Source organism: Candidatus Defluviilinea proxima, assembly GCA_016721115.1.
GTDB classification, from domain to species: Bacteria; Chloroflexota; Anaerolineae; order Anaerolineales; family Villigracilaceae; genus Defluviilinea; species Defluviilinea proxima.
In genome coordinates, this window is record JADKIW010000001.1 from 77,501 (window position 1) to 192,843 (window position 115,343).

Here is a 115,343-nt window from a genome sequence, read left to right on the forward strand (position 1 = left end):
AAGATGCTGTCCACCAAGAGACCTTTTGCGAGATGACGTGCGTCATATAATTTAATGCACGCAACTTCAAATCAGGCATCGTGACGTTGGGATAATCCCCTGTTGGTGTGAACATGGGAAAAGTTTGAATGTGAATATCGGGAATATTTTTCTCGCGTGCCAATGTATGAGCACCAACCGCATGTGAAAAAGTATGGATAATGAGATTGGCATTTGCACAAGCATCTTCTGTTTGTCGTAAGACATCTCCGCCGATCTCAATAGCGTGATCCATTAACTCACGGATCAGTTTTATGGAGTTATAGCCAGCATCATTCAAACGTCGACTTAAGTCTTCTGGGTCACCAGCTAATGGGACAAAACGAATCCCGTAACCTTCAACAAGATCCTTGAAACGTGCTGGCGCCGCCAATTTGACAACATGCCCGCGTGCCATCAAACCAAGGGATAGTGGAAGAAAAGGTTGAACATCACCACGGGACCCATAAGTGAGTATGGTTATATTCATAAAAGTTTTTATCTTTGGGGATATAGCATGGTGTGATAAAAAACGCCTCAGGTCCGTCTATAAGCCGCATTCTGTCCAGTGGATTACTCCACTTGTGCGATCATCTCTCTGGGCGATGTGTTACCACATCGCTCGATGCGACCTACCCGGGACTCACCCTCTTACCGTGATAAGAGGATACATAGGAAGACGAGCCGCCTCCCACCACCCGCAGGTGGCTTCATCCCTGCTTGGTCTTGCTCCCAACGGGGGTTACCTGGCCATCTGTATTACTACGGATGCCGGTGGTCTCTTACACCACCTTTTCACCATCACCCCGCATGGCGGGGCTGTTTGTTTCTGTGGCCCTTATCCGGCAGGTTGACTCCTTGCGGAGGTACCCCGCCCCGGATGTTATCCGACGCTGTGCTATATGGAGTGCGGACTTTCCTCGAGGGCGCCAAGGCGCCACCGCGATCGCCCAACCGACCTGAGGCAACTTCATCATACACGTATGAGAGGAGTGCGTCAACCGGAATTGACAGTCTTGAAAACACGGCAAATATTGGAGAAATCCGAAAAAGACATTAGAATATAAGAGAAAAGCACTAAATCAATAGACCATGGAGTCATCGTGAGTAATTGGCCAGGGAAAACAGTCATCGGTCTGACAGGAAATATCGCAACCGGAAAAAGCGTAGTGCGGCGTATGCTGGAGCATCTTGGCGCATATACCATTGATGCAGACGCATTATCACATCGCGTCATTTCCAAGGGGGCACCGGGCTATCAACCCGTATTAGACAGATTCGGCACCTGGCTTCTCGATAAAGATGGTCAGATCGACCGCACAAAACTTGGGCGTCTCGTCTTTGCAGATGGACAAGCTCTTGCCCAACTTGAAGATATCGTTCACCCCTATGTAAGCCAGGCAATTGAATTGCTCGCCAAACGTTCGACACAGAACGTGATCGTGATCGAGGCCATCAAGCTCCTTGAATCAGAACTACGCTCAAAGTGCGATACGGTTTGGGTGACAGATGCAGACCAAAAGGTCCAGATTGAACGGCTGGTCAGCAAGCGTGGCATGACGCAAGATGATGCCATGCAACGCATCCATTCGCAGTCAGCACAAAAAGAAAAACTCGCTTCAGCCAAAGTGGTCATCCATAACAACGGCTCCTTTGAAGAGTTGTGGAAACAGGTCAACGAAGCATGGAAACAAATTGTCCCTTCAGCAGAAGCAGAACCAGCCACGCTTATTATTTCAAAGAAGCCTGCGACCGGCCCAGAGACTTTCTCCCTCCAACGCGGCAAGCCACGCGACTCACAGAAAATAGCAGACTTGATTACCAGATTAAGCAAAGGCAAGCGAACCATGAACAGGGATGAGGTCATGGAAGCCTTCGGTGAAAAAGCTTTCCTTTTACTTCAATTAGGTGATGAGCTTGTAGGGATTGCAGGTTGGCAAGTGGAGAACTTGGTTGCAAGGACTTTGGATCTCTATCTTGACTCTAAGGCCACGGCTGATAAGGCACTCCCCCTCCTCTTAGGTGAAGTGGAGCGCGCTTCCGGCGAACTGCAATGTGAAGCATCACTTGTCTTCCCGCCGATGGAATTGGTTGGCTTCGATTCTGTTTGGAAACAAGTCGGCTATGAACGCCGCACACCGGAGTCGCTGGATGTGCAGGCATGGACCGACGCCGCCATCGAATCGATGCCTAAAGGCTCAGCTCTATTCTTTAAACAATTGCGTACAGACCGCGTCCTTCGCCCAATCTAAGTGTGCTATATCTATAGCGATAAAATAGATCAGTAGTCGGGCAGGCTACCGGGTTCATCAGCAAAAGGACCGGGCTTCCATAGTCTAAGCCTGAATTTAGTAAACAATACTATACTGATCTACGCACACTAGAATGGCGAATTTTCTAGATAACCTCCTCTATATATTCCAAAGACTCAACTGGCTGAGCGTTCTCGACATATTGCTTGTCTCGCTCATCTTTTTTGCCGTGTTGTATTCACTTCGTGACACACAAGCGATGGTGTTATTACGCGGTGTGATCTTTTTGGTGGTCATGCTGGTGTTATTCACAACACTGGTTGAACTCCCCGCCTTCTCCTGGCTTGTACAAAATTCATTGCCCGCTTTACTACTTGCGATACCGGTCATCTTTGGACCAGAGATTCGCCGGGCACTCGAACGGTTGGGGCGCGCAGGAATATTCACACTAGCAACCACGGCCCCTCGCCCACACGATATAGACATCAACAAATTACTCAAAGCAATCGTCGAAGCCGCCACGAGACTCTCAGCGAGACAACATGGTGCATTGATCGTTCTTCAACGACAGGACAGCCTCGAACAATATATTGAAACCGGCGTACAAATGCGAGCAGATGTCACTCCAGAACTGCTTCTGCAAATCTTCTATCCTGATACACCATTACACGATGGCTCTGTCATCATCTCAAACGGACGCATTGTTGCCGCGGCTTGCGTTATGCCGTTATCAGCCAGTGGAGTATTGAACCGCACACCAGAGCGTCAGATGGGACTTCGACATCGCGCCGCTTTGGGCGTATCAGAGGTCAGTGACGCTGTATCCATCGTCGTATCGGAACAGAGCGGCTCCATATCCATCTCACACGCCGGGCGCATGATCCGCCGCATTGAACCAGAGCGTTTGGAAAAGATCCTTGCCGCGTTCTTCCGCCCCGATACAACCACACCGCAACGTGTATGGTTGAAACGTTTATTTCCAAATCTTCTCAAAAGGAAGGATGAATAGCATGCGCCGTTTTGCCGCAAACATTCGCACCTTCCTGCTCGCGCTTGTGCTTGGCATATCGGTCTGGGTTTCTGCCGTTACATCCGCAGACCCAGATGAAGTTCGTATCTATCCCAACCCGATTCCGCTTGAGATCATTGGCAAGGATTCTTCACTCATCATCACCAGCGAAATCCCATCCAATGTAGAGGTCACGTTACGCGCACCACATTCTGTATGGGAATTATTGACCGCACAAGAGAAATCAGTGCAAGCCACTTTGGATTTATCTGGCCTAAGCGCGGGTGAACATCTTGCGACTGTTCAACTTCACGTCCTTGTTCGCCCATATCAGATCGTTCTTGCCAACCCGGAAACTGTTCCTGTTATTCTGGAGCCGATCGCCACTCAAACCTTACCTATCGAACTCTCACTGGGAGGTATACCGGCAATCGGTTACCGAGCCGGGGATGTAGAACTTGACCCCAAGGAAGTGGTCGTATCAGGACCCAAATCCATTGTGGATCAAGTAGCAAAGGCACGCGTGTTCGTGAACCTGGATGGTGTTCGCGAAAGCGTGGATCAATCGAATGCAATCCAGATCCTGGATGAAAACAATTCTACAGTGAGAGGTTTGACCATAACACCTGAGAACGTGCATGTGGGTGTGCCGGTCAGCCAACAAGGCGGGTTCCGCGATGTAGCTGTGAAAGTGATCGTGCAAGGACAACAAGCCGCTGGCTATCGTGTGGAAAACGTTTCGGTCTTTCCACCGGTTGTCACTGTTTTTGCGTCAGACCCTGCATTGGTGAATGCATTGCCCGGTGTTGTTGAAACACAGCCCCTTGATTTGCAGGATGCAAAGGAAGATATCACCACACGGTTAGCGCTGAACCTGCCAGAAAATGTGACGCTGGTCGGCAATCAATCGGTGCAGGTGACAGTGGGCATCTCTCCCATTCAAACCAGCCTGACGCTTTTGAATCAAACCATCAATGTCGTTGGCTTATCTGAAGGGCTGGCCGTGCAGGTGCTTCCACAAACCGTGGACGTGATCATCTCCGGGCCGTTGCCGGTGCTCGATGCGCTCACCCCTCAAGACGTGATCGTGACCGTGGATGTGACCGGTTTGGAGCTCGGCACACATCAACTCACCCCGCTTGTAGATGTTCTGGTGGATAACGTGCTGGTAGAATCCATTTTGCCCGGGACGATAGAAGTGGTATTATCACCCCCCGTCACACCAACGATCACACCGTTCCCGACGAAGAAACCGTAAAAATTTAAACACAAAGGACACAACGGTCACGAAGAAAAATCTAAGGAGAGTCTTCTCGTTGAGAGACTTAGTAAACCTTAGTGCTCTTCGTGCCCTTGGTGGTAAAAAAGAGTATGACAAAACCAATCGTAGCACTCGTTGGCAGACCCAACGTAGGAAAAAGCACCTTGTTCAACCGCCTTGTCGGTGAACGCATGGCCATCGTGGACGATACACCCGGCACTACACGCGACCGTCTCTTCGGGGAATGTGAGTGGAGTGGACGCTCATTTCACGTTGTCGACACCGGCGGTATTGACCCCACCCATGGCGGTAATACGCCCCTCTCCATTGGCTCTGCGGATTTTATTAATGAGATCAAGGCCCAGGCGCAGATGGCGATCCGTGAGGCCGATGCAGTTTTATTTGTTAATGATGGCGAAGCGGGGGTTACATCCCCAGATCTGGAAGTAGCAAGCATCCTTCGCAAGTCACAGAAAAAACTGGCGGATGGCACGTTCTGGCCTCCCATCTTTGTGGTGGTCAACAAATGCGAAAACGAAGAGAGACGAAATGCCGCAACAGAATTCTATGAATTGGGTCTGGGTGACCCGATCGCGATCTCTGCTGTGCACGGAACCAACACAGGTGACCTGCTCGATATTTTGCTGGCGTCCTTCCATAATGATGAACCGCAAGAGGAAGATGAAAGTATCAAGATCGCGTTGGTGGGTAAACCAAATGCAGGTAAATCCAGTTTGTTGAACAAATTGGTCGGCGAAGAACGCGCGATCGTGAGCCCTATTGCCGGAACAACCCGCGATGCGACAGACACCAAGATCAATGTGAACGGACTCGAAGTGACGTTGATCGATACGGCTGGCATTCGCAGGCGCGGAAAGATCGAGCCCGGCGTGGAGCAGTTCAGCGTGTTGCGTTCATTCAAAGCTATCGAGCGCGCGGACGTTGCCCTGCTGATGATCGACGCGACAACAGGCATCACATCACAGGATGCGCACATTGCAGGCTTCATCCTCGAACAATGGAAATCCTGCGTGGTGATCGTCAACAAATGGGACGCCATCGAAAAAGATTCGTACTCGACAGAAGATTACACAAGGAAGATCCGCTCAGACCTAAACTTCATGGACTACGTCCCGCTGTTGTTCATCTCTGCCAAGACCGGCCAACGCGTGGACACGGTCATGCCGATGGCTTTGCGTGTGCAAGAGGAACGTCTCGCGCGCCTGACCACATCCAAAATCAACGATGTCATCCATAAGGCGCAAGATGCGCACCCGCACCCAGCACATGCAGGACGTCAATTGAAGATGTACTACGGCACCCAGGTCCGTTCTGACCCGCCGACATTCATGATCTACGTCAATGAACCGAAGCTGATGCACTTCACATACTTACGTTATCTCGAGAACCAGATCCGCGAGGAGTATGGCTTCTTGGGAACACCGATACGATTGGTGTTAAAGGGAAGACACGAGTAAGCTAGTCACCAGTAATAATAACGAAGAAAGAAAACGGGAACTTTGATTAACAAGTTCCCGTTTTAGTAATAACCCAACATACGGGAGGAAATCCATGAAACACCTATCAACCATACTGCTGATCGGAATTTTATTTCTCACCGCTTGCGGACCGGCTTCGCCCGCGCTTCAAATCCCACTGAGCCCTGCCGCCGAAATATCCACAACAACTCCGTCACCAATCCCAACATTGACCTTCACCGCTACATCCACAGCGACGTTATCCCCCACACTCACACCCACCATAACCCCAACGCTTGACCCGATCCGCAATACCCCGCCAACCATCATGTTGCACCGCCCCAACCTGAATTTCGATTCGATCGCGCTTCTAAAAGACCTGATCGTCCTCTTGAAACAGAATAACATGAAGGTCGTTACCTATCGGGATATATACAATAACCCCGCGATCACAGCCACCGAAAAGGGACATCTCTTCATCATCACCATTGACGATATTTATCTGCCGTATCCGATCCACAAAGATTTTCTGGAAATGATCCGTATACTGCGCGAGGCGGGGTATCCAGCCGTTCTTGGAGTCGTCACCGAGACGGAATACGCCGATCCGCAAAACGTGGCATTGCTAAAAGAGTTATCGAGCGAGGGTTGGGAGATCGCCACGCACACAAACAAACACTCCAATCTCGGTATTATGGAAAAGAAAGCACCGCGTTATGTATTTACCGAAGTCTCCACCAGCATGGACAAGATCGAAAAGGCAATCGGCATTCGCCCCATCACATTGATCCTACCCGAAGGGCAAATGGTTAACGATGCGCAATTTATCAAACGTGCAGAAATCATTTGGTGTGTGGGAATCAATGGCGGCCTTACGTATAATAGCGAGAAAGACTTCATTTACGTTGGCCGCGAAAGCCCAGCCAAGACGGCAGAACAAACCTACAAGAACATGCAAGCTCGCTTTGGATTCTAGACATGAAAAGAACACTTCTCCAATTCATCATTGTTCTAGCATTATTACTCACCGCCTGTGGACAAACCTCGCCTCTGACTCCACCTGAGCCTGCCTCTGTTTCTGAGACATTCACCCCATCTCCACTCCCTACATCCACACAGACATTTATCCCCTCCCCCACACGGACTGCATCCGTCACGCCTCTGCCCACCATCCCCACCTTCACACCGACATTTGACGTTTCAACGATTGTCATAGTCACCCCCGCGCCAAAAGCGGAATGCCCAAGTATAGATAATAATATTTCTTTCACATCAACAACACTAGTTACAAGAGATGGAGTTTTTGGGGTAGATATTCAGGCAGTTATTGACTTACTCAACAAAGGTGCTCAACCCAGCCAAATAATGAAATCAATCAATCAAGAGATCCATTGGTTTGATAAAAACTCTTGGCAACAAAGAGATATTACAGACGATGGTATAAGCGAATTAATACTTACAGACGATAGGGTTGTTTATATCTTAGGCTGTAAAGATGGGCTATTTCAAAACTTTTTAAGCGAGACCACCGAACCAGCCTGGCTTATGTTAGCAACATTCAAAGTTGAAGATGACATGAATTTAAATGGCATACCAGAAGTGCTCATTGATTTGCAAGGCGGACATTCTGCCCGAGAAGATATCATATTGATTTACGAATGGAATGGGATTAGTTATTCATCTTTACTAGAAGACGAATCTGCCGATGCTTACTTGAGTCCAGGGCCAATCGTTCAAGACATTGACAAAAACAAAACCATCGAATTGATACTAAAAAATACGTTACCATTTCCAATCCCATCACGTTATGCACATCTTATACCTTGGAGAAATGAAACCCATATCTATTCTTGGAATGGCAAGTATTTTTCCGAAAGTCAAATTGAATATGAAACCGCACAGTATCGTTTTCAAACTATACAAGACGCTGACGAAACAAGTGCCGGGGGGAAATACCAAACGGCATTAGGACTCTATCAAAATGCAATTTTCAAAGATCAGTTGTTTCCGTGGTCTAAAGATATTTACGACAATGAAATATCAAAAGCCTATGCCAGAGATGGACTTAGAGATATGCCAACTGTAACGCCTTCTGACCTAACCGAATACCCTCGTCTCGCCGCGTATGCCTACTACCGCATCATGCTCATCAACCTCGTCCAAAATCACGAATCCGATGCGGGCACGGTCTACAACACCCTGCAACAAAAGTTTAGTAACGACCCATATGGCAGTCCCTATGTGGAAATGGCATCGGCATTCTGGGACGCATACCAGTCCACACATAAAATGTACGATGGTTGCGCGGCAGCCATCCAATATGCAGTAGAACATCCCGAGATTTTGACTCCGCTCGGGAGCGATTATCACGGGTCGCAAAGTCACACCTATGTGCCTGAGGATGTTTGTCCTTTCAGATAGTGATTAACTCTTAGCTAAAAACTAATCGCTAAAGGCTGAAAGCTAAACGCTGACCGCTTATAATCAGGCCAACTCACTGCGGAGGGAGCACTGATGCATCAGATCTATGATTATGTAATTATAGGAAGCGGCTTTGGGGGAAGTGTCTCTGCCATGCGCCTCACGGAAAAAGGATATTCCGTCCTTGTGCTTGAAAAAGGTAAACGCTTTGAAGATAAGGATTTTGCCAAGACCAACTGGCAGTTCTGGAAATATCTTTGGCTCCCCGCTTTGCGTGCGCACGGTATTTTACAGATCAGCATTCTCAAAGGTGTGATGGTTCTGCACGGAGCAGGTGTGGGCGGCGGAAGTTTGGGGTACGCCAACGTACTTGAGGTCCCTACCGATGAAACCTTCGCCACCCCTGCATGGAATCAAAATCTCAAATGGGGCGAGGTGTTGCGTCCACACTATGAAACGGCAAAGCGAATGCTCGGCGCGGCACGCAACCCAAAGTTATGGCGAGGCGATGAAGTCCTTAAACAGATCGCCGAAGAGCGCGGCATGGGTCACACCTTCCGTGCAACGGATGTTGGCGCATTTTTCGGGGAGGCAAATGTCACTGTTGCTGATCCATTTTTCGGCGGAGAGGGACCCGAGCGCGCAGGCTGTCGTCACTGTGGCGGATGCATGGTCGGTTGTCGTCATAATGCCAAGAACACGCTTCCGAAAAATTATCTGTATTTTGCGGAAAAGAATGGGGCAAAAGTTCAGTCAGAGGTTGAAGTTATAGATGTTAGACCGTGGACAGATGACGGTAGACGGTCAACGGTCAATAGTCCATCGTCGGACACTCGTTACGCCATCACCTATCAAACATCGACAAAACTATTCAAGCAAACCAAAACGGTTTATGCACATAATGTCATCTTCTCTGCAGGCGTGATGGGGACAATGAAACTGTTGTTGAACTTGCGCGATGTGAAAAAGTCTTTGCCCGATCTTTCGCCACATCTCGGGGATATGGTGCGGACAAACTCCGAAGCCTTGCTCGGTTCGATCGCCCGCGAATCTGATATCAATTATTCTGAGGGCGTTTCCATCTCTTCGATCTTCAACGCAGACGAGGTGACTCGCGTTGAACCCGTCCGTTACCCTGATGGTTCCTCGCTCATGCGTTTTCTTGGCGCACCACTCATCTCAGATGTGACCAATATCCCTGCGCGTATTTTCAAATCGCTCACATGGATCTTTAGCCATCCCATTGATTATTTGCGGACAATGGTGCTCCCCGGTTGGGCGCACAACACAACCATTTTGCTTATCATGCAACACGTGGATAATCACATGAAATTCCGCATCGGGCGCAGTCCACTCACGCTCTTTCGCCGCGGCTTGGTCGCTGAACGCGAGACCGATCATGCAATCAACGCTCGTGTGGATGCAGGCCACGATGTGACACGCGCCTATGCTAAACGCATCAACGGTATTGCACTGGGTTCCGTTACCGAAAATGTTTTCAACCTCCCCACTACCGCACACATCCTCGGTGGCGCGCCCATTGGGAAGAATGCAAACGAAGGCGTTGTAAATGAGAACTTCGCTGTCCACAACTACGAAGGCATGTACATCATCGATGGCTCCATCATGCCTGCCAACCCCGGAGTGAATCCGTCATTGACGATCACCGCGCTTGCCGAGTATGCGATGAGTAAGGTGCCCGATTCAACAGAACATCCTTTTCTTTAGATTAATCGATTTTAGTTGCTGTTTCCGCAGGCATACTCCACGGGTGTCAGGGTGTAATTTTCTGATCCAAATCCACTCGCGTCAGCAGCCTTACCCGGCCCCTTTGCTTGAATATAGACGGTTGTCTCCAAGCTTCCTGAAATTGTAAACGTACCTTTGCCTGATGCAGGCACACCTGCCCCGCTCCCCACATACGAATACGTTCCACCGCCTGGCAGTTTACCCTCTTCCGCTGAATTGGGTGTGAATGTCAGTGTGATCGCCCCTCCATAGACCGATCCTTTTACAGAAAATTTACCGGGGAAATTACACGTCGATTCATTAACCTTCATTCCATCCGTGCCGCCACTCATAACGAAACCTGGCTTGCACGCATTCTTGATATTGAACTGGCCATTCACAAGCACATCCTGACCGTATACCTCCAGCATGCGGGTTTGTAATTCCTTATAAAATGGAGTGGCACCGGCCGCAATCTTTCTTATTAACTGAAGTGCGCATGGGCCATTGGTAAATTTCTGTCCATCGCTTTTCTTTTCCTTGCACTCCTCACCGGCATTATCGATCACATCCTTGGCCTTCTCGATCACTTCATCCATCGCCTGGTTCTCATGGTCAATCCTGATCGTCTGATCCTTACCACCATCTTTTAACTTACTCGCTTCCTTTAGAAAATTAATGGCATCCGTCAACTCGTGGCACTCGGTAACTTCCTGGATTCTTCGATGAAATGTGTTGTATCTTGTCAGCCATTCGATCCTTGGCAGAGGCGTGAGATCATCTTCATTTGCCAGCGAGGCGGCATTTTTTTGATCAAAAGCAGCCGATGAATCCGATGGTGGGTTTTGTTGCACGAGTTTAGCGGCCCGATCTGGGCTAACTTGACCTGCGCCGGCCGGACGTAATTCTGACAACCATTGCCGGACCGCATCCATGAATTGAGCTTTCGGACTCGCGAGGTGTGCAGATCCTGGAATGTAGCTGGTACCCAGCGCCGAATCATTTACAGGCCGTAGCGCAAACTCTCCCCCGTAACCTTCAAACGAAAACCCGACCGTTGCAAAGCCATCCGTAGTAACTGCAGAAGGCGGTGTAATGGTCAAGGTAGCAGGTTCATTCAGCACCAATCCTTCCGGTTCTATTCCAACCACACCAATCATCTCTCCATCCAACGGCCATGCCGAAAGATCACTGAGCGGGATCAAACTAATATCCGTCTCCTGCTCGAGCGCACCAGGTGGGATGGACAGTTCATATGATACGCCTGACGAATCCATGACCGAAATGATGCCGCCTGCGGGTCCGATCTTCTGGCTAACCGCTACAGATGTATCAAACTCAACTAACACCTGAAGCGGATTCGGCTGACGGGCTGGAGTGGTCACATTCGCCACAGATCGTCCAATGGAAACGGAATCGCTTACTGCCTCCACCACATAGATAAGTTGGCTGTCTGGGGCTACAAGAAAGTCTTCATATTCTGTCGTAGTAGATGGCAAGTCAATGACCGTCAATACCACGCCGCCATTTGTTGTCACCGCAACATGATAGGATGTTGCACCGTCAACTGCCTGCCAGACTAACTTCACACTGTCCGCGGATGTGGCTTCTGCCGAAAATCCTTCCGGGCCATTGCCGCTTGCCACGGGAGGAGGTACTTTTGTGGCTACCCTTTCCTGCGGACTTTCACCGGTCGGTGGAACTTGGCTGACCGATGGGCCGCTAAGGGCATTACATGCAATTGAAATTACAAAGTACAATACGAACAGATAATACGGCTTTTTTACCTTCATGATGTACGCTCCATTTCCATAAGCACTATACACCTCTCTATTCGTTTCCAGCAGGACATTAGGGTCAATTGCGTAATAATTAACTAACCAAACCCCATTCTGTTATTTCAACTAAATCATTCTATTGAACTCTCAAAAGGAACGATTAAGACTATGAAGGGCTTTGTATTATTGACCGCATCATCATGCCTGCCAACCCGGAGTGAATCCGTCATTAACGATCACCGCGCTTGCCGAGTATGCGATGAGTAAAATTCAGCAAAAATTTGTTGTTTGAGCAATGGAAGGTATGGCGACCAAGAACTTATTACCCCAACATCGGCTGTCAGAATTTTTTATAAAAGGAGAGTTCGTATGGAGTACAAACCCGACACTATAAAAGTATCTGCATCACACCGCGAGGAAATCTTTGCAGATCGTGCCGATCTGCTTGTGAATGTAAAAGGCTCGTCCCTTGTGAGCGGCGACCAGGCGATGAAAAAAGCGAAAGAGGTGAATGGGCTTGTCGAAGCATTGACCAGCTTTGGGTTAAGTCCCGAAGCGATCCATTTGCAAGGGGTTCACATCGAAACATCAAGCGGCATGGTGTTGAAGTCATCCAGCGCTACATATCGTCTCAAAATCCGTTGCGATAAACTGGATCAACTCGCAGAACTACTCGATATCATCTCCTCTCAAAAAAACGCTTCGCTTGAACAGATCGAGTGGAAATATAATGAAGCTGAAGCACGTGAGCATGGATTATCCATAACGATGGAAAAGGCAAAGAGCAAAGCAGAAAAAGTAGCATCTTCGCTCGGTGTGAAATTATTGGGTATATACGATTTTATTGAGAATGCGTATGATGAAGAGGTGCCAATACGATTTCAGGCACAGTCAGCGATGATGAAATCACGCGCACCCGCACCGGCTGAGCCCAATTTGGACATGGACATCCACCATAGTAAAACGATCAACGTAAATGTTGAGATTTGGTACAGAGTATCCGCCTTCTAGAAGAAAGAGCCAGGGACTAGTGTCTCTGGCTCTTTCTTTATTTCCGTTTCAACATGATGAATGCGCTGCCATCAGCAGAAGTAATGGTCAACTGATCATCATTCAAAATAAAAGTTGCATCTTTTTGCAAAACGGTCAACGTGCTTGATTCTTGATCTGCCACTGCTTCACAGAACATCATTGTAGACATGACAGAGCCAAACTTGATCTTGTTGCCATCTACAGTGTACTCTCCGCCAAATCCATTACAGCCCACATTTCCACTCATTTGGCCGTCCTTGAATTCAATGGAAGTTTCCACGTCGGGCACGGCCGCTGTTTGATCGTACGAAACCAATTTCCACTGTCCTTCAATGGATGCGGTCGATCCGCTGGAACAGGCACTCAACAGAATTACCAACAACAGTCCAATTACAAACTTATTCATGATTTTTCTCCGATTTTTATTATCAATTACCAGACGATGCTTTTCAGTAAAAGTTCCCACGCCAAACAGTCTAGCACTTTTGTTCTAGTAATGATAAAATCGTTCCTTCCACAGGAGAGATTGTATTATGTCCCCCACTATAACAGTTGAACAGCTTAGCAAGACCTACCAGGTTCCCGAACGCGAAGGCGGATTCGGCGCAGCGGTGAAGAGTTTCTTCAAACGTAAATTTAAAGATGTAAAGGCCGTACAGAACGTCAGCTTCAAGATCGAGCAGGGAGAAGTTGTCGGTTTTCTAGGCCCGAATGGAGCGGGTAAGACAACCACACTCAAAATGTTATCTGGCCTGCTCCACCCCACTGGCGGCAAAGCAACCGTGCTCGGGTTCACACCTTGGGAGCTCAAGACCGATTACCTTCGCTCGATGACCCTCGTGATGGGACAGCGCAACCGCCTCTCATGGGATATCCCTGCGGCGGATTCGTTTTTACTTGCCCAGGCAATCTATCGTCTTCCCGACGATGAATACAAAGCGACATACAAAGAACTTGACGAGATGCTTGAGCTTGAACCATTGATGAAGAAGCCCGTCCGCAATCTTTCGCTCGGCGAGCGCATGAAGTGCGAGATCGCAGCAGGTTTGCTCCACCGCCCCAAAGTGTTGTTCCTTGATGAACCCACCATCGGGCTTGATATCACAGGTCAGGTAAAGATCCGTGAGTTCTTGCGCGAGTACAACAAACGCACCGGCGCAACGATCATCCTCACCAGTCACTACATGGCAGATGTGACCGCACTGTGCGAGCGCATTATCATCATCCACCACGGACAGCTTAAGTATGATGGCGGCATCGCCAATCTCTCACGGCGCATTGCTCCGTTCAAGCTGATCGGGGTAAGGCTGGAAAAAGCAAACGGGCATAACCTGTCTCAGTACGGCGAACCAGTTCAAAATGAGGAAGACGCGGAGAAGCAGTACATCCAGGTCAAAGCCGAAGATGTCACAAAGGTCACATCACGGATGTTGTCCGAACTTCCCATCCACGATATCACGATCACTGACCCGCCGATTGAAGATGTGATCGAACGGGCATTCAACGAATAATTTCCGTCCTGAGCGGAGTGACGAGTGCAACGAGGAACGCAGTCGAAGGACACGTAACATGCAACCAGCCGCTTCGACTTCGCTACGCTCAGCGAGGAGAAAATAAAACATGCTAAACATTTTCAAACGACTCTGGCAAGTGAACTGGGCAGAACAATGGCAATATCGCGCCAACCTTTTCATGTATATTTTTTATTGGTTGGTCTCACCCATCATTTACCTCGCTGTGTGGACGAGCATCGCCAATGCCAGCGCTAACGGTAACGTCAGCGGCCTCACCGCCAACGACTTCATCACCTACTATATGATTCTGCTCGTCTGCGATCAACTCACGAGCAACATCATCATTCACATCCTCGCAAACAAAGTGCAGGACGGCACACTCTCAGGCGAACTTATCAAACCCATTCACCCAGTGTTGACGAATACACTCGTGAACGACATCGCATTCAAGGCATTGAACATCATGATCCTGACCCCGATCTGGATCGTGCTTGCGCTTCTTTTCAAGCCCAATTTTGCTTCTGTTACGATCAGCGGAATTCTACTCTCGATCCCTGTTCTCCTGCTCGGATACGCGATCAACTTTTTGTTATCTGGCACGATCACGTCTTTGGCTTTTTGGACAACACGCGTCTATTCCATCCATGAGTTTTATTACGCGATGATCCTTTTGTTCGCGGGGCAGTTCGTACCACTGAAACTGATGCCTACGTTAATCCAGAACATTGCAAAGTTTTTACCGTTCCAATTGTTCATGTACCTGCCCATTCAAATGATACAAGGGAAGCTTTCGTCAACCGAGATCTTGCAGGGATACATGGCGGGCATACTCTGGTTCCTTGTTGCGTGGTTTTTATTCCGCTGGGTTTGGCGCGAAGGTGTCAAACGCTATTCAGCGGTGGGAGCATAATATGCACTTCCTCAAACTCATTTCCACCTTGTTCAAAGTGAATGTCCAAATGGCAGTTGCCTATCGTGCGGATGCTCTTATCAACATTTTGCTCAACATGATGTGGCTCGGCTGGGAATTGTTGGGTTTGTCCATTATCTTCAGCAACACCAATACACTCGGCGGCTGGGGATTTGGTGAACTTCTCGCATTGCTTGGCATCTTCAAGATCGTCCACACCATGATGATGACACTCGTCTGGCCCAACACAGAGAAGTTCAATCAATCCATCCGTGACGGTTCAATGGACTACACCATCCTCCAACCTGTCAGCAGTATGTTCCTGGTCACGTTCTCCCGCATCAACATCTGGCGGCTCTGGGATATTCCCGTCGCTATTATTTTGATCTTCATCGGCATTAACCGGGCCGGTGATGTGACCACTCCCCTTAGCATCCTGTACTTCCTCCTGCTGATCGTTTGCGGAGCGATTGTCATCTACAGCCTGTGGATCGTGATGATCGCATTCACGTTCTACTTTACAAAGTTCGATAACAACGTCACCCTTTTGCAAGCCTTGCTGGATGCAGGCCGCTATCCTGTGTCCGTCTATCCGCCCTGGCTTCAGGTTATTGTGACGTTTATCATCCCTGTTGCTGTTGCCACAACCATACCAGTCCGCGCACTCAGGCAGGAATTAGGTACGCCGCAAACATTCATGTTTATCGGGATTGCCATCGCAAGTTTTCTCGTCGCTTCGCAGATATGGAAATTTGGCTTGAAAAAATATAGCGGAGCAAGCAGTTAGTCCAGTACCAATTTGCCGTAGCAGTCGGTGCAAACGAGTCGTATACTATTTGCAAGGTGGACATACACACCAAACTCATCCCAAAAGGAGAATGCAAAATGATGGACTCGTCTTTCCCTCAAACACCGCCTGCGATTGATGAATTGAACTACGAATCGAACCTGATCATGGGCTTGATCGGCGGTGGGATCGCGATGTTGGTCAGCGCCATTATATGGGGCGCGGTCACCTACTTCACCGAATACCAGATCGGGTGGATGGCAATTGGCGTTGGTTTTTTGGTTGGTATCGCAGTCAAATTCTTTGGAAAAGGAAAGACCGCAATCTACGGTATCTCCAGCGCCATACTCGCACTAATCGGGTGTGTGCTTGGAAATTTGATCTTCTACTCAGGCATCATCGCACGAGAAGAGGGAGCTTCTTTTCTACAAGTGTTCCTTTTCTTCCTTACGTCCCCAGCCGCCACTGTTGAACTATTCTCTACTGCCTTCGAGTTTATGGACATTTTGTTTTACGGTATTGCCGCATGGGTGGGATTCAGCACAGCGCTTGATATCAAACGCGCCAGAAGATAAAAAGAAGGAGCCGCAATTCCCGGCTCCTTCTTCATTTCAATAATATTTCTTACGCTTTCCGATTGAATTGAACTCGGTTGAACAACGTGATCCCTGCTGCTGCAGAGACGTTCAACGATTCGACCTTTTCATTAATGGGGATTCGAATTTGCATCGTGGCGGCTTCCTCGATCTCGGGGGTACAGCCTTCCTTTTCACTGCCAAAGACAATGAGCAAACGTTCAGGAATAGATGCAATCTCCTCCACGCTTTTTTCTGCTTCCATCGCAGTGACGAGTAATGTCTCGTTGTTAGCTTTGCAATAATCGAGAAAGTCTTTCGTTGAAGCGGTCATGATCGGAAGGGTGAACATGTATCCACGACTGGCACGAATGAGACGTCGGTCATACAGATCGAGCGGATCCATGTTCAAAAGGATCATCCCGCCCAAGTCCAATGCCAGTGACGTGCGGATGATATTCCCGATATTTCCTGAAATGCTCAAATCTTCCAAAACGACAATATCCTTTTTAATCGTCTTCAACAACTCCAAACCTTTTGGCTGGGGCGTTTCAGCGATCGCAAAAATACGGGACATCTTATCGTTCTCAAAGATCTTTTTCGTCGTCCGTTTTGCCACTTCATGGATCGTGGCACCGGGTGTCAACTTATTCCGCAAAGTATCAGAGATGACTTCTTCCCCAGCAAAGTACACCGATTCGATCTCCACGCCCGCTTCCAACGCCTGGATGATGTTCTCTTCATCGTCAATGAGGATCTGATTGAGTTCACGCCGCCCATCTCGATGCAACAACTGGCGGATAGGACCAGCCAATGGATGATTGAGAGAATCAATGTGGAAGGGGTTATATGGTTCGTTGGAAGTTTGTTCATTCATAAGTTGGATAATATGCGGTTATGGAAGGGGTGTCAAGAAGTTTACAGAGGTGACAGTCGCTTTATAAGTGGCTGTCACCTTACTAAAGTAAAATAGACCCATGCAAATCCTACATATAGATGAACATATCATCGTTATCAATAAACCTGCTGGCCTTCCTGTACTCCCCGATGGATGGGAGAAGAACGCACCTTACCTTGTCCAAATGCTTGAGGAAGAATACGAAAAAATATTCATCGTCCATCGCTTGGACAAAGTCACCAGCGGCGTGATGGTCTTCGCGCGGACTGCCGAAGCGCATCGTGCGCTCAACATGCAATTCGAGAGTCACGAAGCTGAAAAGGTTTATCACGCCATTATGGAAGGTGAGCCGAAATGGAACGAGAAGATCACCAAGTTCCCGTTGCGTGCCAATGTTGGAAAGAAACACCGTACCATGGTGGATACAAAAAACGGAAAACCGTCAGAGACAAGATATAAAGTATTGAAACGGTATCAGGATGGAGCGTTGGTGGAGGCGCGGCCGATGACGGGACGAACGCATCAGGTCAGAGTCCATGCTTACGCGTTGGGGCATCCGCTTTTGGGAGACGTCCTATATGATGCAATGATCACGGACATTATTGCACGGCCCGCACTACACGCGTATTCGTTGAAGATCACACATCCTGCAACAAACGAACAACTCACATTCAAAGCTGAACGTCCTGAAGACTTTGTGATCGCATTGGAACGTTTAAGTGTTGGAAACGACAGCCTTGGTATGGTATCCTTCATTCAATGATTCCCAACCTTCCAAACCTGAGAATCCTTCCCATTGAGTCTTTGATCCTGCACGAAGACCATGATGCGCAACGGACACTCCCTTTGGTGGAGAAGTTGCGTGCGCACGGCATCATGCGTAACCCGCCAGTGGTAATGCCACTCGGTGATGGCACAGACCGATACATGGTGCTTGATGGCGCGAACCGTGTTACATCTTTGCAGGCGTTGGAGTTCCCACACACAGTGGCGCAGGTTGTGGAAGTGAACAATCCGCAAGTCAATCTGCGGACATGGAACCATGTGGTCTGGGGCATGAGCGCCAAATCGTTGATGGCATCGCTTCGCAAAGTGAAGGGCACCGAACTTGTCAAAGTGAACACACGCAAATCATTGGACGCACCCAAGTATGTGCCCATGCAAGTGCGCTTCCCCGATGGCAATTTCTATATTTTGAAAGAAGACCCCAGCGACCTCCCCACTCACATCGAAACCATGCACCATGTGGTGAACACATACAAAACGCGCGCCTCGCTCGACCGCACCAGCCAAACCCTGATCGACTCGTTCAAAACGATCTATCCCGATCTCACTGCGTTATTCATCTTTCCGAACTTCAAGATCAAGACCGTACTCAAACTGGCAGGGCAAAACGTTGTTCTACCAACAGGCATCACACGCTTTACAGTCTCACCGCGTGCCCTACACTTGAACTATCCCTTGCATGAACTTTCGAGCGCCAAACCGTTGGATTACAAACAAACCTACCTCGAACATTGGATCGAAGAGCGCGTAAAGAAAAAGGGTGTACGGTTATATTCAGAGGCGACATTTTTGTTTGACGAGTAAATCATAAGTGCTTCGACTTCGCTCTCTTCCAACGAGAGTTCCGTCCTGAGCGGAGGGCGGAGCGCAATATGCGAAGCCCGCAGTCGAAGGACGCTCCGCTCAGCACGAGAGAAAATTATGACAATGGATTTCTTTTTTCCCGAAGACAATTTAAATCGCATGACTCCCGAAGAGACGCGCATCACATCGCTCAAGGCCGAGCCTTATCCCGATGGTCGCCGCCTGCACGTCAACATCGAGATGACGCCATTCCAAATCCGCCCGCATCTGGAAGTCATCCTCAACAATGGGAACGGCGATGAAATTCAAACCACCAGCATCGTCGAGCCGCTTACGTGGAAGATCGAATTCACCATGCACATTCGGGGCGAATTGATCAATCCTTATACCTTGTCGGCCACATTGTTTTACCCCGATGGACCTTCCACCGAATTACAATCATTTACATTTGATGTAACTCCGCCTCAAACTGACCCTGAAACTGATTCCGCTTAATTGACATACTCCATGCCTAAAACTTTTACCCGCCTCTCCATCTTCGTATTCCTGATCGTTGTCGTCACCCTTGCGGCTTGCTCACAGACGATTGTCACTGAAACATCAACTTCCGCTCCCGCCGGAGTGACACAAGTTGACACTGCTGAAGCCCCTGTGATCGATGTAGCCACAGCGACAGAAGAGTTCATCCCTGTTGTGCCCAAGAATGCAACAGAGACCATTCTCATCTCCATGGAAGAGGACGGTTACGCACATCTTTTCCTGTACAAGCCCAGTGACGGTTCGCTGACACGTCTCACCAACGGCGATTGGAGCGATATCACACCATCTCCCAGCCCGGATGGAAAGAAGATCGGCTTTGCTTCAAACCGCTTTGGATTTTGGGATCTCTTCCTCATGGATCTCTCCAACGGCGAAGTGACCCAACTCACAGATACACCCGAATATGAAGGGACTCCCACCTGGTCACCCGATGGATCGTTCGTTGCCTATGAAGCCTATCGCGATGACAACCTTGAGATCGTGGTCGGCCCTGCCGATGAACCGACAAAGAATGCCATCCGTCTTACATCGTCTCCCACTGCCGATTACTCCCCCACTTGGGCACCCGGTGGACGTCAAATTGCATTCATCTCCAATGGTGATGTCATGTTGGCAGACCTCGACCGCACAGAAGATGCTCGCTTCCAAAACTTGAGCAATACGCCGCTCGCTGTTGAATCACATCCTATTTGGTCACCAGATGGATTGAAACTCGCATGGGCAACTACCTCGCAAAACGTCGGCCGAAGCGGAATTTATATCTGGGACGCAACTCGTCAACTCCCCGCGCAATGGATCGGTGACGGCGACCTGCCCGCATGGAACGCTTTCGGCGATCAGATCATCACCACGGTCGTTGGCCCGAACTTGAATTACATCACTACCTACTCCATCGACGGAACCACTCTCCAACCATTAACTCCATTTCCCCATCAAGTGAATGCATTGGTATGGGCAAACCTTGTCATGGCCGAACCATCATCCGTAAAGATCTTCGAGCAAGCCGCACAATTTACACCGGCTCCGCTTTGGGCAATGAACGGCTTACCGGTCGGTGAGGGAATTGCCCGCAGATGGGCCGTTGTGGATTTAAACGATGTTCAAGCACCTTACCCACAACTGAGCGACCTTGCAGATGAGGCCTTCAATGCCTTACGGCAACGCATCCTTACTGCGGCAGGTTGGGACGCCCTTGCCAGCCTTGAGAATGCCTTCGTACCACTTACCTCAGACCTCGACCCCGGCTTCGGCGAAGATTGGCTCTACACAGGTCGCGCCTTTGCCATCAATTCACTTATGACCAACGCCGGTTGGATGGTTGCCGTACGCGAAGACTTTGGTGAACAAACCTATTGGCGTTTATACGTCCGTACACAAATACAGGATGGCTCAATCGGTATCCCTTTGCACAATGTGCCTTGGGATTTACGTTCACGTTACAACCTTGATCCACAAGTCTATGAACAAGGCGGCACATACAGTGAAGTGCCCTCTGGCTATTGGGTGGATGTGACATCGCTCGCTTCACAATATGGATGGCAACGTCTTCCCGCATTGTCAAACTGGCGCACCTTTTATCGTGGCGCTCGCTTCACTGAGTTTGCACTCACAGATAACATCGACTGGTACACAGCCATGCTTCAACTGTACCCACCGGAAGTACTCGTAACGCCCACGCGTTTATTGCCGCCTACCCTGACGCCCACCAGAACGCCCACAAACACACCTACACCAACCAACACGCGTACACCACGTCCAACGCCCACACGGTACACTGCCACGCCTAGCAAAACACCTACACCATCCAACACACCAACACCTTCTGCCACACCGCCTACGGTTATTCCATGATGAAGATGATTTTCCGCGCTGAGCGGAGCGAGACCATGTACTTTGGTCGAGCGAAGTCGAAGCGAAGCAGCCTAATTGCTCTCCTATTAATCTTCCTCGTCTCCTGCACATCAGCAGGTCAAACAGGACCAACTCCAACGGCGGTCATTGCCGGAGAAATAGCGACCCAGCTACCAGTTGAGTCTGAACCGACACCACGCCCGACGATAGCCCCGTTCCGGTTCTTCCTCCCCACTCCGGGCGCTGAACCCGTTTCGGGATGGCGTCCGCCTCTTTACCCGGTGCCGTGGGCTGTTTCTCCCTACGATCACTTTTACTTCACCCGCCCCATCGCCGCGGACAATGTCAACTGGCCTCTTGCAGAATATCGCTATGGCGGCGTTTTCTTTGCACCTAACATCGTACACACCGGTGTGGACATTGACGCAAGCGAAGGGACACCCATCCTTGCGGCTGGGCCAGGCACGGTGGTCTCTGCGGGTTGGGGATTGTATTCAGGCGCTGAAGACAACACGAACGATCCATATGGACAAGCCGTCGTGCTCAAACATGACTTTGGCTATAAGGGACAGGCGCTCTATACGATCTATGCTCATATGAGTGAGATCGTTGCATTGGCGGGACAACACGTGGAGCCCGGCGATGTGCTTGGGCTGGTCGGCGCTACAGGCGCAACAACAGGACCACATTTGCATTTTGAAGTGCGCATGGGCGCGAACACATTTTACAAAACCTACAACCCTGAGCTATGGACTTCTCCCCCGCAAGGCTGGGGCGTATTGGTCGGCCGCATCACAGATGAAGATAAAGAACTCTTGAACTACTATCCCATGGAAGTCCGCCCGGAACCTTCTGGTGTGCCGTTACGCAAAGCACTCACATATGCACAGGGCGCCGTCAATTCAGATCCATACTATCAAGAGAATCTGGTACTCAGCGATCTGCCAGCGGGTATCTACAAACTCACTATCGAGTACAAGGACGACAATTATCAAACCTGGGTGGAAATTTTCCCAGGCGAGGTGACGTACTTCAAGTTCACAGATGAAAATAAGTTTGAAGTTGTCCCACCGCCCACACCCAAGCCGGACTTTCTACCAACAGCGACGAAGACACCAAAGCCCAAATAGCAACGAGTCTATAAGGTGGATGAGGGATGAATCAATAAAAAATCGGCATTGGGGACCAGACACCCGAAGCCTTGACGAACAGAACATCTGTGCTATACTCTCGGCAACACACAAATCCGACCCTTACACTAGTATTTGGAGAAAACACATGGCCCCTCGAAAATCAAAAGCATCCGCCGCATCGGAAGAAAAAATTTCATCCAGCGATAATGGCGCAAAGCGCGCTGTTCTCGATAAAGCCGTCGGCGATATCCTCAAACGTTATGGTGATGGCTCCATCATGCGCCTTGGCGAAGCCAAACACATGGAAACCGAAGCCTACCCGACCGGTTCGTTATCGCTCGATATCGCGCTCGGCATCGGCGGCATCCCACGTGGACGTATCACCGAAATCTACGGACCTGAATCATCGGGTAAAACCACACTCTGTCAACACATTGTGGCAGAAGCACAGAAAATGGGCGGGGTTGCCGCATTCATCGATATGGAACATGCCCTCGACCCGGTCTATGCCGCGCGCGTGGGTGTAGATATTGATAACCTGCTCGTCTCGCAACCTGACACTGGTGAACAAGCGCTTGAGATCGTGGAAACCCTCGTCCGCTCTGGCGGCGTGGATGTTGTCATCATCGACTCGGTCGCCGCACTCGTTCCCCGTTCTGAAATCGAAGGCGATATGGGCGATGCTACCATGGGTGTGCAAGCTAGACTCATGTCACAGGCCCTGCGCAAGTTGAGCGGCGCCATCAACCAGACCAAGACCGCCGTCATCTTCACCAACCAACTTCGCTCAAAGATCGGCGTCATGTTCGGCAATCCCGAAACCACCACAGGCGGTAACGCTCTCAAATTCTATGCATCCGTCCGCCTCGACGTACGGCGCATCCAAGCCATCAAGATGGGCGAGGAAGTGATCGGCAACCGTACCCGCGTCAAAGTGGTCAAGAACAAAGTGGCCCCTCCTTTCCGCACAGCCGAGTTCGACATCATGTTCAACGAAGGCATCTCAAAGGCTGGGGATACCCTCGATCTAGCGACCAAGTTTGAGGTCGTCCAGAAGCGCGGCGCCTTCTTCTCCTATGGCGATATCCGCCTCGGGCAAGGACGCGAGAACGCCAAAGATTACCTGCGTCAGAATGTTGATCTGGCGAACGAGATCGAAGGTGTCATTCGCCAAAAAGCTCTCAGTGGCGAGATCGCCCTCCCGCTCGACATTGGCGGAGGCGAAGCCGCAGACGCCGGTGGAACAGAAGAAGAAGCATAAACCCGTATGGGCGACTCGAAAACGGGTCGCCCATTTTTATTATGATGACAAAAACCCGCCTCCTCCTTAACGCAAACCTGCTCCTGTTTCTATTGGCATTCGCCATCATCCCGGCCTGTGCCCCCGCCCCATCACCAACACCCTTTGTGCCACCCACCAATCAGGCACCGCTCATAGAACCAACTCTCATCATCGCCCCCACACAGGAAGTGGTTCAAGTGCAGGTCATTCCCCTGCCCACCGTCATCCCCACCATTGACCAGTCCAACTGTGTCAACAACCTTGCCTTCATCGAAGACATCACCATCCCCGACAACTCGTTCACGCCTTTCGGCTCAGCCATAGACAAACAATGGCGCGTCGAAAACAATGGCACCTGCAATTGGAACGCGGAGTATCGTCTGCGCCACATCGGCGGAGCTGTGCTGGGCGCTACAGAAGAAATCGCTCTCTTCCCGGCCAAATCTGGTACGCAAGCTGTTATTCAGATCAAATTCACAGCCCCATTTGAAGAGGGAGTCTACGAGTCCGCTTGGCAAGCTTTTGACCCAAACGGTTTTCCCTTCGGTGATCCGATCTATATGAGAGTTGTAGCAACCCCATAGAGGAGTTTCACATGGACAAAATCATTCATCTTTCACTCAAATTGAACTGTACCCATCAACATGCATTTAAGTTATTTACAAACAACAAATTGCTCGAATCATGGTTAACCCAGGTCGCTGATGTCGACCCCATAGTTGGCGGGAAATATGAATTATTCTGGGAACCAGACGATCACGAAAACAACAGTACGCTTGGATGCAAAGTAACCGCAATTGAGAAGGATCAACTCATTGCTTTTGAATGGCGAAGCCCAAAGCAATATAAACACTTTGCAAATAATGCAGATCCACTTACCCATGTCGTTGTCTCATTTCATTCTGAAGGTGAATGGACAAACATTCATCTTGTGCACTCTGGCTGGCGCAATACCCCCGAATGGGAGGAGGCACGCCAATGGCAGGAACGCGCCTGGAGCATCGCAATTGATGAATTAAAAAAGATGGTCTGAGAGGTGAATAATGTCGCAAAAAAACGACTTCCCTTTGATCTTTGAGAACTTGAGAAAAGTACTCAAGCCTTTTGAAAAGAACCTGTTTCTAAAAACTGATACATTATCTCGATGGTCCATACAGCGAAAAATGGAAGAAACAACTTTTCTTCGGCTCGGTACAGGTCAAAAAGAATTATGTTTCGTTTTATCTTATGCCTGTTTATATGTACCCCGCCCTACTCAAAGATACAACCCCTGAGCTCAAGAAACACATGCAAGGAAAGTCCTGTTTCAATTTTAAAAAGGTTGAACCTGAACTATTCAAAGAGCTAAGTGTGCTAACAAAACAAGGATATGAGATTTTTAAAAAGGAGAATCAACAATGAATGGTAAAGACTTGACTTTCGATGTAAACGGCCAGCCTGTAAACGGGTATCTTGCCCTACCCTCACAAGCAGATGCGCCCGGTGTGTTGGTGCTTCATGCATGGTGGGGATTGAACTCCACGTTCAAGAGTCTATGTGACAGGCTCGCGGCAGAAGGATTTGTCGCCTTTGCACCAGATTTGAATAGTGGCAGAGTTGCCAAGACCATTGATGAGGCCAAACAGATCATGGAGGAATTGCCGTTTGAGCGGAAAGTAGCTGTCGCGGCGGCAGCGCCTGATTTTTTGAAAAGCAGGCCTGAGGTCCGCAATGAGGCGTTGAGTGTTATCGGATTCTCCATGGGCGCAGCATGGTCATTGGTCCTTGCGAGCGAATATCCAAAAGACATCAATAAACTTGTGCTGTTTTACGGAGCTGGAGAAGCAGATTACTCAAAGATGAAAGTGGACATCCTTGGACATTTTGCAGAACAAGATGAATGGGAAGATGAAAAATATATCAATGCCATGCAAAGTGACATGGAAGCTACAGGGTTGAAACCTGTCTTTCACAAATATCCAAATACCAGTCACTGGTTCTTTGAAAGTGACCGCCCTGAGTTCAACGCTGAAGCCGCACAACTCGCTTGGTCACGTACCCTTACATTTCTAAAGGCATGACGATCGCCCTGTGAAAGGGATAAACAGAAAGAGTTGAAGGTAAGAAAAAAATAACTCCCACTGAGTTTTCAGTGGGAGTTATTTTTAGTGTACAGCGTTACGATTAAGCCTTCAATTTGTTTATGATCTCTTCTTCTGACAATTGCATTTCTACTGCATCTTGTACAGGTGGTTTGTAGTTGCGATTGAGAAAGCGACGATAGTTCTCTGGCATTACCCAAGCCAGATACGCCAGCACAACTCCCAACGTGGTAAAAGATACATTCACCATCAATGCGATCACCCCGCCCACAGGAGAGTAGATCAATGTCTGCCACGATGGAACAAAACTTGCAGAAACCCACACAACGGTATAAAGTGGCAGAAAAAGCGTCACCAGCGAATAAGCAATCACCAACTTGTAACGTATCTTGACCCAATCTTCCACCGCTAGGTTTGTAGAAATTTGCTTATATGCTCGATACCCTACCACAATAAGCCAGATCCAATTGAAGGGGCTCCAATATGCAAAAGTGGTGGAGAATACATTTAGCAGTAGAAAAGCAAAGGCAATAACCATGAAAACCAGGTAGGGACTCTTACGACCCTGATAGAAGGTCGTATGGATAAACATCACCAGCATAATCTCACCCAATCCTACCGACAGGAAGAATGGCCATATAAAATTAGTAAAAGGAGATAAGGTGAAAAATATATCCCCCAAGCCAGTAATATAGAAGAAGCCTGCCAGCCACAGGAGGTTAGGCAGTTTTTGATGACGCCCTATCCGGGTCAATTGAATTGCAATGATAAATCGTGCTATCACCAACACCCATGTGATAGCGACTGCTACTAGTGGAGACATATTATATATTTCCTTTCTTTTCAACCATCACAAAAGATACCCATCCCATATTAATGGGCTTCCATTGTAAATAGCGATTGTTGTTCAACCAAAGTTTCCATCAACCGATCCGTAACGGCAGTTACATCCTTGACCCCTATATTCGTCAGGATTTGAGATAATGACGGACCTTCAATGAGTGTTTTCCAATCCCGATACTTCATATTTGTTATATAGGTCAAAGTTTCGTTCATTGTTTTTACAGGATCTGAAATTCGTTGCAGGGACTTCACGCTATTTGCAACAGCCATGCGCAAGACACCGCGACAGAGCACTTCATCCTTCCCTATTTCTTGGGCTAGACTTGCCCCAAGAGTATGAAACATATTGCTCACAGTGTTCCTCCTGAATACCCAAACTCTCTAAAAAATCGGACTAAATTCCACAATATAAAACCTAGGTACTGAAACAAAATATTACGCCAAAATTATGTACACGGCTAAAAAGTATAGCAGAAACCTTTTCTCGTGCATTTATCAAATCAGAAAGGTGCATAAGTTAACCATATTAATTTTCCCTCTGTAACGAGAAAAACAAAGGCATTGACCCAGCTGCCACTCTGAATTCCCATCAATCCATCCTCAGGACATGAAGGAATCAATAAGAGATATAATCAGCCCTATGAAACAGGGAACCTTCGAAAAAGAGATATTCATTCAATCTGATGTGGCCACTGTGATCCACGTCATTGCCGATTACAGTAACCACCACAAGATCCATCCGCTCATTCTGAAAGTGGAACGTGCCAAAGAGGAACCTGCTGGTGTACGCCGTTACTACATCACCGACAGTTTGCAATGGGGACCGTTCAAATTCAAGATCAAGTATCAGGCTGACATTATTGCGATCACAGAAGATACTGTTCATACAGAAGCGTATCAGTCACCGGGCACCTACGTCACAAATATCACAAAAGTCACGCCGAAAGATAATGGTGTTCGCTTGCACGAGACTATCACGATGAAAACTCCTGATATGCTCTTCAACTATGCGTTTAAACAAGCCGAAACAGCACACGAAGAAATGCTGAAACGCATCAAAAAGTTTGTCGAAAGCAACGCGAAGCCATAACATACAGTTAATCCAGAATCAACGATTCCTGATAGAATAACCAAGAAGAAGCCCTTCAAAGGGCTTCTTCCATGTAACCTAAAGGAATCACACTTTCGATGCATTACAACATCCGCCTGTTCTGGCGCACATTCTATCGCTCCTTCTTCGCATCCAAAAATACTCCCGCCCGCCTCGTAAAAAAACGAATCATATTTCTGGCTTTATTCTATTTAGTCTGGCCTATTGGCTCGCTCATTCATTGGTTCTGTTTCTGGCTTGATGACATCCTCTTCCCCGCTTACAAAGAACAACCCATCAACAAACCGCTCTTCATTCTTGGCAATTTGCGAAGCGGCTCCACCTTTCTTCACCGTCTGCTCTCGCGCGATTCAGAGACCTTCACCAGCCTGACCACCTGGGATATCTATCTCACCCCTTCCGTTACACAAAAGAAGATCACACAGTTCGTAGCACGCCTCGATAACAAATATCTCGGTGGTTTTCTACATCGCATCCTGTTTGCCTTTGACCGCGCCACGCTCGGCAAGATCAAGATCCATCCCATTTCCTTCTTCCAGCCCGAAGAAGACGAAAACATTCATCTGCACATCTGGGATGGCTACTTCGTCACCTTCCTCTTCCCGTTCATGGACGAGTTCCCGAATTATCAGCACTTCGACGAAGCCTTATCTCCTGAACACAAGCGCCGCATCATGACGTTCTACAAATCCATGGTGCAACGTCATATGTATGCAACAGGTAAGAAATATTACGTAGCAAAGAATCCAGCCTTCAGCGCCAAGATCGAAACACTGATCGAGTTCTTCCCTGAAGCCCGCATCATTTATCTCGCACGAAATCCATTGGACATGCTCCCCTCAACCGTCTCCTGGATCAATTACGCGAGACGTCAATTTACCAATCCCAAAGAGACATGGCTGTACGTTGACGAAATCCTGGACATGACCCAGCACTGGTATCGTCACCCTCTCAAATATCTCGATGCGCATCCTTCTCCCCGATTCCTGATCCTCAACTACGATAATTTGATCCAACGCCCGGAAGCGGTTCTGCGCTCATTCTACGAACAGTTTGGATACCCCGATAAACCCGGGCTCGAAGGCATCGTGGATGAGGCTGTCAAGGAAACTTTATCCTTCAAAAGTGACCATGCCTATTCCTACGAAGAAATGGGCTTCACACGCAAACAGATCGTCGAGTTATATGCTGATATCTTTGAACGCTTCGGTTTTGAAACCCGCGAAGAAGAAGAGTTACCAAGTATCAAAACAGAAAACGCCCAAGTCCCCGCAACCGATTAATCAACACGAAATGCAAAATAAAAAACGCCCGAAGAAATTTCTTCGGGCGTTTTTGCTTTACGCGTCTTTTTTCTTTCTCGTTGTGGGTTTCTTTACATCTTCATCAGAGGACGTCGTCTTCGTTTTACTCGCTGTCTTGCGAACCGTGGACTTTTTCACAGGTGCAGGTTCGGTTTCTGTTTCCACCTCGGCTGTGATAGTCCGCTTTACACGGGCAACTTTCTTTTCTTCCACCACAGCTTCAACTTGTGGTTCGGTTGGCAATCCAACAACTTTATATTCATCCTCCCAATTTTCGGCAAAAGCGAAATTCAATTTCTTGTATCGGATCAATAGCATGACCACACCAGCAAGGGCCATCACAGCCGCAACCACCATCGAATAGCTGATAGGTGTGGTGCCGATCTTCGGCTGGTCTGGGCGGAAGAAATATTCAAGCCATACACGTCCAACACCGGCCGCGATCAACCAGCCAGAAAAAATCGTTCCCGGCTTGACCTGTTTTTCATCATTGCGGCGTGATAACCAGATCAAAATACCGGCTGTTATAAAGTTCCAGAGCATCTCATAGGCAAAGGTTGGGTGGAAGCGAGCAGTTTCAGGCAATGTGACAAACTGCGGCAACCGATGAATGGATGAAATAGGAATCCCCCACGGAAGGGTTGTGGGAGGTCCATACAGTTCTTGGTTGATGAAGTTTGCAATGCGACCAATCGCCTGCCCAATCAGTATCGCTGGCCCGGCGGCATCGAGGAACAGCCAAAGGTCAAGTTTTCGACTACGTAGGAACAGAAAGAGCATCAAGCCGCCCAACAAGAATCCCCCAAAGATATGCAAACCACCTTCCCATACCTTGTAGATTCTTGAGGGGTCTTCAATGTAGAAGCGGCTACCGCCCAAAGTTGCATTCAAGACAAACCAAAGGCGGGCGCCGATAATACCTACCGGCAAAACACCAATGGGCAAGCCCAATTGGAAGTTACCGATGGGAGTTTTGATCAATGGGCCAAACGAAACCCACCAAACCAAAGCATCCCAAATACTTTCAGGGTTCTCACCATGTCGTTTGAGCTTATTTTCTACGAGCAAAGAGCCGACAATGACGCCGATCATCACGATCACGCCGTACCATCGCAATGAAAAATTACCGATCGTAAAAATTACAGGGTCAATCATGTGTACCTCAACGAAATTTTTCAGGGATTATAACATCCGGTCTGGGCAAATCGTATTGTGGCACATTAAACCCGGATGATAGCGGATATTACATCTATAACGCTTCTTTTGTGATGAATTACACATCAGTACCTAATCATAAATGCTTACAATCGGGGTCAACGTTTACCTTTAGAGTCATGGTTTTTATAGGATAACCAAAATGCTCAAGATCAACCGTCAAACCGATTATGCCGTCCGCGTGGTGCTCGCCCTTGCCAAACGAGGCGAAGGGATTCGTCTCTCAACCACAGAGATCCAGCAAGAAATGCTAATACCACCTGCATTGATGACCCGTATTGTGGCGCAACTGGCACGCGAGGGGCTGGTCAATACTTTCCCCGGGCGCGATGGCGGGTTGATGCTCCCCCGCCCCGCTTCACAGATCAGCCTAAAGGACGTAGTTGAGGCGTTCGAGGGACCGATTCTGCTTTCGGAGTGTTTAAAAGTCAAAGGTGAGGATGATTGTCCATTCCAATCCAATTGCCCGGTGCGCTCGAAATGGGGACGTGTGCAGGTGGCAATGATGCGCGAGATGGCGGCCATCTCATTTGAAGATTTGGCGCTGGAAGCGGCTGGCATCCCAGTGGCGATGCCGAGTTTTGTTTAGTTAATTCGTGCGAGTAAAGGGGCTCGCACACAATTTTTTCAAGGAGAGTCTATGGATACAGTCTTACTTTCTCGATTGCAGTTTGCTCTCACAACCATCTATCACTGGCTATTCGTACCATTGACGCTGGGGATGGGCTGGTTCGTGGCATTCATGCAAACCCGCTACTACCAAACCAAGGACGAGACTTGGCGTAAGATGGCAAAGTTCTGGGGAAAGTTGTTCCTGATCAATTTCGCCATTGGCGTGGTGACGGGTATCGTTCAGGAATTCCAGTTTGGTATGAACTGGAGTGAGTACAGTCGCTATGTTGGCGATATTTTCGGTGCACCGCTGGCTGTGGAAGCCCTGCTGGCATTCTTCATGGAATCGACATTCCTAGGCGTATGGGTGTTCGGTGAAGGACGTGTCCCCGAAAAAGTGCATCTCGCTTCGATCTGGCTCGTCGCCATCGGCTCGAACCTATCTGCACTCTGGATTCTGCTTGCGAACGGCTGGATGCAACACCCGGTCGGTTATGTGATCAACGAAGCCAACGGCCGCGCGGAACTGGTCAACTTCTTTGCTTTGATCGGCAACCCCAAAGGCTGGATCTTCTTCTGGCACACCATCTCTGATGGTTTGTTGATGGCGGCCATGGTGATCATCGCAGTCAGTGGATATCACATCTTCCGCAAACAGAATGTTGAGTTCTTCAAAAAGTCTTTCATTATCGCTTCTGTAGCTGGTCTGGTCGCCAGTGTACTGGTCTTCCTCGGCGGACACACAATGGGTCAATACATGTATGAAACCCAGCCGATGAAATTTGCGGCCATCGAAGCTCACTGGGAAACATCACAGCCCGCCGACTTCTCGCTCCTCACCATCGGTGACTTGAGCGGTAAACGCGAAGTTTGGTCAGCCAGAGTTCCAGGTGTGTTAAGCTTCCTGGCTTGTAACAACTTCACATGTGAAGTCAAAGGCGTGGACGATATCCAAAAAGAATACGAAGCGCTCTATGGTCCAGGCGATTACATTCCGCTGATGGTCGTCACCTATTGGACGTTCCGCATCATGATGACCTTCGGCTTTATCATGATCGGTATCACTGCCTTCTTCCTGTGGGCAAACATGCGTGGCGATATCACCAAAGCCAAATGGATGAAATGGGCTCCTTCCCTTCTCGTCCTTCCGTATCTTGCCAACGCCAGCGGCTGGATCCTGACCGAAATGGGACGCCAACCCTGGATCGTTCAAGGTCTGCTCAAAGTAGAAGATGCGGTTTCCCCCAATCTCACTAACGTTGACCTGCTTATTTCATTGATCGGTTACACAGCCGTGTATGGTTCGTTGGCTGTTGCGATGGTCAAGCTCATGCTCAAATATGCCAAAGCGGGCCCCGATGCCGCCATGCACGAATCCGTTGACGTTGCACCATCGCTCGTCGGCGCGGATGATTAATACGGAGAAACACTATGTCATACGAATTTCTTCAAACACTCTGGTTTATTCTGATCGCTGTCCTTTGGATCGGTTTCTTCTTCCTCGAAGGCTTCGATTTTGGTGTGGGCATGCTCCTACCCTTCCTCGGCAAGAAAGATGAAGAACGCCGAGCCATCATCAACTCCATCGGCTCCGTCTGGGATGGAAACGAAGTGTGGCTCCTCACAGCTGGTGGCGCAACCTTTGCCGCCTTCCCTCACTGGTACGCCACCATGTTCAGCGGTTTCTACCTCGCGCTCTTCCTTCTGTTGGTCGGTTTGATTATTCGCGGTGTTTCATTTGAATACCGCTCGAAGGATGCCAATCCTGCCTGGCGCAACCGCTTCGATTGGATGATCGCCATTGGCTCATTCCTGGCCGCTCTCCTACTTGGCGCCGCGTTTGCAAACCTCGCCCGTGGCGTGCCCATTGACGAAAACATGATGTTCACAGGCAATCTCTTCACACTGCTCAACCCCTACGGCTTGCTCGGCGGCGTGACCACTGTGGCCATCTTCCTGCTCCACGGCGCAAATTTCCTCGGCATCAAACTCGAAGGTGAACTTCGCGAACGCGTGAATGCCTTTGCCAAGAAGCTCTGGATCGCCACCACCATCCTGTACATCGCACTCGGTGTCTTCACCTACGCGGCTGGATTCTGGGCACGTGGCATTGTCAACCCTGGCATCGTACCAATTGCGGCTGTCGTTGTCTTGCTTGTTGCTGGCTACTTCATCAACCAAAAGATGGAAGGTTGGTCCTTCATCATGGTGGCGCTCAACATCGTGTTGACTCAGGTCACATTCTTCTCAATGACCTTCCCCAACGTGATGCTCTCCACCACTAACCCTCTCTACAGTCTCACCATCTACAACGCATCCTCATCTCAATACACGCTGACGGTCATGTCCATCGTCGCACTGATCTTCGTCCCCATCGTACTCGCCTACCAAGGCTGGACGTACTACATGTTCCGCAAGCGCATCAGTACTGACAAGAAAACACTGGTCTACTAGTTCTCTCAGACCGGAGCAAGCGCCCCGTAGCTTGCTCCGGTCTTTTTTTCCATTCGAACTACAAAAAAAGGAATATTTCCATGGCTAAGATCGTTGTTATCGGAGCAGGTTTTGCCGGGCACACTGCCGCATTGTATCTGGGGAATAAACTCGGCAGGAAACACGATATCACCGTCATCAGCAACCGCGATGTATTTGGATACGTACCGTCGTGGGTGTGGGTTGGCGTGGGGCACATGAAGCCTGAAAAGACCATCTTCAAACTCAAATCTGTATACGATAAAAAACATGTCAAATTCGTCCACGCCGCGGCAAAGGAGATTCATCCCGATGCTGGCGACCAGTATGTATTGGGCGAGGAAGTCGGCACAGGCAAGGAAGTCCGCCTTGATTACGATTACCTCGTCATCGCACCCGGCCCCTTACTGAACTTCGCCGGTACGCCCGGCCTTGGGCCTGAGAATGGTTTCACCCATTCCATTTGTTCACTTCCCCACGCTGTCAAAACTCGTGATGCCTATCTCGCCTTGTGCGAGCGCATGAAAAAAGGTGAGAAGGTAAAGATCGTGATCGGGACCGGCCACCCCGGTGCGACTTGTCAGGGTGCCGCATTTGAATACATCGTCAATATTCACAAAGACCTGCTCAAGAAAGGCCTACGCGATAAAGCCGATATCTTGTGGCTTTCGAACGAACCCGCTATGGGCGATTTCGGAGTCAATGGTGTGCAGATCAAACGCAATGGTCATGTGATGCGAAGCGATGAATTCATCAAGGCAGTGTTCAACGACCATGGCATCCGTTATCAAGTCCAGACCGGCGTCACAAAAGTTGAAGCGGGTAAGATCCATTGGCAAAACTATGAAGGCGAAGAAGGTACGACAGAGTTCGACTTTTCGATGCTTATCCCGCAGTTCAAAGGGCAACCGTTCAAATACATCGGCAAGGACGGTGAAGACATTTCGTCAAAGCTGGTCAACCCTGCTGGCTTTGTGCTTGTGGATGGAAAATACGGTCTTCCTTACGCCGAACTTGCTCAAACACCCGAAGCCTGGCCTGCCCATTACAATAATCCTACTTACCCGAACGTTTTTGCAGCTGGCATTGCCTTTGCACCTCCCGGACCCATTTCAAAACCATTCACCAACAAGAACAATGTTTTGATCGCCCCCGCCCCACCGCGTACCGGCATGGTCAGCGGTGTGATCGGACGCGTCGTCGCGATGAACATTGCCGACCTCATCGAAAAAGGGACAATGACCCACAGCGAACGTATGACCGAAATGGTTGCCGCATGCATCGCCTCGATGGGCGACAATCTTTGGGATGGCAACGCAGTCACCATTGTCATGCGACCCGTCGTTCCCGACCGCAAGAAATATCAGAACGAATACGGCCGCGATCTGTTCGTCTCGCATCTTGAAATGGGCTTGAGCGGCGCGTGGATGAAGTTCATGCTTCACTACACCTTCATCTGGAAATTCAAAGGCTTGTTTGGCTGGAAGCTGATCCCCGAATAGGAGAGACCATGAACACACAAGAAGAATTCTCAAAATCTGAAAAATTCTGGATGAATAATAAGATCTATCAGTTGTGGCGCTTCATTGTGCTGAATATCAAGGTTTACACTGTCGCAGTACAAAGCAAGTGGAGATAGTCTTAGGTCAACCACCTCCTTGATACCCAAACTCACCCTGATTGTTCAGGGTGAGTTTTTTCATTCATTAACAAGATATATGATTCTATGAAAGGTTCTTATGTGAAATTAACCACAAAAAAGGTCTAATTAGGTAATATAGCGCCGTAAATTGTGTTTTGTTTCACAAATCGATACTAAAAAATTGAGTAACTCCCGTAGAGGTTCTTATGGACGTTGTCACCCTTTCCCGCATTCAGTTCGGCGTAACCACTGCATTTCACTTCCTTTTCGTTCCCCTAACGCTTGGTTTAGTCTGGTTCGTGGCTATCTTTCAAACCCAATATTATCGTACTGGCGAAGAACGTTTTCGCCGCATGGCAAAATTCTGGGGCAAATTATTCCTGGTCAATTTTGGTATGGGCATTGTGACCGGGCTTGTACAGGAGTTCCAGTTTGGCATGAATTGGTCGGAGTATTCCCGTTTTGTTGGGGATATTTTCGGCGCATTACTTGCCATTGAAACAATGGTTGCCTTCTTTCTTGAATCCGTCTTCATCGGTATCTGGATTTTTGGCGAAGGGCATGTCTCCAAAAGAGTCCACCTATTTTCAATTTGGATGGCGGCGATCGGCAGTCTCCTCTCATCCATCTGGATATTGCTCGCCAGTGGATGGATGCACCATCCTGTTGGCTATATAATCAATCCTGTAACAGGTAATGCACAACTTGTAGATATCGTCGCACTTCTCACCAATCCTAAAGGCTGGTTGCTGTTTCGTCATGCCTTTTCCGCAGGATTGGCAACCGCCGCTTTCTTCCTGCTGGGCGTAAGTTCCTGGTACATCATGCGAAAAAAGGAATTGGATGTCTTCAAGCCATCCTTCGCTACAGGTGCAGTTGTCGGATTAATCGCTTCGTTCTTATTGTTGATGACTGGTCACGAACAAGGCCAGGAAATGCGCCTTTATCAACCCATGAAACTTGCCGCAATTGAAGCCATTTGGGAAACTGAACAACCCGCCTCGTTCTCTTTTCTCACCATCGGTGACCTGACAGGCAAACAGGAAATCTGGTCGATCCGAATCCCCTACCTGATGAGCTTTCTTGCCTGCAATAACTTCGATTGCAAGATCCAAGGCGTCAATGAACTGCAGGCTGAATATGAAGCACTCTATGGTCCAAATGACTACATCCCTTTGATGGTTGCTACTTACTGGTCATTTCGTACGATGTTTGCCATGGGGTTTGTCATGCTGTTCACATCCGCATTCGCCGTTCTGGTGGTAGCACGAAATTGGTCACCTAAACTTGTAAAATGGCTAAAGTGGATGCCTTACACTATTCCTCTGCCTTTCATTGCGGGTGTGGCAGGTTGGGTCACCACCGAAATGGGACGCCAACCGTGGATCGTGCAAGGGTTGCTCACCACTGCCCAAGCCATTTCACCGAATCTCACCGTTACAAATGTCACCATCAGCCTGGTAGGTTTCACCTTGCTCTATGGCGCACTTGCTGTTGTAATGGTTCAGTTGATATACAAGTTTGCACGTCAGGGAACGGAAGCAGCGTTGACCAAATCTGTAGATGTGGAAGAACCCGTCAGCACAGACGCCATCATTTTTGTCGGCGCACAGGATTAATTGAATGGAAAGTTGGAGGATAATCATGGTTTCCAGCTTTCCATTCTCATTTGCAAGTTTCATATATTCAATTAAACTTCATACATGCACCGCAGACTTCTAACTCTCACCCGCGACACCCGTCTCCCCCTCCTCCTCACGGTTCTTTCTGGACTTTTAGCTGGTCTGTTGACGATAGGCCAGGCCTACCTCGTCAGCAGTACCGTCAATGGCGTCTTCCTTGAGGGACAAACCCTCGCGCAAGTTTTTCATTGGCTTCGTCTGATTCTCTTCGTCATCGCAGGGCGAGCCTTGCTTACCTGGGTCAACGAAGTGAGTGCCAACGCCGTCGCCGTAAAAATAAAAACGGACTTACGCGAACGGCTCTTCAACCATATCCTCAACCTCGGTCCCGCCTACACACGTGGACAACGCACAGGTGAATTGACTACAGCCGCAATTGAAGGCATTGAAGCGCTGGACGCGTATTACAGTCAATACCTGCCTCAACTCGTTATCACTACTCTTGTCCCCATCAGCATCCTGATCTTCGTCTTCCCCATGGATTTACTTTCGGGGTTCGTCCTGCTTATTACCGCTCCATTGATCCCCTTTTTCATGATTATGATCGGTAAAGGCGCAGAGATCGTCACCAAACGACAATATGAAACCCTCTCGCGTTTGTCTGCTCACTTCCTCGATAGCCTACAAGGACTGACCACCCTCAAACTCTTTGGTCGTTCCAAGTCACACGCCAAGAATATCGAGAAAACCAGCAACCAATTCCGTGACCGAACGCTCGATGTTCTACGCATCACATTTCTCTCTGCACTCGTCCTGGAACTACTCGCTACCCTCAGCACTGCTGTCATTGCCGTTGAAATCGGCTTCCGCTTGCTGTATGCCAAAATGGAATTCCGCGAAGCCTTCTTCCTACTCATTCTTGCACCCGAGTTCTACATGCCCTTACGCATGCTCGGCGCCCGCTTCCACGCAGGCATGTCAGGGACAACTGCGGCAAAGAAGATATTTGAAATTCTCGATATAGAGACTAGTGAGCAGAGAGTAGAGAGTAGTGAACCAACATCATCATCTTCACTATTCTCTACTCTCCAATTATCTAATCTCTCTTACACATACCCCGACGAATCCACCCCTGCCCTCGAAAACATCAACCTTGAAATAAAAACAGGCCAGCACATCGCCCTTGTTGGTAAAACGGGCGCAGGCAAATCAACACTCGTGAATTTGCTGTTGGGTTTTATTCAGCCATCTTCAGGTACTATAAAAGTAGACACGTACACAAGTAAACAAGTAGATGTAGAACCTATTCATCATTCATCATTCATCATTCATCCTTTGATCGCCTGGGTTCCCCAATCCCCTCACCTCTTCCACGACACCCTTGCCGCCAATATCCGTCTCGGCAAACCCGATGCCACTCACGAAGAAGTGGTTGAAGCCGCCAAAGCCGCGCATTTGCATGAGTTCATCGAAACGCTTCCCGACAAATACGAGACCATCATCGGCGAGAGCGGAGCACGTCTCAGTGGCGGACAAGCCCAACGTCTCGCCCTCGCTCGCGCCTTTCTCAAGAATTCCCCCATCCTTATTCTCGACGAACCCACCTCCAGCCTCGACCCTGAAACCGAATCCCTGCTCGAGGAATCTACTCGTCGCCTCATGCAGGGTAAAACAGTTATCACCATCGCCCACCGCATAAGCACCATCTTCAAAGCCGATACCATCATCGTCCTCGAAGGAGGTCGCATTATCGAGCAAGGCACACATGATAAGCTTATTAAACAAAATGGCATGTATGCTGAGATGGTCAAAACATATCAGGTTGAAAGACACGAGTCGAATGTCGAAAGTCAAACATCCAATATCGAACAAGGCCTTCAACCTTCGACCTTTGATGTTCAGTCAATTCCTAATCCGCAAATACCAATCGTCAGTCGCCAGTTATCAATCCTAAATCGCTTGCTCTCCTTCCTCAACGGCTCTTGGAACTGGGTTGCATTCTCCATCCTCCTCAGCGCCCTCACCATTGGCTCCAGCGTTGCACTTATCGGCACATCGGCATGGCTCATCTCCACCGCCGCGCTTCATCCGTCCATCGCCGATCTCGGCGTATCCGTTGTCGGTGTGCGTTTCTTCGGCATCACACGCGGCATCTTCCGTTATCTTGAACGTCTCGTTTCTCATAACGTCACATTTCGTTTGCTTGCCAAACTTCGTGTTTGGTTCTATGAAAAGCTTGAACCCCTCGCTCCTGCCCGCTTGATGGAATACAAAAGCGGAGACTTGCTAGCCCGCGTCATCGGTGATGTAGAAACTTTGGAAAATTTCTACGTCCGTGTGGTCTCGCCCTCATTGACTGCCATCGTCATTATGATCGGCGTATCCATCTTCTTCGCCTCTTTCTACCCGACAATTGCTTTTGTCCTCATTCTCTTTTTCCTTACTTTAGGTTTGATCCTGCCACTCCTCGCTCAAATCTTTAGCCGTGACCCCGGGCAACGACTCATCGCCCAACGCGCCGACATCCAATCCCAACTCGTGGATGGGATTCAAGGTCTTGCTGATTTGCTCGCTTTTGGTCGTGGTGCTGATCGAGCAAATCAAATTGCATCCACTGGCAAGCAATACGGAACATCACAAAAGCAAATGGCTCGTATCAGTGCAGTCCACTCGGCATTGGGGACACTACTTACTAACCTGGGTTTATGGCTGGTCTTGTTCCTCGTCATTCCACAGGTCACAGCAGGAAACATCAAAGGCGTGATGCTCGGGACCTTTGCCTTGATGACCTTCGCCTCGTTCGAAGCGGTCAATCCTCTCCCCCTCGCCGCACAAATGTGGAACTCGTCCCGTGAAGCCGCGAGGAGATTGTTTGAAGTTGTAGATGCGGAACCCGTTGTCAGTGATCGAGTTATCAGTGAACAGTTACCAATTACAAATTACCAATTACAAATTACCAATTTAACTTTTGCCTATCCAAACCAATCCGTTCCCGCATTACAAGACGTATCCTTCACCATACCCGAAGGAAAATCCATCGCTATCGTTGGCCCAAGCGGAGCAGGGAAAAGCACGATCGCAAATTTATTATTCCGCTTCTGGGAGTATGAGACTGGAGAGATCCGATTGGGCGGAGAGTCGCTCAAATCGCTGAATCAGGATGAAGTCCGAAAGAGATGCGCGCTCGTCTCGCAGAACAGTTATTTCTTCAACACATCCATCCATGAGAATTTGCGTTTGGCACGTCCGAAAGTCACACAAGAGGAAATGGAAGCTGTAGCGAAGGCGGCACAGATCCATGAGTTCATTGCGGGGCTTCCTAAAGGCTACGAAACTTTTATTGGAGAACAGGGTTTACGATTGTCAGGCGGCGAACGTCAGCGATTGGGAATTACGCGGGCCTTGTTGAAAGATGCACCGATCTTGATCTTCGACGAACCTACTGCAAACCTCGACCCGATCACTGAAAAACAGGTGCTTGATGTTTTGTTTGGTATCATGAAAAACAAAACGTCGCTTCTCATCACACATCGGCTGGTAGGGCTTGAGAATATGGACGAGATCATTGTGATGGATAAAGGCAAAATCACAGAGCGTGGCAGGCATAATGAACTGTTGAACAACGATGGCATTTATCGTCGTCTTTGGGATTTGCAGAACAAAATGTTGTATGATATGGGAAAGTAGAGCATGTGATGAAATCATTCGAGTTAGATATCTTCATCGATTGCAGGCAGGATAAAGTGTACGACCATCTTGCAGAGCCGCTTAATTTGATCGGGCTCCAACCACTGCTTACAGAGATCGATGTATTGAAAGAGAAGATAGACGAAAACAATATTCGTCTACGTCCCTTTTATACAGTGGAAACTTTTCGCTGGATGGGACTTCCGATATACAAGAACAAGATCTATTCGGTGATCCATTTGACAAAGCCCAGGGAAGAAATGGAATTCCACGTTTATAGCAAGCCAAATATCGAGATCGTGTTTAAATACCAGTTCAAAAAATCAAATGACAATAGGACGCAGATCACACAGACTGTGCATTTTGTAAAAGTAAACAAACTACTAGAAACTTTCGTAGTGGATCAGGCCAAACAGGCTCAACGCGCTCTACTCTCAAATTTGAAAGTTAGATTGGAAAAACATTAACATTCTTGCACCACCCTCTTGAAGGTGCTATAATACATCCAACTCCCCCCGTTGATTTACAATTTTCCCAAATTACGCAGTCCGTTTTCAGGGCGACATACCCCACACGGGCGGCGTGCGACAAGAACTTGACAGAACACCCAACTCACCCACCAACAAAATAAGGGACTCCCCCAGCCTGCCTACTGGCACTGGGGAGGTTTACATTCCACATCATATTCCAATAAGAAGAGACAAACATGAAAATACTTGAACTTGAGAACGAACCCCTCTCAAAACTGCGCAGTATGGCAAAGAATTTGAATATTCCAAATGCCAACCGCCTGAAGAAAGAGACGCTCGCCATGATGATCCGCGAGGCAGAGGCACAGAGGGAAGGCATTGAACTCCGCGGTGGCATTCTGGAGATCATGAGCGAAGGCATCGGCTTCCTGCGAGCCACGAATTATAGAATAAGTGACCAGGATGTTTACGTTTCGCAGGCGCAGTTAAGGCGACACGATCTCAGAGCAGGCGATCTAGTCATTGGGCAGGTACGCCCTCCACGTGAAAGCGAACGCCACTTTGGATTATTGAAAGTAGAATCGATCAATGGGCAGGATATTGAAGAAGCAACCAGACGACCTGTTTTTGAAAATCTCACCCCGATTTTTCCAGACAAACGATTTGACCTAGAAACCGATCACGATACACTTGCTCCACGTTTAATTAACTTGATCGCCCCCATTGGGCGCGGACAACGTGGTCTCATTGTTTCACCTCCCAAGGCGGGGAAAACCACCATTCTCAAGCAAATTGCGAATTCCATTTCAACCAAATATCCTGATGTACATCTGATCGTAGCACTCATCGGTGAACGCCCTGAAGAAGTGACCGATATGGATCGCTCGGTGGATGCCGAAGTGGTTGCATCCACATTCGACGAACCTGTCACGTCCCACGTCCGCACGGCGGAACTGGCATTAGACCGGGCTAAGAGACTCGTAGAGATCGGCCGCCACGTGGTAATCTTAATGGACTCGATCACCCGCCTTGCGCGTGCTTACAACCTCGTGGTCAACCCATCAGGACGCACACTATCAGGCGGTATGGACCCCTCGGCGTTGTATCCGCCCAAGCGTTTCTTCGGTGCGGCACGTAATATCGAGGAAGGCGGTTCGCTTACGATCATCGCAACCTGTCTTGTCGATACCGGCTCACGTTTGGATGATGTGGTGTACGAAGAGTTCAAAGGCACCGGCAACATGGAATTGCACCTCTCTCGTAAATTACAAGAGCGACGCATTTACCCGGCAGTCGATATCGAACGTTCATCCACGCGTCGCGAGGACCTTCTGCTTGGTCCTGATCTATTACAACGTGTCTGGCTGATGCGACGTATGTACATCCAAATGACCACCCAACAGCCCCAAGGTGCCGGTATGGATCCATCCACTGCCACAGAAGCAATCGTCACAAGACTCGATAAAGCACGAAATAATCAGGAATTCCTTGAAAACCTCGGACGAGATGCTTGAAACTAAAAGCGCTGTATAAACGTCAAATATAGAAACCGAATGTCAAAACTTAGTTCATTCTTTAAAAACAACCTATTTAACCTTATCAGTTGGGTCGTGACTCTCGTGATCGTAACAGGGATTGTCCTTGGCGCATTCGCGTGGAGGAAATCCACATCGACGCCGCTGGCTTCTGAGGTTCTGCCTACTGCGGCTCCAGATAAGAAACAGCCCGATGTGCAGATGCCAGTTTTGGGGGCGCCTGAAGCGTCTCTGTTCGTAGGGCGTCAGATCCAGCTCAAGACAAATGTCCCTGCAAGTAAACCGCGATATAAGCCTGTTGAATACCGCGTTTCCAGTGGAGATTCGTTATTTGCAATTGCAAAATCCTATACGCTTGAGCCTGAGACTATCTTATGGGCCAATTACGATGTTTTGCAGGATGACCCACATAGTCTCAAGCCGGGGCAGGTCTTGAAGGTCCCCCCAGCAGATGGTATTTATTATCAGTGGAAAGAGAATGACACTCTGGATTCGGTTGCGAAAGAATTCAAAGCAAACGTAGATGATATTTTAAATTACCCAGGCAACGATATTGATCTGGCCGACCCCAAAGTGGATTCGGGCTCATGGGTCATGATTCCTGGCGGCCAACGCGAGTTCCAACAATGGCTTGAGCCTACCGTGGCGAGAGGTGCTTCTGGCACATCATCGACCAGCCAAAATGCCTGTGGTGGTGGTGCAGTAGGCAGTGGCGGGTTTGTTTGGCCTGCTGACAGCCATACTTTATCCGGCAACGATTTCTGGTCAGGGCATCTTGGTATCGATATCGCCGCAGGAGAGGGCGCACCGGTCTATGCGGCAGATAGCGGCGTAGTGACGGTGGCGGGTTGGAGCAATTTTGGGTATGGCAACATGATCCAGATTGATCATGGTAATGGCTACTCTACGCTCTATGCCCACTTAAGTTCGATCGGTGTTGGCGTTTGTTCAAGCGTAAGCGCAGGTCAATGGATCGGTGCAGCGGGTAATACCGGCAATTCACAAGGGGCCCATCTTCACTTCGAAGTCCGTCAAGGTGGCGGGTTCATTAATCCATGGTTCGTTTTACCGTAGTCAGGATATTGATCAGTCAATGAACCAACAGGAACTTGAATCCGTTCTTTCCAATCTCAATTTAAGCGCAATCCATTACTTTGACTCTGTTGGCTCTACAAACGACGAGGCCCTTGCACTGGCAAGAAAAGGCGCCAAGGACCTTACACTCGTTGTGGCAGACGAACAGACGATGGGACGTGGCAGGCTGGACCGTCCGTGGTTTACGCCTCCGCAAACGGCTCTCGCTTTTAGTTTGGTCCTACGCCCCACTTATGCAGAGAAGAAACTCCTTTCCCGTACTGTAGGGCTGGCCGCATTGGCTCTGTCCGATGTTTTGCAAACTCTTAATCTCAATTCGCAGATCAAGTGGCCCAACGATGTCTTGCTGAACGGACGAAAGCTGGCAGGCATTTTAATCGAGGCAGTCTGGTTCGAGGATGAAGTGGTCAGCCTTGTGATCGGCATGGGCGTCAACGTTTCAAAAGGTTCCGTCCCTGCCACTGACATATTGGGATTCCCTGCGATCAGTCTTGAAAGTCTGCTCGGCTATGTACCAGATCGTACGATCCTCCTAAATGGTATTCTCGCCAACATTACTGCATTACGCCCAAGCTTGGGGACGGATGAGTTTATGTCGTCGTGGGAGAAAAAGCTTGCTTATTATGGCAGGCAGGTTCGAGTTGAGATGGGAGGCGAAAAGTCGGTTTCAGGGAAAGTGGTCGGCCTGGAATCCGATGGAAGCTTGAAATTGCTCGGTGATGATGGCAAATCCATTTCAGTACGATTTGGGGATGTGCGCCTGCGGTTATTCGCATGATATACTTTGCGTCGAGGTAAGATATGTTTGATAATCTACGCGATTTTTCCGACGAACCCCTCTATGAGGATGAGACAAACGATCTCTACAAAGAGCCAGAGAATGTTGCATCTTCTGCGGCTTCCGCTCCTGCGCGCAGTAGGAAGAGGAAGAGCAAAAATTTTCTTGGCATGACGGCAATGCAACGTTTTATTCTTTCCGTGATGGTCATGCTGACGGTTTGCATGGTCGGAACGCTTGCAATGTTCGTGTTGGGCAAGATGTCCATCTAAGGCTAATTTCAAAACAGAAAACCCCAAAGGCCAATTTGACCTTTGGGGTTTTTATTTTCAACAACGATTCTTTTATATCAACTGGGGTTGCGGTTCAGTCTTTTCGTCAGGGGAGATCTCCGCGCCAGCCTTCTTCAAATCCTCTGCGGAGATGCGAGCTACAGAGGCCACACTATCACCCGGTTGTGGCTTGATCAGATGTACACCTTTTGTGGCACGCCCAGCTTGTTTGACCGTTTTATTCTTGATGCGGATCGCAACGCCATTTGCCGTCATGATCGTCAAATCATCATCTGGCTGTACAACACGTGCCGCTACGATCTTCCCGATCTCTTTCAAAGCCTTCTGGTCGATGGTTGAAATACCGCCAGTAGCGCGTCCCTTGGGAGAATATTCCTTGAGTGGGGTTTGCTTTCCATAACCTGTGGACGTTATAACGAGGAGTGAACCATCTTTTTCGATAACATCCACGCCCGTAACCAAATCATCCTTTTTCAAGCGGATCGCCTGTACACCCGCGGCCTGCCTCCCCATCGAACGGACTTTATCTTCGCTGAAGCGTAGAGCCTGTCCGTTTTCGGTCACGAAGATCACTTCGTCCTTGCCGCTGGTCACACGTGCCCAACCCAGTTGGTCGCCTTCATCCAAATTCATAGCGATCAAGCCCGAAGGTCGAACAGAGGCGAATTCATCAATCGCCACACGTTTGACCTTGCCGCGCGTGGTCGCAAGCATACAATATCCATGGGCAGAGAAATTCGAGACAGCTATCGCGGCCGTGACACGCTCACTTGGGTCAAGTGCAAGAATGTTGACAAGCGGGATACCTTTCGCGGTTCGATCTGCATCTGGGATCTGATACACCTTCTCTGAATAGACTTTCCCTTTATCCGAGAAGAACAACATCGAATCAAGGCTACGAGCTGGGATGAGTGCTACTATTTCATCTTCATCCTTCGTCTCATGCCCCTTTACACCACGTCCGCCTCGGCTCTGTGACCTGAAAGCTGCAGCCGCAACACGTTTGATGTAGCCACGTTCTGTGAGACTGATCAACACCGCTTCATCTTGCACCAGGTCCGCTTCACTGAGGTTTTCGGTCGCATCACCAGCAATGCGAGTACGGCGATCATCACCATATTTATCAGCAAGCTCGCGCATATCATCTTGAATGAGCGAAAGGATCTTTTTCGGATGAGCAAGAAGGTCTTCAAAATACGCGATCTGCTCTGTAACCTGTTTGTGTTCCTCTTCGATCTTCCAGCGTTCCAACGCCGCAAGACGACGTAATTGCATGTCCAAAATCGCCTGCGCCTGCAACTCACTCAACTTAAATCGCTTAACAAGGTTAGCCTTCGCAACGTCTGCATCCTGCGATTCACGGATCGTTTTGATGACCGCATCCAAGTTTGTCAGCGCGATCAAATACCCGTCAAGGATATGCTGACGTGCTCGTGCCTTTGCCAAATCAAAATTTGTGCGCCGAACAATGACCGTCTGACGGTGTTCAATAAAGATCTGCAAAGCACGTTTGAGAGGCAGGGTACGCGGTTCGCCATCCACAAGTGCGAGCATTTGCACGCCAAATGTGGTCTGCAAGTTCGTATACTTGTAAAGTTGATTGAGCACCTTCTTCGGTTGCGCACCGCGTTTAAGCTCGATCACAATACTCATACCACGACGATCCGATTCATCGCGCATATCTGAGATCTGGTCAATCTTGTCATCACGCACCAGTTCGGCAATCCGCTCGATCAAGGTCGCTTTGTTCACCTGATACGGGATTTCTGTAACGACAATATTGTGCCTACCAGACTTTACTTCTTCAATATGCGCCACACCACGTACAACAAGGCGTCCCCTACCTGTGGCATAAGCGGACTCGATCCCCTCACGGCCAACGATAATACCGCCCGTCGGAAAGTCTGGGGCAGTAACGTATTTCATCAACTCATCGAGCGCAACATCGTCCATGCGCTCGTAATTATCGATCAAGAAAATAACGGCACTTGTCAATTCACGAAGATTATGAGGCGGGATATTCGTAGCCATACCCACCGCAATACCCGAAGCTCCATTGAGAAGCATATTCGGCACACGTGACGGCATAACCAGCGGTTCTTCAAGTGACTCGTCAAAGTTTGGCCCGAAATCCACGGTATCCTTCTCAAGGTCGGCAAGGATCTCCTCCGCCAACTTCTGAAGACGGGCCTCGGTATAACGCATCGCCGCAGGCGCATCACCGTCAACCGAACCGAAGTTACCCTGGCCATCCACCAACATATACCGCAGGGAAAAATCCTGCGCCATACGTGCCATCGTCTCATACACAGCCGAATCGCCGTGTGGGTGATATTTACCCAACACCTCACCCACAATACGAGCAGATTTCTTGTATGCCGTATTCGAACGAATACCCATATCATGCATGGCATATAAAATACGACGATGGACAGGTTTCAACCCATCGCGTGCATCGGGCAGAGCACGCGCCACAATTACGCTCATCGCATAATCGAGATACGCGTCGCGCATCTGGGCATCAATGTCAACCTGTTGGATGTTTCCAGCTTGGATGTTTTCTTCGGCCATTATTTTCTCTCTAAATGGGATTTCGGCATAAAAAAGACACGAAGAACGAGATTCTGTGACTCCGCGTCTTAACTAATGAAAGGACATGCCTGATTTTCTCTAATTATACCGCGCTATTTACCTATGCAGAAGACGTAAAACCGCCTCCAACGGGACCTTAGCCTGCTTCTGCAATTCCCCAGCCTTTTTCTCAATTTGAGCGATTAACTCCACACGCGATCGGAGCATATTTTCCATCATCTCGATCGCGACTTCGGGCGCATCCATGGCAGGGTCAAAAATATGCCTTGCAAAACCCATTTGTTCCATGATTCCGCCATGTTTTAGGTCAAATGCATACATTAAAACAGGACAACGGCCTAAAAACGCCATCACAGCTCCATGTACACGGGCAACAAAGGCTGCCTCGCAATAGCTATACACATTTGCGGCATCTCTTGGATAAATCTGCTCATCAACCAAAAGAGCAAAGCTACCAAATTTGGCCTTTCCAATGATCTCATGAAAGGCCAAACGGTCGTCATCCGGTGCAACTGTATTCATAGGGACAAATATAGGCTGACACCCATTCTCCCAAAGCCAATCCAATACAGCGGCAAAAACATCAACTTCCTTGTGGCTATCCGAAGATGACTTTGGAGAATAATGCGTATGGGCCTCCCCGTCACTTCCTCGCAATGTGCGAGGGGTTAAGGCAACTAATGGGCGAGATATTCCCGAATTCCACCCCGCCCGTTGCAAAAGTTCTCTCGCGTGTTGCCCATCATTTGAACGTAATGTAAAAGCTGAGTCAGCCGCCATTTGCTGGCTGGCGTCATCCCATCCACACTCCCGGAGCAATTGACGGGTATGCCCGTCCCGGTAAGTCACAACAGATGCATAAGACATCAAGTATCGTAAAACCAACCTTGTAAACGTGGACTTGATCCTTTGGCTGGAAACAGACCACAGAACACATGGAACACTGAATATCATCGATAACGTCACGAATACAACAATGACTATGGAATGGAATGTATCATCGTAAAAAGGGACGCCCCCGCCAAAAATAAACATATCAGCCTTTATGAAGACCTTTATGATCTCAAAGAATTGCTTTCGAGTATAAAGCGGTAGAAAAGTATGAGCCGAAGCTCTTGCCGTATACGCCAACAAATTTGACGGATTATCTGTAATCACAATAAACTCAACTTTTTCGATCTCTCCCCCCAATAGATCCGTGATCGAAAGAAGCAACGCCTGGTCGCCAATATTTTCACTTCCGTACCAAGCACCCCATAAGATAATCCGTTTCACTCGTATTTTACCTTTCTTCAGTCAAAGCACTTATCAAAATCCGCTCATACTCCTGAATAACATAAGACAAATCGAATTTACGTGAATGTTCAAAACTTGCTTTTCTAGTGTTCATCAATAGCACAGGGTCAGTCAATAGGCTTCTCATACTTTCGATAAAACCCTGTACATCATAGGGAACATGTAAAAAACCATTCACACGATCTTCAACAAGATCCAACATGCCGCCTACACGGCTGGAAACGATTGCCAATCCATTTGCAAGTGCCTGCAACCCAGTCAGCGGGATACCTTCTGTAAGAGATGGCATCAATAAAATATCGCTATCTTTCATAATTTTCATTACAGCATCGGTCGACATCCAACCAGGCAAGGTAAAACGATCTTGTAAACCCAACAAGGCGATCTCTTGCATCGTCTCAGTATGGAATTCCCCATCTCCGATCATTACACAATGCCAATCAAGTTCACGCAAAGCATAAAGGACTTGAGGAATTAAAACAGGATTCTTCTGGTGCACAAACCTGCCCGCAAATACGATCTGTGGTGGCTTATTGACTTTGATATTCTCTTTATGTGATCGTTCTATTTCGATCCCATTGTGAATGACATTGACTTCCACCGGGTAATGAGACAAGGCTAAATAACGCGTAAAGTCACTTATGGCGGTAACAGCCGCCGCATCCTGCCAGATACGAGGGGTAAAGGGATAAATCCATCCAAACCAGCGATCTGTCTTCTCTGGGACACCACCAGGCACATCCCCCAAGTGACTTGTCAAAACATAAGGCCTACCCGTCAATTTAGACAGTGCCCACGCAAGGAGCCCCGCAGGAACAGCAAAATGCACATGGATAATCTGCGGTTGAAAACGAAATATAAGCCACAGACTCACAAAAAAACCAATAAACAGATACCCGCTCATCGCAAGCATGTCACCAACAAATGCTTTTCGCCGAAACGAAGGAATACGGATAAGCCGAACGCCTTCATCGACGCTTTGTAATGGTAAATTCTTCATGTGAGGTGCAAGTACACAAACCTCGTGACCAAGTTTTACAAGTCCACGAGCAACATCCTGTGCAACATGTCCACCCCCACCACCGATGGGAGGATATTCATGAATGAGAACCAGAATTCGCACTGGTATTACCCTCCCAAATAATCTTCTCGCCATCAAACCCTAACATGCGCCCAGTTGCTGTTTCCAAGTTATCAGGAGGCAAGTCAAATCCCGAAGGAAAAAGTTTAATATCAAAAATCGTGTTAGATGGTTCTGTGGATAACTCAATGGCATCAACAATCTTCTGATTTGCCAAGTTAAATATCAACAAAGTATTGCTAGCTCCAAGAGCCAGTCTACCATCAGGTAATTCAAGAGCGCCCCTAAGAAATTTCTCCGTAATCTGCGTACTCGAAAAAACATTACCATCCTGGCTGAAATGTATCACAATCCCTGATGATGTATCCAAGTAGATGAAGGAACCGTCATGCAAAGAACAGATAGAATGGCTTGGATTGTGCGCTGTTGTGAACTTGAGCACAATTTCCCATGTATCACTCTGATTGAATCTAACCACAGCTGATTTGCTCTTCGCTGGTGGAACAATCAACTCGCTATGCAATTGTTTCCTAAGACGAAGAACATATCTGAGCATACGGTTTAACGTCAGGAAGAAATCCCATATCTTCAATTTGAGCATTAGTGTTTTCACGGTCATCAGCCACGAGAATTGATTCCCGACAATCAATCCCAGAGATAATAAAAGATCGCCATGCGGGCCGGCTACAATACTGTTAAGGTGAGTTCGATCGTACACATCAGAGTTGAAATACGGGCGACGACGGAAGTCAGTTTTAGGATTAAGGATATCTCTGGAATGGAGCTTTTGTTTCGTAATCCCGTCTAAGGATTTCAACATTTTTTTTTGTTCGCGGACTAAGTAACAGTCTTTCAATGCACCGGAAAGATCAAACTTCGCCAATAGATCATTTGCAGTTGATGTAATCCAAACACCGTCATCAACATACATAATTTCGTGTATGGCCGAGACAGAAGGATGAGTAATGGCTCTAACCAAATTCCAATGATGGTCAAAGAAAAAAACGGTGGAGTAATTTGCAATTGCAAATTCTCCATTATTAAAACTCATACCGCGCATCCCGCGCATCCCGCCGCGCGGATTAGTATCACGTATACGATACGGCGGCTCAATACCTGCCGTGGCTTGAAGAATTTGATGGGTTTCCAAATCAATCACATATAACCAACCTGAAACTTCCCCATGTAAAACGTGTCGGTGGTTGGTTGACACAATAATACACGTCATAATGAAATCAAACTCCTGTATATATCAATGTGTTTTTGCAGGGATATTTCCAGTGAAAACGTTGATCGTACATGTTCCATACCCGCATCTCCCATGTTCTGCCAATTGGAATCGCGTAACAAAATTTGTAGACCTCCTTCATAATCACCATCAGTAATATGATGCCCAAAGTCAGATGCAAATTTATCCGGGTCAATTTCGCTCAAAATTGCACATCCATGTGCAGCAGCCTCAATGAAAGTTGTAGGCAAGCTTTCACGGGCCGATGTGTTCACCAGCACCCAACTTTTACCAAGCAAATCAGACACCCCATTTTCAGAAAACTGATCTACAAACCCACGAAGTTTCAGATTGGATAGATGCACATACTTAGACTTCAATTTTTGCACCCAAACAGCATCTCTCCCCTCTCCTATCGCCTCAAACTGGACATCTGGGAATTGTTTCGCTAAATCAAAAAATATCTCGGGACGTTTTCTCCTATCCAACCGCCCCACAAAACAAACCAATGGAGTCTCTGATTTTCGAACGTTTTCAGGAAATGGAATCGGAGATGGCAAAAACTCTGGATCACTCGAGAGCATATATTTTTTACGCGCTTTAGGTGCCAACATTTTGGCGGCTACAAAACAACGATCTGCTCTTTGAATAGCCTTATGGACGAAAATATTATCTTCATACAGGAAATTAAAAAGAACTTGTGAATGGTTCAACGATGGATACATGAACTCGATCCACCAATCATGCAGATTGCGTGTATCACGGCAAGTGACAACGTGCTTTCGATGCGGCATGGCACGTTGTGCAAGATATGTACTTAAAGATGGTTCCTGTGAGTGATAAATATCGGCATCCACTGAGCGAATAAGACTGAGAGCGGAGAAAGGTTTGCGGGGTTCAAATCCGATGACTTGAATGCCATCGAGCACTTCAACAGGTTGTTGCCCCATACGACGCGGAACAATGGCCGTCACTTCATGACCACGCTTTACGAGTTCACGTCCAAGCATGCGCGTTGACCGCCCAAATCCTCCGTATTTTCCCCAGGCAAATATTTCAACGCTTAGCAAACAAATTTTCATAGGCGTAAAAACCGCAGCCCATAAAAAAAGCCAAAGCCTTGTATCTTCTCCCCTAGCCAAAATATTAGAAAATCACCCACGGATTCAAAAGGCGGGCGAAATTGTCTTTCAAGGGCATCTAAACAGTATCGGATAGTCTCACGCCCAAGTGTAGGAATAATTACAGAAACGGTTCTTCGATCAGGGTTCATAATGGCCACAGGGTTGTTCATACTTTATGAAGTGTGAATAATTCTATCAGGCCACCCGTCAAACTAGTAAGAACCGAACGCGCATATACGAGAAATGAAAAAGCCACAGCCAAATCTGCGTGGACGCCAATTGCGGTCATAACCCAAACAATACTTACTTCACGTAGTCCAATACCGCCGAACAAAGTGAAAGGGGCAAGAGAAGTCAAAAAGAAAACAGAGCGCATCCAACCCAAGCTTGTAAGCTGGATTGGCAGGTTCATGGAGAGAGCGAGGTAATAAAAGCTCAATACGCCAACGAGTTCACCGGCCACCCCCATACCGATCATAAAAAGAAGCTCACGGATATTTAGTTTAGAGTAAATCAAAAGGGATGCCGAAAGGCGCTCCATATAAACGCCAATCTTCCTTAACCAATTCCGATGATTGTTTTCTGTCACATCCCGGATCCATAACAAGACCGGATGGCTGTAACGTGTGATAAACAACCATAAAAGTATGGTAACGGCCAGAAAAAGGAAAATCCAGCCAGGTTGTACCAGAATAGCCGTATCCACTTCGCCAAAAATAAAGAACACACCAAAGATAATGACGATAAAGATATCGAATAAACGATTCACTGCGACCGCTGTTAACGCTTCGGCAGATTTCCCGTTACCAGAAAGCTTATACCAGCGCATAAGACTCCCTACAGCGGATGCTGGCGAGAAAAAGGAATAAAACCGAATAACATAATTGATCTCCATCAATTTAAGCGGGGAGATTTGTATACTTTGTTTTCGAGTTAACATCCATAAACGGACGGCCCCCAGGTAACTGGCAGGAAACCCTAGTAAATACGCCATCCAGAAGTAATACGGGGAAGCACTTCGAATGGCATCAATGATCTTTTGCATTGGAACAAAAAATAAAAAACTCCCCACCAACCCAATAAATAAAACAATCCGTAAAATCTGAATAAGACGCGACCGCATGATAACCTGACATATTAATAAAAATACCCGCTTTTCAGCGGGCTGTGTGCCGAAGGAGGGACTTGAACCCTCATGAGATTGCTCTCACTACGCCCTGAACGTAGCGCGTCTGCCAATTCCGCCACTTCGGCTTTATTTACTGCGGGGTGAATTTTATCTCAAAGAGTAGTTTTGTCAACCTGAGCACAACTTCACAAGACTCACACACTGAGTACACCTTTCTGCAACTTTATTGTCATAAAATCGTATTAAATAAATGGAACAAAAAATGTTTTTCTACGTCTTGTAGTTATCCCTTGCAGGCTTGAAAACTCCATTGCTTGCAAATCAATAACAGTACTGTTAGGGGATATAACTTTTCAATGGAGAAACGGTTAAATAGGTACATCACTGTTAAGAAAGGAGGCGCCCCATGTTTGTTGTTGCTATCGTAATCTGCTTGCTCGTGTTCGCCGTCATCGCTGGCGCGGACTTGCTCGTCTCGAACATCAATTCAGACGAGTTGAGCAATATGGGTGTCGAGAGAAAATCATGAGAGATGACTCGTATCCCATCCCCTAGCCCGATGCTGAAGAAATCAGCGTCGGGCGTTTTTTATTTAACGAGGAAAATATCACGGGGAGATAAAGATCATTAACCAGAAACATCCGTCGGTTGGGAAAGAAGCGAAGCATCCGCAAGGTATAATGAAAAAAACGAGGTTAACAATGAACTTTTCCCTATCCCCCGAACATCAAATGGCACAAAAAATGGTGCGCGACTTTGTCCAAAAAGAGATCGCGCCTGTGATCAAAGAGCACGACCGCAAGCAGGAGCCGATTCCCTTTGCGCTCAAACGTATGGGCGAGCTTGGCATTCTAGGGCTCCCCTTCCCAGTTCGTTATGGCGGGCAGGGCATGGATTATCTCGCGTGGGGGCTGGCGTGCGAGGAACTTGAAGCAATGGATACGTCGTTGCGCGTGGCGATGTCTGTGCATACGGGCTTGAGTGCGATGAGCATTTTTCAGTGGGGCACCGAGGAACAGAAAGAAAAATTTTTGAAGCCGTTGGCAAGCGGACAAAAGATCGGATGCGGCGCCTTCACCGAATCAGGCATGGGATCAGATGTGGCGGCAATGCGGACAAACGCAAAGCGGGATGGGGACTACTACATCCTGAACGGCGAAAAGATGTGGATCTCCCTCGCCTCAAAAGCGGACCTCGCGCTTGTTACCGTCAAAACTGATCCATCCTCGTCCAAGCCTTCTTCTGCACTCACCTCCTTCATCGTAGATTTGCACAGTGACGGTGTGAAGACTGGCGACCTGCATGGCAAGCTCGGTGTACGTGCGGGCGCAACAGGTTGGATCTCGTTCACCGATGTGAAGGTACCCGTTGCAAACAGACTCGGCGAAGAGGGCGAAGGATTCAAGATCACAATGGCTGGCTTCGACCACGGACGGTATACCGTGGCTTCAGGTACGACAGGCATCATCCGTGCTTCACTGGAAGCAAGCGTGAAATATGCAAAGACGCGCACGACATTTGGCAAGCCAATCGCCGAACATCAACTCATTCAAGAGAAGATCGCGAAGATGTCACAGGATTATGAGATTGCAAAGTTGCTCTACTATCAAGTGGGATGGTTGAAGAACGAGGGCAAACGTTGCACACGCGAGACATCTTTCGCGAAGAAGTTCGCCACGGAAGCATCGTTCAGTGCGGCGACCGAAGCGATACAAATTCACGGCGCATATGGGTTCAGTGATGAGTACGATGTAGAACGCTACATGCGCAACTCAAAAGGCGCGATGATCTACGAAGGCAGTTCAGAAGTGCAGACTTTGATCCAGGCTGGATACGCTTTGGGCGAGCGGACAGACAAACCGTTACGTTGCGAAGCGCCTGCCTACGATGAAGCATTCTGGCAAGGTGAATAATGGACATCAAACCCCTTCACACAAAAATTGACAAATCGATTCAGACGACGCATGGGACGGTTGTGCTGGAAGACTCGATGAACTTCCCGCGTGGCGAGTCTAATTTATATTGTGTTGCTTCCGATGGGAGGATCACTTGGCGCGCTGAGAAACCCGACGCTTACACTCTTTACTCACGCGTGCGATTCAACGAAGATGGTCTAACGCTTTCCACCTACACTCTCAGCGGCCACGCTTGTGACGTGGATTTGAAGACAGGCAAGATCCTAAACAAGACAAGTATTCAATAATATGATCAAAGGCTTTCTCAATCTCCCGTGGTTTCTTTGGGCGGTACTCGCCATCATCCTTTCGATTGTCTGGGTCTATGTGGGACCTCACACGAAGATGCCAGCTGTTCCTGGCTTTCGCTTTTTCATCATCCGCTGGGGTCACGCACTGACGTGGCTTCTGCTCGCGATCAGCTTCTTCATGCGCGGCGTAAACCCGAGTCTGAATGGCGTCGCAAATTTCGTTGCACTCGCTGGCGGAATAGTGTATGCCTTATTTATGATCATGATAGTCGTGGTGAAATAAAAGTCATGGTTCAACCAACTCTTGGATTCGTTATCGTCTTCTTGCTTTTCAGCTTGTTGTTCCTCTCGAACTCGTACAAACTCTGGTTCAAAACGGACTCGTACTACCACGACCTATATAACAGCCTCACCAATGAGCGGACGCCCTACCCTTTCAAGGACTTCTTCCTCAAGCGGCTGGAAAACAAGCAGAGTTGGATTCTCTGGCAAAAGATTTTTAGCGTGATTGGAATTGTGGCAGTCCTCGTAGCGGATACGTTGGTAATTTTAAGTTGGATAAAAATATAAAACAACCTATTGCATATGAAATGAATATATCTATACAGAGATAAACATGGACAAACCCAACCTTATAAACGCTAGGCCTACTATTTCTTGGCGAAGGATGCGCTCCACTCTAATCCCATTTTTAGCATCTTTAATTTTTATAGTTGGCAATTTTTGGGTAAAAGACAGGTGTTCAATTTTAGATTGTGAGCCTGCAGATTGGAAAACAATCCAGGAATTTGTTGTGAAAAACTCAGGGTCTTGGATGACAGAATATCGTTTAGATTATTTAATGGCATCTCCAAAAGTAAATAACGGGGAAATTATAGGGAAAACGAACTACGCTGTCTATTATGTTTCTACAAAAACAGAAACTACAGCTAATAAAACGAACTATCCAACAAAATCAATGTTTTTTGACGACATGAATCTATGGGGTTACAAATCAGCACTTGATATTCCCAACGGGAATTTACCGCCAAGTGAAAATCTTGAAAAACTTAATCACGTTCTTGTAGACCCAGAAGCCGCAATAAAATTGACTTGGAATTTAGCAAAGACGGCATTTGGACAATTAGAAGAAACTCCGTTATTACAGTTAACTTTTGACAATGAAAAATACAGAATCGAGTCTGTTTGGGAAGTTACTTATTTCAAAGACGACAATAATCAAATTCATTATTGGGTAGATGCTCAAAGCGGTAAAATTCTTGAAAGCAAATAATTTACGCAAAGAACAATAGTTGTTGAATAAACCTATCAAGGAGTTCACTTTGAAAATCATCGCATGCATCAAACAAGTCCCAGACTCGGAGGCGAAGGTTAGAGCCGATAACGGACAAGTCACATGGGGGGAGGCGCCGCTGGTTATCAACCCGTTCGACGAGTATGCGGTTGAAGGCGCGCTTCAGCAGAAGGAAGCCAATGACGGAAGCACGGTCACTGCCTTGTGCATCGGACCCGAGTCCGCAAAGGATGCGCTCAAGCACGCGCTCGCCATGGGCGCGGATGAAGCTATCCTTGTTTCAGACCCTGCATTGAATGAACTCGATACGGTCGGCGCGGCGCGAGTCCTTGCCTCGGCGATCCAAAAAATCGGTGGCGTATACATGGTCGTGTTCGGACGTCAGACACTCGACAACGGCGCAGGTATCACACCCGCGCAAACGGCAAGAGTCCTCGGGTGGGGAATGCTTGGGTTGGCTGGGCAGATCAAAGTCCAGGATGGAAGCGTGCATGTTGAAAGAGTCATTGAAGAGGGCAGACAAAACGTCAGCGCAAAATTACCTGTCGTCGTAAGCGTCGTCCAAAGCATTGGCGAGCCGCGCTACCCATCGTTCATGGGCATCCGCAAAGCGTCGAAGGCGAACATCCCCACATGGACGTTGAGCGATCTCGGCATTGATGCTCCAGCGACGATCATCAAACGGGCAGAACTCGCCAACCCGCCCGAACGCAAAACCGCGGTCGAGATCATCACAGGCGACACACCCGAAGCCATCGCCGAAACGCTCGTTGAAAAAATCCTTGCGGAGAAAGTGCTATGAAAACGCTTGTCTACATTGACCACTTCAAGGGTGAGGTTCAGCCTGCTTCGTGGGAGGCGCTTGGGCTTGGAAAAAGTTTGGGCTCGGTGAGCGCGGTTGTGTTTGGTGTGAACGTGGATGCGATTGCAAAAGCCGCATTTGAACATGGCGCCGATGAAGTCTTCGTCGCGAATGATCCTTCGCTGGAAGATTATCGCGCTGAACCGTATGCATCCACACTCTCGGCGCTCGCTTCTTCTTCGACGCCCGACCTGATCCTGTTTCCGACAACGGCTCGAACCCGTGAGCTTGCCGCCATGTCTGCCGTGGACTTGTCCACAGGCGTGTTGACCGACATCACAGGTCTCGAAAAGAACGGCGACTCGTTGATTGCAACTCGTCCCATCTACGAAGGCAAAGTGATGGAGAAATCCATCTGCTCTGGCAAACCTGTCATGGCAACGATTCGTCCCCGTGCCTTCCCCAAACCCGAACCTGATTCAAGCAAATCAGGCACAGCTACAAAAGTCGAAGTGAAATCTGATGCGTTGACAACTGTCGAGGGTTACGCTCAATCTGAAAGCGCAGTCAACCTTGGCGACGCAGGTGTCATCGTCTCTGGCGGACGCGGTGTTTCAAATAATCCTTCTCTCGTTCCGCCCGCTGGCATGGACGAAAAAGAAGCTGAGATCTGGCGCGCCCATCAAGGCTTTACACTCATCGGCGAACTCGCCAACGTACTCAACGGTGCAGTCGGTGCCTCCCGTGCGGCTGTCGATGGCGGATACATCCCCTACTCACATCAAGTCGGGCAAACAGGCAAAGTCGTCACGCCAGATCTCTACATCGCCTGTGGCATCTCTGGCGCAATTCAACATCTCGTTGGGATGAGGAATGCCAAGGTCATTGTGGCAATCAACAAAGACGCTGATGCTCCCATCTTCACACAGGCACGCTACGGCGTGGTCGGCGACCTGTTCAAGATCGTCCCTGCGTTGACGACGGAGTTTAAGAAGAAGTTGGGAAAATGATTGTGTGTTGATGGGCCATGCCTGTGTAACACAAAACAAATGATGTTCATCCTTGCTCCAACAGCAAGGTTATGAAAAAATTGAAGACAAGTGGAACAATGTTCCACTTGTCTTCGTTATAGGGAATGTGAATAAGTAGATCTGTTTGTAAAAATGACGGGAAAAACACAATGGGAACATTCATCAAAACCATCAAGATCATCACCATCACCGCGCTTATGCTGGCATGGATCAAAGTTCAGCCTGTGTATGCGGCAAGCCTTGTTGTAAACACTAATACGGACAACACAACCGCAGGCGACGGTCTCTGCACCCTGCGTGAAGCGATCAATAACGCCAACAGTAACAGTGACACAACCAACGGTGACTGTGTCGCAGGTGCAGGCGCGGACACGATCAGTTTTGCGGGAAACTACACCATCACACTTTCTGGTAGTCAACTCCCGGTAGTTACAACGACGATCACTATCAATGGTAATGGCGAAACAAACACTACCATTCAGGCGAATGCAAACCCCAATGTTGCCACAAATCGCATCTTTGAAGTAGCAAGCACCGGCAACCTGACTCTTAATGGCCTGACAATACGCAACGGACGATGCAGCGTAACATGTCCAACAAGTGCCAATAACGGCGGCGGAATATACACTGCAGGCACTTTGGCATTGACAAACAGCACCATCTCGGGCAACTCCGCTATCGTCGGCGGCGGCATCGTCAACGCGGGAACGCTGGCCGTGACGAAAAGCACCATCTCGGGCAACTCCGGTGACATTGACGGCGGCGGCATCTACAATATAGGAATGCTGGCCATGACGAACAGCACCATCTCGGGCAACTCCGCTAACGCATCCTCGGGCGGCGGCATTTATAACAACGTAGGCACAACAACCGTGACGAACAGCACCATCTCGGGCAATTCCGCTGGCTTCGTCGGCGGCGGCATCAGGAACCTCAACGGCATAACAACCGTGACGAACAGCACCATCTCGGGCAACTCCGCTATCTTCGGTGGCGGCATCGTCAACGCGGGAACGCTGACCGTGACGAACAGCACCATCTCGAGCAATTCCGTTTCCAATAGTGGCGGTGGCATCGATAACAACTCTGGCACAACAACCGTGACGAACAGCACTATCTCGGGCAACTCCGCTAACATCGGCGGCGGTATCAACAACTTCGGTATGTTGAATTTCGCAAACACCATCATTGCCAATTCCACGAGTGGTGGCGACTGCGCCAACGCGAACACAATCGGAACAGACACCAATAACCTAGTGGAAGACAATAGCTGTTCGCCTCTCCTAAGCGGCGACCCCAATCTCGGTCCGCTGGCAAATAATGGCGGTCCCACCCAAACGCATGCCCTGCTCGCAAGCAGCCCCGCCATTGACGCGGGCAACAATACTACCTGCACCAATGCGCCCGTTAATGATAAAGATCAACGCGGTGTGTCTCGTCCACAGGGCACGGGATGTGATGTCGGTGCCTTCGAATACACCGGTGACGATACTCCCCTTACAGTCCTTTCCAGCCAGCCATCCAATAACAGCATCCGCCAATCAGTTGCACAAATTACTGTTACATATAACAAAGCAGCTCTCAGCGATGGCAGCAGTAACGCCGCTAACAACGCCGCCAATTACCTGCTGGTAGAGCAGGGTGCGAATGATTTTTTCGATACCAAATCCTGTCAAGGTGGACGGGGTAGTGATGACACCCAGATCACGGTCAACAGCGTAACTTACAACGGTGGAGCCTACACCGCCACGCTAAATATCAATGGCGGCACCCCGCTTCCAAAAGGCATATATCGACTCTTCGTGTGCGGCACAACTTCCGTGTATGATCTGATCGGATTGGAACTCAACGGTGGATTAAGTGATTCGCAAATCAACTTCACAATCCAGCCCGCCGCTTCTTCCTTACCTAAAACCGGTTTCGCTCCGAATCGCATTACATCCCTTCCAGCTCAACCTGCCAACCTCACTTACAACAATCTTGGCAATATCTGGCTGGAGATCCCATCTTTGAATATAAAGACCGATATTGTTGGTGTGCCTCAATCCTCCAACGGCTGGAACGTGGACTGGCTCGGACAATCCGCAGGTTGGCTCAATGGCACGGCATTCCCCAGTTGGGAAGGCAACTCGGTCATCACGGCCCATGTCACCGATTCAAACGGCAAGAACGGTCCTTTCGCCAACATCAAGAACCTCAAACATGGCGACAAAATCATCGTCCACATGTACGGCGAAAAATACATCTTTGAAGTACGTGATTCAAATATGGTTACCCCATCAAGCACGAAATCTGCACTCGAACATCTCGAGGGACACTCCTATCTGACCCTCATCACCTGCCAAACATACAATCCATTAAGTGACTCCTATCTCTTCCGCAGAGTTGTCCGCGCTGTTTTGGTTGAAACCCAAATGGAGTAACAACGAAATGGTAAATAAAAATACGGCCGAGTTCCTGGAGAACTTGGCCGTATTTTTATATGCTTACTCTCCGAACCCTGCAGGCGGAATACCCAATGCCTGTATCAAGCGCGCCCAATAATTAACCTGCGCCGCAGTACTGGCAAGGATCACGAACTCACGCTCGGTAAATGCAGATTTCACTCGTTCAACCAGATCAGGATAAAACTTCAAGGGTGTTTGAGAGATTACGCGTGTGTATTCAATTGCAAGCCTTTCGCGTTCTGAAAAACTACCCACCTTCTCAAAATCGCCCCGCAGAGATTCTGCTTCTTCGTCTGTGATCCCTACATCACGATATTCATACGAATTCATATCCACGCAAAATGGACAAGCCGCCGCATATGAAGCCGTCATGCGGATGAGTTTAAGCATACGCTGGGTCATCTGTCCGTCTTCATGTGCGACCAGCGCTTCCATGACGCCTGATCCAATCGCGGCTTTGGGATACCATGCCAATATCCGTGCAGGGAGCATGGTCTTACCTGTGATTTTTTCTGATACCCAAATGCCGAATTTAAGAATAAGCGGAATACGTTCTGGTTGTTTGATGAATGCCTGCATAGTTTTCCTCTGCATCGATTGTAAGGCAAATCAGCCAGACCTGTGTCCCTGGATTGGAAATGAAGCCATATAATACATAAAAGATCTAAACCAATTACAGAGTTTCCAATCGGAGCAGATATGACAAAATACAACCTCGGAATTATCGGTGCAGGGATGTACGGCAAAATATTGATGCACGCTTTGCAGAAAGATGAACGCGCGAACATTACCTGGGTCAACAGCGCTAGCGAAGGGACGACCAAGTCTGCGGCAGAAGAATTTGGTGTAGAGAAGTGGTCAACGAATTATCACGATGTGTTGAACGATCCCGCCGTGGATGCAGTGGTCATCGCATCTCCCCCATTCGTTCACGCGGAGCAATTGGAAGAATCACTCAAGGCGGGCAAACATGTTTTGTTGGAAAAGCCGATTGCTGAGTCGAGGGAAAGCCTTCAGCGTATGGTCAAAGCTGTTGAGGATGCACCAGCCCTAAAGGTGTTGGAAGCGTCCTGTCGTCACACAAGGCTGGGACGAAAGTTCAAGATCGTAAAAGAGATGATCGAGAGTGGAAAACTCGGTACAATTTATCATATCCATCAGATATGTCTGTCACGTACTACATTTATCGAATACAACCCAAACGGCGCCTGGGCAATGAATAAGAAACTTGCGGGAGGCGGTCCGATCGCAGACCGTGGTGTATATGACCTGTCGTTCCATTTGGGATTATTGGATGATGTGCCGCAATTGAAATCGTTACGAAGTTTTACTCGTAACGACCTGCGTGATATGAGCAAACATGTGGCGTTTAGCGATGTCGAACAGCATGGCGCGGCATGGATGGAGTTCGATACCGGCCTCACGTATTACTACGAGAACGGTGGGGGCGTGCACAACGAAAATCCAAATGAAACGCGGATCTACGGCACCAAAGGTGGTTTGCGCTTTCAACACTTTCGCTGGGATTCAAATGTGGTGGAATTCTTTACCACTGAAAACGACGAACCACGCAAGGAAACCTTCGCGGTTGATCTAAACAATGATCCTGATGACAGTCTCGCGATCATAACGCACTTCCTTGACTATCTGGATGGCACCGTCGAGCCATTGATGACCGTTCAAAAAGCGGCAAAGCATATGGAGATATTGTTCAAGATATTGGATGGATAGAGAGTGGAGAATAGAGAATAGACAAGGCTTCCGAGACGTTCAAATCTCGGAAGCCTTTTTGTAGGGAGGACTAATGCATATGGCTCGCCGTCCCAAAGGCGTGCTCATACACCAAAATGGCATAATATTTCCAGGCAAAGGGAGCGCGGTAATCCGCCGCGACGCTTGCACCGTTCAATGACGACCCGCTTTTGAGACTCTGTTCCAGGAACACGAGCATCTCATTCCACGCCTCCGCCTGCGCGCCGCCCGATTGGATCCCCTTGGCATCCTGCACAAATGCATGCGGCTGACCGTCATACACAGTGATCTGATTCGGAATGCCCGCCACATCCAGTCCTTTTTCGAAGGCGTCCACTTCGGTCAACGGAATGGACTGATCCGCGCCGCCGAAAATTCCCAGCACAGGACCCGGCAAATTCTTCAGCACAGCAGGATCGGTCTCGGATGAGCCGTAGAAGACCACCGTTGCCGCAAGTTTATTGTTATGCAGACTGTACAACAGGGATGCGCGTCCTCCGTAACAGAAGCCTGCCACACCCACCCGATCCTGAGCCACATCTGACTGCGACTCCAGCCACGTGTAGACCGAATCCAAATCCGCGTTGACAGCTTCGGGCTTGGTCGTGATCACCTGATAGATCGCGCGCGGAATCCATGCTGTGGTCGAACCGCGGAAGGTATCCGGCGCAACGACGAGATAGCCTTCCTGCGCGAGCAAGTCCGCCTTGCTGACGATGGATTCGTTCAAGCCGAAGAATTCGTGGATCATGATGACCGTGGGGAAAGGACCGTCTCCTTCAGGCTTCGCCACATAGGCACGGATATCCGGTCCGCCGTTCACACCGGGGATGGTGGTATTGGTCACTTGGGCAATGCGCCCGCCACCAACCAGCCCGTCCACGGCGATGGAGCCCGCCAGAAACAGCACAAAACCGCCAACCAAAACAAGAATACCCAATAAGACTCTTTTTACAATTTTCATTCGTTCCTCCGCACATGAGATGCGGAACTACGATCAGGTATTACTGCCAAATCCTATCCAATCCCAGCTTTTATGCCGCTTTCGGCTTCACCAACCTCGCTCCAATGATTGCGGCAAGGATCATCAATACCAACACAACCAGCCCGCCGCAAACACCAGAGACAGCGAACGCAGCGCCCAAGCCTTTCAACCCAACCTCTTCATTCGGATGAACCTCCTGTGAGCCGTCTTTATACGTGCAAGTCAATTCGGTGTAGTGACCGGTCCCGCCATTGGGGCTGGATGTAGTTGGTTGACCAAACCCGTAATCGTTATAAGAATAGTCTGTAGCATCGGGGCAAAGCACATAGGCTGTCAACTTATCGAACACGGGCGGCATCGCCGCGATCATCGCACCGCCAAACGGGACAAAGAACAGCAATGAGCTTCCTCCCACCAATAAAACAAGAAAAGCACCAATACAGGAACCGTGCCAGCGTTTCATGGGAATCTCCTAAACAATAAGATGGTTTGTATTTAAATTATAGCCATCAAAACAAAAACGCGTAGAAGCCAAAAGTTCTACGCGTTTTATCGTTCAAAGTATATATCATGAAACCGAGGGCATCATATCCATTTGGTAAAAGGCTGGTAACAAGCTTCGATATGAATGCATAGACTTTCGTATCTGCATTCGCGCGCGCGCAAGGCGACTCTTCACCGTCCCTACAGGCACATGCGCAACGTACGCGGCTTCCTCATATGACATGCCTTCCATATCCACAAGGATGACCATCAGACGATAATCCGGCATGAGGGATTTGATACACTGATGCAGTGCGCTTCGCAACTCAGATGCTTCGGCTCTTGCCTCTGGGCCTGTAGCTGGGTCCCGCATCCAATCCGGGGACTCCACCTCTTCCCCTTCGCTTGTGAATACCTCAAGCGGGGTTCCGCTGTGCCTTCTACCACGCCGTAATTCATCGTAACTGGCGTTGACGGTTACACGTGCAAGCCAGCTTTTGAAATTTCCACCACGGAATGACTGGATATGGCGAAACGCATGAATCATCGCTTCCTGCAAGGCATCCTGTGCAATGTCTTCATCGTGTACGATCCGTAAGGCAATGCGATACAACATATCTTGATGGTTCAACACGAGCGTATTGAACGCATCCATATCGCCGTGTTGTGCAGAATTAATCAATGAGTTCTGTGTAGGTTTCATACCCTAATCATATTCCCCCGCTGTTACAAGCCTGTCGCAGGGATGTTACAGTTCTGTAACATCCCTTAGAAGTTAAATTGTGAAAACATCCTTGATTCCCCTAATTTATGGAAAAACACGCCTATTTAATGCCATTTAGGGCATATTCACAGTTACCGTCTGGGCAACCTCAATGTAAAAACTGTCCCACGCGGGTCAATTTGACTGGAACGAACCCCAAGGCCACCACCATGCAAAGCGGCTATGCGATTTACCAATGCCAGCCCCAACCCACTCCCCTCTGTGCCACGTGCATTCGAGCCACGATACAACTCATCAAAAATGCTTCCCAGATCTTCAGGAGCAATGCCCGCTCCCGTATCTGCCACTTCAATGACAATGGATCGCCCATCTTCCAAGGCACGGACTTCAATCGAATCTTTATCTAAAGTGAACTTGAGTGCATTTTCAACAAGGTTATATACGGCCAATAGCAACAAATCACGGTCGCCGGTGATGGCAGGGAACGGTGAAGGAACTTTCGGTATCAACAAATTGATCTCACGTCCCTCATATGCCGGGTTGACACGTGCGGCTGTCACCACATCATCCAATAATTCAGGGACGTCCACCGCATACCGTTCGATGGCACGTTCCTCAAGTTCAGATAACTTACGCAGGTCTGTCAACAATCGGATAAGACGTTCGACAGCACGATTCGCATTCCCCACCGCACGTTGACGCTCCTCGTCCGTTTTCTCCTCTTTGAGGTTGACCAACGCGGCTCGCAAACCCGTAAGCGGATTCTTGATCTCATGGTCGAGTCTACGCATAAAGTTGCGACGGTTATCGCGCTGGTTTTGCAGGTAATCTGCATACATTGTCTGAGTGTGGGCAAGATGACGCCGGTCCCAATGGCGAATGAACATAATGAATAAGGTAATGCCCCATCCCAACAGGAATGCGACCAACCTTGAATTCCGAATGTTCATGCCAAAGACAATACCAGCAAACCCAAGGTCTACTGAGGCAAGGAAGGGAATGACAACCGGCAAAAGCAATCCCACAAGCAACATGAGAAGAAGTCCGACCCCAAGAGGGAGACCCACCCACCAGATCCATGACCGCCACTTTTTAAGAAAAGACATAACCCTATTTTAACCTTCTCCATGCACAGGTGCGATAAATCGATATCCCTCACCTGATATTGTTTCAATGAAACGTGGCTCGGCTGGGTCGTCATCCAACACTTTACGAAGTTCAGCTACACGAGTATCCACAGTGCGTGTACCAGCTGGATATTCCCATCCCCACACTACTTCAAGCAAGCGTTCACGCGTAACGGCCTCGTCAGGATGAGTCATCAAGTGTTCTAACACAGCCAGCGCTTTGGGAGTAAGCTCAAGTGACGTCCCTGCCAGCGTTGCCTTGCGTGCACGTCGGTCAAGGATAAGATCTTTGGCAGTGAGAAGCCACGCAGTAGTCAATGAGCGTTCACCAGGACGTGCCCTTCGCAATACAGCACGCACGCGCGCGAGAAGCTCGTGCGGGTCAAATGGCTTGTTGAGGTAATCGTCTGCGCCTTCTTCGAGGGCAAGCGCACGTTCGGAGGCCTCCCCCACTTGTGTGAGAAGTATGGTCGGGGTCCATATATTGGACTTTCGCAAACGGCGCAACGTCTCACGGCCGTCCATGCGAGGCATGAGCACATCGAGAATGATCAATTCAGGGTGATGTTTCTGCGCCTTATCAAGCGCGCTCAATCCATCGGACACCACCAAAACATGAAAGCCTGCGCGTTCCAGAAATGGTGCGAGGCTATCTGCAATGGTGGGATCGTCATCAGCGAGGAGGATGGTGGGTCTATCGAGGGACATAGTTACCACAAATTGGGCGGGGCAAACCCCGCCCCTACAACAATGCTAAGGGGAGAGAAAAGCCTGGTCGCACGGACCAGGCCTTTCGTCCAGAAATAAAGCGGGGCGTTAGCCCGTCCAATCAAAGGTTTTGATGATCGAGTCAAATATAGCGGACTCAGATGCCGTATCAAACACAGGCGGCGGGGTTTCGTAGTTGCCGGGGTTTGTCGAGTGTAAAACAAACGTGAGGCTGACGCAATTGTTATTCGCTACTGAGGAGTAGGCTACGAATTCATACAGGTTGCCAGCACCAACACCTGCACCCGTTTCCTTGAGGAATTGAATGTTGTTGATGGTGACATTTTCGGTGGCACTTACTTCACCACCAGTATCGGGTGATTTGCATGTGGCGGCGTTTTCGGTCACGGTGATGTCAACATATTTCTCACCGAGGTTGGTACCTGCAGTGACAATGGGTAAACCGATACGAGTATGAACATCGGTCTGGTCTGACAAAGAGGAACCGTTCGGGTATTTGACTTCGAAGCCATATTTTTCGCTAAAGTATTTTTGCCAGTCGGTGGCAGTGCTCGTATCGTTGGCGGTATTCCCTGTAGGTGCGGATGTGGTGGTACCACGATAGACACGCGGCCCCACCCAAAGGGCACGATCACCAGACGGTGAACCTGCGGCTAAAACCGTGAGGATGAATTTGACATCCTTGCCAGCCAACGGGCTCAGGTCAACATCCAAGTTGAACATGCTGCCTTCATATCGTTCGAGGAACGGACCCCAGAATGTTTTGATCGGGTCTGTGCCTGTTTGATAATCGAGGCGAAAGACAACGTAACAACTTGTTGCGCCCGATTCACAACCGATCGTGGATTGAAAGCGGTCGCCGTTCTGCACTTTGAAGGCAGGGTAGAAACCTTGAATGTATCCATCCTGTACGTTCTGCGGGAAGGTAAGCAAACCACCACGTGGATCATTCGAGACCGATTCAGTGTTGGGGTTCGGCAGTTTCAACACGAAGCCCTTTGCATCGTTATTCGTACCGGGGCACGGAAGTGCGGCCGCACCAGCTCCGCTATGCCAAGATGCGGCACAAGCATTGGCGAGGAAATCATAGGCAGTGTTTGCCAATGACGTTGGGGTTGCAGAGGGCGTGGCTGTGGGGCCACCCGGTGTTGATGTAGCAGCAGTTGATGTGGCAGTAGCTGTAGCAGGGCCAGGTGTGGCAGTGGCACCGCCGGTCACCTTGATATCTACCCACCAAGGTTTGTTTGCTTGCGCGCCAATGCCGAACAATGCACCGCTGGCGTTCTTGAACATCCAGTAACCTCGATAGGAGCCGGGAGCAGTCGGCGCGGTGAGGTTGACAGAGATCTCAACCGTCTCGCCGATGGCAACATTCTTGGTAAAGGCGGCTGAACTTGCTCCACCCATCTTTTCACCACTGAAGAAGACCAGTTGATACGAGGTGCTCCATGCACAGGAACCAACGTTCTTCATGCGCCATGTTTTTGTGAATTGTCCACCGGGTTGCACTACGGTTCCATCGGGGAAGTTCACATCCGCGACAAACTGAACCTTATCACAAGTTGAAGGAGGAACGGTAGCAGTGATAGGCGCCGGTGTCTTGCTCGGAGTTGCTGTGGAAGGCGTCCCTGTTGCAGTCGGCGGAGGAGGCACGATACCCTTACGGGAAATGATCGGGTTACCCCATAACGCACGGTCACCAGTCGGCGAACCATATGAGGAAATATACAGAATGAATTTAACTTCCTTGCCAGATAAAGGCGCGAGGCTGATATTGGCATTGTAAGTTAAACCTTCATATCGCTCACGGAATGTCCAGAAGGTCTTAATGGTATTACCGATCTTGTAATCGAGGCGGTAAGCAACATAACAGGAGGTTGCACCCGATTCACAACCGAGGGTGGTCTGGAAATAATCACCGGGGTCAACCTTATAAGCAGGATATTCCGCCTGAATGAATCCGTTCGTGATGTTCTGAGGGACAAAGAGCAAACCCGGTTTGGCAAGCTCAACACCACTCTCAAATTTTGGTTTGTCCTTCGACAAGGCAAAACCTTTGGCATCGCCATCCTTGCCGGGGAATGTTAAACCACCGGCACCACTGGACCAGGTAGCATCCTTGGCACTAGCAGTAAAGTCGTAGACAACACTGCCACCGGGATCTGAACCGGTCACATTGATATCCACCCACCATGCTTTGTTGGCAGCGGCACCGATACCAAAGAGAACACCTGAGGCGTTCTTGAACTTCCAATAGCCTCTGTAATGACCTGCCTTGGTGGGGGCGGTCATATCCACATTGATATCAATCGTTTGGCCGGGTTTAATTTCCGAAGGAAACTTAATGGAAGCAGGGGCACCCATTTGCTCGCCGGAGTCAAATACCAGCGAATAGGACGTAGTCCATGTGCAGGTGCCGATATTCTTGATGCGCCAGGTCTTTTTGAAGGTCGCACCGGGCTCATATTTCGCGCCGTCAGGCACTGTTACGTCGCTGACAAATTGCGCCTGGTCACAAACGGCGGCTGATGCACTCGAAGGCATTGCCAGCGCCGGAATAAGTGAAACCATCAGCGCGATCAACAACATTGTGGAAGTAATTTTCAATCTTGATTTCATATCAATCTCCTCTTCTCCATCCAATACAAACCAGACGTGCAAAACAAGTCGAAGGTTCCGTTCTAGAGAAGTATAACGTTTCTGCAACGTTTGTTCAATATCATCTTAATGACTCTTTTTCCTTATAATAGAAGCATGCCTCGCACCATTCTGCACCTCGATCTCGATGCTTTTTTCTGCGCTGTGGAGGAAACTCGCAACCCTGAGCTACGCGGCAAGGCCTTTGCCGTCGGCGGACAACCCAACGAGCGTGGCGTGGTCGCCTCATGCTCTTACGCCGCACGCAAAATGGGCGTCCGCAGTGCCATGCCGATGAGCCGCGCGGTCCGTCTCTGCCCGGGGCTGATCATCGTTTCTTCGCATCACCGCATCTATGGCGAGGTCTCGCGGCAGGTGATGGAAATTCTCCACAATACGACTGGACTCGTGGAACAGATTTCCATCGACGAGGCTTTTCTAGACATCTCAGATATTCAGGATGACCCGGAACGCGTCGCCCGTGGACTTCAGGCCCGTATCCGGTCCGAATTGCATTTACCCAGCTCGATTGGAATCGCATCCAACAAACTCGTGGCAAAGATCGCTACCGAGGTCGGCAAAGCCGCCGCATTACAGCGAATCAAAGCTCAAGGCTTGGTCGAGCCTCCGAATGCTGTGACAGTTGTCCCGTATGGAGAAGAGGCGGCTTTTATGTCCCCATTACCTGCGGACATGTTGTGGGGAGTCGGCCCGAAAACTTTTCAGCGTCTGAACGATCTGGGAATCCACACCATTGGCGACATTGCGAAATGGCCTGAGAGTGAGTTGGCGAGGTTGTTCGGTGAGAATGGGCGTGACCTTTCGCGCCATGCCAAGGGAATCGACAACCGCACCATCGTGACAGAGCATGAGACGAAATCCATCAGTCAGGAAGTGACGTTCTCTGTGGACGTGCGCGATGACAAGATATTGCAAAAGACGATCCGTGAACAATCGGCCAGCGTGGCATCGCAATTGAGAAAGCAGGAACTGGCAGGCTCGACGATCAAGTTGAAGCTTCGTTGGCCCGATTTCACAACGATAACGCGGCAAACAACACTTGGACATCGCACCGACCAAGAAGACGAAATCACAAAAGCCGCATTGGAGTTGATGAATTCTGTGCGCAAGCCGAATCAAGCTGTGCGTTTGATCGGTGTTGGTGTAAGTGGACTCGGACAGCCGGTCCGCCAGTTGGGATTATGGGATATAGGAGGAGAAAGGTCACGCAAGTTGCAGGATGTGCTGGATGAACTGCAAGAGAAATATGGAAAGGATGTGATCAAGCGGGGCAAGTGAATTAAGACATTCAGAAGATATGACAAATTGCGAACCGCATATATGCCATAATTTGACATATATGCGGTTTATATTTTGAAAGGATTTGACACATGACGAACACCGCCACACGACTAATCACGCTGATCTTCCTTCTGCAAAATCAACCCAACCAGAAGGCATCTGAGCTGGCCAAGAAGCTCGGCGTTTCATTACGCACGGTCCATCGCTATTTTGAAATGCTCAATGAGATGGGAATTCCGCTCTATTCGGAGCGCGGACCTTATGGCGGCTTCTCACTGGTACGCGGATACAAAATGCCGCCTCTGGTCTTCACCCTCGAAGAGGCTGTCTCTATTGTGCTAGGCACCGGCATGGTGGAAGAGTTGTGGGGTGATCTATATCGTGAAGCCGCACGTGGGGCGCTGGCAAAACTGGAAAACCTGCTCCCTGAAGAACAAGCTCGCGAGGTGGCATGGGCTCGCGGATCTTTGGTTACCACCGGAATGAACCGTGCGGACTTGAAGGCATTAACTCCTGTGCTGGAAAAACTACGTCGTGCCATTCGCGAACATCGAAGTGCGAACATGAACTATCAGAGCCAGAGTAGCCAGATCCCTCACCCGTCTCAACGCGGACTCGACCCGTATGCGCTTGTCCATCGTTGGGGCTGGTGGTACGTGATCGGTTTTTGTCATGTGCATAAAGAAGTCCGCACCTTTCGTGTGGATCGCATTTTGGAGGTGGCACTCACAGATAAAACTTTCAACCAATTGGAATGCTTCGATCTACAAACCTACATGCAGAGCGAATTCCAGACACAGCCACAAGTCACTGCCCGCCTTCGCTTTGAAGCAGAGTTCACCAGTCTTGTCTCTGGAAATTACTCCTACTGGGAAAATGTTGAGAAAAAACAGGATGGGTCGGTGGAGGTCACATTCTCCGCGCCAACGCTTGAATGGGCGGCAAGTACAGCGCTGGCCTACGGCCCCGCAGTGGAGGTACTGGAACCTCCCGAGTTACGCATCATGGTCGCAGAATGGATCGAGGCGGCCGCACAAAAATATAAGAGGCAATGAAAGTCATCGTCATCCCATTACGGAGAACATTATGCCAAAACCAACAACTAAAGACCAAATCCTCGAAGATGCAAACAAAGAAAGAGAAGCGCTGGAAGCGTTGCTGGCAACGCTGACACCTGAGGAAATAACAAAGCCCGGTAGGATCGGTGAGTGGGCGATCAAAGATGTACTCTCCCATTTGATAGAGTGGGAAGGAATGGTCGTCAAATGGTATGAGGCGGGCGTGAAAGGCAAGACACCTGCCATCCCATCGGAGGAATATAACTGGACACAGTTACCGCAACTCAACCATGCCATCTTTCTCAAATACCGCAATAAAAGTCTTGTGGATGTTCAAAAGGACTTCAAGGCTTCATACAAAAAGATCATGAAGACTATTCAGACCATCCCAGAAAAGGAGCTCTTCACACGCAAGCACTATGCATGGACAAACAACAACCTGCTGGCGGCATACTTAGTCTCAGCCACAAGCAGTCACTACCGCTGGGCGCGAACAGTGATCAAAAAATCCAAAAAGAAATAAGAACACAATCAAGTATACGGAGAACCTGTATGAAAACACTCGATCTCAAAAAACAATTCAAGCATCTCTATCAACCTTCTGCAAAGAAACCCGTCATCTTGCAGGTACCTACATTTCAATTTGCTATGATCGATGGTGCAATCGAAAAGGGAAAGGAACCCGGCAACTCACCAGGCTTTGCAGATGCGGCGCAAGCTTTGTACAGCATGTCATACACTTTGAAATTCACCTTGAAAAAACGGAAGACAAATCCCATTGACTATCCTGTGATGCCACTCGAGGGCTTGTGGTGGGTGGAGGATGGTAACTTCAACATCAACGTCAAGGACAATTATGTTTACACACTGATGATCCTACAGCCCGATGTCATCACACACGAGTTATTCGAGGAAACGCGCGAACAGGTTCGTAAGAAGAAAGGTGATTTTCCATCGCTATCCAAAGTGCGGCTGGCGGACTTTGATGAAGGGATGTGTGTGCAAATGATGCACATCGGTCCATATGCAACCGAGCCTGCTACAGTAGATGTCATGCAAGCTCACGCTCTCGAGCATGGATACCGTGATAACGTGGGGCCGAACGGCAAGCATCATGAGATCTATATCGGGAATCCGCTTAAAGCCGCTCTCGAAAAATTGAAGACCGTGGTGCGACATCCCATTATCAAGATTGGTTGAATCAACAAAGGAACATAAATGGCATATCACATCGACGCAGAGAAAATCAGTCTCGCCGATCTGCAAAAACGGATCGAAGCAACTGATCTTGTTCCGAGCCGCACCTCCCTTCTAGATGGGCTAGGACAAAATATGAAGGTACTTGAAAAGCAAGGTGTCACCACGCTTGCCCATCTCCGCAACGAACTAAAAACATCCAGACGATTGGAAACATTAGCAAAGACAACAGGGATCGAGACCCAATATCTCACACTACTAAGACGAGAAATTGAGGGCTGGTTTCCAAAACCGTTCCCATTAAAAGATTTCGACTGGATACCTAAAAGCGAAGTCGCGAAACTTGAACGTCATGGCATCCGCAATGCTGCTGATTTATATGAGGCAGCCAACAGTAAGATCAAAAGAACCACGCTTGCGAAGTCAACAGGTGCGGACATAGTCATTCTTGAAACACTCGTCCAACTGACCGATCTGACCAGGGTGCAGTGGGTCAGTCCAACCACAGCAAGGATGTTACTTGAAACTGGCTGTAACAGTGCGGCCAGATTAGCAAAGATGAACGCCGATGAGTTATGTGAAGCGCTTGTGAATGTCAACGCTGGGAACAGGTTCTTCAAGGGCAAGATCGGTCTCAGAGATGTAAAGAGGCTCATCCATGCCGCAAGTTATGTTTGAGGAAAAGAAACGATATGTTCTCACAATGCGGTCATATACTGGAAAAGGTATAATATCTCCATACTCGTAATAGCCCATCTATTATTAGCGACATCAAGAAATCCGTCCGTCAACTGAAATAGCGGGATATGAACAGTTAAATGTCATACAAATTACAAGATACTTCAGATGAACTGCGCGAAACATAAGGGATGAAAATTATCTATCGCGTTAAATCTGAATGACATTCATCACTGGAACAACAAAAAAGCAGGTTCTATACTAAACCTATTAAGGAGACTTCATGGAAGTCCTAGACCTGAAGAAAGAATACAAATATCTCTATAATCCTTCAGCAGAGAAAGCTGAGATTGTGAAAGTGCCAAAATTGCAATTTGCAATGATCGATGGCGCGATCGAACGGGGAAAAGAACCCGGAAATTCTCCCTCCTTTGCAAAAGCCAGCGAGGCATTGTATAGCCTTTCGTATACCATCAAGTTTTTGATGAAAAAACGCCAAACAAACCCTGTTGATTACCCTGTGATGTCACTTGAAGGGCTTTGGTGGGTGGAGGATGGTTTCTTCGATGTTACAGTCAAAGATAATTGGTTTTACAGATTGATGATCTTACAGCCTGATGTGGTAACAAAAGATGTTTTTGCAGAAGGGCTGGATGAGGTCCGCAAGAAATTAGGTGATTCTCCTCTCCTCTCTCAATTACGGCTTGTCTATTTTGAGGAGGGAATATGTGTGCAGTCCATGCATATCGGGCCATACGCTACAGAACCAGTCACTATCGAACGAATGCATGCCTTGGCGCTGGAAAACGGCTACCGTAACCGTAAGGGGGCAAAAGGCAAGCATCACGAGATATATCTCAGTGACCCACGGAAATCTGAACCCGGAAAACTAAAAACCGTCCTGAGACATCCGCTGGAAAAAATATAGAGAGTAGGTAGGGGAAATCAGTAAAACAGGTTACAGGCATCGCCTGTCTATTTGTTTATCGTATTTACCTGTATACTTTCTATTATGAACTGTTACTACCACCCCGATATACCCGCCATTGGACTCTGCAAACACTGTCAACGTGGACTATGCTCCCAGTGCGCCGCGCTTGTAGACGATTCGCTTGCTTGCAAGGATCGGCACGAGGAACAAGTAACTGCCTTGGGGCAAATGACGAAACAAAACATTCTGAAATCCAAACGCGCGGGCTCGGACTATATTCGGAACACAATCTTCTATGGGATCGTTGGGGTCTTATTCACGCTCTTCGGTGCATCTCAACTCAAGTGGCTGGGATTACAAGCAATTGTGTATTTGATCATCGGGCTGGCTTTGCTTTGGGCGGCACTGGCGAATTATCTGGAGAGCAGGAAATATAAGTAAAGCCCACAGCCCCACCCGCCCTATCGGGCACATCCCCAAATACGACAATAAGAAGCCAGTTGACAACCAGAATTACCCTGTCGTATTTGGGGAGGGCTGGGGAGGGGTCTGCAACCTCTTTCAAAACTCTGCGTATGTCTCCCTAGACATCATTGAAAGGAGTAGCAAACATGAATACCAACTATAAACAATTGACCCGCAGTACATCCAATCGCATGCTCGCAGGTGTGTGCGCAGGCTTGGGCGATTACTTTGGCATCGACCCGACCATCGTTCGCTTGTTAACCGTTTTAGCTTTCTTCACAGGCTTCGGCGGGATTGCATTGGTTTATCTGGTCATGGCGATCGTTGTCCCTGAGCAGACCAATGCACAGCCACAGTAACTAAAAAGACCAGGTTTTAGATGCCTGGTCTTTTTATATAAGAGTGGATGTTAATTCAACTTTCACATCCACTCTTTCTCAGCACTTTACATCTATTGTTTTAAAGATTCTGCCAACTCAAGCACTTCAGCTAGTGACAAGCGGTTTGACTGAATGGACAGAACGTATTCTCCATTTTGCCATAGGAGCATGTCAATCTCATCAACGGCATTCCCAACTTGTGAGGGAAAATCCTCAATCCAGACTCCAGCTGTCCCGTTGATGGAGACGTCGGTGATCCTTTGACCGCCCATCGCAAGGTCCTGCTCCCGACCATCAAAAAGATTTGTATGCAGGGAAATGTATCCGCCATTGTCAGCACGGTAGGTGACAAATATTCCCATACCGTAAGGGACCTGGTCATCGTCCAGGTATTCAGCGGCAACAACGTCATCAAGAGCGTATCCTTCCGGGAGATCGTTAGAAAGAAAGGGAAGGAAACCTGCCTGAGAGATCGCCACATCCATTGGTGATAACGTATCAGAAGTGGGTGAGATCGGTGTTGCTGTTGCCTGCACAAGCGCTGCTTTTTCAGGCGAAGGTGGAGCAATAAGAACTGGTTCCCCAACAGGACGTTCGCTAATATTGAGGATGCCGATCTGTCTTAGAAAGTCTGCGGCAAGCACCCGCGCTGTCGGAGAAGCGATCAGGGTGACCGTCAGAGCGAGAACGAGGATGGTGAAAGCATAAGCGAACCGGTTACGCAAAAAAGCGTCTGATTTTGTAAACATGGGCTTTGAAATCCTTTGATAAAGTTCCACCGCAAATTTCCTGCGAGGAGACTTTTGGAATTTGTAGAGAAAATCGTCGTTCATGAATGAACCTCCCACTCGGAGCGTAATAACTGGACAACACGATGAAGGATCACGCCGACATTTGATTCGGTCATCCCAGTGAGACTCGCGATGGTGCGGTTGGTGAGACCTGCACCGTATTTGAGAGCCACCAACTCTCGGTCACGGTCTGCAAGCTGGGAGAGAAGAACGGACAAACGGGAAAGCTCGTCCCTGTGTTGTGTCGCATCTTCTGTATTTTCTTCGGCTGGGATATGAATGAAATCCTCCAGCGGAGCATTGGAGCGTTGTCTGCGATAGTAGTCGACAGCCACCCGCTGAGCGATGGTAAAAAGCCAGGTAGAGAAGGCCGACAGGTCGCGTTTGTAGCTGTTGCGGTTTCGCCATGCCTTCTCAAAGGTATCGGCTGTCAGGTCTTCGGCAATGGAATCGTCGCCAAATCGATAACGGAAGAAGTTGTAGATTCGCGGAAGTTCCTGTTGATACACTTCCTCGAAATCTGCTTCCTTTGCAGGCGCTCCAAGCCAGGTTGTAAAGCGGGATTTTGTCATCATTAATAAATTATACGGAGCAGGAGAAAAAGTATTACAAGCAATTGCCCCGATTCTGTCCCCAAACAAACCAATGTCCAGCCGCAGTAATTGAAAAGACCAGGTTGAGAAGCCTGGTCTTTGTTTTGGTACATGTATAATTTCTAGCAATGAACAGAACCATTTTCCTTTTTATCAAGAATGTAAATCTAATATTTATTTTGCTTATTATTGCAGGGCTATTTCTGGTCAACAAGGAAAGCAGTTTGTACTTTGGTTTGGAAATATATTTGGTGCAGATGTGGCACTTCAAAGTACAGCTATTATTTGGTGCCCCGATTTGTTTCTCCACTTCTTAAGCATTTTCGCTACATCTTCCGAAGACATACCAATTTGGAATGAGATCAAGCCTTTCAAGAAAATCAGGCTTTCTATAACTGCCTTGTTTTTCCTGTTGATGGGAATAGCATCTATTTATTCGGGCATGTCTAAACTGATCGCGTAATCTTGGATGAAAAGCGATTTGCTAAATTCAGCAGTTAATCTACCTCGCCAACGAAATAAACACATCTTCCAGAGTCGGTTCACCGACAACGATATCTTTCACATTTACATTCCTTGCATTCAATGCCTTCAGCAAAACTTCTTTCTTCAATCCTTTTTCAGCAATCGTTCGCAAATGATCACCAGCCAGGCCCACTCTTAATACACCTTCAATTTCAGGCAACACCATCAAGCCTTGCTCCAACGGCTCGGCATAGACTTCCCATACGTCGCCGGGGATGATGTCTCGTTTCAGATTGGAGGGCGTATCCATGGCAAGTAGTTTCCCATCGCGCATGATACCAACGCGTTCGCAGTATTCGGCTTCGTCCATGTAGTGCGTGGTGACAAGGATCGTCACACCTTTATCGGCAAGTTCGTAGATCAAATCCCAGAAGGCACGGCGGGCGGTAGGATCAACTCCAGAAGTCGGTTCATCGAGGAACAATAACTTTGGCTCATGCACCACCGCACTGCCCAACGCAAGCCTCTGACGCCAGCCTGCGGAAAGGGAACGTGTCAGCGTGGACTCATGTCCATTGAGGCCGACCAGCTCAAGGGTACGGTTGATGCGCGCTTTGTCTGTGATCCCATATACGCCACCGTAAAATGTCAAATTTTCCAGCGTGGTCAAATCATCATAGATCGCAAACTTCTGTGACATGTATCCAACGCGTTTACGAACTTCCTCGCTTTGCCTGAACGCGTCAAAGCCCAGCACAGTCGCTTCGCCTTCAGTAGGTTCCAACAAACCGAGCAACATGCGGATCGTAGTGGTCTTGCCCGAACCGTTTGGTCCAAGATACCCAACCACCTCCCCTTCGTTCACTTCGAAGTTGATGTGATCAACCGCAACGAAATCACCGAAGCGGCGCGTGAGATTATCAACATAAATAACAGGCAGGCTCATAATTTACCTTTATAAAAATTCTTTACCACAAAGGACTCTAAGTTTTTTATTCCTTCGTGACCGTTATGTCTCTGGTGTTTAATAAACTATCCTTTTTCCAACACCGACTTTAGACGCGCGAGATTTTCTTCCATCATCGATTTCACGCGGCCCTGCATCACACCTTCAGCCAATTTGAAAACACCAGCAGGGTTGCCTTGTGCATTGAGATTCAATTTTGTACCAGTGCCCACGGTTTTGAAAGTCAAAGTTACATTCACTTGCATTGGTCCCGCGTTCATTTGAAAACCATATTTGGAATCGGGCTCGAACGCAACAACCTGCATCTCCCCTTCGATGCGCCGTCCCATCATTTCGCCAACATTCTTGAACTTGGTGCCCATGCCTACTGCGCCAGGTGTGATCTGCTCCATGCTGACCACCATAGAATTCCATTTCACCATGTTATTCGGATTCGTAACAAACGCAAAAACATCTTTCACAGGTCTATCGATCAAAATTCCAAGGTCAAGGTTGATCATACTCAAGCTCCTTTATGTTCATATTCATGATCGGACAACGCGATGAAAACATCTTCAAGGACAGGCGGCACGATACGGAGTTCATCCACGCGACCTCCCTCGCTTCCAATCTGGACCTTCAGCCTGCTCAAAACATCTTGAGCCTTTCCTTCGCTGACACGGATATGCAATCGATCTCCGAACGCTTGAACATCTTCCACATCCACATCCTTGTGCGCCGCATGACGAAGGACATTGATCGGTGAGCCGCGCAACGCAAGGATGCGATCGTTCAATAAGGAGCGCAAATTGGACGGCGTATCTTCCGCGATGATCTTTCCTTCCTTCATGAAACCCACACGATGACAACGTGAGGCTTCGTCCATGTATGGCGTGGAGATGATGACACTGACGCCTTCGCCTTGTGTAGAAAGGCGAATCACCAATTGCCAAAAATCCTGACGGGTCACAGGGTCTACACCCGTGGTAGGTTCATCGAGGAGCAACACCTTCGGGCGTGTGACAAGCGCAGAGGCAAGACCCAGCTTTTGTTTCATACCACCAGAGAGCTGACCTGCGCGACGATCTTTGAACTTATCAAGCCCGACAAATTCCAGAATCTCCAATGAACGCGGAAGCCACTCATCAGGTTTGAGTCCACGCACCTCGGCGAAGAAACGGATATTCTCCAAAACCGTTAAGTCTTCATACATCGAGAATCTTTGCGATAGGTACCCAAACTGAGAACGTGCATTTTCGGTTTGTTTTTCGATGTCATATCCGCAGATATTCACCTGACCCGAATCCGCTTTGAGGGCACCGACGAGCAGACGCATGGTAGTCGTCTTCCCTGCCCCATCGGCACCGACGAGTCCATAGATCTCGCCTGCGGCGATCTCGAGGGAGACACCGTCCACGGCATGGGTACTGCCGAAGGATTTTTTGAGGTTGGTCGCATTCACCAACAGTGTTGGAACGTTGGAACGTTCAAACGTTGAAACGTTATTTAAACTCATATTCTGAACCTTCTTCACGGACACGTCGTGCTTGAGGATGCGTCTCGAGATAATCCATAAAACGAGCAATCTGACGGGAAGATTTATCAGCTAGATCGAACACTTTGTTGAATTGATCTTGATCCAAGTATTTCAAGTCCAGAGCAATGTACAACTGACAACGAACTTCACCTGCAGAAGCTTTTGAACGTCCTAAATATTCAAGAAATTGCGCTTGTGTACGGCTCTCAAAACCTTCGGCAATATTACTCATAACTGAAACAGATGCCCGTTGGATTTGGTTTCTTAATCCAAAATCCTTCGCAAATTGACCTTGCTCTGTGAGCGCATACACCATCCGAGTTAATTCTCTCGAAGTCTTCCAAGCTTCAATATCTTCAAATCGCGAGATCGTAGGCATAAGTCTCCTTCATGACAACGTTCCAAACGTGTAAACGTTTTAACGTGTGTACGTTATTTGAACACCACATCTGCGGGCATGCCGATCTTGAGTTTGCCTTCCAAGTCCGTTACTTTTAATTTGATGGCGTAGACGGTTGAACTGCGTCCTTCCACGGTTTGGACATTGCGCGGGGTGAATTCAGCCTGATCTGCCATGTGAACAACTTCAGCATCGAAGGTTTCGCCTGCGAAAGAGTCAACAGTTACAGTGGCCTTCTGTCCGAGCGAGATGTTGCCGTATTGGTCTTCAGGAACATAGACGGTGATGGTCAACTCGTTGAGGTTTGCCATTGTGAAGGCAACGGCACCAGGCTGAACGAATTCACCGGGCTCCGCATTGCGGGCGAGGATGACACCATCCATCGGAGCGTTGACGGCAAGCTTGGTCAATTGTGTCTCAACAGTATTCAACCTCGATTGTGCAGAAGCGACATTGGTCTTTGCCTGTGCAAGTGCGGCAGTTGCCTGCTCCACGGCTTTGGCGGCGGCTTGTACTTGAGGAGAGTCCGCGCCTGTTTGCAGGGCACGCAGATTGTCCACAGCGAGGTCATAGGCTTCTTGCGCAACAATGGCATCTGCACGAGCAGTCAGAACATCTGTCGCGCCATCGGTTGTGAGAGCATCGTCGTAATCTTTTTGCGCGTCTTCAAGGTCTATCTCTGCTTCATCGAGAGTGATCTGTGCGGCATCACGCAAATCCTGGCTGTCCGAGGCTCCATTGGTGGAGTCAAATACATCCTGCGCGTTTTGGAACGCAATGCGCATTTGGATAAGCTTCGTTTCAATGGCAAGGAAATCGGAACTACCCGCCCGTTGGTTGGTCTCATCCAATTTTTTCATGGCAGTATCAAGGGCGGCTTTCTTCACATCTACTTCAGCCTGAGCGGCCTTGATACGTTCTTCCTTGGAAAAATACCAAACGGGTTGATCGAATTGCGTTGGCTTCGAGTCCTTCCAAATCGTGAGGCGTGTGTCCTTTTCCTGCGCGAGAGCGTTGGAGAGGGTCAGGTCATATTGCAGTTGGGCAGATTCCAATGCGACCTCAGCGGTTTGAACGGCGGCGTTAGCAGAATCCAGCGCGGATTGGGCAGTCTGTTTTTCGGACTGAAGCAGATTATCGTCCAGATGAAGAAGCGGGGCACCCGTTGTAACGGGCTGTCCTTCGGTGGCAAGGACTTCTGTCACTTTGCCAGCCATCTCCGGTGAGACGTTTACAACAACCGATTCAATGGTACCGGAAGCGCTGAGTTGTCCATTATTTACCGGGTTCAGCGAACGATACCCGTAATACCCAATTGCTGAAAGCACAAGCAATAAGACAACAATACGAACGGGAAGAGGGGGGAAATTGTTTTTCATCGTTAACTCCTATAAGAGAATTTAATCCAAACGTTTGCGGAAGCGCGCAGAGGCCGCTCCCATGATGACGATTGCAAAGATCACCAATGCGATGATCTCATTTTGCAATGCCGCCGCGCCAACGCCCTTGAGCAATAAGGCGCGAATGATCACAAGGAAGTATCGAAGCGGAATGATCGCTGACACCCACTGAAGGAACTCGGGCATGGCTTCGATAGGGAAGAAAAAGCCAGAGAGGAAGATGGTCGGTAACATGGTGACCATGACTGTGATAAAGGCTTCTTGTTGGGTATTGGCGACGGTGGATGCGAACAAACCAATGCCGAGGCTTGAAATGATGAACAATCCTGAAAGCGCAAAGACAAGACCAATGTCGCCACGGATGGGAACCTTGAACCACCAATGACCAATGATCAGGATCTCAAGCGTGTCGATGAATGCAAGGATGGTGTAGGGCAAAAGTTTGCCCAAGACCAATTCCCATGAACGGATGGGGGTTACGATCAATTGCTCAATAGTGCCACGTTCGCGTTCACGTACGATGGAAGAGGCGGTCAACAAGGCGGTTATGAAATACAAGATCATGCCGATCACGCCCGGGACGTTGAAGTAAGCCTGAATGAGATCGGGGTTGTACCAAACCTGCGTGCGCACCTCGAGAGGTGGGTTGAAGGAGGATGGTCTACCTGTCAGTGCGGCTTGTTCGGTCAACACTTTTGTGGCATAGGATTGCCCGATCAATTTTGCTGTGGAGAGTGCAGTCCCGCCAACAGTTGCATCAGAGCCATCCAAGACAAGCGAAACCTGTGCTTTGCCTTCGATGAGGCGTTGTTCGTAATCTGGCGGGATGATGAGTGCGGCGCGGATATTGCCCGACTCGATCAAGTTCTTGTATTCATCTGCCGAATACACGGCATAATCAATACTGAAATAATTCGCGGCACGGAAGGCATCCAACAACGCGCGGGATTGAGTAGACTGACTCTGGTCCCAAACCGCGATGGAGATGTTCTTCACATCCGTGGTCGCCGCATACCCAAGCAGGAACAACTGCATGATCGGCATGAGGATGATCAGGATCAGCGTGCGCGGGTCACGAAAGATTTGGATAAACTCTTTTCGAATAATGGACATTAAACGTGAACTCATACAGACTCCTTGAGAATGCCATGCAAGAAAATATCAATATAAGCATCGGCAGGGTTTTTAGGCATCAATTTATCGAGTATCGAACCAGACATCAACATGCCAGTAAGAAAATAAGAAAGGATCAGGCCAAAAAAGGAACGCATCAACATCGCCGGGTTGGCAATACGCAAGTCTTTCCTTGATTTGACCAACCGCTGAAACACGGGCAAAATTTCAGGGGCGATCATTTTGAGTAGCGAAGCGCCATGTTTACCTTCGAACTCAACCATCTCGATCAACATTAATTTCATGTAGTAAGGTTCTCTACTTAACTCTTTGAGAGCAACCTGCATGGCATGTTCCAAAAACACTTCAAGATCATCAGTTTGGGTCTCAAGAACGATCGGCAGAATCCTTCTATAGGGATGTTTGTCAATAATGATGGCTTCGAATATCTCTTCCTTGCTCTTGAAATGGTTATAGATCCCACCCAAGGCCAAGTCAGCCTTGTCAGCGATTTGCCGCATGGATGTGGCGTGGTATCCCTGGGTCATGTAAAGCTCCAGGGCGGCATCTTCAATCGCCAGACGTGTAACTTCTCCCTTTTTAACTTTCTCTTTTGGCATTTTTTGTCTCCAAGAAATGAACGAACGTTCGTATTTATTTTACACAAATACGATTAGCTGTCAAGAGGAAAAAACTGTTCAACCACCTTAGAAAATGCAGTGCGAAAATGAAACGGTAGAGTAAAATCTCCCCATGCTCCCACTCTCAAAAGTTGAACAATTCGGACGCAAACATTTACGTTTTAATGTCACTGCGGGATTCATAGACGCCGGTATGTTCGGCATCGCCCTCGGCTTCGCGTCCTTCGGGACAATCTTGCCGCTCTTCGTCGCCTCGATGACTGATTCAGCGACACTGATCGGTCTTGTCCCTGCTATCCATTCAGCGGGATGGCTCCTGCCACAGCTATTCACAGCAAGCCACACATCACGATTGCGTCGATATAAACGCACAGTCTTGTTGAACACCATTAATGAACGCATTCCATTTTTAGGGTTTGCCATCGTGGCACTTCTACTTCCCAAGATCGGTTTGCAAGCTGGCTTGATCCTCACCTTCCTGCTCCTCACCTGGCAGGGACTCGGAGGCGGATTCACCGCCAACGCCTGGACAAGCATGATCTCGAAGATCATCCCCTCTGAATATCGCGGCACGTTCTTTGGCACACAAGCCGCCGTAGCCAATCTGTTCATCAGTGGCGCGGCCATTGGCGCGGGCTATCTTCTCAATTGGTATGACTCACCCATCAACTTTGCGATCTGTTTCTTTATCGCGGCTGTGTTCTTTGGTCTCTCATGGGGCGCCCTCGCATTCACACGCGAACCAACTGACAACGAGAAAGTCATTGATGAACATCCTACACCTTTCTGGCAAGGTGCCAGCAGAATCATCAAACGTGATACCAATTTCAATTGGTTCCTGATCGCGCGCACGCTTTCGCAATTTGCCACGATGGGCTTTGCGTTCTATATCGTCTATGCCCTGCGCCGCTTTGACATGGATGAAGTCACTGCGGGTTTTCTCACTGCTTCCGTCACCATCGCACAAACGGTCGCTAACGCAGGCATGGGCTGGCTCGGCGACAAGTTCGGACATCGTTCCATGTTGATCCTCGGCGCGGTTGCAGCGGCGTTGAGTTCCTTCCTTGCATGGTATGCGCCTTCGCTCTCATGGTTCTTCCCCATCTTCATCCTTTCAGGTTTTGCGAACGTATCCATCTGGACGAACGGCATGACAATGGCAACCACATTCAGCGGTGAAAAGGAACGTCCATTTTATATTGGCCTTGCGCAAACACTCACCGCGCCCGCCACAATGATCGCTCCCATCATCGGCGGATGGATCGCAGATACACAAGGTTTCAAGATAACCTTTGCGACATCAACGGTCCTTTCCATCATCATGCTGGGGATATTGGTACTCATAATCAAAGAGCCGCAACCTCAAGTTACAGATCTTCCACAAACAGAACAGGTATAAACCATGACTCTCGTTCAAGAAAAAGTAAATCAAGCCATTGCCATTCTCAAGGAACAGGAAATTGACATGTGGCTCACGTTCGTGCGCGAAACAAGCGGCGTACGCGACCCCGTTCTCGATTTTCTGATCGGCCCCAACGATCTCACCTGGCCGTCTGCGCTCATCTTCACACGCAACGGTGACAAGCTCGCAATCATCGGCAATCTCGAAAAAGATGCCATCCAGAGATTGGATGTCTTCACCGAGATCCTTGGGTACGACACTGCCGTCAGCAAACTCTTACGCGACACGATCACGCGCCTCAACCCCGACCGAATAGCTGTCAACACCTCGAGGAACAACGTCCACGCTGACGGTTTGACTCACGCCATGTACGAAATCCTGCGCGAGCATTTGAAAGATACTCCCTATGTAGATCGTCTCGTCAGCGCCGAGCCCATCATCAACTCCCTGCGCGGACGAAAGACTCCCGCCGAACAAGCTCGCGTCAAACGCGCTATCGAGATCACAGACGAGATCTATCAAAAGACATTCGACTTCATCAAAGTAGGTATGACCGAGCTTGAGATCGGCGCCTACATGCATAAGCTTGCAAACGAATACGGTGTTGGACTCGCCTGGCCTGCCGATAGTTGTCCCGCCGTCAACAGCGGACCCAACTCCCCCGTCGGACATAACGGCCCGACAGACATCAAAGTCGAGCGCGGACATGTGATCCACTTTGACTTTGGCGTGAGGTACGAAGAGTATTGTTCCGACGTTCAACGTGTGGCATATGTCTTGCGTGAAGGTGAAACGGGAGCGCCAGTAGACGTCCAACGTGGATTTATAACGATCCGCACAGCCATCGAAAAATCACGTGAAGCGATGAACGCAGGCGTGACGGGTAACTCCATCGACGTGATCTCACGCGAGATCGTGACCGACTCTGGTTATCCTGATTATCCCTACGCCTCGGCCACCAACTCGGACGTGTAGCTCACGATGGTGGAGCATTGCTTGGGCCACTGTGGGAAAAGTATGGAGATTCTCCCAATCAAAAGCTGGAAGTGGGTCAGGTCTTTACCATTGAACCCGGTCTGGCTGTACCGAATTATGGGTACCTCGGTCTGGAAGAAGATGTAGTAATCACGGAAAACGGGGCAGAATACTTCACTGAACCACAAAGAGAGATTGTGTTGATCAAGTAGTTCGACCATAGACCGTAGACGATGGACCGTTTTTGACGGTCAATGGTCTACGGTCTATGGTCAGATCATTAACGGGGAAAACGCTACGGGGAGACAAAAGTCAATTAATCGGTATCAACTGTCAGTTAAGGGAGATGCGGATTATCCCCATTCCACATGCTTTCCATCACTGGCTTACGTCACCTCTGAAAACTATACTGAAGGTGAGGTGACGTATGTCCAATGAAGACCCTAGGATTCTCGAACTCCGCAAGATCCGCGCAAAGGCTCTGGAAGGCGGCGGTGAAGAACGGATCAAAAAACAAAAAGCAAAAGGCAAGTTGACCGCGCGTGAGCGGGTTGAATTATTGCTTGACCCGAACACGTTCAATGAGATCGAACCTTTCATCGTGCATCAGGGCGATGAGATGGGTTTGTTGAAGGAAAAGTTTTACGGTGATGGGGTGATCACAGGCTACGGACAGATCAATGGGCGGACGGTATACCTATATTCACAAGACTTCACAATTTATGGCGGCACGTTAAGCGAGATGCAATCGCGCAAGATCTGCCGCGTGCTGGATCTGGCCGTACGCAACGGCGTCCCGTTCATTGCATTGATCGATTCCGGTGGTGCGCGCATTCAAGAAGGCGTGCGTTCAATGGGCGGTTATGCAGAGATATTTCGTCGCAACGCACAATACTCCGGCGTGGTGCCACAAATCAGCGTAATGTTGGGGCCCTGCGCGGGTGGCGCGGCCTACTCCCCTGCTCTGACTGATCTCGTCATCATGGTGGAGAAACAATCGTTCATGTTCCTAACGGGACCTGAAGTGATCAAAGCCGTGACAGGCGAAGTGATCGATTCAGAATCACTGGGCGGTGCAAGCGTGCATATGTCCATCAGTGGCGTGGCACATCTTTCGGTGACATCTGAAAAAGATGCGCTCGATATGGCAAGGCATTTCCTTTCCTATTTGCCTTCGAATAATGTAGAGAACCCACCGTTCGTCACACCGACTGATGATCCGCTTCGCATGGACGAGTCGTTGAATAGCGTTGTGCCGCTTGACCCAAGCGAGCCTTACATCATGCATCAAGTCATCGAGCGCATCATTGATAAAGGCACGTTCCTTGAAATTCAACCCGACTGGGCACGTAACGCCATCGTGGGACTGGCGCGCATTGGTGGTCACAGTGTGGGCATTGTAGGGCAGGAACCTGCCATCCTCGCAGGCGTCATTGACATTGATGCCGCCGACAAAATGACTCGCTTCGTGCGCATGTGCGATTGTTTCAACATCCCACTTGTGACGTTTGTTGACTCACCGGGTTTCCTGCCGGGCATCGCACAGGAACATAGTGGCATTATCCGTCACGGCGCAAAGCTTTTATATGCGTATTCCGAGGCCACTGTCCCGAAGATTTGTATCATCACACGCAAGGCGTATGGTGGTGCGTATGTGGTTATGTCCAGCAAGTATCTCGGCACCGATGTCACGTATGCGTGGCCTAGCGCGGAAATCGCCGTGTTGGGTGCAGAAGGCGCCGCAAACATTTTGTTCAAGAAGCAGATCGACTCAGCGCCAGACCCAAATGCCGAACGCAAAAAGCTTGCGAACGAGTATCGCGAGAAATTCAACAACCCCTATTACGCGGCATCCACCGGCTACGTGGACGACATCATCGAGCCGCGCGAGTCACGTCCGAAGATCATCGCGGCGTTATCAGCTCTGCGCGATAAGTACGCACCTGCACCTCCAAGAAAGCATGGGAATATTCCTGTATGAGCGGCCTTCATCTTGCACTTCAAATTACAGCCTTCGGCATGGGACTTGTCTTCTTTGCCATTGTGATCTTGTGGTTAATGATGACACTGCTCACAGCCATTACTACGGATAAAGAACCCGCCTCTGACTCAGCCGAACCTGATTCTGTTTCGAAAGACGATGTCCTCGCTCAAGCCGCCGCGATCGGTGTGACAATGGCAATTGCAGAACAACAGTTATCCTCGGCACATCCACTCAAAGAGCCGCCCACAGCCATTGTTTCCGCTTGGCAGTTGGGAATGCGGACAAGACAAATGACTCAAAAGGGGAACAGACTTCCAAAGTCTTGAAGACTTCGGAAGTCTCGGAGCAACCATGAAATACAACGTAACGATCAAAAACAAATCTCATGTGGTCGAGATCGAAGATATCAACGCTCGACCCGTCATCGCGTATGTGGACGGTCAACGCTTTGAAGTGATCCCAGACACCAATCCGATTGGGAGCGAGAATCAGGCAAAAGTTAAGAAAGAGCCGCTGGAAGTCCACTCTTTTGATTTGCGGAAACCCGTAGCCAGTCTCAATCCCAATGAGTTGACCGCTCCCCTGCCCGGCACTGTGATCGAAGTCTTCGTCAAGCCCGGCGATGTGATCGAAGCGGGACAGGTCATCGTCATCATTGAAGCGATGAAGATGAAGAACAGCATCCGTTCGACGCGCGCAGGAAAGATCACTGAGGTGTGCGTGAACACGATGCAAACGGTGGCTCACAAACAAATGCTGGTGAAATTCGAGGCATAAACAGGATACACATGGATCTATCATCGCTATTACCAGAACTACTCAAAGGGTTGTTGCACTTCACGTGGGGCAATGCGGTGATGATCCTTGCCGCGTTGATCTTGATCTATCTCGCGGTGTTCAAAGAGATCGAACCTGTGTTGTTGCTCCCTATTGGATTCGGATGTTTGCTTGCGAATATTCCATTGGCAGGTATGACCGCCGCCGAAGGCATGACGGGTGTTCTGTACAACGCGGGCATCAAAACAGAATTGTTTCCACTGCTGATCTTCGTCGGTGTTGGTGCGATGATCGATTTCAGCCCGTTGCTTTCACAGCCGCGCATGGTTCTGCTCGGTGCGGCAGGACAATTTGGAATCTTCGGCACATTGATGTTGGCAATCGCATTGGGCTTTCCACTCAATCAAGCCGCTTCCATCGGCGTGATCGGCGCGATTGACGGCCCCACTTCGATCTTCGTTGCGACGAAACTCGCGCCTGAATTGCTTGCTCCCATTGCTGTCGCGGCCTACTCATATATGAGTCTCATCCCCATCATTCAACCGCCGCTGATGAAATTACTCACCACAAAAAGAGAACGTCTTGTGCGGATGGAGTACACACCCAAGCCCATCTCTCAAAAGACGCTCGTTTTATTCCCGATCGTGTTGACGCTTGTAGTTGGTTTACTCGTCCCCGAAGCGACGCCGCTTATCTCCATGCTTATGCTTGGCAATTTACTGAAAGTATCCGGTGTGGTTGCTCGCTTGAGCAAAGCCGCAGAGAACGAGATCATTAATATCTCAACTTTATTTCTAGGTCTCGCCATCGGCGCAACCATGACAGCAAGCGACTTTCTCAACTTCGATACAGGCAAGATCATGTTGCTGGGCCTGATCGCTTTTGCGCTTGATACGGTTGCAGGCTTGCTATTCGGAAAGTTGATGTGCATTGCCAGCGGCTACAAAGTCAATCCGCTCATCGGTGCGGCGGGCATTTCCGCTTTCCCGATGGCGGGTCGCATCGCCGCAAAAATGGCGAACGACGAAGACCCGAACAACTTTATCCTCATGCACGCCATGGGCGCGAATACCGCAGGTCAACTAGGTTCGGTCATCGCAGGTGGTATCTTGTTGGCTGTAGTGAGTAAGTTAGTTTAAACAAAAACTCCGAGTTCTTGAAGAACTCGGAGTTTTATTTCATGCCTTCGTGAAGTAACCTTCTTCAATCCCCTGCCATGTTTCCTCATGTAATTTCATATACTTCGTCATCAGCGGATGCACTTTCGCCATCTCTTCGTACATCTTTTGCGCCACGCGCCGTATCGAGAAATGCGCATTGGCCGCAGAACGCAACTGACAGAACGCGAATGCTTCACGCAAATTGAACTGCGCCAGCACACGGCGATTAAATCCATTGGGGACAACATACTGGGCCACGGCTGGATTGAAGTCATGCAGTTTCTCGTAGAGTTTCGCGGCCGCATCCATCGCCGCTTCATACTGGGACCCAAAGCCTGCTTCCGTTACGAGAAGCGGAGTCGCATACCCGAGCCTTGTTGTCAGTCTCTGCGGCGTCTGGCTCATCATGCGGTGACGTTTGAACTCGGCATACGCGCCCTGGTCCATGACGAGATCGAAGGTGTAGGTGCAGTATTCCAATTCACGGAGCGGGACATCGTATTTACTCATTCTGCCCAATAAAGATTCGGCAAGGCTGGCTTTCGTCTCTTCATTCAACGATTCGATATAAGATAAAGCGTCACCGTACGCCATTTCACCAAAACGATACAGCGCCGCGGCAAGGACTTTGTTTTCGCCGTTCTTGTCGTAGTCAATGAGAGAGCACCATTCATTCGATTTACGATTTTCGATTGACGATTTACGATTTTCGAGGTCGGTGATTGTTTCGGTAAGATACGGAACTACATCCGCATACTTCACGAGCGTAGGCGTTTCAGCTTTGGAAACTTCCTTTACCTTTTCGCCGATCTCGCGGACTTCTGCCAACTCATGCGAAAGCATCTTGCGGATGGTGTTCTCGATGACGCGCGCATTGGCCGTCATGCCCACGTTGGCCAGTGCGGCGGCGGGAAGGAGAAAGCGGCACACGTCCACGTATTTGGAACGGATGCGGCGGTCCCATGCTTCGTCACTTTCATTTTCGCGGCGCGGGAAACGCTCAAAGATGAGAGTCTGCACAGGGGTCAATAAATCAGCATAGGCTTTGAAAAGGAGGCGGACCGTCTCCACGTATTCAGCATGGAGCGGATGCCCGATCAGTTCGGGTGGAGTTGTGAAGTCATCTGATCCCCATCTTTGATAGCGCGTGGATTTCTCGGTGTAGGAAGCAAGTCGATTCGACTCGATGCTTTCGATGGCAATGCGCGAAACATTCTCGAACGCGATATGTAAAACTGCATGCTCCGCCACTGACGCATGACCGTACCCCACCACCCACTTCTCGTGAAATTTTGCAGAAGACTCATCGCTCAACTCGGCGGCAATATCGCGAAAAGACTCAGGCGAACGCGAGGTTTTGGCAAAGGCAACGGCGATGGTTTCGGGGCTGAGCGCACGGGGGGAAAGCAGATAAATTTCACGTTCGGGCATGGGGAGGCTCCTCGGCAGTATGTATAAAATCTGGCAGATTATACCCGTCACGGGCATTGCCTATCAACAAAAAGGGCGACCCATAGGTCGCCCGAACTTTATAGTGTTTCGACTGTTTGTCTCATCTGTATCGTAATCGCAACTGAGACGATCAACGAAAGCAAATACAACCCAGCATAAATTTGATAATGCAACCCCTTTGTACTTATGATGAAGAATAATGCGGCGAACAACACAAACAAACCGAACTCGATATACGCCCACATCTTGAGTTGACTCTGACGATTCGCGTCCGTCCCATATCGCAAAGCAAGCGAACCCAACACAAGAAAATACAGACCAAATGCAAGGAACTCGCCCGTATCCAGAAATATCTTCAACCAAATGGGAGTAACGAACCAACTCCAAAGATTTAGTTCGAATTTGATCGGCCAAAGCAATTCAACACCACCGAACCACAAGAACAAATCAACAAGGATGTGCATGAGAATACCTACACCAAAGCCGATGCCAAAGTTCTGCCACTTCTCATTCTTTGTAATCGCCGCAATGATATAAAACAAGGTCACCATCGCAATGATCGTGAAAATGCTGTGCGTAAAGGAGCGATGGAAATGTTCAGGTTCCGGTAATTTGGCAAGTGTGGCATACGCCACTACAAAGTTATCCAGATCCGGGAATATGTTCCCCAACAGCACACCGAGGAACAACCATTCTTTTTTGGGCATCCATTTACGGGAAGAGATACCAATAATCGCATGAAGTCCATTTTGTGGCATGTCAAACTCCTTTAGCCAATTCATGTCCTGAGTTACGCGGCAAGGTTACCCCTACCATACGATATTCAATACAACCCTGTGGAAATAAAAAAGGAACGGCTTATGCCGTTCCCAGAATTTCGCGAGTTTGTTGCACATCCACGTGGATCTGTTTTATTAGCGCATCCACCGAGTCGTATTTCAACTCATCGCGCAAACTCGCAATGAATTCGAGGCGCAACATGTCACCGTAAATATCGCGGTCGAAATCGAGCAGGTAGGCTTCCACGCTTAAAGTTTGCTTGTCGGGTGTGAATGTCGGGTTCGTTCCGATGTTGACCGCGGCTTTATGCTTTTCGCCATCCACATACGCCCAGCATGCATAAATACCGCCTTTGGGAATGACCTTCTCACGTGCATACTCCAAATTCGCAGTCGGGAATCCGATCGTACGCCCGCGATGATCACCATTCGCTACCATGCCCTGCAACACATACGGATGACCCATCGAACGGGCGGCATCTTCCACTTCGCCATCTACCACCAACTTGCGAATCCCTGTGGACGAGATCACGCTTCTTCCATCGCCGAGGGCTGATACCGTTTCGACAGTGTATCCCAGTTCCAAGCCGATCTCTGTCAAACGTGCCGCATTGCCTTCGCGATCCTTGCCGAGGGTTGAATCGTATCCTAGTACAAGGTGCTGTATCCCCATGCGATCCTTAATGTATTTCATGAAATCGTAAGCAGTGGTATTCGCCACTCCCCTATTGAATGGATGTGTGACCACCACGTCCACGCCATACTCGCCAAGCAATCTGGCGCGCTCACCAGGTAAAGTGAGCAATTTCATGTCGCCGCGTCCAAAAACTTTCGCAGGATGCGGATCGAAAGTTAAAACAACGGCAGGCAACTCATTTGCATGAGCGCCTGCCACAAGTGTATTGATGATCTGTTGATGTCCGCGATGGACACCATCAAAAACGCCAACGGTCAGCCACGCGCCGGGCAGAAAGATTTCATCAAGAGAACGGTAATGTAACATAATGCAAGCCGTGGCGCTTGCGGAGCATGTCCGTTATTCACCGACAGCAACGCAATGTTCCGTGATTACTCGCCGCCGCTGGTGAAGAATACCTTCTTAGGCTGCCAGGCGGGTTTGCCGTCTTCGCCGATCACACATTCCATCAATGCGACCAGTTCACCCTGTGTACTGACACCGCGCACGCGGTCGCCCACTGGAGTATCTTCCTTGGCCACAACACGATGTCCGTGGCGTACGCCTTCCACTTCGTCCGGGCTAAGCTCAATAGCGGGCCAATCACCCAATGCTTCAGCGGCAGGGATCAGATATTGATACCAGTTACCAGCATTGAATGCTTCCTGTAATTTACGAAGCGGGGTCGCATCGCGCAGGGAGAAGCGTCCGCTTTTGGTGCGGCGCAGACCAACGAGATAGGCACCACAACCGAGCTTTTCACCGAGGTCATTCGCCAGTGAACGGACGTAGGTACCGGAAGAACAATGCACATCGATCACCACTTCCGGAGGCGCCCATTCGAGCACTTCAAGGTGATGGACTGTGATCTTGCGCGGTTCCAATTCAACTTCTTCGCCCTTGCGCGCCATTTCATAGGCTTTGCGTCCCTGCACTTTGACTGCAGAATACGGAGGCGGGGTTTGTTCGATCTCACCCACAAAGGTTTTCAACACATCTTCAAATTGCTGTTCAGTCACATTGATGGGTTGGTTATCCTGTGTGAACTTGCCATCCGCATCGAAAGTGTCGGTCTTGCCACCCATACGAACGATGGCTTGATATCTTTTATCGGAAGCGGAAACATATTCACTCAAACGAACCGCCGGTCCAACAAGGATGACCAACACACCGGAAGCACGCGGGTCCAATGTGCCAGTATGGCCTGCGCGACGTAAGCCGGTTCCATTACGAATTGCCTGTACTACATCATGGGACGTCATTCCAACGGGTTTATCCACAACGAGAACCCCTGATATGGCATTCTGTACGTCTTGACTATTCATTCTTTCCTCCTTGGAAAAATTCACAAGTAATTATGACAATCTTATCTGATTTTATGACTAAAGACCTAACATGTCACGAGTAGTCTTTAGTACCATTGGCTGGAGTTCACTCAGCGTGCCCGGGATGTCTGCTCCCGCTGCAGCCGCATGGCCTCCGCCATTGAAGTGCTTCGCAATCGGCGAAACATCCACACCTGGCTCCAATGCACGCCACGAGATCTTAACATGACTGTCGCTTTGTTCGACGAAAATCATACCTACTTTGTTTCCGTCAATAGCTGAGATCATGTTGATCAGATCTGCATCGTCGTTTCCGCTATATCCACTGCGTTTTCTGTCTTCAAGCGTTAATGTCCCCCAAACAATACCATTTTCTTGTTCCATGCTCGAAAGTCCGGCGCCCCAATATTTTGCGGCTGGGTAGGATTTCTTCACAAGGGAACGCATGTATAGATCGGGCATATCCGCACCGGTTTCCATCAAGTCCGCGCACAAACGCAACGCAGATGGATTCGTGTTCGAGGTGCGAAACCCAAGCGTATCGGTAATGATACCTGTCAACAAAGCGGCCGCAATGGGTTTGGTAACTTTAAGTCCCCACTCCGGAAGATAATTCGTGAGGATGGCGGCAGTGGCCACTTCATCTGCTTCGATCAGATTCAGTTTTCCGAATTTTTCATTGGTTTTATGATGGTCAATATTGATATCGGGTTGACCAAAATTCTCAAACACTTTCCCCGTTCGTTTGAAATCTGCACAATCAACAGTAATAAATGTGTCGTGTTCACCCTTCGGTTCTTTTACCACGAATTCGCTTCCCTCAAGATGCTTGAAAGAGGAAGGCGCACCATCGGCAAGCACCATCTGCACCGATTTGCCTGCATCACGCAGAGCCAAACCAAGGCCTAATAAAGAACCGATTGCATCTCCATCCGGGCGGACGTGCGATGCAATCACAATGTTCTTCGCCTTTTCCAAACGTTCCTTTATGGCCCCTATGACTTCATTATTCATTCTATTTTTGTTCCTCGCTTACCAACTCATGTGATGGAATATAACTCTATTATAAACAAACGCAGACACAGAATCAATCATACATCTATTCATGTATTTATGCGTTACATCAAATGGGTTATTTATTTTTATTACGCAGTTCTGCAAGTATCTTTTCGATGTGATCGGCATTCTCAGGAGTCACATCCCAGTGAAATCGCAAACGCGGAAAGGCACGGAGTTCTATCTTTGAGGCAAGAGTCCGCCGAATGAAACCAGTAGCAGACTCAAGTCCGGCAAGAACGTCTTTAGAGCGTGAAGTACCTTCAATGGCAGAGACGTATACATCAGCCCACGCCAATTCCTTATCTATCTTTACGTCCGTTATAAAGATCTGTTGCAAACGCGGATCACTAATATCGCGAATCAACATCTCTGAAATCTCTTCGCGGATACGATCCGCAATTCTTTGAAGCCTTACACCGGATGGCATACTATCACCTACGATTGTTCGAGAACATAACAGACCAACTGATCGCCGACCTGAATGTCCTTGAAACTCTTGAAACCGACACCACACTCAAAGCCTTGTTTGATCTCTTTCACATCGTCCTTCTCATGGCGAAGCGAGCCCATATCACCTTCATAAACAATGTCGGTGCCGCGATATAGTTTTGCTTTGGCATTGCGACGTAATTCGCCTTCTGTGACTCTACAACCGGCCACGCGTCCAAACTTCGATGCGGTGAAGACAGCCAACACCTGCGCACGCCCGATAACTTTTTCCTTAACGACCGGTTCGAGCATACCTTTGAGAGCCTTTTCGATATCCTCGGTCATGCGATAGATGATCTCGTAAAGACGGATATCCACGCCTTCTTTTTCAGCAAGGCGACGAGCAGAGACATCGGCCTGCACGTTGAAGCCGATGAGAATCGCATGGGACGCAGAAGCAAGCATTACATCGTTATCGCCAATGTTGCCCGTTTCGGTATACAGGACCTTGATGCCGATCTCGCCCTCTCCAAGCTTTTTCAACTCTGAAACGATCGGGTCGAGCGATCCCTGCACGTCGGCTTTGACGATCAGGTTCAATTCTTTTGCTTCGCCAGCCTGAACGTTTGCAAACAGATCCTCAAGGGATACTTTCTTGCGAATCTGCGATTGCTCTTTGGCTGTGTTGATACGGTCATTGACAATGACACGCGCCTCTTTATCGGAACCAACCACCTGGAATAGATCGCCGGCGGAAGGGACGTCACTCAAGCCCATTACCAACACAGGTGTGGACGGGCCAGCCTTTTTGACGGGCTTGCCTTTGTAATCAGAAAGCGCGCGTAGTTTTCCGTGCGCTGTTCCTGCTACAACCACATCGCCTGCGGAGAGGGTGCCATTTTGCACGAGCAGTGTGGCAACAACGCCTTTGGATTTATCCAATTCGGCTTCCACTACTGTACCAACCACTTTGCCAGCTGGGTTTGCATTGATCTGGATATTATCCGCCACAAGCAAAACACCTTCGAGAAGGTCATCAATACCCTGCTTCAACTTGGCAGAGACCGGGATAACCATCGTGTTCCCGCCCCAATCATCAGGGACGAGTTCCTGTTCTGCAAGTTGTTGCTTCACACGATCTGGGTTGGCGTTGGATTTGTCCACCTTGTTCATCGCCACAATGATCGGCACACGCGCGGCCTTGGCATGCGCAATGGCTTCCTTGGTTTGCGGCATGACACCATCGTCCGCCGCCACAACCAAAATGACCACATCTGCACCTTGTGCGCCACGTGCACGCATCTGCGTGAACGCCGCGTGACCGGGGGTATCGAGGAACGTGATCAAACGTCCTTTTTGCTCTACTTGATACGCACCGATATGCTGGGTAATACCACCCGCTTCACCTGCGGCAACATCCGTCTGGCGGATGGCATCGAGCAAGCTGGTCTTGCCATGATCTACATGACCTAAAATAGTCACCACTGGCGGGCGGGGCTTCAACTCCGATTGTTTTTCGTCGGCGATCATGCGGCGCCAGAGCGGCACTTCGCCAGTCTCCACAGCCGCTTCTTCGACCACTTCCGGCACAGCTTCAAAACCATACTCCCCCACGACAATCGCGGCAGTATCAAAATCAACAGCCTGATTGATGGTAGCCATCACGCCGTTCGACATCAATTTTTTGATGAGGTCAATGGGGCTTTTACCGATCATTTGTGCCAGGTCACGGATAACGATACTGCCTGGTAATTCGATCTTGTTTCCGTTACTACTCATAGGACCACCTCCACAATTTACAAACTCAAATTGGGCAATCACATGCAGAATGCCCGTTCCTGCGGCGAGTCCTGTGAGCGACTAAACGGTCACATATCCACTCGCCTGTCCCCTGAACTTTGCAATTCTGCGTCCGCATCTTGCGGCAGGGCGCTCATAAATTCTTCCAGTTTTTCACGCTCTTCCAAAGTGATCGTCGCTTTCAAAGCATGAGCAAGAGCGCCTTTCAAACCTTGTTCCCAACATATCCGACGGTCGTGCAAATAGGCTCCCCGCCCGGCAAGTTTACCGGTCGGGTCCACCCGTACCCCATCCGCCGTGCGGACAATGCGGATCATCGTTCGTTTGGGCAGGGTTTCCCTACAGCCCACGCAAGTCCGCTGGGGTATATGCTTGATACGTTGGACGGGTTTCTTTTTAGACACCTTCGTTCTCAGTTAAATTCGTTCTACCAATCCTCGCCGAAATCGGATTCACCGCGTTTGTGTTTCTTGCGGCTAACCACTTCGCCACGTTCTTCGTCGAACTCGAGTTCGACACTCTTCTTCTTGCCTTTTTTGCCCTTTTTCTTCGCTTCATCATCTTCGCTCTCAGGAGCGGGAGTTTGGAAGATCTCAGGCTTCATCGTGAAGAGTTCATCCAATGAGACGCCATCCTTATGGCCCTCATCTTCCTCTTCTTCGGTATGCTTTCTCGCTTCTTTCTTACCTGCGGCCTGTTTCTCGCCAGCGGGCACTTCTTCCACTGGAGCAACAGCGACGGCTTCAACAGGAGGAGTCGCCAGTACAGCTTCGGGCGTGGATTCTGTCTCAGCAACAGGCTCAACCACGGGTTCGGCAGGAGCCGCTTCAACAAATGTCAACAAGGCAAGTGCCTCTTCGATGTTCTGAATCGCCTTCGGTCCAACGCCGGGCAATCCAAGGACACTGTTCGGATCCTTTTTCATTTTCAACATCAAAGCACCGACTGTATCAATGCCCGCTTCAGTCAAAATATTGAAGACGTGTTCTTTGATACCCGCCTGATCGAGCGGCATCTCAAACGCGGCCACAGGGATACCTGTTTCTTCCGCAACGACAGCCACATCACCAACACCGCTTTCGGCGCGGATGACTTCGGCTTTCATTTCGCTGTTACGGCGTTCCACACGGTCCACAAACTTGGCAAGAATTTCGTACTCTTCCGGTGTCACCGGGCGATTCTCAGCCTTCTTGGCAAGCACTTCTTCCACCGAAGGAATGGATTCAACTGCGGCTGGCATCAACGCAGCAAGTTCAGGATCGTTCTGCAATTTGACAATAGCATCGCCAGCAGCTTCCACTGTGGATTTGATGTCAATGCGCCAACCCGTGAGTTTTGCGGCTAAACGCGCATTCTGTCCATCACGGCCGATCGCGAGGCTCAACTGGTCCTCACCCACCACAACGGTAGCGGTGCGAGCGCCTTCCACTTCGGTCAGATACACACCAGCAACACGTGCAGGGCTGATGGCTTTGGTAATGTACACCATGGGGTCTTGATCCCATTGGATGATATCGATCTTTTCATCGTGCAATTCGCGCACAATGGCTTGAATACGGACGCCCTTAATACCTACACAGGCACCAACAGGGTCGATGCCCGGCTGTGTGGCAGAAACAGCCACCTTGGCACGCGCACCCGGTTCGCGAGAGATCGCGCGGATCTCAACAACACCATGATAAATTTCAGGGACTTCGTTCTCCAACAAACGGCGCAGGAAGTTGCGATGTGCGCGTGAAAGAATGATCTGTGGACCACGCGGTCCATCCTTCACTTCCATCACCACCGCGCGGACGCGGTCATGTACTTTGAAACGTTCACCGGGGATTCTCTGGCTGGCAGGCAATGTGCCTTCCGCCTTCATATCGAGACCAACGGTTGTGGTCTGTGCATTAGTAGCTTGAATGATGCCGCTGATGATCTCGCCCACTTGGCGATCAAAATACTGCATCTGGTTCGAACGCTCCGCTTCACGGATACGTTGCTGAATTACTTGACGGGCAGTCTGCGCGGCAACACGACCGAAGTTCGGAGGCGTGGTTTCCACGACCACCATATCGCCGAGTTGCGCCTCAGGGTTGACCTTACGCGCCTCTTCCAGCAATACTTCGGTTTTTGGCTCGATAATGTCTTCGACCACTTCCTTTTCGGCGAAAACCATAACCTTGCCCGAATCGGGATCGATCTTGGCTTCCACGTGCTGAGCCGTAGACGCGCTCACAGCCCTTCGATAGGCAGAGACCATCGCCGATTCGATCGCGGAAATGATCACTTCCTTAGAAAGTTGTTTATCTTCCAATACATCGTTGAAAGCCAGGGTGAATTCGTTCTTAGCCATACCGGTGCTCCGTATACTCCTTATTACAAGCAGAAAAGTGGGGGTTGCCCACTTCTCGGTGTGTTCGGTAATCAGTTCGTCGTGCGCTTGTATTTTAGCACGGGGCAAAAAAAGATGCAAGATATAATTACCTTATGAATCAACGCAACCTCGATAAAGCCGCCCTGCGCGGTGAACCATCTTATGTCTGGCGGGCGGGACAACAACGACGATTCGACATGATCCTGCAAGCCGCAGGCGAACGCATCAAAGGGAACATCCTCGAAAACGGATGTGGTGTGGGCATGTACGTGGAACACCTCTCCCCTTTTGGTGGAACCGTGATCGGATTGGAATACGACTTCGAACGCGCCGCCGAAGCACACATCAACTCGCCTCATATTTTCAATGCCGCTGGGGAATTCATCCCGCTTCCTTCTGGGACCTTTGACCTGATCCTCAGCCATGAAGTGATCGAACACGTACAGAATGACCGCTCCGCGATCAGCGAAATGATTCGCCTTCTCCGTAGTCCCGATGCTGTTTCGGGGAAGCCCGGCGGACGTGTCGTCATTTTCTGCCCGAACCGTGGGTACCCTTATGAAACACACGGCATCTACTGGCAGGGACAATATCACTTCGGCAACAAGTTATTCGTGAACTACCTGCCGCGTTCCCTGCGAGACAAACTTGCCCCGCACGTACGTGTCTACTCCAAGCGGGATATGCAAAAACTATTCGATGGTCTGCCCGTCAAATTCATCGAACGGACAGTTATCTTCGGCGCATACGACAATATCATCGCACGCTTCGGCGCATTCGGAAAAGTGTTGCGCGGTGTTTTACAGTTTCTAGAGAAGACACCACTGAAAGTATTTGGCTTGTCACATTTTTGGGTGGTAGAAAAACTTTAGAGGTAAACATGACGGAAATCAAAACAAAGACAGAGATCATCTCCTCTCTCAAAGATTCCCGTCAACGCGTACTGGATTGGTTCACTGCCATCCCTGAAAAGGACTTCTTTACAAGACATGGAGAGGCATGGTCACCATCAGATAATGTGGACCATCTCATCCGTGCCCATAAGCCGATAACAATGGCGTTGAAGCTTCCCAAGTTTGTGCTCCAATTAATTTTCGGCAAGGCAAATAGACCATCCAAATCCTATGAGGCGCTGTGTGAAAAGTATGTTAATGCACTTCATAATGGAGGCCGGGCTGGCGGAACATTTTTACCAACTCAGGAAACCCCAGAAGAGAATGCCGATGAGAGAAAGAAAAAGATACTGGCTCAGTTATCTAAAGAAAGTACGAAGTTGATCTCAGCCGCAGAGACGTGGGACGAAACCGCATTAGACAAGTACATACTCCCTCACCCGCTCATCGGGAAATTGACCATTCGAGAAATACTATACTTCACCATCTATCACAACCTTCGCCACGCCACTCTCGAAGGAGATTAATGCTCGACCAAACACAACTCAACCGAATTACATTCGCCATGCCCATTCTTCAACGGGCAGACGTTTCGCTTATCAATGACCTGAAACAACACGCCCAATTCGCAAAGATCCCAGCGGGACACGATGTCTTTGTAGATGGTGACCGCGTAGACGGGATCGCATTACTGCTCTCTGGTGTCGTGCGCGTGTACAAGATCGGTGAAACAGGACGGGAGATCACACTGTATCGTTTTGGATTGGGACAAAGTTGTATCCTGAGTGCGAACGCCATCATGAGTCAAAAATCTTTCCCTGCCATCGCTACGGTGGAAGAAGATGCCGAAGCGGTGATGATTCCTGCGGATGTGTTTCGCGGATGGGTCAACAAGTATGAGTTATGGCGCGAGTTCGTATTTGATCTTTTATCCGAAAGACTCTCCACGGTAATGACGGTTGTGGATGAAGTAGTTTTCAAACGCATGGACCGAAGAGTCGCTTCGTTGTTGCTGAATCAGGCTAAAGGTCAGAACCCGATGCGTGTGACTCATCAGGAAATTGCCGCAGAGTTGGGGAGTTCCCGCGAAGTGATCAGCCGTATCCTTGAGGATTTTTCCAGAGAAGAATTGATCGAATCAGGTCGAGGAACAATCGAAGTACTTGATTTTGAAGGTTTGGAATCCCGCTCGGTTATGTGACTTTGTCACAGACGGGAACGAACAAAGCTCCTAGAATGTGGGTATCAATCAAACAAAAGGAGTTTTTCAATGAAACGCAATATGTCCAATATCGATCGTATCGTCCGTGTAGTGGTCGCCTCTTTGTTCGCCTATCTGTATTTTGGCGGCATTGTGACTGGCACACTGGGGATCGTGCTTGTTGTGCTCGCCGCAGTATTCACGTTCACGGCCATCGTCGCATTCTGCCCGCTCTATGCGCCGTTCAAGTTCAGCACCTATAAAAGCTGATCGTTCAACACTTACAGAGCGGATGAAATTTCATCCGCTCTGTTTTTAAACATGAACATTACAGAGTTCCAAAAACGAATTTCAGAAGCTGATAAGCCCATCGTCGTTGATTTTTGGGCACATTGGTGTATGCCATGCAAAGTGACAAAACCCGTCCTTGAAAAGCTTGCGCAAGATTACAAGGATACGGTGGAGTTTCTGCCAATTGACGCAGACTCATCACGCGATGTTCTTGAAAACTTCAAGATCATCGGCATTCCTACTGTCTTGACGATCCGTAACGGCAATGTGATCGGGCGCGTCACCGGTGCGCAGAGCGAGGCCGTGTATCGTGGCATGTTCGAAGCATTAGCCGAAGGGAAGGAAGTCAAGATACCCCTATCGACATTTGACCGAATGCTTCGGCTTGGTGCTGGTGTTTTATTTGTCATGGTGGGAGTATCGACAAGCAACTGGCTTGTATTGGGCATCGGCGGGATCGTTGCCTTCCTGGGTGTGTATGACCGTTGCCCGATCTGGAGAGCGCTTACAAGAACCTTGAAAGGTCAGTGATATTCCATTCTCATACCTGCAAAAGTCATCCTGCGATAAAACCGCAGGATGACTTTTGTTAACAACGTTCCCCAGCTCTACAGAAAACCACGCATCACAATATAATCAACCAGAAAATGAAAACGCTCAAGTTCATTCTTCGATTATTCTATGATGCCTATAACGAATGGTCACATGACCGTGCGGCAAGAATTGGCGCGGCACTGGCCTATTACGCACTCTTTTCACTTGCGCCTTTGCTCGTCATTATGATTGCCATTGCAGGTTCGGTCTACGGGGAAGCCGCTGTGCAAGGCCAGATCGTTGAAGCAATATCAGGGCAGATCGGCCAGGAAGCCGCAACGACTGTGGAAAAACTTTTGGTGAACGTATACGATGCTGGGTCGAGGCTCTTCCCCACTCTCGTTAGCATCGTCATTCTGATCTACGGCGCGACCAATCTCTTCAGCCAGATCAGGGATGCACTCAACACGATGTGGCATGTACGCCCCAAACCCAGCGCTCACTTTTTGGGCGGTGTGCTCGAAATCGCCTGGGATCGGTTACTCGCCACCATCATGGTCATCAGCCTCAGCATTATCCTTCTCGCGGCATTGGCAATGAGCACAGCCCTGACCGTGTTGAATGGCTGGTTGAAAACTCTGATCACGCCAGAAACATCCTTTTTGCTGGAAGGCGGAAATCTATTAACAGGTTTTGGGCTGATCACATTGTTATTCGCGCTGATGTTCAAGTTACTCCCCGATGTAAAAATTGCATGGCGCGTCGTTTGGGTTGGCGCTGTTGTGACATCCCTCCTGTTCAACATCGGCGCATTTCTGATTGGTCTATATTTGGGATACGGCGGCGCACAGTCGGCGCTTGGAGCGGCAAGCTCACTGGTCATCATCATGATCTGGATCGCCTACTCTTCACAGATCATTTTCTTCGGGGCAAAATTTGCGCTTGTGTACGGTGCCGCCATCGGCAAACCCATCCTGCCTTCGTCTAATGCTGTGAGCATGAAGTTATTGCCTCACGATATTTCATTGTCCCAATAAAAATTCAGGCCATGCTCAATTGCATGACCTGAACCATCTATTTCAGCGCTTCCCTGAAATCGTAGATCCCATCTTTCACTTCCCACTTTTTTTTACAACTGGAACATTCCAGATACTCTTTCTTATCAATCAACGGGGAATGACTGCAATCGGGACATTTGAAAAACTCCAAAACGGACAGTTCCCGCTTCACGCTACCCGACGCCTGATTCTCAACAACAGCCTTCACAAACACGGACGGCGTTACCTGCCACAAAGCCCCTGTCCATTGGAAGATCGAATCGAAGAAAACAAGAATTCCTGTTGGAATGATACGCTTCAAAAACCCAACACGGAAATGAGAAAGCGTTAGGATTCTTTCGATAGAGAAACCAAGTCCCTTCAACCAGTTTTGTACAGCCGTAGGGTGAAAATCAAAATTCAACTCAACGAACTCAATAGGCTCCAACGTGAACGGATTCCACTTTTGCCTGCCAAGTAGATAGCGCAAGATCGCCTTGAGATTCAGCTTATTGGCAAACTCCAAGATAAAGGTCCCGCCAGAGGCGAGAACGTTCTTTACTTGTCCCAACGCCTTGGGCGCATCAGCCATGTGATGCAACACACGGATCATTGTGGCCGCGTCGAACAATCCATTCACAAACGGAAGGCGGTATACATCTGCCGCGACATAGATGTATTGATCTGCTTTGCCTAAACGAGCCTGTGCCTGTTCCAATTGTGTGCGCGAATAATCGAGCAGGACAATACGATCAAAGCCAAGGTAACGAGGGGTGTTTCGTCCAGCACCAGCTCCCAGTTCCAGCATGAGGCGACCTTGTTTGGGCAAAAGCCTTTTTAGGGCAATCGCTTCCGTGCGGTCTTCGTACTGGCGTCCGCCTTGATCCCAAAAGGACTTCTGATAGTCGGAGCCTTCGTAATTACAAACAGGAGGAGTATTAGTCATATGGTTGGTTTGTAGCCTGATTTAATGGTTTTCATTTTGGAATCAGCCAGTTTGCTGGCGAATTTGCAGGAGCAAGCCCTGCATTCCAAAATCTGTTAACTGAAAAGTCGGATAGCGGGAAGTATTTTACCCGACTATCCGACCATGAAACTACGGACTATTAAACTAAAGATTAGTTACCGCTATACCCACGCCCAATGGCACGATAGGTGAATCCGATCTCTCGCATGCGAGCAGGTTCGTAAATATTGCGTCCATCGAAGATCACGGGGGTTTTCAGCAGGTCTTTCAACTTATCAAGGTCAAGTTGCTTGAACTCGTTCCATTCGGTGACAACGATCAGAGCGTCACAACCTTTTGCCAATTCATAGGGATCTTTGCAAAGTTCAACATTTGGCAATATGGGGCGGGCAACTTCCATCGAGACGGGATCATACCCACGCACCTTGGCGCCCGCCGCGATCAAGTCAGCAGAAATATCAATGGCGGGAGCATCGCGCATGTCATCTGTATTGGGCTTGAATGCCAAACCAAGCATACCAATGGTCTTGCCTTTCAAATTGCCGCCGAGCATATTCTCCACATGCTTTGTGACTTCCTTGCGGCGGTCATAGTTGACATTCATCACTTCGTTCAAAATGCGCGGCTCAAGTCCTTTTTCTTTTGCCATATAAGCCAACGCCTGCACATCTTTCGGGAAGCACGAGCCGCCCCACCCAAGGCCTGCATCCAAAAAGTGACGTCCGATACGAGCATCGTAGCCCATGCCTGCGGCAACTTCCTTCACATCGGCGCCAACAACTTCGCACATGTCAGCGAGTTCATTGATGAATGAGATCTTCGCCGCGAGGAAGGCATTGCTGGCGTATTTGATCATTTCAGCGGTGCGCAAGTCTGTGATAACGATGGGAGCGCGTAACGGCAAATGCAACTGTGCCACTTTGTTCGCGGCATCCCTATCCAAAGAGCCGATCACGTTGCGATGCGGCGCCATGAAGTCGCCAATCGCGGAACCTTCACGCAAGAACTCGGGGCACGAGACCACAGCAAATTCAATTGGCTTGGGCTGGGCAGATTTCACAATATCAGCGACCCAATCCCCCGTCCCGATCGGAACCGTGGATTTGTTGATGATGACAAGTGGTGCGGTCATGGCTTTGGCAATGGAACGTGCGGCCACTTCCACATATTTCAAGTCTGCGGCACCATCCACACCGGAGGGTGTCCCTACGGCAATGAAGGCAAATTCAGCTCCCTTCAACGCTTCTTCGTACGAAGTAGTGAAGGTAATTCTCCCGCCTTTGACGTTACGCTTAACCAGTTCTTCGAGCCCCGGCTCATAAATGGGCATGATACCTTTCTTGAGATTCTCAACGCGCTTTTCGTCCACATCGAGAGCCACGACCCGGTTGCCCAAGTCTGCAAAACAAGCCGCGGTCACTAAGCCAACATACCCAACGCCGACGACACAAATTTGTTTCATGTTTTTACCTCTAGTTTCAATTTATTCTCCCGATCTACTGGGATAGTTCATAACAATGGGACAGCCATTAATGCGGCCATCCCATGTATTATCTAAACAGAGTCGTGCTTGTCGTTCTTAATTCTCCATACCAGCAAAGCCTCTTCCACCACACTTACAAAATCCTTCATCTGGATCGGCTTGGCAACATATCCATCACAACCTGCTTCCAACGCACGTTTGCGATCATGGGGCAAAGTATGAGCGGTCAACGCATACAATGGTATGTTCTTTGTTTCCTCATCCGATTTCAAACTCTTGATCGCATTCCACCCATCCATCTCAGGCAAGCCAAGATCCATCAAGATCATGTTTGGCTTCTGCGCACGCGCGGCATCGATACCATCGCGCCCGTTCACAGCCAGAAAAACATCATACCCAGCGCGTTCCAACACATAACGCACAAGTTCATAATTATCCATATTATCTTCAACGACTAAAATGCGGCCTTTGCTCATCGTAAACTAAATATACCTCGTCTCAACCGTTCGGGCAATGACGTATCTATCACCCCCGTGATGGGTATAATCACAGAATGCGCCTATTATTCGTCGTCGATGCCCGCTCCCCCATTGCCATGAATTGGATCCGTCATTTCATCGAACGTGGTGATGAAGTGTATATCGCATCCACATTTGCACCAAATTTGGATGTCTCCATTAAGAGACTGGAAATCTTCCCTGTAGCCTTTTCCTCGGTTAAGAAAGCGAGTCAACGCCCCGGCACCGCTTCTGCACGGACCCTTGGCCTGCGCACCAAAATCCGACAGTGGTTCGGCCCTTTGACAGTTCGCCGCTCCGCGCAAAGACTTCGCGGTTTCATCGAAGAAGTGAAACCCGACCTTGTCCACGCCATGCGGATTCCGTATGAAGGCATGTTGGCCGCAGATGCGTACACTGGCATCCCATTGATCGTGTCTATTTGGGGCAATGACTTTACTTTACATGGCCCATCCACGCCGTTGATGAAAGACTACACACGCTGGGCAATGCAAGTCGCAGATGGGTTACATTCCGATTGTCACCGCGATGTGCGTCTTGCACGCGAATGGGGCTTCAGCGTAGATAAGCCAGCTTTGGTGGCACCAGGCAACGGCGGGATACGAACCGATGTTTTTTATCCGCCGAAAACGTTGGTGGACGAGCCCGTCATTATGAATCCACGCGGGGTGCGTCCGTATGTGCGCAGTGATTCGTTTTTCAAGGCGATTCCGCTTGTGTTGGCAAAACATCCGAACGCAAAATTTATGTGCACTTCGATGGCGGGCGAATCACAAGCCATGCAGTGGATTCAAGAATATGGGATCGAGCATGCGGTTGAATTGCTTTCACCAATGCCGAACGAAGAGATGGCAAACGTCTATCGTCGTGCGCAAATTCTCGTTTCGCCGAGCGTCCACGATGGCACGCCGAACACGTTACTCGAAGGCATGGCCTGTGGATGCTTCCCCACAGCAGGCGACTTGGAATCCATCCGCGAGTGGATCACGTCCAACGAAAATGGTTTGTTGTTTGACTCCACGAGTCCACGATCCATTGCCGATGCGATCATCTATGCCATAGAAAACAAAAACCTGCGGGAGAAAGCCGCAGGTTTGAATCGAGAGATCATATCCGCGCGGGCGGAGTATAAAAGTAATATTTTGAAGGCAGAGGAGTTCTATCGATCGGTAATTGGTAAGAGGTAATTACCATTTACCAATTACGTTTTAAATTTCTCTCGGCGCTCGTAACTCATCCAGTTTCTGGCGCAGTTCGATCTTGCGCTCATCGGCCGCATGCTGGACATCGCTAAAGAAGGTCTGTCCACGATCACGGAGTTGGGCGCGCAGGTTCTCACCTGATTCAGGGGCCAGCAACAAAGCAATGGTCGAACCGACCAATCCACCCACCAAAATGCCGATCAAAAAGCCAAACATTCTTTTCATGATGATTCTCCTGGTAATCTCCGCACTGAGCGGAGCGTCCTTCGACTACGGGTTTCGCAAACATCGCTCAACCCTCCGCTCACATCGTCCCGATGTCTTTCGGGAGGACGGAAACCCTTTGTGGAAAAGAGCGAAGTCGAAGTGCTATGGAATAATTATTTACAAAATTATTATAGATGAAATTCGGGTTTTGTGGAATAATCAATGCTACCGAGTGTATCTATACATAGAACACTACGGTAATCAATTTCAAAGCCTGTCCAAGTCGCAGCTACCAAGGGGACGACTGCAACAATAAAACGGCTCCTACCTTTTATCGGAGGATACCATGTCTACACCTGCTCCCATTTCCACTGCGCCTTCTGCGCGCAAAAAAGTAACCACGCTCACCTATCGTCAAAAGAAGGAACGCGGCGAGATGATCACGATGCTGACCGCCTACGACTATCCTTCGGCTATGGCGATGGATAGGGCTGGCGTTGATTCCATTCTTGTCGGCGATTCGTTGGCGATGGTGGTTCTCGGCTACGAGAACACACTTCCCATCACCATGGAGGAAATGCTCCATCATGCGCGTGCGGTGGCACGTGGTGCAAAGAGCGCCCTTCTTGTCGGTGACATGCCGTTCATGTCGTATCAAGTCTCAGTAGAAGAGGCCGTCCGCAATGCGGGGCGTTTTCTTGCCCAAGGCGGCATGGACGCTGTCAAACTCGAAGGCGGACGCGAACGTGCGGATACGATCCGTGCTATTGTGAGTGCGGGCATCCCTGTAATGGGACACATCGGTCTGACGCCGCAATCCATCAATCAGCTTGGAGGGTTCCGTGCACAAGGGAAAACGGCTGTTGCCGCGAAACGCCTGATCGAGGATGCATTGATCCTTGAAGAAGCAGGATGTTTCAGCATTGTGCTCGAGGCTGTACCTGCACGGTTGGCAGAGTTGATCTCAAAGAAACTATCCATTCCCACAATTGGCATCGGCGCTGGCAATGGATGTGACGGTCAGGTTTTGGTAACACATGACGTGCTTGGGTTATTCGACCGCTTCACGCCCAAGTTCGTCAAACAATATGCAGACTTCCATCGCGAGATGCAAAAGGCTTTCGCTGATTACATCGAAGATGTAGAGACCAAGCGCTTCCCTGGGCCAGAACATTCGATTGAGATGGCGAATGAAGAATGGGAAGAATTGATGAAGGAAATTAATTAATCAGGAGGGTGCGTCGCACCAAACGGGTGGATAAATCTTATCGATTAAGGTGCGACGCACTCCGGTAATTCATATGAACATACTCATCCTCGGCACGGGGGCGCTTGCCACTCTCTTTGCCGCGCGGTTGACCGAGGCCGGGCATACCATCACAATGCTCGGCACATGGAGGGATGGCATTCACGCGTTGCAACAAAATGGTGTACGACTTGTCGATTCTCAAGGAAATGAAAAACAGTACCCCATCCATGCGACGGATGATCCACGTGAATGTGCGGGGACAAAGTATGCCATTGTGTTGGTGAAGGCCTGGCAAACGGAACGCGTCGCTTCTCAACTTCAAACCTGCCTCGCCGACAATGGACTTGTCCTCACCCTCCAAAACGGACTCGGCAATCGCGAAACACTCATGGAAAGTTTAGGGGCAAAGCGTGTTGCATTAGGCAGTACCACTACGGGAGCTACATTACTTGGTCCGGGGTTGGTAAAGGCCGGGGGCGAGGGAATCATTTCATTGGAACAGAATCAGGCTCTCGGTCCGCTTGAGGCGGCTCTTCGATCCGCAAATTTCAACGTGCAAGTCATTGAGAATGTACAGTCTTTAGTTTGGGGGAAGTTGGTCGTCAACGCGGCGATCAATCCATTGACGGCTTTGTTACGGGTGAAGAATGGTGAGTTGTTGGAACGTCCATTTGCACGAGAAATGATGGGAGGCTTGGCACGCGAGGCCGCACAAGTCGCTCAGGCAGAAGGAATCGAATTGCCCTTTGATGATCCTGTTGCGGCAGTGGAGGACGTGGCGCGTAAAACTGCGGAGAACACATCGTCCATGTTGCAGGATATATTGCGTGGCGCCCCTACCGAAATCGATGCGATCTGCGGCGCGGTGGTAAGGACTGCGGAGAAACATAAGATCGACACACCGCTCAATCGGGTTTGCTGGCATTTAGTGAAGGGATTGAGCCCCATTAGGGGGTGACATTCTTCCACAAAGTTGGGGCAATTTGTTGTATTCATCCACAATCGCGGCATGGTAAGATACTCGTATAGTTTACAGGTTTGGAGGTTTTGAATGCGCAAGTGGTTCATTCTGCTGATCGCTTTTATATTGCTTGTTCCTACACCCGTGCGGGCGCAGGATTCAACGACTTTAAAATCATTGAAAGTGGAATTATGGTCTGAGTATGACCAATCCAGCATGTTGGTGATCCATGAATTCGAAGTGACTGATACTACGCCGGTGCCGATCACTCTTGACCTCCCAGTGCCCGATGGAGCGAACATCACAGCCGTGGCGTATGAATCGGGCGGCCAATTGCTTTTGGCGAACTATCAGAACAAACCTGTCAAAGATGGAGCGGGGCAAGCCATCACCTTATTCATTACCGAACGCACAAAATATCGCGTTGAATATTATCTGCCGCTCGAACGCAGTGGAAACAAACGAACATTTGCCTATCAATGGACAGGCGCCTATGCCGTTGATGATTTCAACGTCGCTGTGCGTGTGCCACAAGACAGCATAGATGTAAAAGCATCTCCTGTGATCCCGTTCATTCAAGATGAGCCTTTCTTGAGTGGTGGCGCAAAGGTCAGCGGATTACAACAAGGACAAACCTACAAGCTCAAACTGGAATACTCTCGCACAAGCGAAGCCAGCGTTGCAACTCAAGCCTCTTCGCAAGTGGAGCCGGTCGCACCGGTCGACGAAAACACAGATGGTCGTTCCACCCTCAACAACCTGCCTCTCCTGTTGGGCGGTTTCGGTGCGGCGCTAATCCTGATCGCGTTGGCCCTCTTCCTGCGAGGGCAATCTTCCACTCGAACAATCAAGCATCGCAAACGCAGTATTCAGGCACATGAATCTGAAACACAAGTCTACTGCCATGAATGCGGCGCACGTGCCCACGAACATGACCGGTTTTGCCGCACGTGCGGGAGCAAGTTGAGAGTCAGTTAAACCGAACCAACTCAAAGGACGGGTGAGGCGAAACTTCGAATGAATATACCTTTGATCGTCCTGGTCTACTTTGCTTACGGCCTTGCATTCTTCAGCATGGGTCTATTGGTTGCATTGGAAGGCGGCCGGTCCTCTGACATCCGCTTACGCAAAGCGCTCAGGCCGTTGGCTGGCTTCGGCATTGTGCATGCCCTGCACGAATGGCTTGAGATGTTCAGCCTCATGGGGCACGTAAGCCTGCAACCGTTAGTAGAAGGCGTCAAACTTTCCATTCTGGCCTTCTCCTTTATCTCACTCGCTGCGTTCGGCAGTTTCCTTCTCGCAAAAACTGAAGTCTCTCGCCGCCTGATCCTGCTCATCCCGATCGGTCTCGAGGCCATCTGGGTGTTCGGTCTCTATAGCTTTCGTGGACAATACACCGGCGAGACTCTCTGGCAAATTGCTGACGTGTGGACACGCTACACACTCGCCATCCCCTCTGCGCTTCTAACTTCCATTGGGCTGATCATACAACAACGAGCTTTTCGCCGCTCTGGCCTGATCCGCTTTGGGCAGGATGCCCTATGGGCCGCCGTGGCCTTCGGGTGGTATGGATTGCTCGGCCAATTGTTCACACGCCAAACGCCCATCCCCCCCTCCACATTCTTGAATGAGCAATTATTTCTATCGTTGTTCGGCTTTTCCATTCAAATGTTCCGTGCCATCATGGCCGTCATCGCCTCTGTCTTTGTGATCCGCTTTTTGCACGCCTTTCAAGCAGAAACTGATGCCAAGATCGCTGAACTGCAAGAGGAACGCTTGCAAGAAGCCCAGCAACGCGAAACCATGCGCGGGGAACTCTTCCGCAGTGTGGTTGCCGCACAAGAATCGGAACGTCAACGCATTGCACGTGATCTACACGATGAAACCGGACAATCTCTCACAGCCTTAGGCATGGGTTTACGCGGCCTTTCCGGTAAATTGAACCGTAATAAAGACGCGCTTGATACACTGCACAAACTCGAAACAATGACAAATGATTCCCTTCGGGAATTAGGGCGTCTCATCTCAGACCTGCGCCCCTCTCACCTCGATGATCTCGGCCTGCCTGCCGCCATACGCTGGTATGCCAACCGCATACAAGAAGACTCGTCCCTTACCATTCGCGTGGATATTATTGGAGAGGAACATGAACTGGCCGAAGCCATGAAGATCACGATCTTCCGTATCATTCAGGAGTGCATGAACAACATCATCAAGCACTCCAAAGCTACGAATGTGAATATCCGCCTGCAATATCTTGAAAAGAGTGTCCGCATTAACGTGCAAGATAATGGGCTTGGATTCAATTTGAATGCTGTGAATGTGGAGCCAAGCCGCCGACAATCGCTTGGGCTGGCTGGCATGCAAGAACGCGCCGCACTCCTCGGTGGAAGTGTGGTCATTCAATCGAAACCAGGCTACGGTACAGAGGTTGAGGCGTTGATCCCATGCCAAGATCCTGATTATTTGGTAAAAGAGACCACAAACAGAAAAAGCGAATTGTCTGACTCCGAAAGAGGTGAAAGATGAACACTGTCACAAAGCTCTTACTGGTAGATGATCATGCAGTTGTCCGTTCGGGTTTGAAAATGTTGTTGGAAAATGAGCAGGACGTCCAGATCGTAGGCGAGGCAGATAGCGCAATGAGTGCCCTGCAACAAGCTCAAAACCTTAAACCAAATGTGATCCTCATGGATATTGGTTTACCGGATATGTCTGGTATCGAGACAACTCGCGAGATCAAAAAGCGCATGCCTGAAGTAGCCATCGTTGCACTCACGATCCACGAGGATGAAGAATATTTTTTTCAGATGTTGGATGCTGGGGCTTCGGGGTACGTCCCTAAACGTGCCGCTCCTGAGGAACTTCTCACGGCCATCCGCGCCGCAGCAAACGGACAAGTGTATCTGTATCCATCGCTCGCGAAGTTGCTAGTACGCGACTACCTGAGTGGAGGGCGTCCCGAACAAACCACATCCGAGTTGACCGACCGTGAGCAGGAAGTACTCACCTACTTGGCAGAAGGCGCGAACAATGAGGAGATTGCAACGGCGCTTGTCATCAGCCCCAAAACCGTGGCGCGCCACCGTGAGAACATCATGCGCAAGTTGAACTTGCATTCCCGTGCTGACCTTGTCCGCTATGCCATTCGCAAAGGGATCATCAAGGCATAGTAGCAACGACTGAAGTCAGCACTACTATTTTAAAAAAGAAACGGCGGGCGCAATGCGCCCGCCGTCATTTTCCACTGGTTCTATGGAACCTTTATGGCCGTGCCAGCTTGCTCACGTCGCCACCCATCATCTCAATCGAGTCGATCAAGATCTGGGCAACATATTTCGGGTTGTGAACAAACGCGCCGGGGTCTTTCGTGGCGTACTGATAGTTGAAGGCAGCTTTCAAAAGATTCGGTGACCAGGTGCTATAACGTACATTCGCGCCTTTATCATCCTGATCGATCTTGCCGTCACGGTTTTGGTCCGCAAAGAAGTAGGGGTAGGCACTGGGATTGTAAACAATACCATCGAGCTTCTTCGCTTTGGTGTAGGCGTTCATCTGAGTAGCTAAGATCTCGCGCAAACCTGCGAGTTCTTCAGAGACACCTTCAGTAACATTGCCATCACCATCGTAATCACCAGCACTCATACGGATGGTTTCAGGTTCTTTGCCAGCCTCAGCATGACACTTCTGGCATTCTTCGAGCTTGGGTTCCAGCGCATGGACGTTGTGACAGTCGGCGCACTTGTTAACCGGGTGCGTGGACATACCGACGTACGTCTTACCATCGAATTCATACGCGCCCTGAGCTTCGGTACCAAAGATGGTCACGCCAGCCGGGAAGTAGTGGATGTTCTTGAAGCCGAGGAAGGTCTTCTTGCCATCTTTTTCCAACGGAGCAGGGACTGCATCCATATCGGTCGGGTTGAAGGAAGCAATGGTCTTATCCACGCTCGCCTTGGATTCACGGCCTTGATGACAATTGATACACAAGTTGGAGCCATCGCCATCACCAAAGGTGACAACTTTACCGGAAGGCATGGTTACTTCCTTCACTGCATAGCGATTGGGCCAATTGGCTTCATCGTGACAGGTGGAGCAAAGCAAACCGTTACCAGCAGGCTGTTCGCCAACTTCTTCGGGGGTCTTGCCAGCCAGTAGCATCGGCAAAGCGGTGGCACTGTGGCACTTCACACAACCGGCTTCCACAGTAAAGGCGGGTTTTCCACCTTCAACAGCGGCATCCCAATGGCGCCAAGCTTCGGCAGAGCCGTCAAAGTGACCGGCGTCTGTGCGGGTGAGCGTGGCAACATCGAACTTGGTGGTGAGTTTTTCACTGGAGTTGATGTCTTCGATGGAGTCAAAGAGCAACTCAATGATGTACTTGCCACCGTGAGCGAATGCACCGGGGTCCTTGATGGAGGTCTGGTAGTTATAGGCGGCCTTGAGCAGACGAGGTGTCCAACTCGGATAGGCCTTGCCATCAGCACCCATGAAGTACGGGTAAGTAGCGGGATCATATTTGATCTCAGCGCCGCCAACTTCCTTGGCATAGTTCTGGATGGATGACAACAGAATTTCTTGAAGGCCTTGAATTTCAAACGCAACACCCTCTTCCACATTGCCGTCACCATCATAGTCGCTGGCAGAGGAGGGTTCACGGATATTCTTCAAACCTTCCACATCAACAGCTTCTTCGCCGTGACAGATCTGGCATTTATCAAGTTGCAGTTCGAGGCTGTGCTGGTTGTGACAACCAACGCAGGAATCAGCCATCTCAACATGTGAGTGTTTGGCATCATATGTCTTGCCATCGTACTGATACCCACCACCCACCTCGGAGCCATATAACGTGGCGGCCGCGGCGAAGTAATGGATATTGCTAAAGCCCAACTTGACTTCGTTACCTTTGTCGTCCTTGTAAGGTGCGGGCACAGCATCGGGGTCGAGGTTCTCACCAAAACCAGCCAGCTTCTTATCAACGCTGACCTTGGACTCACGGCCTTGATGGCAGTTCATACAAACTGCAGAAGGACCAGCCTTCTCAGCAGAAACAACTGCACCGGAGGGGAAGACCACTTCGGTCTGGGCTTTGACGGCGTCATTATGGCAGGTTTCGCAGGTGAAGGGCGCGCCGGGTGCAGCAACAGCCGCATCGACTTTACCATCAGCAAGGAAATCTTTGAAACCGGCTTCACTGTGGCACTTGGCACAGCTTGCAGGAATTTCAGCCGGGGTCTCGGCA

The 115,343-nt window shown here is 49.2% G+C and carries 113 protein-coding genes, 1 tRNA gene and 1 other RNA gene (2 of these 115 running past the window's edge); 70 read left to right on the forward strand and 45 right to left on the reverse strand.

Annotated elements, in window-relative coordinates; genetic code table 11:
• Both IPP66_00380 and rnpB read right to left on the reverse strand, forming a co-directional pair.
• Positions 1 to 508, reverse strand: partial view of a glycosyltransferase family 1 protein gene (locus IPP66_00380; GenBank protein ID MBK9923721.1) — the 5' portion only. It extends 752 nt beyond the left edge of the window; the window shows 508 of its 1,260 coding nt (coding positions 1-508); its start codon is at positions 506 to 508; its stop codon lies off the left edge, out of view.
• 44 nt (positions 509 to 552) lie between these two features.
• Positions 553 to 980: RNase P RNA component class A (rnpB, locus tag IPP66_00385), an RNA gene on the reverse strand.
• A 141-nt stretch (positions 981 to 1,121) separates the two neighbouring features.
• On the opposite strand from rnpB, the gene IPP66_00390 reads away from it, so the two are divergent.
• From IPP66_00390 to IPP66_00420, 7 genes are all read left to right on the forward strand, one after another.
• Positions 1,122 to 2,270: a dephospho-CoA kinase gene (locus tag IPP66_00390; GenBank protein ID MBK9923722.1), complete on the forward strand. Its 1,149-nt coding sequence runs from the start codon at positions 1,122 to 1,124 to the stop codon at positions 2,268 to 2,270.
• A 133-nt stretch (positions 2,271 to 2,403) separates the two neighbouring features.
• Positions 2,404 to 3,279: a TIGR00159 family protein gene (locus IPP66_00395; GenBank protein MBK9923723.1), complete on the forward strand. Its 876-nt coding sequence runs from the start codon at positions 2,404 to 2,406 to the stop codon at positions 3,277 to 3,279.
• 1 nt (position 3,280) lies between these two features.
• Positions 3,281 to 4,537, forward strand: a complete 1,257-nt coding sequence (locus IPP66_00400) for a hypothetical protein (protein ID MBK9923724.1) — start codon at positions 3,281 to 3,283, stop codon at positions 4,535 to 4,537.
• A 113-nt stretch (positions 4,538 to 4,650) separates the two neighbouring features.
• A complete protein-coding gene (gene der, locus IPP66_00405; protein MBK9923725.1) occupies positions 4,651 to 6,018 on the forward strand; it encodes a ribosome biogenesis GTPase Der in 1,368 nt (455 codons plus the stop codon).
• A 94-nt stretch (positions 6,019 to 6,112) separates the two neighbouring features.
• A complete protein-coding gene (locus IPP66_00410) occupies positions 6,113 to 6,994 on the forward strand; it encodes a polysaccharide deacetylase family protein (protein ID MBK9923726.1) in 882 nt (293 codons plus the stop codon).
• Positions 6,995 to 6,996: 2 nt separating this feature from the next.
• On the forward strand, positions 6,997 to 8,439 hold the full coding sequence (locus IPP66_00415) for a hypothetical protein (protein MBK9923727.1): 1,443 nt from the start codon (positions 6,997 to 6,999) through the stop codon (positions 8,437 to 8,439).
• Between the two features lie 93 nt (positions 8,440 to 8,532).
• Entirely contained in the window at positions 8,533 to 10,167 is a 1,635-nt protein-coding gene (locus IPP66_00420) for a GMC family oxidoreductase (GenBank protein ID MBK9923728.1), read from the forward strand.
• 11 nt (positions 10,168 to 10,178) lie between these two features.
• Here the strand turns inward: IPP66_00420 and IPP66_00425 are convergent, their stop codons facing one another.
• On the reverse strand, positions 10,179 to 11,960 hold the full coding sequence (locus IPP66_00425) for a hypothetical protein (GenBank protein MBK9923729.1): 1,782 nt from the start codon (positions 11,958 to 11,960) through the stop codon (positions 10,179 to 10,181).
• 354 nt (positions 11,961 to 12,314) lie between these two features.
• Between IPP66_00425 and IPP66_00430 the strand changes: the two genes are divergently transcribed.
• Positions 12,315 to 12,956: an SIMPL domain-containing protein gene (locus IPP66_00430; protein MBK9923730.1), complete on the forward strand. Its 642-nt coding sequence runs from the start codon at positions 12,315 to 12,317 to the stop codon at positions 12,954 to 12,956.
• 37 nt (positions 12,957 to 12,993) lie between these two features.
• Here IPP66_00430 and IPP66_00435 read toward each other — a convergent pair whose 3' ends face one another.
• Positions 12,994 to 13,383, reverse strand: coding sequence for an META domain-containing protein (locus IPP66_00435; protein ID MBK9923731.1), 390 nt, complete (start codon positions 13,381 to 13,383; stop codon positions 12,994 to 12,996).
• A 127-nt stretch (positions 13,384 to 13,510) separates the two neighbouring features.
• Between IPP66_00435 and IPP66_00440 the strand changes: the two genes are divergently transcribed.
• The 4 genes from IPP66_00440 (at position 13,511) to IPP66_00455 (ending at position 16,763) form a co-directional block, all read left to right on the forward strand.
• Complete coding sequence (locus IPP66_00440; GenBank protein ID MBK9923732.1) at positions 13,511 to 14,488, forward strand: ABC transporter ATP-binding protein; 978 nt, start codon at positions 13,511 to 13,513, stop codon at positions 14,486 to 14,488.
• A gap of 109 nt (positions 14,489 to 14,597) precedes the next feature.
• Positions 14,598 to 15,401 carry an ABC-2 family transporter protein gene (locus IPP66_00445; GenBank protein MBK9923733.1) on the forward strand — a complete coding sequence of 268 codons (804 nt, stop codon included), beginning with the start codon at positions 14,598 to 14,600 and terminating at the stop codon, positions 15,399 to 15,401.
• A 1-nt stretch (position 15,402) separates the two neighbouring features.
• Entirely contained in the window at positions 15,403 to 16,188 is a 786-nt protein-coding gene (locus IPP66_00450) for an ABC-2 family transporter protein (GenBank protein ID MBK9923734.1), read from the forward strand.
• A gap of 98 nt (positions 16,189 to 16,286) precedes the next feature.
• Positions 16,287 to 16,763, forward strand: coding sequence for a hypothetical protein (locus tag IPP66_00455; protein ID MBK9923735.1), 477 nt, complete (start codon positions 16,287 to 16,289; stop codon positions 16,761 to 16,763).
• Between the two features lie 49 nt (positions 16,764 to 16,812).
• Here IPP66_00455 and IPP66_00460 read toward each other — a convergent pair whose 3' ends face one another.
• A complete protein-coding gene (locus IPP66_00460) occupies positions 16,813 to 17,640 on the reverse strand; it encodes a hypothetical protein (GenBank protein MBK9923736.1) in 828 nt (275 codons plus the stop codon).
• A gap of 100 nt (positions 17,641 to 17,740) precedes the next feature.
• On the opposite strand from IPP66_00460, the gene IPP66_00465 reads away from it, so the two are divergent.
• The 9 genes from IPP66_00465 (at position 17,741) to IPP66_00505 (ending at position 26,117) form a co-directional block, all read left to right on the forward strand.
• Positions 17,741 to 18,424: an RluA family pseudouridine synthase gene (locus tag IPP66_00465; protein MBK9923737.1), complete on the forward strand. Its 684-nt coding sequence runs from the start codon at positions 17,741 to 17,743 to the stop codon at positions 18,422 to 18,424.
• Positions 18,421 to 19,251 carry a hypothetical protein gene (locus tag IPP66_00470; GenBank protein MBK9923738.1) on the forward strand — a complete coding sequence of 277 codons (831 nt, stop codon included), beginning with the start codon at positions 18,421 to 18,423 and terminating at the stop codon, positions 19,249 to 19,251. Before IPP66_00465 ends, IPP66_00470 begins: the two co-directional genes overlap by 4 nt.
• 117 nt (positions 19,252 to 19,368) lie before the next feature.
• A complete protein-coding gene (locus tag IPP66_00475; GenBank protein ID MBK9923739.1) occupies positions 19,369 to 19,746 on the forward strand; it encodes a hypothetical protein in 378 nt (125 codons plus the stop codon).
• A gap of 12 nt (positions 19,747 to 19,758) precedes the next feature.
• A complete protein-coding gene (locus IPP66_00480) occupies positions 19,759 to 21,642 on the forward strand; it encodes a TolB family protein (protein MBK9923740.1) in 1,884 nt (627 codons plus the stop codon).
• On the forward strand, positions 21,639 to 22,772 hold the full coding sequence (locus IPP66_00485) for a M23 family metallopeptidase (GenBank protein ID MBK9923741.1): 1,134 nt from the start codon (positions 21,639 to 21,641) through the stop codon (positions 22,770 to 22,772). Before IPP66_00480 ends, IPP66_00485 begins: the two co-directional genes overlap by 4 nt.
• A gap of 148 nt (positions 22,773 to 22,920) precedes the next feature.
• A complete protein-coding gene (recA, locus tag IPP66_00490) occupies positions 22,921 to 24,036 on the forward strand; it encodes a recombinase RecA (protein ID MBK9923742.1) in 1,116 nt (371 codons plus the stop codon).
• 41 nt (positions 24,037 to 24,077) lie between these two features.
• On the forward strand, positions 24,078 to 24,641 hold the full coding sequence (locus IPP66_00495; protein MBK9923743.1) for a hypothetical protein: 564 nt from the start codon (positions 24,078 to 24,080) through the stop codon (positions 24,639 to 24,641).
• An 11-nt stretch (positions 24,642 to 24,652) separates the two neighbouring features.
• Positions 24,653 to 25,090: an SRPBCC domain-containing protein gene (locus tag IPP66_00500; protein ID MBK9923744.1), complete on the forward strand. Its 438-nt coding sequence runs from the start codon at positions 24,653 to 24,655 to the stop codon at positions 25,088 to 25,090.
• Between the two features lie 364 nt (positions 25,091 to 25,454).
• A complete protein-coding gene (locus tag IPP66_00505; GenBank protein ID MBK9923745.1) occupies positions 25,455 to 26,117 on the forward strand; it encodes a dienelactone hydrolase family protein in 663 nt (220 codons plus the stop codon).
• A 103-nt stretch (positions 26,118 to 26,220) separates the two neighbouring features.
• Here the strand turns inward: IPP66_00505 and IPP66_00510 are convergent, their stop codons facing one another.
• Entirely contained in the window at positions 26,221 to 26,961 is a 741-nt protein-coding gene (locus IPP66_00510) for a hypothetical protein (protein MBK9923746.1), read from the reverse strand.
• Between the two features lie 50 nt (positions 26,962 to 27,011).
• Entirely contained in the window at positions 27,012 to 27,335 is a 324-nt protein-coding gene (locus tag IPP66_00515; GenBank protein ID MBK9923747.1) for a hypothetical protein, read from the reverse strand.
• Positions 27,336 to 27,621: 286 nt separating this feature from the next.
• Here IPP66_00515 and IPP66_00520 point away from each other — a divergent pair, with 286 nt between their 5' ends.
• Both IPP66_00520 and IPP66_00525 read left to right on the forward strand, forming a co-directional pair.
• Complete coding sequence (locus tag IPP66_00520; protein ID MBK9923748.1) at positions 27,622 to 28,071, forward strand: SRPBCC family protein; 450 nt, start codon at positions 27,622 to 27,624, stop codon at positions 28,069 to 28,071.
• A 98-nt stretch (positions 28,072 to 28,169) separates the two neighbouring features.
• A complete protein-coding gene (locus tag IPP66_00525) occupies positions 28,170 to 29,375 on the forward strand; it encodes a sulfotransferase (protein ID MBK9923749.1) in 1,206 nt (401 codons plus the stop codon).
• A 57-nt stretch (positions 29,376 to 29,432) separates the two neighbouring features.
• Here the strand turns inward: IPP66_00525 and lgt are convergent, their stop codons facing one another.
• Positions 29,433 to 30,551 carry a prolipoprotein diacylglyceryl transferase gene (gene lgt / locus IPP66_00530; GenBank protein MBK9923750.1) on the reverse strand — a complete coding sequence of 373 codons (1,119 nt, stop codon included), beginning with the start codon at positions 30,549 to 30,551 and terminating at the stop codon, positions 29,433 to 29,435.
• A gap of 202 nt (positions 30,552 to 30,753) precedes the next feature.
• Here lgt and IPP66_00535 point away from each other — a divergent pair, with 202 nt between their 5' ends.
• The 11 genes from IPP66_00535 to IPP66_00585 all read left to right on the forward strand — a co-directional run bounded on the left by IPP66_00535 (position 30,754) and on the right by IPP66_00585 (position 44,796).
• Positions 30,754 to 31,200: an Rrf2 family transcriptional regulator gene (locus IPP66_00535; GenBank protein ID MBK9923751.1), complete on the forward strand. Its 447-nt coding sequence runs from the start codon at positions 30,754 to 30,756 to the stop codon at positions 31,198 to 31,200.
• Between the two features lie 51 nt (positions 31,201 to 31,251).
• Positions 31,252 to 32,640 (forward strand): cytochrome ubiquinol oxidase subunit I, encoded by a 1,389-nt coding sequence (locus IPP66_00540; GenBank protein MBK9923752.1) that lies wholly within the window; start codon positions 31,252 to 31,254, stop codon positions 32,638 to 32,640.
• 14 nt (positions 32,641 to 32,654) lie between these two features.
• On the forward strand, positions 32,655 to 33,677 hold the full coding sequence (gene cydB / locus IPP66_00545) for a cytochrome d ubiquinol oxidase subunit II (GenBank protein MBK9923753.1): 1,023 nt from the start codon (positions 32,655 to 32,657) through the stop codon (positions 33,675 to 33,677).
• An 80-nt stretch (positions 33,678 to 33,757) separates the two neighbouring features.
• The gene (locus IPP66_00550) at positions 33,758 to 35,197 is read left to right on the forward strand and encodes an FAD-dependent oxidoreductase (protein MBK9923754.1); all 1,440 of its coding nucleotides are present in this window, start codon (positions 33,758 to 33,760) and stop codon (positions 35,195 to 35,197) included.
• Between the two features lie 346 nt (positions 35,198 to 35,543).
• Positions 35,544 to 36,956: a cytochrome ubiquinol oxidase subunit I gene (locus IPP66_00555; protein MBK9923755.1), complete on the forward strand. Its 1,413-nt coding sequence runs from the start codon at positions 35,544 to 35,546 to the stop codon at positions 36,954 to 36,956.
• Between the two features lie 84 nt (positions 36,957 to 37,040).
• On the forward strand, positions 37,041 to 40,646 hold the full coding sequence (cydD, locus tag IPP66_00560; protein ID MBK9923756.1) for a thiol reductant ABC exporter subunit CydD: 3,606 nt from the start codon (positions 37,041 to 37,043) through the stop codon (positions 40,644 to 40,646).
• An 8-nt stretch (positions 40,647 to 40,654) separates the two neighbouring features.
• The gene (locus IPP66_00565; GenBank protein MBK9923757.1) at positions 40,655 to 41,113 is read left to right on the forward strand and encodes a hypothetical protein; all 459 of its coding nucleotides are present in this window, start codon (positions 40,655 to 40,657) and stop codon (positions 41,111 to 41,113) included.
• 239 nt (positions 41,114 to 41,352) lie between these two features.
• The gene (rho, locus tag IPP66_00570; protein ID MBK9923758.1) at positions 41,353 to 42,630 is read left to right on the forward strand and encodes a transcription termination factor Rho; all 1,278 of its coding nucleotides are present in this window, start codon (positions 41,353 to 41,355) and stop codon (positions 42,628 to 42,630) included.
• A gap of 39 nt (positions 42,631 to 42,669) precedes the next feature.
• The gene (locus IPP66_00575) at positions 42,670 to 43,725 is read left to right on the forward strand and encodes a peptidoglycan DD-metalloendopeptidase family protein (protein ID MBK9923759.1); all 1,056 of its coding nucleotides are present in this window, start codon (positions 42,670 to 42,672) and stop codon (positions 43,723 to 43,725) included.
• A gap of 19 nt (positions 43,726 to 43,744) precedes the next feature.
• Positions 43,745 to 44,524, forward strand: a complete 780-nt coding sequence (locus IPP66_00580) for a biotin--[acetyl-CoA-carboxylase] ligase (GenBank protein MBK9923760.1) — start codon at positions 43,745 to 43,747, stop codon at positions 44,522 to 44,524.
• 23 nt (positions 44,525 to 44,547) lie between these two features.
• Complete coding sequence (locus IPP66_00585) at positions 44,548 to 44,796, forward strand: hypothetical protein (GenBank protein ID MBK9923761.1); 249 nt, start codon at positions 44,548 to 44,550, stop codon at positions 44,794 to 44,796.
• A 72-nt stretch (positions 44,797 to 44,868) separates the two neighbouring features.
• Here the strand turns inward: IPP66_00585 and gyrA are convergent, their stop codons facing one another.
• From gyrA to IPP66_00620, 7 genes are all read right to left on the reverse strand, one after another.
• Positions 44,869 to 47,373, reverse strand: coding sequence for a DNA gyrase subunit A (gene gyrA / locus IPP66_00590; GenBank protein ID MBK9923762.1), 2,505 nt, complete (start codon positions 47,371 to 47,373; stop codon positions 44,869 to 44,871).
• Between the two features lie 132 nt (positions 47,374 to 47,505).
• On the reverse strand, positions 47,506 to 48,684 hold the full coding sequence (locus IPP66_00595) for a polysaccharide pyruvyl transferase family protein (protein ID MBK9923763.1): 1,179 nt from the start codon (positions 48,682 to 48,684) through the stop codon (positions 47,506 to 47,508).
• A 7-nt stretch (positions 48,685 to 48,691) separates the two neighbouring features.
• The gene (locus IPP66_00600) at positions 48,692 to 49,828 is read right to left on the reverse strand and encodes a glycosyltransferase family 4 protein (GenBank protein MBK9923764.1); all 1,137 of its coding nucleotides are present in this window, start codon (positions 49,826 to 49,828) and stop codon (positions 48,692 to 48,694) included.
• Positions 49,803 to 51,014: a hypothetical protein gene (locus IPP66_00605; protein MBK9923765.1), complete on the reverse strand. Its 1,212-nt coding sequence runs from the start codon at positions 51,012 to 51,014 to the stop codon at positions 49,803 to 49,805. Before IPP66_00605 ends, IPP66_00600 begins: the two co-directional genes overlap by 26 nt.
• Positions 51,011 to 52,156 carry a glycosyltransferase family 4 protein gene (locus IPP66_00610; GenBank protein MBK9923766.1) on the reverse strand — a complete coding sequence of 382 codons (1,146 nt, stop codon included), beginning with the start codon at positions 52,154 to 52,156 and terminating at the stop codon, positions 51,011 to 51,013. The genes IPP66_00605 and IPP66_00610 overlap by 4 nt, the downstream gene beginning before the upstream one ends.
• Positions 52,157 to 52,304: 148 nt before the next feature.
• Positions 52,305 to 53,261 (reverse strand): flippase-like domain-containing protein, encoded by a 957-nt coding sequence (locus IPP66_00615; protein MBK9923767.1) that lies wholly within the window; start codon positions 53,259 to 53,261, stop codon positions 52,305 to 52,307.
• Positions 53,262 to 53,308: 47 nt separating this feature from the next.
• Positions 53,309 to 53,392 (reverse strand) — tRNA-Leu (locus IPP66_00620).
• 576 nt (positions 53,393 to 53,968) lie between these two features.
• Here IPP66_00620 and IPP66_00625 point away from each other — a divergent pair.
• From IPP66_00625 to IPP66_00660, 8 genes are all read left to right on the forward strand, one after another.
• A complete protein-coding gene (locus tag IPP66_00625; GenBank protein ID MBK9923768.1) occupies positions 53,969 to 55,180 on the forward strand; it encodes an acyl-CoA dehydrogenase family protein in 1,212 nt (403 codons plus the stop codon).
• Positions 55,180 to 55,470 carry a hypothetical protein gene (locus IPP66_00630; protein MBK9923769.1) on the forward strand — a complete coding sequence of 97 codons (291 nt, stop codon included), beginning with the start codon at positions 55,180 to 55,182 and terminating at the stop codon, positions 55,468 to 55,470. The genes IPP66_00625 and IPP66_00630 overlap by 1 nt, the downstream gene beginning before the upstream one ends.
• Position 55,471: 1 nt before the next feature.
• Positions 55,472 to 55,756 carry a hypothetical protein gene (locus IPP66_00635; protein ID MBK9923770.1) on the forward strand — a complete coding sequence of 95 codons (285 nt, stop codon included), beginning with the start codon at positions 55,472 to 55,474 and terminating at the stop codon, positions 55,754 to 55,756.
• A gap of 5 nt (positions 55,757 to 55,761) precedes the next feature.
• Positions 55,762 to 56,043 carry a hypothetical protein gene (locus IPP66_00640; protein MBK9923771.1) on the forward strand — a complete coding sequence of 94 codons (282 nt, stop codon included), beginning with the start codon at positions 55,762 to 55,764 and terminating at the stop codon, positions 56,041 to 56,043.
• Positions 56,044 to 56,089: 46 nt separating this feature from the next.
• A complete protein-coding gene (locus IPP66_00645) occupies positions 56,090 to 56,746 on the forward strand; it encodes a PepSY domain-containing protein (GenBank protein ID MBK9923772.1) in 657 nt (218 codons plus the stop codon).
• Positions 56,747 to 56,795: 49 nt separating this feature from the next.
• A complete protein-coding gene (locus tag IPP66_00650) occupies positions 56,796 to 57,569 on the forward strand; it encodes an electron transfer flavoprotein subunit beta/FixA family protein (GenBank protein ID MBK9923773.1) in 774 nt (257 codons plus the stop codon).
• The gene (locus IPP66_00655; protein ID MBK9923774.1) at positions 57,566 to 58,579 is read left to right on the forward strand and encodes an electron transfer flavoprotein subunit alpha/FixB family protein; all 1,014 of its coding nucleotides are present in this window, start codon (positions 57,566 to 57,568) and stop codon (positions 58,577 to 58,579) included. Before IPP66_00650 ends, IPP66_00655 begins: the two co-directional genes overlap by 4 nt.
• A 170-nt stretch (positions 58,580 to 58,749) precedes the next feature.
• Entirely contained in the window at positions 58,750 to 61,023 is a 2,274-nt protein-coding gene (locus IPP66_00660) for a sortase (GenBank protein MBK9923775.1), read from the forward strand.
• Positions 61,024 to 61,086: 63 nt separating this feature from the next.
• Here IPP66_00660 and IPP66_00665 read toward each other — a convergent pair whose 3' ends face one another.
• Positions 61,087 to 61,641 (reverse strand): carboxymuconolactone decarboxylase family protein, encoded by a 555-nt coding sequence (locus IPP66_00665; protein ID MBK9923776.1) that lies wholly within the window; start codon positions 61,639 to 61,641, stop codon positions 61,087 to 61,089.
• A gap of 105 nt (positions 61,642 to 61,746) precedes the next feature.
• On the opposite strand from IPP66_00665, the gene IPP66_00670 reads away from it, so the two are divergent.
• Positions 61,747 to 62,778, forward strand: coding sequence for a Gfo/Idh/MocA family oxidoreductase (locus IPP66_00670; protein ID MBK9923777.1), 1,032 nt, complete (start codon positions 61,747 to 61,749; stop codon positions 62,776 to 62,778).
• 70 nt (positions 62,779 to 62,848) lie between these two features.
• Here IPP66_00670 and IPP66_00675 read toward each other — a convergent pair whose 3' ends face one another.
• The 6 genes from IPP66_00675 to IPP66_00700 all read right to left on the reverse strand — a co-directional run bounded on the left by IPP66_00675 (position 62,849) and on the right by IPP66_00700 (position 69,466).
• Positions 62,849 to 63,763, reverse strand: coding sequence for a dienelactone hydrolase family protein (locus IPP66_00675; GenBank protein MBK9923778.1), 915 nt, complete (start codon positions 63,761 to 63,763; stop codon positions 62,849 to 62,851).
• 70 nt (positions 63,764 to 63,833) lie between these two features.
• The gene (locus tag IPP66_00680; GenBank protein ID MBK9923779.1) at positions 63,834 to 64,247 is read right to left on the reverse strand and encodes a hypothetical protein; all 414 of its coding nucleotides are present in this window, start codon (positions 64,245 to 64,247) and stop codon (positions 63,834 to 63,836) included.
• Between the two features lie 105 nt (positions 64,248 to 64,352).
• Positions 64,353 to 64,970 (reverse strand): sigma-70 family RNA polymerase sigma factor, encoded by a 618-nt coding sequence (locus IPP66_00685; GenBank protein MBK9923780.1) that lies wholly within the window; start codon positions 64,968 to 64,970, stop codon positions 64,353 to 64,355.
• A gap of 152 nt (positions 64,971 to 65,122) precedes the next feature.
• The gene (locus IPP66_00690) at positions 65,123 to 66,097 is read right to left on the reverse strand and encodes a HAMP domain-containing histidine kinase (GenBank protein ID MBK9923781.1); all 975 of its coding nucleotides are present in this window, start codon (positions 66,095 to 66,097) and stop codon (positions 65,123 to 65,125) included.
• Between the two features lie 9 nt (positions 66,098 to 66,106).
• Positions 66,107 to 66,826 carry a response regulator transcription factor gene (locus IPP66_00695; protein MBK9923782.1) on the reverse strand — a complete coding sequence of 240 codons (720 nt, stop codon included), beginning with the start codon at positions 66,824 to 66,826 and terminating at the stop codon, positions 66,107 to 66,109.
• Between the two features lie 108 nt (positions 66,827 to 66,934).
• Positions 66,935 to 69,466 (reverse strand): hypothetical protein, encoded by a 2,532-nt coding sequence (locus tag IPP66_00700; GenBank protein ID MBK9923783.1) that lies wholly within the window; start codon positions 69,464 to 69,466, stop codon positions 66,935 to 66,937.
• 135 nt (positions 69,467 to 69,601) lie between these two features.
• Here IPP66_00700 and dinB point away from each other — a divergent pair, with 135 nt between their 5' ends.
• The 8 genes from dinB to IPP66_00740 all read left to right on the forward strand — a co-directional run bounded on the left by dinB (position 69,602) and on the right by IPP66_00740 (position 75,474).
• Positions 69,602 to 70,783, forward strand: coding sequence for a DNA polymerase IV (gene dinB, locus IPP66_00705; protein MBK9923784.1), 1,182 nt, complete (start codon positions 69,602 to 69,604; stop codon positions 70,781 to 70,783).
• 92 nt (positions 70,784 to 70,875) lie between these two features.
• Positions 70,876 to 71,841, forward strand: a complete 966-nt coding sequence (locus tag IPP66_00710; protein MBK9923785.1) for a YafY family transcriptional regulator — start codon at positions 70,876 to 70,878, stop codon at positions 71,839 to 71,841.
• Between the two features lie 31 nt (positions 71,842 to 71,872).
• Complete coding sequence (locus IPP66_00715) at positions 71,873 to 72,367, forward strand: ClbS/DfsB family four-helix bundle protein (GenBank protein ID MBK9923786.1); 495 nt, start codon at positions 71,873 to 71,875, stop codon at positions 72,365 to 72,367.
• Between the two features lie 29 nt (positions 72,368 to 72,396).
• Complete coding sequence (locus IPP66_00720) at positions 72,397 to 73,044, forward strand: GyrI-like domain-containing protein (GenBank protein MBK9923787.1); 648 nt, start codon at positions 72,397 to 72,399, stop codon at positions 73,042 to 73,044.
• Between the two features lie 18 nt (positions 73,045 to 73,062).
• On the forward strand, positions 73,063 to 73,719 hold the full coding sequence (locus IPP66_00725) for a DUF4332 domain-containing protein (GenBank protein MBK9923788.1): 657 nt from the start codon (positions 73,063 to 73,065) through the stop codon (positions 73,717 to 73,719).
• 283 nt (positions 73,720 to 74,002) lie between these two features.
• The gene (locus tag IPP66_00730; protein ID MBK9923789.1) at positions 74,003 to 74,647 is read left to right on the forward strand and encodes a GyrI-like domain-containing protein; all 645 of its coding nucleotides are present in this window, start codon (positions 74,003 to 74,005) and stop codon (positions 74,645 to 74,647) included.
• Positions 74,648 to 74,731: 84 nt separating this feature from the next.
• Complete coding sequence (locus IPP66_00735) at positions 74,732 to 75,091, forward strand: hypothetical protein (GenBank protein ID MBK9923790.1); 360 nt, start codon at positions 74,732 to 74,734, stop codon at positions 75,089 to 75,091.
• A 170-nt stretch (positions 75,092 to 75,261) separates the two neighbouring features.
• The gene (locus IPP66_00740; GenBank protein ID MBK9923791.1) at positions 75,262 to 75,474 is read left to right on the forward strand and encodes a PspC domain-containing protein; all 213 of its coding nucleotides are present in this window, start codon (positions 75,262 to 75,264) and stop codon (positions 75,472 to 75,474) included.
• A gap of 92 nt (positions 75,475 to 75,566) precedes the next feature.
• On the opposite strand, the gene IPP66_00745 is transcribed toward IPP66_00740, so the two are convergent.
• From IPP66_00745 to IPP66_00785, 9 genes are all read right to left on the reverse strand, one after another.
• Positions 75,567 to 76,244 (reverse strand): DUF4367 domain-containing protein, encoded by a 678-nt coding sequence (locus tag IPP66_00745; GenBank protein MBK9923792.1) that lies wholly within the window; start codon positions 76,242 to 76,244, stop codon positions 75,567 to 75,569.
• A gap of 80 nt (positions 76,245 to 76,324) precedes the next feature.
• Entirely contained in the window at positions 76,325 to 76,861 is a 537-nt protein-coding gene (locus IPP66_00750; protein MBK9923793.1) for a sigma-70 family RNA polymerase sigma factor, read from the reverse strand.
• A 520-nt stretch (positions 76,862 to 77,381) separates the two neighbouring features.
• Positions 77,382 to 78,290: an ABC transporter ATP-binding protein gene (locus IPP66_00755; protein ID MBK9923794.1), complete on the reverse strand. Its 909-nt coding sequence runs from the start codon at positions 78,288 to 78,290 to the stop codon at positions 77,382 to 77,384.
• 86 nt (positions 78,291 to 78,376) lie between these two features.
• Complete coding sequence (locus IPP66_00760; GenBank protein ID MBK9923795.1) at positions 78,377 to 78,811, reverse strand: SRPBCC family protein; 435 nt, start codon at positions 78,809 to 78,811, stop codon at positions 78,377 to 78,379.
• A gap of 2 nt (positions 78,812 to 78,813) precedes the next feature.
• On the reverse strand, positions 78,814 to 79,806 hold the full coding sequence (locus IPP66_00765; GenBank protein MBK9923796.1) for an ABC transporter ATP-binding protein: 993 nt from the start codon (positions 79,804 to 79,806) through the stop codon (positions 78,814 to 78,816).
• A complete protein-coding gene (locus IPP66_00770) occupies positions 79,793 to 80,206 on the reverse strand; it encodes a four helix bundle protein (GenBank protein MBK9923797.1) in 414 nt (137 codons plus the stop codon). The genes IPP66_00765 and IPP66_00770 overlap by 14 nt, the downstream gene beginning before the upstream one ends.
• A 53-nt stretch (positions 80,207 to 80,259) precedes the next feature.
• Entirely contained in the window at positions 80,260 to 81,606 is a 1,347-nt protein-coding gene (locus IPP66_00775; protein ID MBK9923798.1) for an efflux RND transporter periplasmic adaptor subunit, read from the reverse strand.
• A gap of 21 nt (positions 81,607 to 81,627) precedes the next feature.
• Complete coding sequence (locus tag IPP66_00780) at positions 81,628 to 82,755, reverse strand: ABC transporter permease (GenBank protein ID MBK9923799.1); 1,128 nt, start codon at positions 82,753 to 82,755, stop codon at positions 81,628 to 81,630.
• Positions 82,752 to 83,360 carry a TetR/AcrR family transcriptional regulator gene (locus tag IPP66_00785; GenBank protein MBK9923800.1) on the reverse strand — a complete coding sequence of 203 codons (609 nt, stop codon included), beginning with the start codon at positions 83,358 to 83,360 and terminating at the stop codon, positions 82,752 to 82,754. The genes IPP66_00780 and IPP66_00785 overlap by 4 nt, the downstream gene beginning before the upstream one ends.
• Before the next feature lie 133 nt (positions 83,361 to 83,493).
• On the opposite strand from IPP66_00785, the gene IPP66_00790 reads away from it, so the two are divergent.
• The 7 genes from IPP66_00790 (at position 83,494) to IPP66_00820 (ending at position 89,658) form a co-directional block, all read left to right on the forward strand.
• The gene (locus IPP66_00790) at positions 83,494 to 84,780 is read left to right on the forward strand and encodes an MFS transporter (GenBank protein MBK9923801.1); all 1,287 of its coding nucleotides are present in this window, start codon (positions 83,494 to 83,496) and stop codon (positions 84,778 to 84,780) included.
• Between the two features lie 3 nt (positions 84,781 to 84,783).
• Positions 84,784 to 85,758 carry an aminopeptidase P family protein gene (locus tag IPP66_00795; protein MBK9923802.1) on the forward strand — a complete coding sequence of 325 codons (975 nt, stop codon included), beginning with the start codon at positions 84,784 to 84,786 and terminating at the stop codon, positions 85,756 to 85,758.
• 17 nt (positions 85,759 to 85,775) lie between these two features.
• Complete coding sequence (locus tag IPP66_00800; GenBank protein MBK9923803.1) at positions 85,776 to 85,970, forward strand: M24 family metallopeptidase; 195 nt, start codon at positions 85,776 to 85,778, stop codon at positions 85,968 to 85,970.
• Between the two features lie 215 nt (positions 85,971 to 86,185).
• A complete protein-coding gene (locus IPP66_00805) occupies positions 86,186 to 87,739 on the forward strand; it encodes an acyl-CoA carboxylase subunit beta (protein MBK9923804.1) in 1,554 nt (517 codons plus the stop codon).
• A complete protein-coding gene (locus IPP66_00810; GenBank protein ID MBK9923805.1) occupies positions 87,736 to 88,068 on the forward strand; it encodes an OadG family protein in 333 nt (110 codons plus the stop codon). Before IPP66_00805 ends, IPP66_00810 begins: the two co-directional genes overlap by 4 nt.
• Before the next feature lie 25 nt (positions 88,069 to 88,093).
• Positions 88,094 to 88,519 carry a biotin/lipoyl-binding protein gene (locus IPP66_00815; GenBank protein MBK9923806.1) on the forward strand — a complete coding sequence of 142 codons (426 nt, stop codon included), beginning with the start codon at positions 88,094 to 88,096 and terminating at the stop codon, positions 88,517 to 88,519.
• A gap of 11 nt (positions 88,520 to 88,530) precedes the next feature.
• Positions 88,531 to 89,658 (forward strand): sodium ion-translocating decarboxylase subunit beta, encoded by a 1,128-nt coding sequence (locus tag IPP66_00820; GenBank protein ID MBK9923807.1) that lies wholly within the window; start codon positions 88,531 to 88,533, stop codon positions 89,656 to 89,658.
• 39 nt (positions 89,659 to 89,697) lie between these two features.
• Here the strand turns inward: IPP66_00820 and IPP66_00825 are convergent, their stop codons facing one another.
• The 9 genes from IPP66_00825 to nusA form a co-directional block, all read right to left on the reverse strand.
• Complete coding sequence (locus IPP66_00825) at positions 89,698 to 91,110, reverse strand: FAD-dependent thymidylate synthase (GenBank protein ID MBK9923808.1); 1,413 nt, start codon at positions 91,108 to 91,110, stop codon at positions 89,698 to 89,700.
• A 98-nt stretch (positions 91,111 to 91,208) separates the two neighbouring features.
• Positions 91,209 to 91,889, reverse strand: a complete 681-nt coding sequence (locus IPP66_00830; protein ID MBK9923809.1) for a metal-dependent hydrolase — start codon at positions 91,887 to 91,889, stop codon at positions 91,209 to 91,211.
• A 100-nt stretch (positions 91,890 to 91,989) separates the two neighbouring features.
• Positions 91,990 to 92,913 (reverse strand): bifunctional riboflavin kinase/FAD synthetase, encoded by a 924-nt coding sequence (locus IPP66_00835; GenBank protein ID MBK9923810.1) that lies wholly within the window; start codon positions 92,911 to 92,913, stop codon positions 91,990 to 91,992.
• Between the two features lie 65 nt (positions 92,914 to 92,978).
• Positions 92,979 to 93,911 carry a tRNA pseudouridine(55) synthase TruB gene (gene truB, locus IPP66_00840; protein MBK9923811.1) on the reverse strand — a complete coding sequence of 311 codons (933 nt, stop codon included), beginning with the start codon at positions 93,909 to 93,911 and terminating at the stop codon, positions 92,979 to 92,981.
• 57 nt (positions 93,912 to 93,968) lie between these two features.
• A complete protein-coding gene (locus IPP66_00845) occupies positions 93,969 to 94,925 on the reverse strand; it encodes a DHH family phosphoesterase (GenBank protein ID MBK9923812.1) in 957 nt (318 codons plus the stop codon).
• Between the two features lie 118 nt (positions 94,926 to 95,043).
• A complete protein-coding gene (gene rbfA, locus IPP66_00850; protein ID MBK9923813.1) occupies positions 95,044 to 95,397 on the reverse strand; it encodes a 30S ribosome-binding factor RbfA in 354 nt (117 codons plus the stop codon).
• An 8-nt stretch (positions 95,398 to 95,405) separates the two neighbouring features.
• On the reverse strand, positions 95,406 to 97,178 hold the full coding sequence (infB, locus tag IPP66_00855; GenBank protein MBK9923814.1) for a translation initiation factor IF-2: 1,773 nt from the start codon (positions 97,176 to 97,178) through the stop codon (positions 95,406 to 95,408).
• 89 nt (positions 97,179 to 97,267) lie between these two features.
• Positions 97,268 to 97,603: a YlxR family protein gene (locus IPP66_00860; GenBank protein MBK9923815.1), complete on the reverse strand. Its 336-nt coding sequence runs from the start codon at positions 97,601 to 97,603 to the stop codon at positions 97,268 to 97,270.
• A gap of 23 nt (positions 97,604 to 97,626) precedes the next feature.
• Positions 97,627 to 99,537, reverse strand: coding sequence for a transcription termination/antitermination protein NusA (gene nusA, locus IPP66_00865; GenBank protein MBK9923816.1), 1,911 nt, complete (start codon positions 99,535 to 99,537; stop codon positions 97,627 to 97,629).
• Between the two features lie 134 nt (positions 99,538 to 99,671).
• Between nusA and IPP66_00870 the strand changes: the two genes are divergently transcribed.
• From IPP66_00870 to IPP66_00895, 6 genes are all read left to right on the forward strand, one after another.
• Positions 99,672 to 100,430 carry a class I SAM-dependent methyltransferase gene (locus tag IPP66_00870; protein MBK9923817.1) on the forward strand — a complete coding sequence of 253 codons (759 nt, stop codon included), beginning with the start codon at positions 99,672 to 99,674 and terminating at the stop codon, positions 100,428 to 100,430.
• A gap of 8 nt (positions 100,431 to 100,438) precedes the next feature.
• Entirely contained in the window at positions 100,439 to 100,978 is a 540-nt protein-coding gene (locus IPP66_00875) for a DinB family protein (GenBank protein MBK9923818.1), read from the forward strand.
• Positions 100,978 to 101,652: a Crp/Fnr family transcriptional regulator gene (locus IPP66_00880; protein ID MBK9923819.1), complete on the forward strand. Its 675-nt coding sequence runs from the start codon at positions 100,978 to 100,980 to the stop codon at positions 101,650 to 101,652. The genes IPP66_00875 and IPP66_00880 overlap by 1 nt, the downstream gene beginning before the upstream one ends.
• Positions 101,653 to 101,721: 69 nt before the next feature.
• Positions 101,722 to 101,922, forward strand: coding sequence for a DUF2892 domain-containing protein (locus tag IPP66_00885; GenBank protein ID MBK9923820.1), 201 nt, complete (start codon positions 101,722 to 101,724; stop codon positions 101,920 to 101,922).
• 51 nt (positions 101,923 to 101,973) lie between these two features.
• On the forward strand, positions 101,974 to 102,474 hold the full coding sequence (locus IPP66_00890; protein ID MBK9923821.1) for a thioredoxin fold domain-containing protein: 501 nt from the start codon (positions 101,974 to 101,976) through the stop codon (positions 102,472 to 102,474).
• Between the two features lie 116 nt (positions 102,475 to 102,590).
• Entirely contained in the window at positions 102,591 to 103,514 is a 924-nt protein-coding gene (locus IPP66_00895) for a YihY/virulence factor BrkB family protein (protein MBK9923822.1), read from the forward strand.
• Positions 103,515 to 103,551: 37 nt separating this feature from the next.
• On the opposite strand, the gene IPP66_00900 is transcribed toward IPP66_00895, so the two are convergent.
• The 3 genes from IPP66_00900 to IPP66_00910 form a co-directional block, all read right to left on the reverse strand.
• A complete protein-coding gene (locus IPP66_00900) occupies positions 103,552 to 104,460 on the reverse strand; it encodes a class I SAM-dependent methyltransferase (protein MBK9923823.1) in 909 nt (302 codons plus the stop codon).
• A gap of 172 nt (positions 104,461 to 104,632) precedes the next feature.
• Complete coding sequence (locus tag IPP66_00905) at positions 104,633 to 105,943, reverse strand: UDP-glucose/GDP-mannose dehydrogenase family protein (protein MBK9923824.1); 1,311 nt, start codon at positions 105,941 to 105,943, stop codon at positions 104,633 to 104,635.
• A gap of 92 nt (positions 105,944 to 106,035) precedes the next feature.
• Entirely contained in the window at positions 106,036 to 106,440 is a 405-nt protein-coding gene (locus IPP66_00910; GenBank protein ID MBK9923825.1) for a response regulator, read from the reverse strand.
• Between the two features lie 77 nt (positions 106,441 to 106,517).
• Here IPP66_00910 and IPP66_00915 point away from each other — a divergent pair, with 77 nt between their 5' ends.
• Positions 106,518 to 107,669 carry a glycosyltransferase family 4 protein gene (locus IPP66_00915; protein ID MBK9923826.1) on the forward strand — a complete coding sequence of 384 codons (1,152 nt, stop codon included), beginning with the start codon at positions 106,518 to 106,520 and terminating at the stop codon, positions 107,667 to 107,669.
• A gap of 21 nt (positions 107,670 to 107,690) precedes the next feature.
• Here the strand turns inward: IPP66_00915 and IPP66_00920 are convergent, their stop codons facing one another.
• Complete coding sequence (locus IPP66_00920) at positions 107,691 to 107,909, reverse strand: YtxH domain-containing protein (GenBank protein ID MBK9923827.1); 219 nt, start codon at positions 107,907 to 107,909, stop codon at positions 107,691 to 107,693.
• A gap of 328 nt (positions 107,910 to 108,237) precedes the next feature.
• Here IPP66_00920 and panB point away from each other — a divergent pair, with 328 nt between their 5' ends.
• The 5 genes from panB (at position 108,238) to IPP66_00945 (ending at position 113,274) form a co-directional block, all read left to right on the forward strand.
• A complete protein-coding gene (gene panB, locus IPP66_00925) occupies positions 108,238 to 109,119 on the forward strand; it encodes a 3-methyl-2-oxobutanoate hydroxymethyltransferase (GenBank protein ID MBK9923828.1) in 882 nt (293 codons plus the stop codon).
• A 73-nt stretch (positions 109,120 to 109,192) separates the two neighbouring features.
• Positions 109,193 to 110,098 carry a 2-dehydropantoate 2-reductase gene (locus IPP66_00930; protein ID MBK9923829.1) on the forward strand — a complete coding sequence of 302 codons (906 nt, stop codon included), beginning with the start codon at positions 109,193 to 109,195 and terminating at the stop codon, positions 110,096 to 110,098.
• 93 nt (positions 110,099 to 110,191) lie between these two features.
• Positions 110,192 to 111,079: a zinc ribbon domain-containing protein gene (locus IPP66_00935; GenBank protein ID MBK9923830.1), complete on the forward strand. Its 888-nt coding sequence runs from the start codon at positions 110,192 to 110,194 to the stop codon at positions 111,077 to 111,079.
• A gap of 39 nt (positions 111,080 to 111,118) precedes the next feature.
• Positions 111,119 to 112,630, forward strand: coding sequence for a sensor histidine kinase (locus IPP66_00940; GenBank protein MBK9923831.1), 1,512 nt, complete (start codon positions 111,119 to 111,121; stop codon positions 112,628 to 112,630).
• Positions 112,627 to 113,274, forward strand: coding sequence for a response regulator transcription factor (locus IPP66_00945; protein MBK9923832.1), 648 nt, complete (start codon positions 112,627 to 112,629; stop codon positions 113,272 to 113,274). Before IPP66_00940 ends, IPP66_00945 begins: the two co-directional genes overlap by 4 nt.
• Positions 113,275 to 113,365: 91 nt before the next feature.
• Here the strand turns inward: IPP66_00945 and IPP66_00950 are convergent, their stop codons facing one another.
• Positions 113,366 to 115,343 carry the 3' portion of a hypothetical protein gene (locus tag IPP66_00950; protein ID MBK9923833.1) on the reverse strand. 245 nt of this gene lie beyond the right edge of the window, so the window shows 1,978 of its 2,223 coding nt (coding positions 246-2,223); the start codon falls outside the window, past its right edge — the gene reads right to left on this strand; it ends in the stop codon at positions 113,366 to 113,368.

Coding starts and splice junctions, on each gene's coding strand:
- IPP66_00395 (MBK9923723.1), top strand. CDS start 2,404: ATGGCGAATTTTCTAGATAACCTCCTCTATATATTCCAAAGACTCAAC.
- IPP66_00400 (MBK9923724.1), top strand. CDS start 3,281: ATGCGCCGTTTTGCCGCAAACATTCGCACCTTCCTGCTCGCGCTTGTG.
- der (MBK9923725.1), top strand. CDS start 4,651: ATGACAAAACCAATCGTAGCACTCGTTGGCAGACCCAACGTAGGAAAA.
- IPP66_00410 (MBK9923726.1), top strand. CDS start 6,113: ATGAAACACCTATCAACCATACTGCTGATCGGAATTTTATTTCTCACC.
- IPP66_00415 (MBK9923727.1), top strand. CDS start 6,997: ATGAAAAGAACACTTCTCCAATTCATCATTGTTCTAGCATTATTACTC.
- IPP66_00420 (MBK9923728.1), top strand. CDS start 8,533: ATGCATCAGATCTATGATTATGTAATTATAGGAAGCGGCTTTGGGGGA.
- IPP66_00425 (MBK9923729.1), bottom strand. CDS start 11,960: ATGAAGGTAAAAAAGCCGTATTATCTGTTCGTATTGTACTTTGTAATT.
- IPP66_00430 (MBK9923730.1), top strand. CDS start 12,315: ATGGAGTACAAACCCGACACTATAAAAGTATCTGCATCACACCGCGAG.
- IPP66_00435 (MBK9923731.1), bottom strand. CDS start 13,383: ATGAATAAGTTTGTAATTGGACTGTTGTTGGTAATTCTGTTGAGTGCC.
- IPP66_00440 (MBK9923732.1), top strand. CDS start 13,511: ATGTCCCCCACTATAACAGTTGAACAGCTTAGCAAGACCTACCAGGTT.
- IPP66_00445 (MBK9923733.1), top strand. CDS start 14,598: ATGCTAAACATTTTCAAACGACTCTGGCAAGTGAACTGGGCAGAACAA.
- IPP66_00450 (MBK9923734.1), top strand. CDS start 15,403: ATGCACTTCCTCAAACTCATTTCCACCTTGTTCAAAGTGAATGTCCAA.
- IPP66_00455 (MBK9923735.1), top strand. CDS start 16,287: ATGATGGACTCGTCTTTCCCTCAAACACCGCCTGCGATTGATGAATTG.
- IPP66_00460 (MBK9923736.1), bottom strand. CDS start 17,640: ATGAATGAACAAACTTCCAACGAACCATATAACCCCTTCCACATTGAT.
- IPP66_00465 (MBK9923737.1), top strand. CDS start 17,741: ATGCAAATCCTACATATAGATGAACATATCATCGTTATCAATAAACCT.
- IPP66_00470 (MBK9923738.1), top strand. CDS start 18,421: ATGATTCCCAACCTTCCAAACCTGAGAATCCTTCCCATTGAGTCTTTG.
- IPP66_00475 (MBK9923739.1), top strand. CDS start 19,369: ATGACAATGGATTTCTTTTTTCCCGAAGACAATTTAAATCGCATGACT.
- IPP66_00480 (MBK9923740.1), top strand. CDS start 19,759: ATGCCTAAAACTTTTACCCGCCTCTCCATCTTCGTATTCCTGATCGTT.
- IPP66_00485 (MBK9923741.1), top strand. CDS start 21,639: ATGATGAAGATGATTTTCCGCGCTGAGCGGAGCGAGACCATGTACTTT.
- recA (MBK9923742.1), top strand. CDS start 22,921: ATGGCCCCTCGAAAATCAAAAGCATCCGCCGCATCGGAAGAAAAAATT.
- IPP66_00495 (MBK9923743.1), top strand. CDS start 24,078: ATGATGACAAAAACCCGCCTCCTCCTTAACGCAAACCTGCTCCTGTTT.
- IPP66_00500 (MBK9923744.1), top strand. CDS start 24,653: ATGGACAAAATCATTCATCTTTCACTCAAATTGAACTGTACCCATCAA.
- IPP66_00505 (MBK9923745.1), top strand. CDS start 25,455: ATGAATGGTAAAGACTTGACTTTCGATGTAAACGGCCAGCCTGTAAAC.
- IPP66_00510 (MBK9923746.1), bottom strand. CDS start 26,961: ATGTCTCCACTAGTAGCAGTCGCTATCACATGGGTGTTGGTGATAGCA.
- IPP66_00520 (MBK9923748.1), top strand. CDS start 27,622: ATGAAACAGGGAACCTTCGAAAAAGAGATATTCATTCAATCTGATGTG.
- IPP66_00525 (MBK9923749.1), top strand. CDS start 28,170: ATGCATTACAACATCCGCCTGTTCTGGCGCACATTCTATCGCTCCTTC.
- lgt (MBK9923750.1), bottom strand. CDS start 30,551: ATGATTGACCCTGTAATTTTTACGATCGGTAATTTTTCATTGCGATGG.
- IPP66_00535 (MBK9923751.1), top strand. CDS start 30,754: ATGCTCAAGATCAACCGTCAAACCGATTATGCCGTCCGCGTGGTGCTC.
- IPP66_00540 (MBK9923752.1), top strand. CDS start 31,252: ATGGATACAGTCTTACTTTCTCGATTGCAGTTTGCTCTCACAACCATC.
- cydB (MBK9923753.1), top strand. CDS start 32,655: ATGTCATACGAATTTCTTCAAACACTCTGGTTTATTCTGATCGCTGTC.
- IPP66_00550 (MBK9923754.1), top strand. CDS start 33,758: ATGGCTAAGATCGTTGTTATCGGAGCAGGTTTTGCCGGGCACACTGCC.
- IPP66_00555 (MBK9923755.1), top strand. CDS start 35,544: ATGGACGTTGTCACCCTTTCCCGCATTCAGTTCGGCGTAACCACTGCA.
- cydD (MBK9923756.1), top strand. CDS start 37,041: ATGCACCGCAGACTTCTAACTCTCACCCGCGACACCCGTCTCCCCCTC.
- IPP66_00565 (MBK9923757.1), top strand. CDS start 40,655: ATGAAATCATTCGAGTTAGATATCTTCATCGATTGCAGGCAGGATAAA.
- rho (MBK9923758.1), top strand. CDS start 41,353: ATGAAAATACTTGAACTTGAGAACGAACCCCTCTCAAAACTGCGCAGT.
- IPP66_00575 (MBK9923759.1), top strand. CDS start 42,670: ATGTCAAAACTTAGTTCATTCTTTAAAAACAACCTATTTAACCTTATC.
- IPP66_00580 (MBK9923760.1), top strand. CDS start 43,745: ATGAACCAACAGGAACTTGAATCCGTTCTTTCCAATCTCAATTTAAGC.
- IPP66_00585 (MBK9923761.1), top strand. CDS start 44,548: ATGTTTGATAATCTACGCGATTTTTCCGACGAACCCCTCTATGAGGAT.
- IPP66_00605 (MBK9923765.1), bottom strand. CDS start 51,014: ATGACGTGTATTATTGTGTCAACCAACCACCGACACGTTTTACATGGG.
- IPP66_00615 (MBK9923767.1), bottom strand. CDS start 53,261: ATGCGGTCGCGTCTTATTCAGATTTTACGGATTGTTTTATTTATTGGG.
- IPP66_00625 (MBK9923768.1), top strand. CDS start 53,969: ATGAACTTTTCCCTATCCCCCGAACATCAAATGGCACAAAAAATGGTG.
- IPP66_00630 (MBK9923769.1), top strand. CDS start 55,180: ATGGACATCAAACCCCTTCACACAAAAATTGACAAATCGATTCAGACG.
- IPP66_00635 (MBK9923770.1), top strand. CDS start 55,472: ATGATCAAAGGCTTTCTCAATCTCCCGTGGTTTCTTTGGGCGGTACTC.
- IPP66_00640 (MBK9923771.1), top strand. CDS start 55,762: ATGGTTCAACCAACTCTTGGATTCGTTATCGTCTTCTTGCTTTTCAGC.
- IPP66_00645 (MBK9923772.1), top strand. CDS start 56,090: ATGGACAAACCCAACCTTATAAACGCTAGGCCTACTATTTCTTGGCGA.
- IPP66_00655 (MBK9923774.1), top strand. CDS start 57,566: ATGAAAACGCTTGTCTACATTGACCACTTCAAGGGTGAGGTTCAGCCT.
- IPP66_00660 (MBK9923775.1), top strand. CDS start 58,750: ATGGGAACATTCATCAAAACCATCAAGATCATCACCATCACCGCGCTT.
- IPP66_00665 (MBK9923776.1), bottom strand. CDS start 61,641: ATGCAGAGGAAAACTATGCAGGCATTCATCAAACAACCAGAACGTATT.
- IPP66_00670 (MBK9923777.1), top strand. CDS start 61,747: ATGACAAAATACAACCTCGGAATTATCGGTGCAGGGATGTACGGCAAA.
- IPP66_00675 (MBK9923778.1), bottom strand. CDS start 63,763: ATGAAAATTGTAAAAAGAGTCTTATTGGGTATTCTTGTTTTGGTTGGC.
- IPP66_00680 (MBK9923779.1), bottom strand. CDS start 64,247: ATGAAACGCTGGCACGGTTCCTGTATTGGTGCTTTTCTTGTTTTATTG.
- IPP66_00685 (MBK9923780.1), bottom strand. CDS start 64,970: ATGAAACCTACACAGAACTCATTGATTAATTCTGCACAACACGGCGAT.
- IPP66_00690 (MBK9923781.1), bottom strand. CDS start 66,097: ATGTCTTTTCTTAAAAAGTGGCGGTCATGGATCTGGTGGGTGGGTCTC.
- IPP66_00695 (MBK9923782.1), bottom strand. CDS start 66,826: ATGTCCCTCGATAGACCCACCATCCTCCTCGCTGATGACGATCCCACC.
- IPP66_00700 (MBK9923783.1), bottom strand. CDS start 69,466: ATGAAATCAAGATTGAAAATTACTTCCACAATGTTGTTGATCGCGCTG.
- dinB (MBK9923784.1), top strand. CDS start 69,602: ATGCCTCGCACCATTCTGCACCTCGATCTCGATGCTTTTTTCTGCGCT.
- IPP66_00710 (MBK9923785.1), top strand. CDS start 70,876: ATGACGAACACCGCCACACGACTAATCACGCTGATCTTCCTTCTGCAA.
- IPP66_00715 (MBK9923786.1), top strand. CDS start 71,873: ATGCCAAAACCAACAACTAAAGACCAAATCCTCGAAGATGCAAACAAA.
- IPP66_00720 (MBK9923787.1), top strand. CDS start 72,397: ATGAAAACACTCGATCTCAAAAAACAATTCAAGCATCTCTATCAACCT.
- IPP66_00725 (MBK9923788.1), top strand. CDS start 73,063: ATGGCATATCACATCGACGCAGAGAAAATCAGTCTCGCCGATCTGCAA.
- IPP66_00730 (MBK9923789.1), top strand. CDS start 74,003: ATGGAAGTCCTAGACCTGAAGAAAGAATACAAATATCTCTATAATCCT.
- IPP66_00735 (MBK9923790.1), top strand. CDS start 74,732: ATGAACTGTTACTACCACCCCGATATACCCGCCATTGGACTCTGCAAA.
- IPP66_00740 (MBK9923791.1), top strand. CDS start 75,262: ATGAATACCAACTATAAACAATTGACCCGCAGTACATCCAATCGCATG.
- IPP66_00745 (MBK9923792.1), bottom strand. CDS start 76,244: ATGTTTACAAAATCAGACGCTTTTTTGCGTAACCGGTTCGCTTATGCT.
- IPP66_00750 (MBK9923793.1), bottom strand. CDS start 76,861: ATGATGACAAAATCCCGCTTTACAACCTGGCTTGGAGCGCCTGCAAAG.
- IPP66_00755 (MBK9923794.1), bottom strand. CDS start 78,290: ATGAGCCTGCCTGTTATTTATGTTGATAATCTCACGCGCCGCTTCGGT.
- IPP66_00760 (MBK9923795.1), bottom strand. CDS start 78,811: ATGATCAACCTTGACCTTGGAATTTTGATCGATAGACCTGTGAAAGAT.
- IPP66_00765 (MBK9923796.1), bottom strand. CDS start 79,806: ATGAGTTTAAATAACGTTTCAACGTTTGAACGTTCCAACGTTCCAACA.
- IPP66_00770 (MBK9923797.1), bottom strand. CDS start 80,206: ATGCCTACGATCTCGCGATTTGAAGATATTGAAGCTTGGAAGACTTCG.
- IPP66_00775 (MBK9923798.1), bottom strand. CDS start 81,606: ATGAAAAACAATTTCCCCCCTCTTCCCGTTCGTATTGTTGTCTTATTG.
- IPP66_00780 (MBK9923799.1), bottom strand. CDS start 82,755: ATGAGTTCACGTTTAATGTCCATTATTCGAAAAGAGTTTATCCAAATC.
- IPP66_00785 (MBK9923800.1), bottom strand. CDS start 83,360: ATGCCAAAAGAGAAAGTTAAAAAGGGAGAAGTTACACGTCTGGCGATT.
- IPP66_00790 (MBK9923801.1), top strand. CDS start 83,494: ATGCTCCCACTCTCAAAAGTTGAACAATTCGGACGCAAACATTTACGT.
- IPP66_00795 (MBK9923802.1), top strand. CDS start 84,784: ATGACTCTCGTTCAAGAAAAAGTAAATCAAGCCATTGCCATTCTCAAG.
- IPP66_00805 (MBK9923804.1), top strand. CDS start 86,186: ATGTCCAATGAAGACCCTAGGATTCTCGAACTCCGCAAGATCCGCGCA.
- IPP66_00810 (MBK9923805.1), top strand. CDS start 87,736: ATGAGCGGCCTTCATCTTGCACTTCAAATTACAGCCTTCGGCATGGGA.
- IPP66_00815 (MBK9923806.1), top strand. CDS start 88,094: ATGAAATACAACGTAACGATCAAAAACAAATCTCATGTGGTCGAGATC.
- IPP66_00820 (MBK9923807.1), top strand. CDS start 88,531: ATGGATCTATCATCGCTATTACCAGAACTACTCAAAGGGTTGTTGCAC.
- IPP66_00825 (MBK9923808.1), bottom strand. CDS start 91,110: ATGCCCGAACGTGAAATTTATCTGCTTTCCCCCCGTGCGCTCAGCCCC.
- IPP66_00830 (MBK9923809.1), bottom strand. CDS start 91,889: ATGCCACAAAATGGACTTCATGCGATTATTGGTATCTCTTCCCGTAAA.
- IPP66_00835 (MBK9923810.1), bottom strand. CDS start 92,913: ATGTTACATTACCGTTCTCTTGATGAAATCTTTCTGCCCGGCGCGTGG.
- truB (MBK9923811.1), bottom strand. CDS start 93,911: ATGAATAGTCAAGACGTACAGAATGCCATATCAGGGGTTCTCGTTGTG.
- IPP66_00845 (MBK9923812.1), bottom strand. CDS start 94,925: ATGAATAATGAAGTCATAGGGGCCATAAAGGAACGTTTGGAAAAGGCG.
- rbfA (MBK9923813.1), bottom strand. CDS start 95,397: ATGCCATCCGGTGTAAGGCTTCAAAGAATTGCGGATCGTATCCGCGAA.
- infB (MBK9923814.1), bottom strand. CDS start 97,178: ATGAGTAGTAACGGAAACAAGATCGAATTACCAGGCAGTATCGTTATC.
- nusA (MBK9923816.1), bottom strand. CDS start 99,537: ATGGCTAAGAACGAATTCACCCTGGCTTTCAACGATGTATTGGAAGAT.
- IPP66_00870 (MBK9923817.1), top strand. CDS start 99,672: ATGAATCAACGCAACCTCGATAAAGCCGCCCTGCGCGGTGAACCATCT.
- IPP66_00875 (MBK9923818.1), top strand. CDS start 100,439: ATGACGGAAATCAAAACAAAGACAGAGATCATCTCCTCTCTCAAAGAT.
- IPP66_00880 (MBK9923819.1), top strand. CDS start 100,978: ATGCTCGACCAAACACAACTCAACCGAATTACATTCGCCATGCCCATT.
- IPP66_00885 (MBK9923820.1), top strand. CDS start 101,722: ATGAAACGCAATATGTCCAATATCGATCGTATCGTCCGTGTAGTGGTC.
- IPP66_00890 (MBK9923821.1), top strand. CDS start 101,974: ATGAACATTACAGAGTTCCAAAAACGAATTTCAGAAGCTGATAAGCCC.
- IPP66_00895 (MBK9923822.1), top strand. CDS start 102,591: ATGAAAACGCTCAAGTTCATTCTTCGATTATTCTATGATGCCTATAAC.
- IPP66_00900 (MBK9923823.1), bottom strand. CDS start 104,460: ATGACTAATACTCCTCCTGTTTGTAATTACGAAGGCTCCGACTATCAG.
- IPP66_00905 (MBK9923824.1), bottom strand. CDS start 105,943: ATGAAACAAATTTGTGTCGTCGGCGTTGGGTATGTTGGCTTAGTGACC.
- IPP66_00910 (MBK9923825.1), bottom strand. CDS start 106,440: ATGAGCAAAGGCCGCATTTTAGTCGTTGAAGATAATATGGATAATTAT.
- IPP66_00915 (MBK9923826.1), top strand. CDS start 106,518: ATGCGCCTATTATTCGTCGTCGATGCCCGCTCCCCCATTGCCATGAAT.
- IPP66_00920 (MBK9923827.1), bottom strand. CDS start 107,909: ATGAAAAGAATGTTTGGCTTTTTGATCGGCATTTTGGTGGGTGGATTG.
- panB (MBK9923828.1), top strand. CDS start 108,238: ATGTCTACACCTGCTCCCATTTCCACTGCGCCTTCTGCGCGCAAAAAA.
- IPP66_00930 (MBK9923829.1), top strand. CDS start 109,193: ATGAACATACTCATCCTCGGCACGGGGGCGCTTGCCACTCTCTTTGCC.
- IPP66_00935 (MBK9923830.1), top strand. CDS start 110,192: ATGCGCAAGTGGTTCATTCTGCTGATCGCTTTTATATTGCTTGTTCCT.
- IPP66_00940 (MBK9923831.1), top strand. CDS start 111,119: ATGAATATACCTTTGATCGTCCTGGTCTACTTTGCTTACGGCCTTGCA.
- IPP66_00945 (MBK9923832.1), top strand. CDS start 112,627: ATGAACACTGTCACAAAGCTCTTACTGGTAGATGATCATGCAGTTGTC.